The following is a 112,882-nucleotide window of genomic DNA, read 5'->3' as shown; positions in this document are numbered from 1 at the left end:
TTTCGGTTCCGCTGCCGGACGCTGCTCGTGACGGCCTACGCACTCGCGGGCCGGTCCGACGACGCCCGCCCGCTCCTCGAGGAGATGGGGACCGAGACGCATCCCGCGTACGCGCTGCTCGCCCCCGACGACCTCCTCGCGCGGGCGTGGGCGGCGGGCGTCGAGGGCGCACTGACCAGCGCCGTGGGGCTCGCGGTGGCGGCAGCGTCGCTCGCGCGGGCGCAGGCCTCACCCGCGCTCGAGGTGGCCGCGTGGCAGGTCGCGACCCAGCTCGGCGGGTCGCCCGACGCGGTCGTGCGCCTGGACGCGCTGCGGCTTGAGGTCGCCGGGCCTCGGGCGGAGCTGGCCCTGAGGCACGCCCGGGCGTGGGCAGCGGCGGACGCCGACGCGCTCGCCGTCGTCGCGCGCGGGTGGGAGGAGGTCGGCGACCTCGTCGCCGCGGGCGACGCCCACGCGCAGGCCGGTGACGTGCTCCGTCGGCGCGGACGCCCCAGATCGGCGCTGACGGCCGTGGCGCGGGCGAACGAGCTCGCGCAGCGCTCGGGTGCGTGCACGCCCGCGATCACCGCCGCGGTCCACCCCGTCCCTCTCACACCGCGCGAGCGCGAGGTCGCCCTGCTCGCCGCGCACGGGCTGTCGAACCGCGAGATCGCCGAGCGGCTCACCGTCTCGGTGCGCACGGCCGAGGGCCACCTCTACCGCGCGGGGCTCAAGCTCGGGGTGTCGGACCGCGCGGACCTCGCGACGGTCCTCGCCGTGCCGCCGCAGGTGGGGAGCGGATCCGCGTAGTGCGCTACGCGGGTCACGTCAGGCGTGCCCCCGGACGCTGGTCGGACACGACGCCGACACCGACGTCGGGCGGGCGGACGAGACGGGAGGACGAGCATGACCACCACCTGGGTACGGCCCGAGGAGGGCCTCCACCACGCGATGATCGACGGCGACCACGTCGCCAAGGCGACCGTCGAGGGCCCGGACGGAGCGTTCGAGGTCTTCGAGGTGCACGCCGCCGCGACGCCGCCGGCGCCGATGCACGTGTCACCGTGGAGCGGCGTGCTCTACGTGCTCGACGGGACGGTCACGGTCAGTGCGGACGGCCGCGTCGACGAGCTCGGGCCGGGCGCGATGGTCGTGCTGCCTGCGGGCACGCCCTGCACGTTCCACGTCGCCGACGGCGAGGCGAGGTTCCTCGCGGTGACATCCGGTACGGGCGCCGGTCGGTTCTTCGCGGAGATGGCCGCGACCGTCCCGGTCGGGCCGCCGGACCCCGGCGCCCTGAGCGCGATCGCGTCCGTCGCCGCGCGGCACGGCGTCGCCGTGCAGGTCTGAGGAGGCCATCCGGGCGCGCCCCGGCGGGTGGGCGGCCGGGGAGGCGCCGGTCAGGCCGTCGCGGGGCGGGCGGTGCGGACGCGTCCGAAACGCCGCGGCGCCGAGGCCGTCGAGCCCGTCCGCTCGGTGCCCGTCCGCTCGGCACCCGCGGTGAACGCGCGGATGTCGGCGAGCTCCTCCTCGAGCGCCGCGGTGCGCTCGAGAGCCTCGGCGGTCGCGGCCTCGGCCGTCGCCAGCAGGTCCTCGAGCTGCTCGATCCGCCCGTCGCGCTGCGCGAGCGCCACCTCGTGCTGGGCGCGGCGGTCGGCGAGGTGCTCGTCGCGCTGCCGGACCTGGGCCTCGAGGTCCGGCACGCGCGCCGCCTCCTCCTCGAGCCGGCCGAGGGTGGCCGCCAGGCCGGACTCCACGAGCGCCCGCCGCCCGAGCTCGACCCGTGCCGCGCGCTCGCCGTCGCGCAGCGCCTCCCACGTGACCCCGCGCATGAGCGCGTACCGGGTCCGCTCGATCGTCTCGGCGAGGTCGTCGATGTCCATGAACGGACGCTAGGTCCGCCGGCAGGTGGCGGAACATCCCTGATGTCCGCTTTTCACCCGCCGCCCGGCGCGACGTCACGCGACCGGGCTAGCGTGGTGGGACCGACGCGGGACGCGAGGACCGCTCGTTCCCGCCGCGCAGCTGCCCGGGAGGGCCCATGGCCGTGGACGTCCGGACCGAGGTGCTGATCGCGCGCCCCCGCGAGGAGGTCGCGGCCTTCGCGGCTGACCCGGACAACGCACCTCGGTGGTACGTGAGCATCGACGAGGTCCGGTGGCGCACCGAGCCACCGCTGCGGGTCGGCACCCGGCTCGACTTCGTGGCGCGGTTCCTGGGCCGCCGGCTCGCCTACACGTACGAGGTCCGCGAGCTGGTCCAGGGGGAGCGGCTCGTGATGAGCACCGCGGACGGGCCGTTCCCGATGGAGACGACGTACACGTGGTCGAGCCCCGAGCCGGGAACCACGCTCATGACGTTGCGGAACCGCGGTCGGCCCGCGCGCGCGTTCGGCGTCGTCACGCCGCTCATGGCCCGCGCCGTGCGCAGCGCGAACCGGAAGGACCTCGCCAACCTGCGACGGGTCCTCGAGGCCTGACCAGCCCGTCGCCGGACCGGTCACCGCTCACGACGCCGTCGTCGCGACGTACACCGTGTTGGTCGCCTCGCCCGTCCCCCACGCGTCGGGGAACGTGACGACGTGCGCCGCGACGTCCTCCGTCGCGCCGCGCAGACCGGCGAGGTACTCCTCGTCCGGCGGGTCGTTGGACCACAGCGCGTACACGCCGCCGGGCCGCAGGTGCCCGGCGAGCGCGGCGATGCCGTCGGGCTCGTAGAACGGCGCGTGGGCCGGGTGGAGCAGGTGCCGCGGCGAGTGGTCGATGTCGACCACGACGGCGTCGACGTGGGTTCCCTCGCGCCCGTCCAGACCGCCGCCGCCCAGGGCCATCGCGAAGAAGTCGCCGTGGACCAGCTCGCAGCGCGGGTCCTCGGCGATCCGGCGGCCGAGGGGCACCAGGCCCTGCCGGTGCCACCCGATCACGGGCGCGAGCGCGTCGACCACGACGAGCCGTCGGACGCGCTCGTCGTCGAGCACGGTCGCTGCCGTGTAGCCGAGCCCGAGCCCACCGACGACGACGTCGAGCGGGCGGTCCGGCGCGTGCGCGAGCGCGATCCGCGCGAGCTCGACCTCGGCCGTCGTGAAGAGGCTCGACATGAGGTAGTCGTCGTCGAGCTTGACCTCGTACACGTCGTCGCCGCCGGCGGGGTCAGCGCGCCGCCGCAGGCTGATCACCCCGATCGGCGTCTGCTGCCAGTCGAGCTCCTCGAAGCGGGGACGTCGCATGGGCCCACTGTGCCGTACGCGCGGACTCCGGGCGGGGCAGCGGTGCCGGCGGGCGGCAGGGTCGTCGACCGGCGCCGGCGGGCCCGTGCTCGCTAGGCTGGCGTCGCCCCGACCCCGCCGTCGCAGCGCGGCACGGACCGCATGGAGACGCTCATGGCGGAGCAAGGCGACCAGCTCGAGGCCGTGCGGGGCGGGTACCTGGTCGAGGGTCCCGCGATCGAGCTCGGTGCGGCGGTCGCCGACGGCACCGCCCACGCCGACGTCCCCGTGCGCATCCCGCTCGCGTCCCTCAACCGGCACGGCCTGGTCGCCGGTGCGACGGGCACGGGCAAGACCAAGACGCTCCAGGTCATCGCCGAGCAGCTCTCCGCGCACGGCGTCCCGGTGTTCCTCGCGGACGTCAAGGGCGACCTGTCGGGGATCGCGTCACCCGGCGCGGAGAACGACAAGGTCGCGGCGCGTGCGGCCGACGTCGGGCAGGAGTGGGCACCGACCGCGTACCCGACGGAGATCCTGTCGCTCGGCGGCGAGGGTGTCGGCGTCCCCGTCCGGGCGACCATCACGAGCTTCGGCCCGACGCTCCTGGCCAAGGTGCTGGGCCTCAACGCCGTGCAGGAGTCGAGCCTCGCGCTCGTGTTCCACCACGCCGACCAGAACGGCCTGGCGCTCCTGGACCTCAAGGACCTCCGGGCCGTCATCACCCACCTCGTCTCCGACGAGGGCAAGGCCGAGCTCGAGGGTCTCGGCGGGCTCTCGAAGGCGACCGCGGGCGTCATCCTCCGTGAGCTCGTCGCCTTCGCGGCCGCCGGCGCCGACGTCTTCTTCGGCGAGCCCGAGCTCGACACCGCCGACCTGCTCCGGACCACGCCCGACGGCCGGGGCGTCGTGACGTGCCTCGAGCTGCCGGGGGTCCAGGACAAGCCGGCGCTGTTCTCGACGTTCCTCATGTGGATGCTCGCGGACCTGTTCCAGGAGCTGCCCGAGGTCGGCGACCTCGACAAGCCCAAGCTCGTGTTCTTCTTCGACGAGGCGCATCTCCTCTTCGACGACGCGAGCGAGGACTTCCTCGACGCCATCACGCGGACAGTGCGTCTCATCCGCAGCAAGGGCGTCGGCGTGTTCTTCGTGACCCAGACCCCCAAGGACGTGCCCGCGGACGTCCTCGCGCAGCTCGGCAACCGCGTCCAGCACGCGCTGCGCGCCTACACGCCCGACGACGCCAAGGCGCTCAAGGCCACGGTCTCGACGTTCCCGCACTCGGCCTACGACCTGGAGGAGCTGCTCACGGTCCTCGGCACGGGCGAGGCGGTCGTGACGGTCCTGTCCGAGCGGGGCGCGCCGACGCCGGTGGCGTGGACCCGGCTGCGCGCGCCGCAGTCGCTCATGGCGCCGTCGGACCCCGCGGTCGTCGCCGACCTCGTCGCGGCGAGCCCGCTCGCTCCGCGGTACTCCCAGGCGCTCGACCGCGAGTCGGCGTACGAGATGCTCACGGCGCGGCTCGCGGAGGAACCGGCCGGTCGTGACGAGGCGGACGGGCGCGGGGCAGGGGAGGGCTCGGACGCGTCGCCGACGGGCACCACCTGGGACGGCGAGCTGCCGGACGGGACGACCTGGGACGAGCCGGGAGGCGAGCCGCGGCGGGCACCGGCGCCGCGACCAGAGCCCGCCCCGCGTGATGAGCCGTCGGTGATCGAGACGGTCGTGCAGTCCTCGGCGTTCCGGTCGGCGCTGCGGTCGGCCGGGACGGTGATCGGCCGCGAGATCACGCGCAGCCTCTTCGGGACCGCGCGGCGCCGTCGTCGGCGGTGAGACCTGTCCTTTCGGACGATGTGCCGCCCGCCCGGGCGCGAGCACGATCGAGGCATGGACCAGACCGCAGCCGAGCGCCGTGAGCCCGGACCGACCGACCGTCCCGCACCCCGTGTGCCGCCGCGCTGGTTCGTCCGGACGGCGTGGCGCATCCACCGCGCGCTGCACCGGCTCAGCCGCGGACGGTTCCTGTGGCGGACCGGTGGCCGGCGCGGCTGGGGAGCGCTGCGGCTGACGACGGTCGGTCGCCGCTCGGGCCAGGAGCGCAGCGTCATCCTCGGCTACCTCGAGAACGGCCCGGACCTCGTGACCCTCGCGATGAACGGCTGGCAGGAGGGCCACCCCGCGTGGTGGCTCAACCTGCGCGCGCACCCCGACGCGGTGGTCCGGCTCGCGGACGGCGAGGCCCGACGCGTCCGCGCGCGCGCCGCGGAGGGCGCCGAGCGTGAGCGGCTCTGGCGCCTGTGGTCGTCCGTCGACGCCGACCTGGACGGCTACGCCGCTCAGCGCACGACGACGACGCCCGTGGTGGTCCTGGAGGTCGTCGGCGGGTGAACCCGGGGGGCCCAGGGCGCGCTCGACGGCTCGGCGTCGATGCGGGCCCTCCGTCGAGGGGTGGGACGCACGAAGGCCGCCACCCCGAGGGGCGGCGGCCTCCGATTCGCTGGACCTTGCGGTCCGGCCGTCAACCGGGCTTCACCAGCTCGGTTGCACAGGTGGTCGTCGCGGGTGTCGTCTCCGCCTGGGCGGGCACCGTTCGCAGCACCGCTGACGTTCGACGGTAGCACCTCACCCTGGGCGCGTCGGCGCCTGCGTCCCGTGGCGACCTCCGTCCGCTACCCCGCGTCAACGCGCCCATCACACGCGGGCCGTGAGGTACGTTCCGCGGATGCCGCACCGCACGCACGCCCGTGGACCGGTGGGCCGGTGAGCACCGCGGCCGTCGTCGGGGGCGGGCCCGCGGGCCTGATCGCCGCCGAGGTGCTCGCCCGCGCCGGCGTCGCCGTCACGGTGCACGACAGGATGCCGTCACCCGCGCGCAAGCTGCTCCTCGCCGGTCACGGCGGCCTCAACATCACCCACTCCGAGGGCCTTCGGCCCATGCTCGGGCGGTACGGGCGTTCCGCCGACGTGCTGCAGCCGGCGCTCGAGGTGTTCGGGCCGACGGCGCTGCGCACGTGGTGCGCGGAGCTGGGCGAGCCGACCTTCGTGGGCTCGAGCGGCCGGGTGTTCCCGCAGTCCTTCCGAGCCACGCCGCTCGTCCGCGCCTGGTTGACGCGCCTCGACGAGCTGGGCGTGACGATCGAGCGACGTCACAGGTGGACGGGGTGGACCGACGACGGGATGGGTCTGGTCCTCGTCGGACGGGACGGCGAGCGCATCGAGGTCAGGAGCGACGTCACCGTCTTCGCGCTCGGGGGTGCGTCGTGGCCGCGGCTCGGCTCGGACGGGAGCTGGGTGCCGCTCTTCGCTTCCCGGGGCGTGGCCGTGTCGGACCTCCGGCCGGCCAACGTCGGCGTGCGGGTCGCGTGGAGCGACGTGTTCGCGGAGCGGTTCGCCGGCACGCCGCTCAAGCAGGTCGGCGTCGCGGTCCCCGGAGTTGCGTCGTCGCGCGGGGACGCGATGGTCACCACGACCGGGCTCGAGGGTGGGCCGGTCTACGCGATCGGTGCGGCGATCCGGGCCGCGCTCGACCGCGGTGGGCGGTGCGTCGTCGAGGTCGACCTGCGGCCCGACGTCGACGTCGAACGCCTCACCCGCAGGCTCGAGAACCGCCGCCCCAAGGACTCCGGCGCCACGTGGTTGCGGCGGGCCGTCGGTCTGGACCCGGTCGGGATCGCGCTCCTGCGCGAGGCCGGTGGTGGCGCGCTGCCGACGCGGGCGGCGACAGCCGCCGCGCTGATCAAGGCGGTCCCCGTCGAGGTCCACGGGACCATGCCGGTCGACCGGGCGATCTCGACGGCGGGCGGCATCCGGTGGTCGGAGGTCGACACGGGGTTCATGCTCCGCGCGCTGCCCGGGACGTTCGTCGCGGGCGAGATGCTGGACTGGGAGGCGCCGACCGGGGGATACCTCCTGCAGGCGTCGTTCAGCACGGGGGTCGCGGCCGCGCACGGCGCGCTCGCGTGGCTCGGGCGCGCCGGCACCGGCGCGTGACGGCGGACGCCTCGTCACGGCGGACGGGTCGACGACGCACGAAGGCCGCCGCCCCTGGCGAGAGGGACGACGGCCTTGATGTCGCCTGCGTGCACGCGGGGCGCGCGCAGGGCGGTGGGGTTTTCGTGGATTCGCGCCGCTGCAGGTCGGGGCACGTTTTCTACGAAGTGCAATCCGAAGTCGAACCCTCTGGCGGCGAAAACAGCACCCGGACAATTCGGACACCCGCTCCCGCCGCCTTCGCCGAAATGCAACGAGGGGACCTGGGTAATCCAGGCCCCCTCGTCGTCTGTTACCGGAGGCATTCCGGGAGCGGGTAGCCATCCCGCCGCAGGCGCTCGGTGACGAGACGTCGTGTCTCGCTGACCTGGGCCGGGGTGCTGGCTCTTGTGTTGGCGCGCCACGTGCTGCTGCACGGGCACTGCGGGCAAAGCATGACGCCCATGGGCGCAGGGTCTTCGCGGACCATGACGAGCACGTGTGCGTCGTGGTCGTGCTGGCATGTGGGGCAGGGTCGGATGTGATCGGTTCTCGTCATGCCGGGGACTGTGTCGGCGTGCCCAAGGGGCGCAAGGGCCGGTCGGTTCAGGACTCCACGGTGGTCACAGCAGGGCGCATCGCCTCGCCGCCCGGAGCCCTCTGCGCAAGTTCAGCGGCCGTCAAGGTGTTCCGCGAGTTCCTGCATCACCCGCGCAGCATCAGCAGTCGGCGCGTAGGGCCCTGGCATTCGGAAGACCTGGGAGCCGGCGAACTCCTTGGGTTGAAAGCCAGGCGCGACCGCCCGGCCAAGGAGTGCCTCGACGGCGGGCTTGAAGACACAGACGACGAGCGGAACCCGGCGAGCCGCCAGCTCCGCTCGTAGGCGCGCACGGCCCTCCTCCAGTTCCCGTCCGGCCAGATCGGTGGACCGTCGCGTCGGTCGCTTGACGACATCGGTGAAGCCGATGCCCGCCGCCACCGCCTCGTCGTCGGTGAACCCGCCACCAGCGGGCGGAAGCAACCCGGCAGCGCGCAGACGCGACATGGCCCTTCGGCCATCGGACCCCTGGTAGTAGTGACCAGCTTCCACGCTCCGCGGCGCGGGGTTCACTCCGACGATCACGGCCCTGCACGGCTCCGGCCACAGGTCCGCGAGCGTGACGATCAGCTCCCCGTCCAGGGCGACGTTGACCTGATGGCCGATCACGAGGGCGTCTCACCCTGGAGCTCGGAGGGCGTCCAGATCTGCACTCCTGCGGTAGCCGCCCCGGCCCGGTCGGCCATGAGGTGGATGAAGTCCTGCCGGGTCAACTGCAGCGTGGCGGCCTGGTCGCCGTGCCGCTTGCCCAGCAGGGTTCCTACCCGGGTCAGGTCCCCGGGGAAGACGAGGACGGCTGAGACCGTCAGGTCCTCCAGGATGACCAGCGCGTAGCGGTCGACGCCGGCCACGGATCGGACCACGTGCTCGTTCACCCACCTGTCGGTGTCGGTGTTCGACAGGGTGCGGACCTGGACGGTCCCATCTGCCGTCATGACGTCCCAGCCGGCCTGGACCCGCGACGCGGCGATCTGGCCGCCAAGCAGGCCGGCCACGAGGTGCTCGGCCAGCTCCGGCACCGGATCGCGGTTGCTGGCAGTCAAGCCGAGCAAGTCCAGTAATCGGCGCCTGGCGCTCCGGTACTCGGCCAGAGCGGAGAGGAGCTCCGCCGCTCGTCCCGGCGGGGTCGTGCTCCCTGTGCGCCGCGTGTCGTCGCTCGGTCGTTCCACGCGGCCAGCGTAGGAGGAGCGCCCTACAGTCTGCCTCCGAACGTAGGTTGCCAGCCTGTCCACCCCTGAGTCACGAAGCCCGATGCCCGAAGGGCCTCGAGGATCCGCTTCTCGTCGTCCTCTGTGCAGTTGCCGAGGCGCACCCCGGGCTGGCCTTGACCGTGGTGGACCACCTCGAGGACGTACATCGTGAGCTGCGCGGCCTCGTGGAGGTGCGGTAGCAGCGACTTCCACGCCGGCCATTCCCGGGCCCCGCACCACTGTCGGGCGGCGGGCAGCGCCCGATGAACTGCGCTCAGGTCAGGCGGTGCCGGGGCCGGTGCAAGGGCGTGCCGGAGGTCGGCTTCGGTCGTGACCAGGGCCGCTCGGATGGCCTGTGCCTCGGCCTGGGTGTGGGCCTCGGCCCAGACCTCAGCGCAGGTGCTGATGCCCACTCGGCGTGCGTTGTCGACCGAGCACATGGTGGGGGTCCCGTCACGCAGGTAGGGGAGCCCGTCAGGACCCGGTCCCGCGACCCGGACTCCGACCACTCTCAGGGCGCTGTCGCGGCGCACCTTGGGCGGCACCCCGAGCCCCGCGAGGACGCGCACCGCCTCGCCTGGCCGCGGTCCGTGCGCTCCCCAGAACCACACCCAGCCCGCCGCCCGGAGGCGGACGAGGTAGGCGGCCAGAAGCGACTCCGCGTCGGTCCGACGCGCGGCGGCCTGCAGTGGGACGAAGTCCGTCAGTCCGCGGGGGTCGACGGAGAAGCCGTGGTTGGAGGCGAGCGCCTCGAGAACGGCCCAGCGCCACTCGTCGGGCGCCGCCGTGGTGATGGCGGTCTCTGCAGCCTCGGTGGGCGCGTCAACCACGTCCGGGAGGATGCCGATGGCGTGCTCGATGAGGTCGCGCTGAGGGCGCCACCGGTCCTTGCGTTCCTGGAGGGCGGCGCTCAAACGGGCGACCCGCTGCCGGCGTGCCTCGTTGGCGCGCGCTTGGGCCGCCGCGGTGGCTGCCTGCTCGCGTGCGAGTTGCTGCCGGCGCTGGCGTTCGCGGCGCTCGGCCTCCGCATGGGCGGCAAGCCGACGTTGCAGTGCCGCCTCCTCGCGGTCCCGCTGCGCGGCCTCGCGCTGGAGGTAGTCGAGCCACTTGGGATGCCCGGCCCTGGCTCGTTGGATCTGCTCGCGCACGCCGGGGATGTCGATGACGCCCTTCGTGGCGGGCATGTCCATCAGGGCGACGCGCTTCTCGATGCTCACAAGTGGTGACCACAGGTCGGGTGGCTCCACCCCGGCCGCAGTCAGGAGCCTGTCGACGGCCTGGCCAGTCCCGAGGGCGACGGTCTCGGTGAACGGGTCGATCAGCAGAACCGGGTGGACCGCGGCGAGCACCGCGCGGAAGACCGGGTGCAGCTGGACCTGGCCTGCGGTCCCGTCCCGGGCCGGAACGAGGCGGTCGTAGTGCCTGCCGCCGAACAACCAGACGTTCTTGATGCCTTGCGTCGCGTAGCGATCTCGCCGGCTCTGCCACTCAGCGGCCGTGAGCGAGGCGAACTGAACTTCGTAAGCGACCCGGGTGCCGTTCTCGAGCACGAGAAGAACGTCCGGGCGCTGCCCGGTCTCGACCTCCTGGGTGTCGGGGAAGATCTGCGCGCCCGGGTAGAGCTGGCGCAGCCATCGCGCGATCAGGTGCTTGGCGGTGTGGTGAGCGACGCTCTCCGGTGAGTGATGGCCGGCCCCGCCGCGGTGCTTGAAGTGGTGGCGGCGCTCGGTGCCGCCGTAGACGATGAACCGGTTGTCCCGACAGTCACCCAGCGGGCACACGAGGTACCCGGCCCGCGCGTCCTCACGCAGGAATTCGGCTTGACCCGGGGGCAGGAAGACCAGGGACGCTTCGTGAGCCAGTCGTGTGTCACGAGCGAAGACCTGCGCTATGGACTGCCCAGGGTGACGGCGGCCAGGTCGCGGCTCTCCGGCGCTCGCCGGTTCCTCGCCGATCACTTCACTGGTCACGGGGGACTTCTACACCCGGGCCCTGACACGCTGCCGGAGCCGCACTTGCACCCTGGGCGACCCGGGAACGGTTCAGCCCGCCAGCGCCTCGGCGCTGTCGACTGCGACGACCGTGTCGTACAGGCCGTAGTGCCGGAGGCCGGGGTGGGAGTCGATCCCGGTGTAGGCCAGGGACGCGTCCTCGTACCGGCGGAACGCGAAGATGGCCTGGTTCATGTGGGTTGCGTTGAACACCCCGAGGTTCACCAGCAGGTGGAAGTCGGCGACGGTCAGGCCCGTGACGGCCTTGAACAGGTCCGGTTCGAGCTTCGTGATGACGTCCTGCAAGGTGTTTTCGCGGTAGTCAGTCAGGTACATGAACGCCGGGATGCGGGTGGCGAACTTGATCAACTTCTCCTGGATCTGCTTCCGCTTGGACTTGTACTCCCTCTCCTCGGCGGTCAGCACCTTGCGCTCGTCGCGGTCCAAGGAGTCGCCCCGCTCGCGCTTCGTCTCAGCGACGGACTCGCTCTTGTTGACCACGGTCTCGAAGATCGCCGAGCCCAAGGCGCGGAAGCCCTCGATGTTCATGACGGCAGCCATGGCTTCGGCGTTGCCCATGATCTTGCGCAGGGTCGCGTTGTCGACGTTGACGAGGATGGCGGACTCCCACTTGCGTGCCAGGAGGGTCGCCGAGGTGCCGGACATGGCGATGTCGAGGATGCCACCGGCGTCGACCTGGGTCATGTTCGACCCGTCGTAGGCAAGGACCGGCAGGAAGTTCACTAGCTCCTCGACGGCCCGTTCGGGGTTGGGCGTCTCCGGCGACAGGCCCATGCCGTAGTCCGCGAGCTGGCGCAGCGCCCGGGTGGGAGCGAAGTCGAACACGAAGCACACGGGCTTGAGCACAGCCTCGGCCTTCGGGTCGTCCCCGTCCGGGTTGGGGATCGACCACGGAGACTGCACTCGGAACGCGGCCTGGAAGTAGGTCTCCGGGGAGTTGAGGTTGCGGAGCATGAGGATGGCCGACCACTGCTTGACGGTCACCCCCGTCGTCAACTTCCCGCACGACAGGGTAATGGTCTTGGTCTCATGCCCGTCGCCGATCGCGGCGCGCACGGGGGGTAGGGCGTCCAGGCCGATGCCGGCGCGGGGGCCGGCGACGGTCAGGACGGTGTAGTCGTGCCAGAAGGTGTTGTGCGACTCGGCGAGGAGGTTCGCCATCGCCTCGCATGCTGCCACGCTCGGCAGGAACCATAGGGAGTGCTGCAGGTACGGCAGCAGCCGGGCGTCCGAGTACGGGAACGGCGGGCGGGTGCCCATCCGCATGGCCTCGACCTGGGTCGGCAGGTAGCCGCCGCGGATGATGTCGAGCCACTTCTGCACGTCGTCCTTGTGCCTGAACGCAGCGTTGGTCCCGGTGCCGTCGGCCTCGAAGAAGGCTCCAAGGTCGAACTCGTCGAACTCGCCCTGGTGCGCGATTGCGATCAGCTCGTCGGGCATCTGGTAGGTGAGCAGGCGCATCTCGGGCAGTGCCGCGTAGGGGTTCCGCTCCCCGGGGTGAGCGGTGGCGTAGGCCGCCTTGGCGCGCTGCTCGTCGGTGTAGGTCCAGTTGAAGATCTGCTCTTCGATGAACTCGCCGTTGGCCAGGGCCTTGAAGGGGGTTCCGGACAGGTAGAGGTACGCGCGGGTAGTGATGGGGAGGAACGCGTCTTCGTTCTCGGAGAGCTCGGCCAGGCCTTCCTCGAACGCTGCCAAGTCTGGGTTGAACTCGGCGGCGAGTTCTTGCCTGGCCACGGCGGCGTCCTCCCCGGCGAACAGTTCCTGCGCGGAGTCGCGCCAGGCGCCGAAGTGGTACTCGTCGAACACCACCAGGTCCCAGTTGGTGGTGTGGATCCACTCGTTCTTGGCCTTGATGAGCCCGGTCTGCCTGTCGCGACCCAGCAAGTCCTGGAAGGAACCGAAGTACACCAGCGGCCGGTCACGGTCCGCGGTCTGCGGGTCGCGACCGGTGGAAGCGGAGAGGTACTGCCACCCGTCGAAGTCGGCGTGGGACTCCAAGTCGGTTTGCCAGGAGTCCTCCACGGCCGGCTTGAACGTGACCACGAGGACCTTGACCGGACGGCCCGCGTCAGCCCCCAGTCGCTTCGCAAGCTGGTAGGTGGTGAAGGTCTTGCCGAACCGCATCTTGGCGTTCCACAGGAAGCGTGGCGTCTCCTGGGGGTCCTCGGCCCAGATCGACGCGTAGTAGGCGAGGGTCCTGTCAACCGCGGCGGCCTGCTCGGTTCGCATGGGGAAGGTCTGGTGGTGTGTTCCGGTCAACTGCTGCCCCAGACGTAGCTCGGTGACCGCGGTGCGCACGTCGTCGGGGGTGCACCGTATCCACTCGCGGGACGAGCCGAGGACTGGGTTGGCGAAGCCCTTGTCGATAAGCCTCTGGCGGACGTCGCTATCGCGGAAGACCGTGCCGTCGGGTCGGTCGGCCGGCTCGTCGACGTGCAGGGTGTAGGCCTGCTGCATCTGGCCCTGAGACTGACGGATGCGGAGGTTGACGTCGGCCTTGGTGGTCTCGCCCACCTTGATCAGCCCGACGTAGTCCGCCGGCGGGTCGTTGGGTGTCCAGGCGTAGATGCGCAGCCGGGTGTCGGGCTTGGCCGGCAGCAGTTCGTCGATGGAACGGCTCACTCGGTCAGCTCCATCGGACGCACGATGTACTCGATGAATGCGATCTCGTCGTCCGTCAGGCCGTACTTCTCGTACAGCTCGGCGTCAGTCCAGGTCTTCGTCCACTCCTGGGTCGGCACGAACGTGTAGACCCGGCGAGTCGTGTCCTGCGACGGCTTGTGCAGTAGCACCAGGAAGCGTGTAAGTCGGCAAGTCAGGTAGGACAGGACGCTCTCAGCTTCGGTCCTCGAGTTGAACGGCCCGATGTACAAGTAGGTCCACGATGAGATGCTCCCGGGTTCGCCCAGAAACGGTGTGCTGAGGATGCGGTGCGGATAGGTATCCCTGTTCCCCGTCCCCGGCGCGGCCCGGCCGATGAAGACCTTCCACTTGTCGAAGGCGTGCTGTTCCCTCGTGACGTCCGCCCGCGCGATGTAGCCGATCCCGCCGTTTCGGTAGACCTTGAGATCTCCGTCCATCTTGCGCTGACGCCCCCTGAACGTGCTGTCCAAGCCGAAAGGCCCGATGGCGCTGACAAGGTCTCGAAACCGCCGGTCGACGGGAAGTTCGAGAGTGCCGCCACGCCCTTCGACTTCCGCGACCTTCTTGAGGATCGACACTCCCTCGTTGAAGCGGATGAAGACGTCGGCCCCTTCCTCCAGGAGTGGACGCGTCGCCGTCGACGGTTCGCTACTCCCATGATGTGTAGTGATCCTGCACGGACCGGGCCTGTCTCGATCCCACAAGAAATAGCAGACTCCCCCTTTCCCGCCCATGCCCCCTTTGAACACGTCCGAGGCGTCGAGGTAATCGTCGATGGAGCGGAGGCGCTGGTCCGTCAGCATGGACTCACGGAAGTCATCAAGGCCCATGCCCCCGGAGAACCACCTTGAAGGGACGATCATCGTCAGCAGGCGGGGTTCAAGCCTCTTCGCCTGCTCCACGAACAGGTGGTAGATCGGCCGCGCCTGACGGCCGTGACCTTCAGTCTCGAGCTGGTATGGCGGGTTCCCGATGATGACGTCGAACTGCATGGCTTCTCCAAAGATCTCGCCGATGCGAGTGGTGATGTCGTCGGTGTGGATGAAAGCGTAGGCGTGGGTCTCGAGGTCCTCGCCGCGTCCGTAGTCGCCTTCGCCTGCACCGCAGTGCCGGCAGCGGCGGTCCGTGTAGACAACGAGCTCTTCGCCCGTGGTCGGGTGGACGCGCGACTCGCGCCGGCCGCCCGCCCAGGTGTGCTCAGTCCGCTCGAACCAGATGTTGCCGTCTGAGTCCTCGAAGGACTTGGCGATCGAGTGTTTCCCGTTCGCGGCTTTCGAGCAGTACACGCTGCGGCGGGCCAGCAGTGAGGTCAGCCTGGTGATGCCAATCCCATACACCTGTCGGGTCAGGATGTGGTCCACCCGCTCGTTGAGGTCGGGAATGGTGGGCGCGAGGCCGGCCACGAGGCGCCGGGTGACCTCTCGCAGGAACACCCCCGACTTGGTGAAGGGGTCAAGGAACGTGACGTCAGGGTCAGCCCAGATGCTCGTTCCGTCGTTCGCCGCCGCCCAGCGGTCGGCCACCAGGTCGAGCATGGTGTTCGCCAGCTCGGGCGGGGTGAAGACTTCGTCGTTGGACAGATTCGCGATCGAAGTCAGGATGTCGGGGTTGTGGCCGCGCAGAGCGAAGGGGGCCTGGGTCATGCTGCGCTCACCTGCCCGGCGAGGTCGGTGACGGTCATCGTCGGGAACGTCGCCGCCGGGGTGAACAACTCGTGGCCGAGGTCCGCGAACAGCGAGCCCTCGACCTCGAACTCCGACCGGCGTGTCAGGGCGTCGTAGCGGAAGTCTCGGCGCTGGTACTTGCCCTTCCCCAGGTAGCCCCACTCGGCGAACGTGATCGGGCGGGCGCCGGTTGTCGTCATCGTTAGCGCGTCGCCCTGGACGACGTTCGTAGCGAGGACGGCGCGCGCGGCCCGGGCCCACACGTCGTCGGGCGCGACGCCGAGAAAGGCGTTGTACACCTCGGCGAGGTTGTCGCGGCACTCGCCAGCGTTGTCGGCGAGGAGCTCGATCCCGTACAAGCACATGAGGGCGAACAGCGCGTAGTGCCGCCGGGCGAAGTCGTTGCCGCCGTGGGTCGTGTGAACGGTCGCGAGCTTGCGCGCGAGTGCGGCAACGAGGAAGTTCCCCGCGCCACAGGCGGGTTCCAGCACTCGCGCATCGATGCGTGCGGCGTCTTCGCCCACTAGGTTGAGCATGTCCTCAACGAGCCAGGCGGGGGTGAACACTTCGCCGTGGTCGGCGACGCGCTGCTTGGACTTGACCAGTGTGGCGACACGGCGAGCCTTCGCCGTCATCTCCTTGCACCTCCGTACAGCGCCGGACGCTCGCTGCTTCGCCCAAAATCGAGCACCGAGGGGCCGTTCTGGAATGGGAGGGTCAGCTTGCCAGGGGTTCGGGCCACGGACCCATCTTGGCGTGTGCCGGCAACGCTTGCGGTGACCGTCACCCGTTCGGCGCGTACGGGAAGGGCCGGCGCGGGAAGCGCGCCGCCACCCGGGGTCGGGTGGCGGCGCTGGGCTCATGCAGCGGGGCGCAGGGGAGCGCCCCGTGGGTGCGCGCGGCAGATGCCGCATCGCGGGTTGTACTGGCCCGGCTCGTGGCCGGCCTCGCCGATCTGGCTGACCCAGGTCGGGAAAAGCGCGGCGTGGACGTCGGGGTACAGGACGGCGATCTCCTCCTCGACGTTGGCCATGAGGGTGAAGACGTCCCCGGAGTCGTCGAGGCTGTGGCAGTACCGCTCGGTGGACAGCCGGGCGAACATGTCGCGCATCTCGAGCAGACGCGTGAGGTGGCGGGTGCGACGCAGTCCCGTGAGGGGGACGGCGTACTCGTCGTCCCGGACGGGCTCGATCCTGTCGGGGTTCGTGGTGGTGGTCACTGGACCTCCTGGGTTGGACACGCAGGCCGGCGGGGTGCCGACCTGTCGTGCGGAGCGCCGGAGCGCTCGACGTACCCCGTTGGCGGCGAGTCGGGTGTCGCAAGTGCGGATGACGCCGTGTGCTGGTGGCTGGGCCGTGCCGTATCACCTCCTCTCTGGGAGGCCCCTCCACCAGCACCGGCGTCCCCGGGGATGCCGCCGACCTGAGTCGTCCGGTCCGCGCCGTATCACCTCCTCTCGTGCGGGCCGGGTGACGGTTGGACGGCTCGTGTGCGCGTCGTTGTGCATTCCGCTGTGGAGTTCTCAAGGTGCAGTGCCGTGCTGACGGGGCCGACCGTGCGGGGCGCCCGGCGGGTCGGCAATCACCGCACGCCTCGCCGCGTGAAGCCGTCGGCACCAATGGCGGGCGGGTCAGCGCAGTGCGCTGAAGCGAGGCCGTGCGTGTCGTCCTCGTAAGGGGAGGAGGTCTTGCGGCCCCCCGGCCGCGCGGCAACCGGGTCCGCGGTGCCGGCGTGCGAAGGCCCAGGCCACTGCCAACGGTCCGGTGACCGTCACCGTGCAGACCATGGACAGCGAAGCGCAGGAGAACTCCTGGGTGCCGGAGTGGGCCGCTGCCTGCGAGCCCGGAACCCTGAACCTCGCCGTACTCGACCAGGCTGTCGTGTGGGTGACGGCGCAGGCGGTGCCGCTACGGATCGCGGAGATGTCGACGGCGCATCTCCGCAACGTGGTGGCGTTCCTGTCGGCTCGCGCGGAGGAGTTCTACACCTCCGCGGTGCTGACCTCCCTGTGGGCCGTGGTGCTCGCGGACGCCTCTGGGGATGAGGTGGCAGGGGAGAGGCTTGCCTGGGAGCTCACTGGGCGGAGCATTGCTGATCTTGAACCCGCTGCTTGGCTGGAGTCGACCGCGCTGGTGCGAGCGCTGCGCCGTGAACTGGCCGCGCGGGGGAACGACTGAGGGGCGTCCAGCGGGCCGCTGGCCGCGGGTGCAGGCTGCACCACGAATGAGGCGCGTAGAGCTCCGATGGACTCGGCGATGTGGTGGCCCGGCGCGAGTGATCATCCGAAGAGGCGTTGAAGGGGCACCCGATCCCGGTCGTTGACCAGTGGCACCATCAGGTCCTCCTGGCCGGTACGTGGCGGAGGGCGTGCGGCTGGTTGACGTGATGGCTGAACGCCGGACCGTGCACGGGCATGACAACGCCCTCTGCCACCGATGCCTCGGCCTCGCGTGTCCGCGCCCGCCTGGAGGAGTACCAGCCGACCTCGGTCTCCCCGCTCACGTGGGATCTGGTGCGCGGGGAAGCCGTCGAACTTGCCCTGCGTGCGGGGCCGACCAATGAGGGACGCGCGCGAAAGGACCTTGAGCTCATCGGCGATGTTGTGCGGCACCTGGTCTCGACCGGCGTGGAGATCACGTTGGGCCAGGCGCTCTCCGACACGACTCTGGCGAGCTACGACACGGCGCTGCTGGCAGGCGGTGCCGCCGGTGGCACAGTCGAGAACAAGCGCGGCCGGTTCCGGCGTCTGCAGGCGACGCACCGCGGGGTGCCCTGGCGCAAGCCGCGCCGCGCCGACGGCGAACGCCTCGAGAGCAGCATCCAGCCGGAGGTCCTCGAGGACCTCGCTCGCATGATCCCCAGTGGTGCTGCGCCGGATCCGGCTACCCGACGCGGTGCGGGGGCTCTGGCAGCCGCGTGGAAGGACGCGAGGCGACGTCGGCGGGGTGGCAACTCGTCGTTGCCCGCAGCGGTGTGGGCATCGGCGCGGGAGTACGCGCGCTCTCAGGGCCGGCCGATCACCCGGGCGGAGCTGGACGCGGCCGCCACGTACGAGGCCCTCGCCGAGCTGCAGCCGGCGGCGCGGCTGATGCAGTCCTACCGCCTGACACGGCGCGACCTGGACCTCGCCGTGGTCCTCGCCGGCCGGCTCCCTGAGGCTCCCGAGCCGGAGCACCGGGACCTCCTGCGGGGGTGAGTGTGCGGCCATTGCCGCGAAGGCGGACCCGGTCACCGTTCCTTCCTGCCAGCACCCACCCGGCAGGAAGGAATACCACCGATGTCCACCAAGAGCACCCCGCGCCGCAGGGTCTCCAAGGCCGAAGCTCAGCGCCAGCGTCAGGCAGCCGAGGCTCAGGCCGCCGCGCCCCGCCCGCTGTCGTCGACGGCGGCGACCATCGTCGCCTCGTTCGACATCAGCCGGTACGGATCCAGCACGCAGCCGATCCGCCCGTTCCTGGCCGAGGCGCTTCGCCTCAGCAACCTCACCGGTGAGGAGAGCATCCGCAAGCACTGCCGGCACCTGACGGCCCTGGCGGTGTTCTCCGACGCACAAGGCCTTGCCCTGACGGTGGACCAGGTCCTCACCGCGGAGAACATCGAGCACTACGTCAGTCGGGGGATGGCGACGGACAGTCCCGACAACCGCCTGGAGCGGCGCCGCCGACTGCTGTGCGTGGCGAGCACCGCCAACCCGGGGCCGACGGTCCCGGCCAGGCTCAGCCCGGTCGGGTATGACTCCATCAAGGCTCCGTACACCCCTGCCGAGCGGGGCACCATCCTGCGCGCGGCCCGCACCCAGCCCACGGCGCGCAAGTGTCAGCAGCTCGGTGCGGTCGTCGCACTCGGGTTCGGCGCTGGTGCGGACTCGGTCGACCTGCGCGACCTGCACGTCAGGGACATCGTCGACCACGGCCAGGACGGGCTGAGCGTGGCCTTTCACGGCACGCGCCCGCGAGTCGTGCAGGTCCGCCGCGTCGCGGAGGACCTGCTGCGCGGCGCCATCGCGGGCCGGGGGGCAGACGAGCTGCTCATCGGCAAGGAAATCGGGCGGCGCAACACTGCGGCACGGGTGATCGAGGACGCGGCCCTGTACAAGGTCCCGCACATCGAGGCGTCCCGGATGCGCGCCACATGGCTCGCGGACCTCATGACCGACGCCATCCCTCTGGCCGTCATCCTCCAGGCGGCCGGGCTGAAGTCCGCCCGGACGCTGGTCGACGTCCTCCCGCACACCGAGCTGTGGCTGCAGGCCAAGGGCATGCTGGCCACCGGTCGCGACGTGGTCCGGGGTGGTGGTGCCCGGTGAGCGCGAACCTGCACCTGCTCGCCACGGATGCGGCCACGCCCGATGGCGATGCCGAACACTTCATCACCAAGCTCAGCGACAAGCGGTTGCGCCCGGAGGTCATCGCCCGGACGGTCTGGGTGATCGACAGCAGCGGAGTCGTTGACCTCCTCGTGCCGCCGCGGGCCAAGGGCGCCCGGGGGCGCAAGGGGAATCTGCGCGAGAACGTCCGGCTGTTCCTCATCGGCCTGAGCCTGTGCACCCGCCTCGGCTACGAGACGACGGTCAAGGGAGTGCACGAGGTCCTGACCGAGGCGGTCGACCGTGAAGCCCAGTGGGCCCTGGGGGTCCTGCGCCCCCGGGTGACGAAGTCGACCGCCCGCCACCCGAAGGGCGCTGTGCCGGGCATCCTCGCCCCGGCGCTGGTCGAGAACGGCAAGCAGCGCAAGCGGGTGTTCCCCAACGGGGCCGAGGAGGTCAGCTACGACGACCTGCACAACGCGACCCGCCACCTGCGTCAGCGATGGGACTACGGCATCGGGTCGGCCCCCAACCTTGAGGCGGACGAGCGCGCGCGCCGCGCCGAGACTATCGGAGACGTCGTCGAGGCACTGATCGTCGCCACCACGGTCCCCCGGGTGAGCGGGGCGTCGTGGGCGATCGACGCCACCGGCCAGTGGGCGTGGGACCGGGGCGGAGCGCGCGCCAAGCGGTCCTTGGAGCAGGCCGCCCGTGACAGGACCAAGGAGCAGATCGACGACCTGGTCGTCGAGGGCATCGAGGTCGACGAGGACGGCAACACCGCACCACAGCAGCAGGCCGTCCCGGCTGCCCTGCGCGTCGCCTTCAGCGACGGAGCCTGGGGGTACAAGACCGGCAAGGACGGGCGCAAGGAGGTCGGGTACGGCCTCCACCAGCACACCATCGTCCGGGTCCCGGACTTCGACGCCCCGCCAAGGTCCGAGCCGCTCCTGGTCGACGGGTTCGTCCTCACCCCGGCCAACGCGGACGTCGTGGACGCGTCCTTGGACCTCATCGACCGGATCCGCGCCCGGCACCCCTTCAAGCTCCTGCTCGGGGACCTGCTGTACTCCAACCTCCGCGCGGACCGGTGGGCGTACCCGCTGGCCCAACGCGGCATCGAGCAGGCGCTGCGCCTTCGCAGCGACCAGCACAAGACCGTGGACATCCAGGGCGCACAGATGCAGCACGCGTGGCTGCACTGCCCGACGGCCCCCATGCAGCAGCGCCCCCTGCCCGAGGACAACGCCGACCCGGCCCGGTGGGAGGAGATCCACACCGCCTCCAAGGCGTTCAAGGACCACTGGGCGTTCGACCGCAAGCAGCCCGGCCTGGGCACGGACCGCGAGACCAAGTGGGTCTGCCCCGCCCAGGCCGGCCGGGTCGGCTGCTACGCGCGCCCGGCCACGGTCGACGTCGCCATCCGCAACCAGCTGCCGCTCATCACCCCGCCGGACGACTGGCGGGACCGGCCCTGCTGCATCCAGAAGTCGATCGACTTCACACCGGACCTCGTCGACCCGAACCACCAGCGGAAGATCGCCCAGCGCGAGTACGTCGGCACCCGCCGATGGAAGAAGAAGACGAACCGCCGCACGCTCGTCGAGGGCACGTTCGGGATCCTGAAGAACCCGAGCCGCCAGCGCCTGCGCCGCGGGCAGAACCGCCTGCCCGGGCTGGCCATGGCCACGCTGGTCGCAGCCGTGAAGGTCGCCGTGTTCAACGAGGAGCAGCTGCGCATGTGGCACGCCGAGACCGGCCTCGGCCCCGCCGACCACCCTCTGCTGCAGCCCGACCAGCCGGACTGGGGCTTCCGCAACCTCACCAGGGAGGAGGCTGAGGCCATCGACCAGGTGCACCTCATGCAGCCCGCCGAGGCCGTCACCATCACCGGGGAGGTCGGGGCCAGCGCGGCATGAGCCAGCATGCTGCTTTCGACACAAGGGAAGGAGGCACACCTTGCGCGGTGTGCCTCCTTCCCTTGCTGGCTCTCAACTGGTGGGCTGACTCGAACGGCGGGGAGAGGAGGCACCGTGTCTGGCGGGTCCGGGCTCGACGACGAGACCTTCTACGCTCAGGGACGCCGTCCCGGTCGTACGTATGCCTCGCGCAGCTTCGAGATCGGGCAGCCAGAGTCCAGGGACTACGGGACGCCCGCACGCTTCGTCTACCGGGTCTTCGACGTCCCTACGGAGTCTGAGATCACTGTCGATGGTGACGAGTACACGGTCACTGACGTCCCCGGCGGTAGGTACCAAGTGAAGGTTCTCCTCGCTCGGGAGGCCGGCCAAATCAAGGACCTCTGGATCCAGAGGGTGCCCGCCCCGGGCACCGATGGTCGCACCAGCCAGGTCTTGAACCTCAAGCGGGACGACGCCATGCGCTTCGCGGAGTTCATGTGCTCCCTTGCCAGCGTCCCCATGGAGGCAGACGCGGAGCGCATCCGTGTAGATGACGACCTACTCCGGGACGTCTTCGCGGATCCCGACTTGCTGGGCAGGCTCTACGAAGACCGCAGAGACGCCTTCCGAGCGATGATCACTTCGGACGCGAGTGCTCGCGATGTCATCGCCATCACGCACCGGCGGCAGCAGGTGACGAGGTTCCGACGGCTGCTGAGCGACCGGGAGTTCTTCGATGACGAGGCGACGCGGCTGCACGGCCCGGAGCGGGTCTGGCAGGAGTTCCTCGAGAGCAACCCCTGGGTTCTCGGTGTGTCCCTCGGTGCCCAACTCTTCACGGGCTTCGACTCGGCCAGACTCGAGCAGGTCGTAGCTGGCGCGTCGATCGCTGGCCCGGGGAAGCGTGCAGACGCACTTCTCAAGACGGCGGGACGCGTGAGGTCGCTTGTCTTCGCCGAGATCAAGACGCACGCGACTCCGCTGCTCGACCGGGAGTACCGACCAGGGTGCTGGTCAGTCTCTCGAGAGGTGTCCGGCGGTGTGGCCCAGGTCCAGGGCACCGTTCAGCGGGCGGTTGCTCAGATCGGTCAGCGGCTCCCCGTGACTGCGGAGGATGGCAGTGAGGTCCCAGGCGAGTACACCTACCTGCTTCGTCCGCGCAGCTTCTTGATCGTCGGAGACCTAGGTCAGTTCATCGGCCAAGCCGGTGGGCACGACCCTGCGAAGTTCACCTCGTTCGAGCTCTTCCGACGGCAACTGCTTGAGCCCGAGATCATCACATTCGACGAGCTGTTGGCACGGGCCGAGTGGCTCGTGGACCTCGCACAAGACGCCCGCGATCCCTCCTAGAGCAGACCTGAGGCCCGCCCCCGGGAAGGGGACGGGCCTCAGCGCAATCTACGAAGAGTGTCTCCGCAATCTACGAAGACCTCGCGGTGGAGGTGGCGGGAATCGAACCCGCGTCCGACGGCAGTGAACCAGGGCTTCTCCGGGTGCAGTCTGCTGCTGATTTTCTCGGCCCCAGCGATCACGCAGACGAGTCGCTGACGGGCTCAGTCACCTGAGAGTCCCCGCAGCCCCGGTGACATGGGCTACGAGCAGTGGCTTCCTAGATGACGCCAGGAACTGAGACGGAAGCTAGCTCAGGCTGACGGACTCCGGGACTCGCTCAGGCGGCGAGTGCGAAGTCGGTGCGCTTGGAATCGGCACCTATTGGTTTGCAAGGAGCGTTGACGAGATGACCTTGCATCCTCGACCCGCTTCACCTGGATCGACGACCATCGTCGAAACCGATCACCCCCTGTGCAGTTGTCAACCACCCGGCACCGTCCCGAGGGGCGGCGACTGACCGAGCAGGTCCAGCGTACGTGACAACGGCGGCACCGTCACACGTATTCCCGCCGGTCAGGCGGTCCCGGCGGCCGCCTCGGCGAGCGCGGCGACGACGTCCTCCAGGCCCCAGGACAGCGACAGCGCGGTGGGCGGGGACGTCGCGGCGATGAGCTCGGTGCCGACGACGGGAGCGATGGCCCCGCCGCTGACCTGCGGCATGACCTGGGCGTAGCCGGCGCCGAGGAACGCGTCGACCTCCTCCTGCGTCGTGCCGTAGACGACGAGGACGTCGCTCGTCAGCTCGCTGAGCCGCTCGTGGCTGAGCGTGAAGTAGAACGTCGACTCGTCCGTGTCGAGCTCGTCGACGGCGGGGGCGTTCTCGAAGCCGAGGTCGAGCATGAACTCGACGCGCGGGTCCTCGTCGGCGTACACGTAGAAGGTCCCGGCGAGGTCCCACACCGCCGCGAGGGTCTTGCCCTCGAACTCGGGATGTGCCTCGCGCTGCGCGGCGAGCTCGGCGTCGATCCCCGCGAGCACGTCCTCCGCCTCGTCCTGCTTGCCGAGAGCCTCGCCCGCGATCGTGACGACGTCGCGCCACGGCGTCGACCACGCCTCGTCGGGGTACGCGACCACGGGTGCGATCTGGCTGAGCGTGTCGTACTGCTCCTGGGTCAGCCCGGAGTAGTGCGCCAGGATCACGTCGGGCTGGGCCGCGTCGACCTCCTCGAAAGGCACGTCCTCGCCCGCGTCGGGCAGGACCGTCGGGATTTCCTTGCCGTTCTCCTCGAGCGTCTCGCGGATCCAGGGCAGGACGCCCTCCTCGTCGCCACCGTAGCTCTGGAACGGGATCGCGACCGGCGTCACGCCGAGCGCGATCGACGCGTCGGCGGCCCCCCAGCCGAGCGTGACGACGCGCTCGGGCGCCTCCTCGATCGTCGTCTCGCCGAACGCGTGCTCGATCGTGACGGGGAACGCGTCGTCGTCGGTCGCCGTCGTGCTGGTGGCCTCGCCCTGCGGCTCGTCGTCGGCGGCGCCGCCCGAGCAGCCGGCGAGGACGAGCGCGGAGAGCGCGAGGACGGCGCCTGCGGCGTGGCGTCGGCGTGCGGGGGTCACGGGGGCTCCTGTGGTGAGGTCTGACGCCCGGGCCCGGGGGCCCGACGGGGACCGCGCGGCTGCGGCGTTCTGGGTGCGGTGCGGATCGCGAGCCGGATGATCGACTCGTGGTGAGGCTAGCCTAACTAAGGCAAGCCTTGCCAACTCGCCGGATCAGCCGTCGGCGCCGCCCGGCGAGGTCGCGGACGACGACGCGACCGATGACCCGATCGACGACCCGATCGACGAGCGGGGCAGCACCACGGGCCGCCCCGTGTCCGGGTCCTCGAGGACACGCGCACGCACGCCGAACGCCTGCTCGACGACCGCCTCGGTCAGCGTCGCGCGCGGCTCGCCGCGCGCGACCACGCGCCCACCGGCCATGACCACGACCTCGTCGGCGTAGCGCGCGGCGAGCGTCAGGTCGTGCAGCACGAGCACGACCGTGCGGCCCGCCCGCACCTCCGACCGGAGCACGTCGAGCACCTCGACCTGGTGCGCGACGTCGAGCGCGCTCGTCGGCTCGTCGAGCAGCAGCACGTCGGGCTGCTGCGCGAGAGCCATCGAGATCCACACGCGCTGGCGCTGCCCGCCGCTGAGCTCGTCGACCCGTCGGTCCACGAGCGACGCGGTGTCGGTCGCGGCCAGCGCCGCCGCGACCACGGCGTCGTCGTCGCTGCGGTGGCCGCGGAACAGCGAGTGGTGCGGGTAGCGCCCGTGCGCGACGAGGTCGCCGACGCGGATGCCGTCGGGCGCGACCGGCGACTGGGGGAGCACGCCGATGGTCCGCGCGACCCGCCGGCTCGGGATGCGCGCCAGGTCCGTCCCGTCGAGCGTCACGCGGCCGGCCAGGGGTGCCAGGAGCCGCGCGAGACCCCGGACGAGCGTCGACTTGCCGCACGCGTTGGCGCCCACGAGGACGGTGAGCGTGCCCGGCGTGACGGTCAGGTCGACGCCGTGGACGACGGGCACCTTGCCGTAGCCGAGGGTCAGGCCCTCGGCGCGCAGCACGGGACGGGCGGTGCTCATGCGGGGGACTCCTTGCGTCGCTCGCCTCGGACGAGCAGCCAGACGAGGACCGGTGCACCGAGCGCACCGGTGACGATGCCGACGGGCGGCCGCAACGTCCCCGGCACGCCGTGCTGCGCGAGGAGGTCCGCGCCGACGACGACCGCAGCCCCGACCAGTGCCGCGGTCGCCAGCGCGGGGCCGTGCCCGCGCAGGCGCCGAGCGATCGGACCCGAGACGAACCCCACGAACGCGACCGGTCCGGCCACCGCCACGGCGACGGCCGCGAGCACGCTCGACACGAGGATGGCCCCGACGCGCGTCGCGACCGGTCGGCCACCGATGGCCCGGGCGGTGTCGTCGTCGAGCGCGAGCGCCGCGAGCGGACGCCGCCCCACGGCAAGGACCGCCGCGGCGCCCGCGAGCACCACCGCGACGCGCGCGACGTCGCCCCACGGCGCCGACCCGACGCTGCCCACGAGCCAGAAGAACGCCTGCTCGGCCTCGCTCAGGCTCGCGCGCGTCAGGCCGTACCCGAGCACGCCCTGCGCGAGGAACGCGACCGCGACCCCGACGACGACGAACCGGGTCCCCGTCACGCCTCGACCGCTCAGGGTGAACACGAGCACCGAGGCACCCACGGCACCGACGAGCGCCGCGCCGTCGACCGCGACACCCGTCGCGCCCGCCGCGATCGCCAGCACCGCCGCGGCGCTCGCGCCACCGGTCAGGCCGACGATGTCGGGGCTCGCGAGCGGGTTGCGCACGACCGACTGCAGGAGCGCGCCCGACAGCCCGAGCGAGGCGCCCACCGCGACGGCGAGCGCGAGCCGCGGCAGCCGCAGCCCCGTGACGACGAACGTGCTGCCCTCGCCGCCGAGCGCCGCGACCACCTGGGCGGGCGTGAGGGGGACGGCGCCGAGCGACAGCGCGGCGAGCGCGAGCCCCGCGAGGAGGACGCCGAGCGCGCCGAGGACCACCGTGGCCCGGCGTCGGTCGTGGGCGCGCAGGCGCGCGAGGTCGTCGACCGTGGTGCGCCCCGTCGTCGCACCCTCGACCCCGGCCGCCATGGCGACATCCTCGACCGCGCGCGGGCGCGCGGGGCCGGCGACGCGCACGTCCGCCGCCACCGTGTCGGCGGCGGAGGCCCCACCGCCGCGAACGGCCGGCCTCCCGGCCGCGCCGTCGGTGCTCCGCGCCGCGTCCGCGCCCACCGACCGCGCCCTCACAGCGCGACCCGCCGGGACCGGACGAGCCCGATCAGGAGCGGGGCGCCGAGCGCCGCGACGACTATGCCGACCTCGAGCTCGCCCGGCGGCACCACGACGCGTCCGAGAGCGTCGGCGAGCACGACCACCGACGCGCCCGACACCGCCGCGACGGGCAGGAGGCGTGAGTGACGGGTCCCGACGAGCGCGCGCGCCCCGTGGGCGGCGAGCAGCCCGACGAAGACGAGCGGACCCGCGAGCGCCGTCGCGGAGCCGCACAGCAGGACGATCGCGCCGATCGCCGCGGCGCGCGTCGGAAGGAGCCGGAAGCCGAGGCCCCGGGCGACGTCGTCACCGAGGCCCAGCGCGTCGAGCGCGCGTGCGAGGAGCAGTGCGACGACCGCACCGAGCGCGACGACGGGCGCGAGCTGCAGCGCGGTGTCGAGGTCGCGGCCCGTGAGCGACCCCACCGTCCAGAAGCGGTAGCGGTCGAGCGCCGCGGCGTCGCCGAGCAGCACGAGCGTCGTCAGCGACGTGAGTCCTGCCGTCACCGCGGCGCCCGCGACGACGAGCAGCGCGGGTGCGGACCCGGTCCTCGCCGAGACGGCGATCCCGGCCACGAGGGTCGCGGCCGCCAGCGCACCGACGAGAGCGAAGCCCACGAGCCCGACGAACGACGTGACGCCGACGACGCTCAGCCCGACGACGACCGCGAAGGCGGCGCCCGCGTTGATCCCGAGCAGGCCCGGGTCGGCGACCGGGTTGCGGGTCACCCCCTGCATGACCACGCCCGCCAGGCCCAGCGCGGCGCCCGCGAGGAGCCCGATCACCGTCCGGGGGATGCGCAGCTGGGTCACGACGACGACGTCGGGCGCGGTCGGCCCGCCGAGTGCGGCGGGGTCGAGCAGCGCCGTCAGCACCGTCCCCGGGCTCGTGGTCCGCGCCCCGACCATGAGGCTCACCGCGACCGCCCCCACCAGGACCACCGCCAGCACGGCGCCGCGTACGACGAGCCCGCGCCCGCGCGCGCGGCTGCGCAGCTGTGAGCGCCGCGCGGACCGGTCCGTCGAGGGGGAGCCGCTGGCCGCGGCTGCGGTCACTGCGCCTCGGCGCGGCCGCGACGCCAGTAGCCCATGAAGGCCACGTTGGCCCGCGCCACCCCGACCTCGCTGACGAGGTGGCGGCGGATGAGCTTGACCGTCCCGGCCTCCCCGGCGATCCAGGCGTAGAAGTCGCCCGTCGTCGGGTCGACCGGGGAGTCCCACAGCAGCTCGGTGTCGACGTCGACGTCCTCGAGCTCCTCGGGAACGGGGCCGACGGCGCCCGCGACGTGGCTCATGTGCCGCGGCACCCACGAGCGGACGGCCTGGGCGAGCATCTCGCCGTGCGGTGCGATCGCGTGGAACCCCTCGGCGGTCTCGCACCCGGCGTCGCGCGCGAGCCACGCGACCTGCGAGCGGCCGCGCGGGTAGACGTTGAGGATGTCCGCACCCGTCGGCACCTCGACGAAGGCCTGCGCCGTCACGTGCTCGGGCAGCGACTCGACGATGCTGCAGATCGCGGGGGCAGCGGTCTCGTCGCCCGCGAGCAGCAGGTGGCGCGACGCACCGGGGCGCCAGTCGAGGCCGACCGTCGGGTCGGGCGTGCGGGCGTCGGGCCCGACGACGCACAGCCGGTCGCCGACGGCGGCGCGGCGCAGCCAGGCCGCGGCGGGTCCGTCGGCGTGGCCGGGCTCCGGGTCGTGCAGCACCATGTCGATGTCGAGCTCGCGGCGCTCGGGTCGGATCGACCGCACCGTGTACGTGCGGAACGGGTTGCGCTCGCCGTCGGGGATCGCGCGCCACGTCGCATACCAGGAGCCGTCGAGCACCGCCTGCTCGTCCGCCGCTCCGACGTCGCAGATCCGGCCGTCGGGGTGGGGGAGGATCAGCTTGATCCGCTGGTCGAGCGACGCCGTGCCGAACAGGTGCAGGTCCGGGCCCGTGAAGGTCACGCGGACGAAGTGCGGGCTCAGCGGGAGCAGCCGCTGCACCGTCACGTCGAACGGGCGGTACGCGGGGTAGACCCGCTCGGCATGAGCCGAGCCGGCGTGATCCGGCGCGGCGTGATCCGGCGCGGCGGCCGCCTGCGCGGGGGCGGCGTGCGCGGTCGCGGAGGCGGCGACGGACGCGCCCCGGTCGGCCTGCGCGGCCTGCTGGGTCCCGGCGGAGGTAAGCATTGCCTTACCTTAACGCCGCCTCGCCGTGATCTGAACCACGTGACCCGGGAGTGACCCGGATCACAGGGCCGACGGTCAGCCGTGCTTGCGCAGGCTCATCGACGCCTGGGCCTCGCGGAGCTCCTGGCGCTCGCGGAGCGCGTGCCGCTTGTCGTACTCCTTCTTGCCTCGCGCGAGCGCGATCTCGACCTTGGCGCGGCCGTCGACGAAGTACAGCGCGAGCGGCACGATCGTGTGGCCCTTGGCCTGCGTCTCGTGGTCGAGCTCCTCGATCTGGCGCCGGTGCAGGAGGAGCTTGCGCTTGCGGCGGGGCGCGTGGTTGGTCCACGTGCCCTCGGTGTACTCGGGGATGTGGACGCGCTCGAGCCACGCCTCCCCGCCGTCGATCGACACGAACCCGTCGACGAGCGACGCGCGGCCCGCGCGCAGGGCCTTGACCTCGGTCCCGGTCAGCACGATGCCCGCCTCGAAGGTGTCGTCGATGTGGAAGTCGTGACGTGCCTTCTTGTTGCTCGCGACGAGCTTGCGTCCGGTCTCCTTGGCCATGGGACAAGGCTAGACGCGGCCCGGTGCGCCGGTCGCCCGGTTATGCGGGGCGGGCGGGCGGACGGGTCAGGGCAGCCAGTTCATCGGGTCGACGGTCCCGCCGTTGACGTACACCTCGAAGTGGAGGTGGCACGCCGTCGACGTCCCGGTCGTGCCCGAGTAGCCGACCACCTGCCCGCGCGAGACCCACTGCCCCGAGCGGACCGCGAAGCTCGACAGGTGGTTGTAGCTCGTCATGAGCGACTGCCCGTTGTGGTAGCCGTGGTTGATCATGACCTGGTTGCCGTAGCCGCCGCGCATGTACGCCCACTCCACCTTGCCGTCGCCGGCGGAGATGATCGGCGTCCCGCAGTAGGCGCGGAAGTCCGTGCCCGCGTGGAGCCTGCGGTAGCCGAGCACGGGGTGCAGGCGCCAGCCGTAGCTCGACGTGATGTACGGCGGGTTCATGGGTGACGGCCAGCTCAGGGGGCTGCTGCCCGACGTGTCGGTCGACGGCGGCGCCGCGACGGGCGGGGGCGCCGGCTGGTTGTTGCGGGCGGCCTCCTCGGCGGCGCGGCGGCGCTCCTCCTCGAGGCGGCGGCGCTCCTCCTCCTGGCGGCGTCGCTCCTCCTCCTGGCGCGCGATGATCGCCTGGAGGTCGGACTCGAGCTGGCGCTGCTGCGCGGCCAGCTCGGCCTGCTTGGCCATCTGCTCGGCACGCTTGGCCTCGATCGCGGCGACGCGCTGCTGCTCGGCGGCCTGCAGCTCCTCGAGCGCGACCTTGGCCGCCTCGGCGGCGGCCCGGGCCTGCTCGGCCTCGACCACCTTGGCGTCGGCCTCGGCCTTGAGGACGACGATCTCCTCGCGGACCGCGGTGAGCCGCGCCTGGCGGTTGCGGTTGACCCCGTTGAGCTGCTCGAGGTCGCGCAGCGCCTGCGTCTGCGCGCGCAGCGCGGTCGACGCGAGCTCGGACTGCTGGACGAACTCCTCGGTGGTCCGCGCGTCGAGGACCGCCGACAGCGTCGACGCGGCCATGTCGCCCTTGTAGGCGTCGCGGGCCATCTGGCCGATCGCGACGCGGATGTCGTCGGCGCGGTCGGCGTCGGTGTCGATCTGGCTCGAGATCGACGCCTCCTCGTCCTCGGCGACGACGAGGCGCTCCGCGATGAGGGCGGCCTCGCGCTGCAGGCGGGCCAGCTCGTCCTCCGCGGCCTGCAGGGCCGCGATCGCGCCCGGGATCTGGGCCTGGATGTTCGCGAGCTCGGCCTCGGCCTGCGCGAGCGCGGTGTCGGTCTCGTGGATGTCCGCCTGGATGTCCTCGAGCGCACCCTGGTTGGCGCGCTGCCGTTCCTCGGCCGCGCGGCGCTGGTCCTCGAGGTCGTCGGCCGTCGCGGGCGCGAGGACGCCCGTCCCGAGGGTCGCTGCGGCGAGCACCGCGACGAGCGCGGCGCGCAGACGGCGACGCCGCCGGGACGAGGGAGCGGTCATGGTCCTCACACCTTCGTGTATCGGCTCAGAGTCACGACGGATGAGATCGCGGCGAGCCCGATCGCGACGACGACGAGGAGCGGGGCGATCGTCCACACCGCGCTCGCGTCGATGTAGTCGACGAACTGCACCGACTGGGCGAGCCAGTCCTCCACGAGGTACGTGACGGCGAACCACAGGCCCGCGACCGCCATCGCGGCCCCGAGCGTCGCCGCGATCGCGCCCTCGAGCATGAACGGCAGCTGGATGAACAGGTTCGACGCGCCGACGAGCCGCATGATCCCGGTCTCGCGGCGACGGCTCATGGCCGACAGGCGGATCGTCGTCGTGATGAGCAGGACGGCGGCGAGCAGCATCACGGCCGCGAGGCCGGCGGACATGAGCGTCGCGCGGTTGAGCACGAGAATGAGAGGCTCGATCACCTGCCGCTGGTCGCGGACGTCCTCGACGCCCTGCCTGCCGGTGAAGACGTCCGAGACCACCTCGTACTGCTCGGGGTCGACGAGCGCGACGCGGAACGAGGGTTGGAGCTGGTCGGCCGTGACGCCCTGTGCCCACCACTCGTCGGCGTACCGCTCCTGGAACGCCTCGAAGGCGTCCTCCTTGGATTCGAAGTACACCTGCTCGACGTAGGGCTCGAGCGCGGGGCCCTCGAGCTCGGCGCGCAGCGCGTCGAGCTGCTCGTCCGTGACCTCGCCGCCCGCGCACGTGGGCTGCTCGGACTGCTCGGGGCACAGGAAGATCGAGACCTCGACCCGGTCGTACCAGTCGTCCTTCATCTGGTCGATCTGGATCTGCAGCAGGCCCGCGGCGCCCACGAACGTCAGCGACACGAAGGTCACGAGGACGACCGAGACGGTCATCGAGAGGTTCCGCCGGAGGCCGAGGCCGATCTCGGACAGGATGAACTGCAGTCGCATCGGTCGTCCCCCTCAGCGCGCCGAGCCGTAGACGCCGCGCGACTGGTCGCGGACCATCCGCCCGGTGTCGAGCTCGATCACGCGCTTGCGCATCTGGTCGACGATCTCGTCGTCGTGCGTCGCCATGACGACGGTCGTGCCGGTGCGGTTGATCCGGTCCAGGAGCCGCATGATCCCGACCGACGTGGTCGGGTCGAGGTTCCCCGTCGGCTCGTCCGCGAGCAGGATCGAGGGGCGGTTGACGAACGCGCGCGCGATCGCGACGCGCTGCTGCTCACCGCCGGACAGCTCGTGCGGGCGCCGCTTCTCCTTGCCGCCCAGACCGACGAGCTCGAGGGTGTCGGGCACGGTCCGCATGATGTGGTGCCGCGGCTTGCCGATCACCTGGAGCGCGAACGCGACGTTCTCGAAGACGGTCTTGTTGGGCAGCAGGCGGAAGTCCTGGAACACCGCACCGATCTGGCGGCGCAGGTGCGGCACCTTCCAGGTCGAGAGGGTCGACAGGTCCTTGCCCGCGACGAACACCTGGCCGGCCGTCGGGCGCTCCTCGCGGAGCACGAGGCGCAGGAACGTCGACTTGCCCGAGCCCGACGCGCCGACGAGGAAGACGAACTCGCCGCGCTCGACCTCGAGGTCCACGCCGTCGAGCGCCGGGCGGGCGCCGCGTGCGTAGACCTTGGTCACGTTCTCGAATCGGATCACGAGGTTCGGCCAGTCGTCGGGGGCATGGTCGCGGGCGGGCACGGGGCCCGTCCTGCTCGGAGGGTACGGACGCCACCTGGGACGACCGGGACGTGACACGCCGCGCGGCGCGGGCGATCTCGGGCGGCGGGCGTCAGGACCGGGACGGTCCGGGCATTCCGGGCGGGCCGAGGGCGGGGCGCAGGGTCGCGGCGCGGGTCCGCGGGTGCGGACCGTGGTGCGGTGCGGGCCCGCGGTGCACGCGCCCAGGTCAGGGGCGCGTCGCGACGAACGCCGTGCGCGGCGGGCGGTCGTCGCCCGTGACCTCGGTCACCGGGTGCGCCTCGAACCCTGCCTCGCGCAGCAGCGCGAGCCAGGTGCCGGTCGCGAAGAGGCCCGTCCGGTGGGTCTCGTGGTGGACGGTCACCTCGCCGGCGGGGGACCGCAGGGCCAGGACGTACTCGTCGCGGGCCTCCTCGGCGTCGTCGTCGGGGCGCCAGGACCACACGAGCAGGCGCATGCTGCGGCCGTCGGGAGCGTCGTGCTGCTCGAGGTCGGTCGCCCCGGTGAACGTCTCGGCGACGTCGTCGGGCACGAGGACCGCGGTGCCGCCCGGCCGCAGGTGGACGAACGCGGTACGCAGCGCCGCGGCGAGGTCCACGCGCGTGCGCATGTAGGCGATCGCGTCGTGCACGAGCACCGCGTCGGCGACGACGTCGAGGCGCAGGGTCCGCATGTCACCGACGTGGTGGGGGAGCGTGGGGTTGAGGGCGCGCGACACGTCGAGCATGGGCTCGGAGAGGTCGGTCAGGACGAGCCGCGCGTGCGGCGCGAGGTGGTGCGCGAGGTGCCCGCCGCCGCTGCCGAGCTCGAGGACCAGGGGCGGGCCGCCGTCGGCCGCACGCGGCAGGAGCGTGCGGATCCACGCGGCCTCCGCCGCGTAGTCCTCGACGGGCGAGACGACGGGCCACCACTCGGCGAGGTGGTCGTAGAGCGCGTGGCCCATGGCGTCCTCCTCGTGCGGTCCGCCCGCCGGCGGCGACGCGCGGGCGAGCGGGTGCCGCGTCAGCTCTCGGCGGTCTGGCTCCGGCGCCAGCGGATGCCGGCCTCGATGAAGCCGTCGATGTCGCCGTCGAAGACCGCGGACGGGTTGCCGACCTCGTGCTCCGTGCGCAGGTCCTTGACCATCTGGTACGGCTGGAGCACGTAGGAGCGCATCTGGTCGCCCCAGCTGGCCTTGACGTCGCCCGCGAGCTCCTTCTTCTGCGCGGCCTCCTGCTCCTTGCGCAGCAGGAGCAGGCGCGACTGCAGGACGCGGAGCGCGGCGGCGCGGTTCTGGATCTGCGACTTCTCGTTCTGCATCGACACGACGATGCCGGTGGGGATGTGCGTCATGCGGACCGCGGAGTCGGTCGTGTTGACGGACTGCCCGCCGGGTCCGGACGAGCGGAACACGTCGACCTTGAGCTCGTTCTCGGGGATGTCGACGTGGTCCGTGCCCTCGATGAGCGGGACGACCTCGACGGCGGCGAACGACGTCTGGCGGCGGCCCTGGTTGTCGAACGGCGAGATCCGGACGAGGCGGTGCGTGCCGGCCTCGACGGACAGCGTGCCGAACGCGTAGGGGGCCTTGATCTCGAAGGTCGCCGACTTGAGGCCGGCCTCCTCGGCGTAGGACGTGTCCATGACGGTCGTGCCGTACCCGTGGCGCTCGGCCCAGCGCAGGTACATGCGCATGAGCATCTCGGCGAAGTCGGCCGCGTCCACGCCACCCGCGCCCGCGCGGATGGTGACGACGGCGTCGCGCTCGTCCCACTCGCCCGACAGCAGGGTGCGGACCTCGAGCGCGCCGAGGTCCTTCTTGATGGCGACGAGCTCGTTCTCGGCGTCGGCGAGCGTGTCGGCGTCGTCCTCCTCCTGCGCCATCTCGACGAGCGTCTCGAGGTCCTCGATGCGCTGGTCGAACGTCTCGATGCGCTCGAGCTCGCTCTGGGCGTGCGAGAGGGCGGACGTGACCTTCTGGGCGGCGTCGGTGTCGTCCCACAGGTCGGGGGCGCTGGCCTGCTCGGACAGCTCGGCGATCCGCGAGCGCAGCGCGTCGGGGTCGCTGACCGCGCGGATGGTGCCCAGGGTGCTCCGGAGGGCGGCGATCTCGGCGGGGAAGTCGGTGGCAGCCACGATGGTCGAGGCTACCGCGTGGGTGGGCGGTACGGCCGCGCGGCGAGGGCGGCCGACGGCGGCGCGGGTACATGGCCGGGTGAGCGTCGCCAGCCGTCAGCCGGCACGGGCGCGGGCGGTGGCCTCGAGACGGATGCCGTCCGACCAGGCCGCCGTGACCCAGGAGACGAGGGGTGGCCGGGACACCGCGGTGAGCGTCACCTCGGCGGTGCGCCCGTCGGTCCACGTCCCCACGACGGCGAGCCCGGCGACGTGGGACGGCGACGCCTCGAGGTGGTCGTCGACGGCGTCGCGTACGCCGTCCGGGGTGAGCCGGACGAGGTGCTCGCCGGGTTCGCCGGGCCGCGCGTAGTAGGCCGGGTCGTCGAGGGAGTCGGCGGCGGCGAGCGCCGCGGTGTCGGCGAGGGCGAGCAGGCGCTTGCGCTCGAGGTGGACCGCGGACGCCGAGACGACGGCGGTGACGAGCAGCAGGGCGATGACGACGTAGCCGATCGACAGGAGCATGACCTGTCCGTCCTCTCCGCGTGGTCTCGGCTGGGAGAGCCCGCGTCCGGACGCCCTCACGGCGCGCCGTCCGGTGCGCGGAAGTCGTCGACGGGTGCGGTGAGCCGGGCCGCGACGGGGATCGAGACGGGGACGACACCGGAGAGGAAGGTGGGCACACCGGGCAGGTCGACCTCGGTCTCCACCTCGACCGTGACGCGCGAGCCGGCGGAGGTGCAGTCCGGGTCGCACAGCATCGTGAGGGCCTCCGCTGCGGTCGCCGGGTCGAGGCCCTGGTCGTCGAACGCGAGCGCGACGGCCGCGACCGCGCGCTGCTCGCCGTGCGCCGTACCGGTGACGACCGCGCGTGCGGCCTCGCGTGCGGCGCCGTCGACCGCGAACGTCGCCGCCTGGACCGCGGCGAGGACGAGGACGAGGTAGACCACGGGCACGAGCAGCAGGAGCGAGGCGCCGATGAACTCCAGCACGGCGTTGCCGTCGTCCCCGCGCGGGGGTGCGGGCAGCGCGACGTCGGCGCGCGCGGGCTCGGCGGCGCCGCCGTCCCCGCGTGGACGTGGGTCGAGCGCCCGCCCCGCCCTCGCGCGCCGCTGAGGCAGGGCGCCTCTCGTCCCGCCGCGCCTCACGGGAGCTCCGCGAGCGCGTGCCCGTCGACCTCGACGACCCCGCCCGGCCCGAGGAGCCCGACGACGGGCAGCGGCGCGCGGACCGTGACCCGGACGACAGGCAGCCCGTCGACTGTCGTGCGGGTCGCGGTCACGTCGTCCGCGTAGCCCTCGGCGAGGGACATCGCGATGAGCTCGCGGGTCCGCGTGGCGCCGTCTGCCGGCGTGCGGTCGGCGAGCGCCCCGTGGCGCGCGCCCTCGGCGGCGCAGTCGACGAGCGTCGTCCGGACGTGCATCGCCAGCGTCAGCTGGAGCAGCGCCGCGAACAGGACGGTCGTGAGGGCCGCGACGAGCGCGAAGCCGACGACCGCCGCCCCGGCGTCGTCGTGGACCGTCCGCGCGTCCCGGGGTCGCACGTCAGGGCCTGACCGCCGTGACGCGGGAGATCGCGGTGTCGAAGGTCTCCGTCAGCGCAGGGCCGGCGACCGCCCAGAGCGCGATCACGAGGCCCGCCGTCATCAGGGTCACGAGGACCCAGCCGGGCACGTCCCCCCGGTCGTCGAGGCGGGGTCGGGCGGGTCGTGCGGTGCGCTGCGGTGTCATGTCTCTCCTCGATCGGGTGCCCGTCCGGGCCGGTCACAGATCCATCCGCAGGGCCAAGAGCCCCGGGAAGACGGCGAAGACGACGGTCACGGGCAGGATGAGGAAGACGACCGGGACCATCATCGCCAGCTCCTTGCGCCCACCGGTCTCCATGAGCTCGCGGCGCCCCGCGGCGCGTGCGTCCTGCGCCTGGGCACGCAGCACGTCGGCGAGCGGCGTCCCGCGCTCGACCGCGACCGAGACCGCCTCGCAGAAGCGCGCGAGCGCGACCACGCCCGTCCGGTCCGCGAGCCGGTCGAGCGCCACGGGCAGGCTCGTGCCGGACCGGGCGTCGGCCACGACCGTGCGGAGCTCGGCGGCCAGCGCGCCGCGCGCGGTGCGGACGACGCGCTCGAGCCCACCGAGCGCACCTTCGCCTGCGGTCACGGCGAGCGCGAGGAGCTCCGCCACGGTGGGCAGCTCGGCGAGGAGCAGGCGCTCGCGGCGCCGCACCTGGGCGGTGAGCAGCTGGTCCTGGCACACGAGACCGGTCAGGGCGCACACCGCGACGAGCGCCGTGCCGGCCGCCGTCCCGGTCCCGCGCGTCGCCGCGAGCACGAGCGCGAGCCCGAGGCCCGCCGCGGCGCCGACGACCGTCCACACCACCTGCTCGGCACGGAACTGCTCGACGCTCTGCGTCCGTCCCGCGCGGACGAGGCGCCGGCGCACGTCGGACGACGGGGAGCCCACGCGCTCGGCGACCCGCACGGCGTCCGCCATCACGGGGGCGAGGAGGCGCTCCACCACCGGGAAGGGCGTGCGCGCCGCGCTGACCGTGAGCAAGGACGACCGGGTGGGTCGCGGCCGCAGGTACGGCGCGAGGCGGCTGTCGAGCGAGGGCCGCCGGGCGGCGACCCGGGCGAGCACGAGCCACAGGCCGAGCCCCGCGACCGCACCGACAGCGGCTCCGGTCGCGGTCGGCGACGAGAGCACGAGCGCGGTCACCGCAGCACCCGCGCATCCTCGGGCAGGCGCGCGACCCGCAGCATCGCCTGGTACGCGACGACCGTCACGAGGGCACCGCCGACGACCACGAGCGCACCGGCCGGTGTGTCGTAGGCCCGGGCCGCCTCGGGCCTGGAGGCGAGGAGCGCGAGGACGAGCCAGGGGGCGGCCGCAGCGAGCCGGGCCGCGTTGACCGTCCAGCTCTGCCGCGCCTCCAGCTCGCCGCGCGTCCGCAGGTCCTCACGGAGGAACTGCGAGAGCGCGCGCAGGAGCCGGCCGAGATCGGTGCCGCCGACGTCGGCGGTCAGGCGCAGCGCCTCGACGATCCGGTCGGCGACCGGGTCGGCGAGCCGTGCCTTGAGCGCGTCGAGGCACTCGGAGAAGCGTCCCGTCACGCGGTGGTCCTCCGCGAACGCCGTGAAGACGGGGCGGAGCTGCGCCGGCCCGCGCTCGCCCAGGCGTGCGACGGACTCGGGGAGCGACAGGCCGGCCCGGATGCCCGACGCGAGGTGGTCGACGACCTCGGGCCACACCTCACGGAGCTGGGCGCGGCGTCGGCGCGCGCGCGACCGGACGAGCGCCGTCGGCCCGTACCCGGCCAGCGCCGCGAAGGCCGCGCCGACCGCGGGCGCGCCGGTCAGGGCCGTCACGACGACCAGGACGGCGCCCCCGAGCCCGACGCTCACCCCCACGAGCGCGCCGGGGCTCACCTCGGACGCGCCGGCCTGCACGAGCAGGTCGGTCGTGCGTTCGGACCAGGCGCTGCGCCCCGTGCGGGCGGGCGGAGGGGACGTCCACGACCACAGCACGAGGCAGAGGCCCGCACCGAGCAGCAGACCCGCGACGACGCCCACCCTCAGGCCCCCGCCGTCGCGTGGTCGTGCGCGCCGACGAGCATCGCGACGACGTCGATCCCGGCGCGGGCGTAGCGCTCGGGGTGGGGCGGGAAGCCGTCGGCGCGCACGAGCCGGCCGTCGCGCTCGCGGAAGACGTCGGCCGTCTCGACGACGCCGGCCTCGACGCGGCCCGTCACGGCGACCACCTCGCGCGTGCGTCGCCGGCCGTCCGCGTCGACGTCCAGGTGCACGACGAGGTCGACCGCCGACGCGACCGTCGGCACGACGAACGCCGCCGACACGTTCTCCCCGGCGAGGAGCGGGAGGGTGCACAGCTTGGTCAGCGCCTCGCGCGCGCTGTTGGCGTGGATGGTGCACATGCCCGGCACGCCCGCGTTGAGCGCGATGAGCATGTCGAGGCTCTCGGCCTCGCGCACCTCGCCCACGACGATGCGGCTCGGGCGCATGCGCAGCGCCTCCTTGACGAGGCGGCGCAGCGTGATCTCCCCGGTCCCCTCGAGGTTCGGCTGGCGGCACTGCAGCGAGACGACGTCGCGCACGGGGACCTGCAGCTCGAAGACCTCCTCGCACGTGATGACACGGTCCCTGGGCGGCACCGACCCGGCGAGCGCGTTGAGCATCGTCGTCTTGCCGGCCTGCGTCGGGCCGGACACGAGCACGTTGAGCCCCGCGACGACGGACGCGTGCAGGAAGCGCGCCGCGGCCGGGGTCAAGGACCCGAGCGCGACGAGGTCGTCGACCCGCGTGGCCCGGACGACGTACTTGCGGATGTTCACGGCCCAGGAGTCGCGCGTCACGTCGGGGATCGCGACGTGCAGGCGCTGGCCGCCCGGGAGCGACGCGTCGACGAACGGGCTCGACAGGTCGAGCCGCCGCCCCGAGACGCGGAGCATGCGCTCGACCAGCTCGCGGACCTGGTCGTGCGTGAGGATCGTCGTGGTGAGCTCGGGTCGCCCGTGGCGCGCCACGAAGACCTGTGCGGGGGAGTTGATCCAGATCTCCTCGACCTCGTCGTCGTCGAGGTACTGCTGGAGCGGCCCGAGACCGCCGACAGCGTCGTGCAGCGCACGGCGCGCGGCACCCGCGTCCTCGAGCTGCGGCACGTCCCCGCGCAGCGCTCGGTCGTCGTAGTCGGCCAGGACGGCGCCGACGAGCGCCTCGAGCGACGCGACGTCCCGCACGGGGTCGATCCCGCGGCGCCGGACCAGCTCACGGACGTCGTGCTCGAGCTGGACGACGGCGTCCCGCGCGCCGGCCGTGCCGACCGCCCGAGTGGTTCCCGGCGTGCCTGAAGCGACCACGTGTCCCCCCGCGTCCGACGATGCGGGCCCCCCGCACGGTCGCCGAGCATAGGGGAGCACGAGGACGAGTCGGGGCGAATCGGACAGCCTGTGGACAACCCGTCCGGGTGGTCGGCGGCTGGTCGGGCTGGGCCACGGACCGCCGTCAGCGCCGTGCGCTCACCTCACGCGTGGTGCGCGTGCCTCCGGTGCCGCTCACGGCCCTTGCGGCCGGCGCGCGGGGCGTCGCCGCCGCGGGCGAGGGCGGAGCGCCGCCGCTCGAGCCTGCGCTCGAGCTCGCGCTCGGCGTGGCGGTAGACGACGAGGTACAGATCCGGGTGCACGGGGTCCTCCTGCACTGCTGGCGGCCGGGACCGCCGGGGGGTCACCGCGCAGGCGGGTCGCGTCGTCGCGGTGGGCGGACCGGGGTGGTGGTCCGCTGCTCCGAGCGTGGCACCGCGGCGTCGTCGTCGTGGGTACTTCAGGGGTGAAGTAGGTCTCACGCCCGGGCGGCGACGCCCCGCCCGGCCCAGCCCCGCGTCCCCGGCGGGGCCGCTCAGCGTCCCGTGCCCGCCGGACCGCTCGGGCCGCCCGCGCCCACCGGCTCGCGGGGCTCGCCCGCGGGGCCGGCGGGGCCGTCGGGAGCGGCCGACGACGCCGTCGTCGCCGACCGCCGCATGCGGGACCGCAGCGCGAGCGCGGCCAGGAGCACGACGCCCGCGAACAGGGCCCACGGCAGGAGGACGCCGAGCACGAGCAGCGCCGCGCCGAGCGTCGTGAGGAGCGCGTCCCAGCCCGACTGGAGCCCGCCGAGGAAGCCCGTGCGCTCGGGCGCGGTCTCCGGCGCGGCCTCGGCGGTCCACAGCTCGACGCGCAGCGTCGACATCTCGACGCGGTCCGCGAGCGACGCCCGCTGCGACTGCAGGCGCTCGAGCTCGACCTGACGGTCGGTGAGGGTCTGCTCGGCGGAGACGAGGTCCGACGTCGTGCGCGCCTCGGCGAGCATCGCCTCGAGGCGCCCGATCGAGATCTGCAGGCCGCGCACGCGCGCGTCGAGGTCCTGGGCCTGGCCGGTCACGTCGGTGGTGCTCATGCGCACCGAGACGACCTCGCCGAGCTCCTCGAGGCGCTCGAGCACGCCCGTGACCTCGGCCGCGGGCACGCGCACGACCACGCTCGCCGACGCGTCGAGCGCGTCCTCGCCGCTGCCGGCCTGCTCCACGCGCTCCTCGACGTGGCCGCCGACGCGCTCCGCCACCAGCGCGACGTCGCGCGCGGCGCCCCGCGGGTCCTCGACCGTGAGGGTGACCGACCCCTCGGTGACGACCTGCCGCGGCGAGGCCGTGAGGTCCACGCCGTCCGCCGCCGGGGCCTCGGCACCGCCGCCCGCGCCGCCGGTCGCCTCGTCCGCGGCGGTGCCCTCCTCGACCGCGTAGCCCGCCTCGCCGCCGTCCGCCGACTCGGCCGTCGCTCCCGACGCCGAGCACCCGGCCAGGGCGAGGAGGGCGGCGAGGGCGAGGGCGGGAGCGGTGCGCATGCCCGAACGCTAGGAGCCGCCGCGGGCCCGACCGGACCGATCGGGTGGATCGTGACGGGATCGATGCGGTCGGGTGCGGACGGTGACCCGTCCGTGACCGCCGCGTCGGCGGGCCGTGACCTGAGAGCCTGCTGAGGACGACGTCCCGCTGCGGGGAGGAGCGGTGCGGTGGTGCGTGTGACGATGACCCGATGGCGCCCCCCGCACGTCCCGCTGCCCGCCCCGCCCCCGCGAGGGAGGCCGTCGGCGCGGCGCGTCGTGCGGCGGGCCGCACCGGGACGGCGGCGCGCACCGTCCAGCAGCGCGCCGCGCACGCGCTGCTCACGCGCGTCGCGGGGCCCGACCCGTCGGCCGCGCGCGACGCGATCCACGCGACCCCCGGCCCGCGCTGGTTCGACCCCGCGAGCCCCGTCGGCCGCGTCCACGGCGACGCGTCGATGTTCGCGGGCGGCGTGCGCGCGCTGCTCCTGCAGTCGCTGCACCCGCGGGCCATGGCCGCCGTCGCCGGCCACTCGGGCTACCGCGCCGACCCGTGGGGTCGCCTGCAGCGCACCGCGACGTTCCTCGCGACGACGACGTTCGGGACGGTCGCCGACGCCGAGCAGGCGATCGAGGTCGTCAAGGCCGTGCACCGCCGCATCCGCGGGACCACGCCCGACGGCGAGCCCTACGACGCGTCCGACCCGCACCTCCTGCGGTGGGTGCACGTCGCCGAGGTCGACAGCTTCCTCGCCGCGCACCAGCGGTACGGGCGCCGCCCGCTCGACGCCGCGGGCTGCGACGAGTACGTCCGCCAGGCCGCCGTCGTGGGGGAGCGCCTCGGGGCGACGGGACTGCCCCTGACGTACGCCGAGCTCCAGCAGCAGCTGGACGCCTACCGGCCCGAGCTGCGCGCGACACCCGCCGCGCTCGAGGCCGCGCACTTCCTGCTCCGCGAGCCGCCCCTGCCCGCCGTCGTGCGGCCGGCCTACGGGCTCATCACCTCCGCGGGCATCGCGCTCATGCCGCGCTGGTCGCGCGCACCGCTGCGCCTGCCCGACGTCCCCGCGGTCGACGCCGCGGTGCTGCGCCCCGTCGGCCGGTTCGCGACCGGGGCGATCCGCTGGGCGCTCGCCGCCGCGCCCCCCGCGCAGCCGCCGGGCCCGCTCGTGCTCACCCCGCCGGCTGCCCCGACGGGCACCGCGCACGTCACCCGACCGGCCGCCGACGACGACGCGGCCGCGACCACGACCACCCGGACGGACGCCGCGCTCGCGGGCGGCTGACCCGCGCGCCGTACGCTCGACGCGTGCCTCCCGAGCCCGCCGTCCCGGCCCTGCGGCTGCGCGGCCTCGGCAAGCGCTTCGGTCGCACGGTCGCGGTCGACGCGCTCGACCTCGACATCCCCGCGGGCTCCTTCTACGGCGTCGTCGGTCCCAACGGCGCGGGCAAGACGACGACGCTCTCGATGGCCACGGGTCTCCTCGAGCCCGACACCGGGACGGTGCACGTGCACGGCGTCGACGTGTGGCGCGAGCCGGCACGCGCCGCGGCGCTCGTCGGGGTGCTCCCGGACGGGCTGCGCCTCTTCGACCGTCTGACCGGTCCCGAGCTCATCGCGTACGCGGGTCTCCTGCGCGGGCTGCGACCCGACGTCGTCGCCGCGCGCCGCGACGACCTGGTCGCCGCACTCGACCTCGGCGGCGCGGGACGCACCCTCGTCACCGACTACTCGGCGGGCATGACCAAGAAGGCCGCGCTCGCGTGCGCCCTCGTGCACGCGCCCCGCCTGCTCGTCCTCGACGAGCCGTTCGAGGCCGTGGACCCGGTCTCGGCCGCGGCGATCCGCGGCATCCTGCGCTCGTTCGTCGCCGAGGGCGGGACCGTCGTGCTGTCGAGCCACGTCATGGCGCTGGTCGAGGCGACGTGCGACCACGTCGCCGTCGTCGCGGCCGGCCGCGTCCTCGCGGCGGGGACGGTCGAGGAGGTCAGCGCGGGGCGCGGCCTCGACCAGCGCTTCGTCGAGCTGCTCGGCGGCGGCGCCGGGCCGGTGGAGCTGTCGTGGCTGCGACCGTCCTCCGGCTGAGGTTCGCGCTCCTGCGCAACACGCTGCGTGCCGAGCCGTGGCGGCTCGTGCTCCTCGTCGTGGGCGTGCTGTGGGCGCTGCTCGCGCTGCCGAGCGTGCTCAGCGGCGCGGTGTGGCTCTCGGGCCAGGGCGTCGACGTCGCGCACGACGTGCTCGTCGTCGCCGGCACGCTGCTCGCCGTCGGCTGGGCCGTCGTGCCCGTCGTCCTGCCGTCGCTCGACGACTCGCTCGACGTGCGCCGGTTCGCGACCAGCGGAGTCCCGCCGCACCGCCTCGTCCCGGGCCTGCTGCTCGCGTCGCTGCTCGGCGTGCCGACGGCCTTCACCGCGATGGTGTGCCTCGCGCCGGTGATCGTGTGGGGCGGGCCGGGCACGCGCCCCGCGCTCGTCGTCGCGGCCGTCCTCGCTCCGGTCCTCGCAGCCACGTGCGTGGTCACGTCGCGCGTCGCGACCGGTGCCGTCGCGCGTGCCCTGGGTGCGCGGCGTGCGCGCGAGGCGGGTCTGGTCCTCGCGCTGGTCGGCGTCCTCGCGCTCGTCGCGGTGGTCGCGGGTGTCGGACGGCTCGGCCTGGAGGGTGCGCTCGAGCGGGTCCCGGCCGTCGCCGAGGTCCTCGGGTGGACGCCGCTCGCGGCCGGCTGGGCCGCCCCTGCCGCGCTCGCCGCGGGGGACGTGCCCGGCGCGGTCGGCCGGGGCGCCGTCGCCGTGGGCTCGCTCGCCGCGGCCGTGCTCGCGTGGACGCGCCTGATGCGGCTCGCTGTCGTGCGCCCTCCGGCGCAGCACGGCGCGCTGCGGCGCCGGACCGACGGGGTCCTGCCCGTGGTCGCTCGCGTCGCCCGCGGGCGCTGGGGCGGCCCCGGTGGTGTCGCGGCCACCGCGGTCGCCCTGCGCTCGCTGCGGTCGTGGACCGCCGACCCGCGCTACGCCGCCGCGCTCCTCGGGAGCGTCGCGGCGCCCGTGCTCATCGTCGTGCTCGTCGCGACCGTCGTCGACACGCCCGCGGCTCTCCCGCTCGGGCTCGCACCGTTCGTCGCGGGGTCGATCGGGTGGGGGCGCCACGACGACGTCGCCTACGACGGGTCGGCGTTCTGGCTGCACGTCGCTGCGCGCGTGCCCGGGTGGTCGGACCGGCTCGGTCGCGCGGTCGGGGTCCTCGTGTGGGCTGTGCCCCTGGTCGTCGTGGTCGGCGTCGGGGGCGCGCTCGTCGCGGGGCGTGCCGACCTCGCCGCCGCGTCGGTCGGCGCCGGGCTCGGGGTGCTCGGTGCCGGGCTCGGCGTCTCGGCCGTGACGAGCGCCGCGCTGGTCTACCCGGTGCCCGCCGCCGGCGGCGACCCGTACGCGGCACCGCCCGGGTCGGTCGGCGCGAGCCTCGTCGCGCAGCTCGTCAGCAGCGTCGCGACGGCGGTCGTGTGCGCGCCCGTCCTCGTGGCGTACGCGTTCGCCGTGTGGCGCGACGCGCGTCTGGGGTGGGTCGCGCTCGCCGTCGGGGCCGTGGTCGGCGGGGCGGCGCTCGCGTGCGGCGTCGTGCTCGGGGGCCGCGTGCTCGACCGCGGCGCCGTCAGGCTCCTGACCCGCCTGCGCTCGTGAGCGTCACCACCGCACCCCCGGCGTGCGGTGCCAGCGCAGGCCCGCGGCGTCCCACCGACGCGCGACCGCCGGCACGCGGCGCGTGAAGCCCGCGAGGTCGCGGCGTCCCTGCGCGCTCCAGGCGACCTCCGCGACGGCGGCGAGCCGCGGGAGCAGCAGCCACGTGACGTCCGCGAGCGAGCGCGTCGTCTCCGACCACACGGCGGCCTCGACCCCGACGACCGCCTCGGGCGGCACCCCCGGGACCGTCGTGGACGGGTCCCACTCGTAGGACCGCTCGAGCGTCACGTGCCCGGCCCACTCGAGGCCGAGCGGCGACGTCGCGTCGTACTTCATGTCGAGGTACACGCGGCTCGCGGGTGACAGGAGCAGGCGCGCGCCGTCGCGCACGGCGGCGACGAGCTCGGCCGTGTCCTCGCGCTCGTCCCACAGCTGCAGGACCGTGCCCGGGGTCAGCGGTGCGTTCGCGGCCTCCTGCCACGCGACGACCGTGCGGCCCTGCGCCTCGACGACGTCGGCGGCGGTGCGGACGAGGCGCGCGTACTCGTCGCGGCCCATCGTGAGGACCTCGTCGCCGCCGACGTGCACGGGCGCGCCCGGCGTCATCACGGCGACGTCGCGCAGGACGTCCTCGAGGAACGGTCGGGTCGCGGGCAGGTCGGCGTGCAGGCGGCTGAACCCGACCTCGATCCCGGTGTAGGCGGGTGCGGGCTCGCCCTCGGGCGTGAGCTCGCCGTACGCGTGCAGCGCCGCGTTGACGTGGCCCGGCAGATCCACCTCGGGGACCACCGTGACGCCGCGCGCCGCCGCGTGCCCGACGAGCGACGCCCAGTCCGCGACCATGAGGAACCCGCCCGGGTCGCCGTCGACGGCCGTGCCGCCCGACCGCTCGGTGAGCGCGGGGCGCGAGGGCACCTCGAGGCGCCAGCCCTGGTCGTCGGTGAGGTGCAGGTGCAGGTGGTTGAGCCGCAGGTCCGCGGCCAGGTCGACCAGCACGAGCAGCTCGTCGAGCGCGAGCGGGTGCCGCGCGACGTCGACCGAGAGCCCGCGCCACGCGTACCGGGGCACGTCGACGACGACGACGGGGTGGACCGCGCCGTCGCGCGCGACGAGGCTCGCGAGCGTCGCGGACCCGTGCAGCAGGCCCGGCAGGTCGACGGCCTCGACCAGCGCGCCGTCGGCGTCGACGACGAGGCGGTACGCCTCGCGGACGGCGGCCTCGCCGACGTGGTCACGACCGTGCGGGCGGTCGAGGGCCTCCGCCAGCCCCGGCACGGCGTCGACCAGGCGCAGGCGGACCGGGCGCGGCGACCCCTGGGTCGCCGCCGACGCGCGGGCCGAGCCGGACGTCCCGGCCCCGGTCCGTGCGGCCTCGGCACGCGCGAGGCGGTCCGCCACGACCGCGGTCACCTCCTGCGCGCGCCCGTCGGCGACCACGGGGGAGCCGGCGCCGAGCGGGACGGGCGTCCCCGTCGGGGCGTCGACGACGAGCGGGAGCGGCACGAGCCCGTCCTCGGTCCCGGCGACCCAGCGGCCGGAACGGAGCACGCGGACCGCCCGCAGGTCGTCGTCGACCAGCACGAGGTCCGCCCGCCGTCCCGCCTCGAGTGCGCCGACGTCCGTACGGCCCAGCACCTCGGCGGGCGTGAGCGACGCCGCGCGGACGGCGTCGACGAGCGGTACGCCGGCCGCGACGGTGGCGCGCACGACGTCGAGGAGGTGCGCCGTCCCGCCCGCGATCGCGCCCCCGCCCGCGAGCCGCGCGACGCCGTCGGCGACCTCGACGTCCATGCTGCCCAGGCGGTACGCGCCGTCGGGCATGCCGGCCGCCGCCATCGCGTCGGTCACGAGCGCGACCGACCCGGGAGCGACGTCCATGACGGCCCGGACCGTCTCGGGGGCGAGGTGGACGCCGTCGCCGATGAGCTCGACCACGACGTCGCCGCGCGCCGCGGCCGCGAGGCACGCCGCGACGGCGCCCGGGTCGCGGTGGTGCAGCGGGGCCATCCCGTTGAACAGGTGGGTCACCGTGGGGCGCGGCGAGCGCGCGGGCGGGACGGCGAGCGCCGCTCGGCATGCCACGACGGCCTCGCGCACCAGGCCGGCCGGGGCGTCGGTGTGGCCGATCGACGGCACGGCACCCGCGCGGGCGAGCGCCTCGACGACGCCGTCGGGCCCCAGGACGCCGTCGACCTCGGGCGCGACCGTCATCGTCGCGAGGTGGCCGCGCGCCGTCCGGGCGACCTCCTCGACGAGCGCGACGTCGCCCGGGACGAGCAGCGCGGGGTCCTGCGCGCCGCACCGGGCGGAGGACAGGAACGGGCCCTCGAGGTGGATGCCCGCGATCTCGCCGGCCTCCGCCAGCTCGGCGAGGACCGCGGTGCGCGCGACGAGCGTCGCGCCGTCGGCCGTGACGAGCGACGCGACGAGCGACGTCGTGCCGTGGCGCAGGTGCTCGGCGACGGCCCGGCGCGCCTCGTCGGGAGTCGGTGCGTCGGGGAAGCCCGCGCCGCCACCGCCGTGGCAGTGCAGGTCGACGAGACCCGGCAGGAGCGTGAGCCCGGTGGGGGAGGGCAGCGAGGGCCCCGACGCCCCGAGGTGCGGCGGCGCGTCGTCGGCGGGCCCGACCCACGTGATCCGGTCGCCCTCGACGACGACGACACCGTCGGCGAGCACGCGGTCCGGGAGCACCACGCGCCCGCGCAGGAGGGTCGGCGCGCCGGACGCGGTCCGGTCCGGCTCGTGCTCGCGCGTGTGCTCGCTCATGTCGTCCTCCGGTCCGGTGGGGCTGCTCGTCCGATCATCGGGTGTTGACGTCAGCATAGTAAGGAAGGTTCACTAACGAATGTGAGAACGCTCCGGCCGACGACGAAGGTGCTGCCCGAGGACGCCCGGACGCACCACCGTGCGATGGTCCTGCAGCGCCTCTTCCACGACGGCCCGCTGTCGCGCGCCGACCTCGCGCGGTCGACCGGCCTCACCAAGGTGACGGTGTCCGACCTCGTCGCGTCGCTCGTCGCGGACGGCCTCGTCGCCGAGCTCGGCGTCCGCGCCGAGGGGAGGGTCGGCAAGCCCGCGACGCTCGTCGGGCTGCGCACCGAGGCGTTCCAGGTCGTGGCGGTGGACCTCGCGGCGGACGCCGTCATGCACGGCGCCGTGCTCGACCTCACCGGGCAGGTCCTCGAGCGACGTGCGGCCCCCGTCGACGGACGCACGGGCCAGGAGGCCGTCGACGCGCTCGTGACCTTCTGCGCCGAGCTCGTCGACGCCGCGACCCAGCCCGTCCTCGGCGTGGGCGTCGGCTCGCCCGGCGTGGTCGACGCCGACGGGACCGTGCTGGAGGCGCCCAACCGCGGGTGGTTCGACGTGCCGCTCGCCGCGACCCTCGCCGACGCGCTCGGCCTGCCCGTCCACGTCGCCAACGACGCCAACACCGCGTGCCTCGGCGAGTTCACGTACGGCGGTGCCGACGGCCGCGGCCTCGTGGTCCTCACGGTGGGCGAGGGCGTCGGGGCGGGGATCGTCGTCGACGGGTCGCTCGTGCAGGGCGACGGCCACGCCGCGGGCGAGATCGGGCACGTCACCGTGGTCGACGAGCGCGACGCACCCGGCACGTCGCTGCTCGCCCCGCCCGAGCGCTGCGCGTGCGGCCGGAGCGGCTGCCTCGAGACGGTCCTGTCGGTCCCGGCGCTGCGCCGCCGGACGGCGGGCCTGGGCGCGGACGAGCGCGAGCAGGTGCTCGCCGCCGTCGGTCGACGTCTCGGCATCGTGCTCGCGCCGGTCGTGAGCGCCCTCAACCTCTCGGAGATCGTCCTCTCGGGCCCTCCGGAGCTCCTCGACGGGCCCCTCCGCTCGGCGGCGCTCGACGCCCTGAGGGAGCGGACCATGCCCGTCATCGGCGGCCGCGTGCAGCTGCGGATGACGAGCCTCGGGGAGGACGGCGCCCTCAGCGGGGCCGCCGTGCTGGTCCTGTCCGGCCAGCTCGGGGTCACCTGACCCCGAGCCGGCCGGTCGTGCAGCGAGAAACCCCCCAGCGGCGGTGCCGCCAGCACCGTCCTCCACCAGGAAGGAACCTCACGTGAGAATCGTACGTAGTGGTGCTCTCACGCTCGCCGCGGTCCTCGCGCTGTCCGCCTGCGGCGGTGGCGAAGGCGACGACGGCTCGGGCGGCGAGGGCAGCGGCAGCGGCAGCGGCGACGCGGTCTCCGAGGGCGCCGAGATCCGGCTCTGGCTCAACGGCGGCGACACGTCGGACGAGCTGCGCACGTGGCTCGTGGAGACCTTCGAGGAGCAGAACCCCGGCTCGACCCTCGTGATCGAGGAGCAGGACTGGAACGGCCTCGTGCCGCGCCTGCAGACCGCGCTGACGTCGGAGTCCCAGACGCCCGACGTCGTCGAGATCGGCAACACCCAGGCCGCCGCGTTCACCTACGCCGGCGCGTTCGCCGACGTCACCGACCTGTACGAGGAGGTCGGCGGCGAGGACCTCCTCCAGGGCTTCGTCGAGGCCGGCTCGGTCGACGGCACCGTGTACGCCCTGCCGTACTACTCCGGCGCGCGTGCGGTCTTCTACCGCAAGGACCTGCTCGAGGCGGCGGGGCTCGAGGTGCCCACGACGCTCGACGAGTTCACCGAGACGGCGATCGCGCTGCAGGAGGCCAACCCCTCGGGGACGCCGGCCTTCTCGGGCTTCTGGTTCCCGGGACAGGACTGGTACAACGGCACCGCCTGGATCTACACGTACGGCGGTGAGCTCGCCGTGCAGGACGGCGACCAGTGGACCGGTGCGCTGAGCAGCCCCGAGTCGCAGGAGGCGCTCGCCGAGGTGCAGCGTCTGTTCACCGAGGCCACGTCCGCCCCGCGCGACGCCGACTCGAACGAGCCGTGGGTGCCGTTCAACAACGGCGAGGCCGCGATGTTCTCCGCGCCGACGTGGGCGCGCTGGAGCATCGACCTGCCCGAGTGCAACAAGGGCGTCGACCCGGAGGACACCTCGGACGAGGCCACGGCCCTGAGGGCCGAGCAGCAGGCGTGCAACGAGGAGCGGACCGGCATCTTCCCGCTGCCCGGCCCGACCGCGGGCGAGGTCGCGACGGTGTTCGCGGGCGGCTCGAACATCGCGATCCCGGCCAAGAGCCAGAACCAGGAGCTCGCGGCCGAGCTCATCCGGCTGATCTTCAGCGAGGAGTACCAGACGATGCTCGCCGAGGGCGGGCTGATCCCCGGCAACAGCACCTACACGTCCGCGATGGGTGACGACGCGTACTCGCAGGCGGCCATCGCGGCCGCGCTCGACGCGAAGCTCACGCCGCCGGCCGAGAAGTGGGCCGACGTCGAGGGCGCGCGCATCCTCGAGGACTTCTTCCAGAAGGTCGCGAGCGGGGCGGACCTCGTGACGACGGCGGCGGAGACCGACCGGCTCATCGCCGACACGCTGAGCTGACGCCGCACGCCGGGCGGCGCCCCGACGGGTGACGTCCCACGTCACCCGTCGGGCGGACCGCCCGGCGTGCACCGGGCCGCGCGGATGCCTCGCCCGTGCCCCGGCACCCGACCTCCGACCTCCGTGGAGCCCTCATGTCCGCCCTGCCCGCCGGTCGCGCCGCGACGCCGGCGCCACCGCCCTTCTCGCCGGCCCCGGCGACCGGCCGACGACGCCGCCGCCCCGCGCTCGGCGCACACCTCCTGCTCGTGCCGGCGACGGTCGGGATCCTCGTCGGGCTCGGCTACCCGCTCGCGCGCCAGCTCGTGCTCTCCTTCCAGGAGTACGGGCTCGCCCAGCAGTTCGGGCGACCGGCCGAGTGGGTCGGCCTCGACAACTACACGACCCTGCTGTCGGACCCCTACGTGTGGGCCGTCATCGGCCGCTCGATCGCGTTCTGCCTCGTCAACGCCCTGCTGACGATGGCGATCGGGATGGCGCTCGCGGTGCTCATGGCGCGCGTGGGCCGAGCGGCCCGGATGACGCTCCAGGTGAGCATGCTGCTCGCGTGGGGCACCCCGGTGCTCGCCACGATGACGGTGTGGCAGTGGCTGTTCGACTCCCAGTACGGCGTCGTCAACTGGCTGCTCGCCGAGCCGCTCGGCATGGAGGGCATGCGGTACCACTCGTGGCTCATCGAGCCGCTGTCGTTCTACGCGGTCGCGACCGTGGTCGTCGTGTGGATGTCGGTGCCGTTCGTGGTGTTCACGGTCTACGCGGGCCTGCTCCAGGTGCCCGCCGAGACGATGGAGGCGGCGCAGCTCGACGGCGCGAACGCGTGGCAGCGGTTCCGGCTCGTCACGGTCCCGATGGTCAAGCCGGTCCTCTTCGTCGTCCTGCTCCTCCAGGTCATCTGGGACCTGCGGGTCTTCACGCAGATCTACGTCCTGCAGCGGGCGGGGGCGCCCACACGCGAGACGCACCTGCTCGGGACGTACATCTACTCGCTCGCCAAGGAGTTCTCCATGGCCGGCGCGATGGCGACGATCATGCTCGTCCTCACGCTCGCGCTGACCGCCTTCTACATCCGCCGCATGCTGCGCCAGGAGGAGGACCTGTGAGCCGGCCGACCAGCACCGTCGAGGTGGCCAGGGGACGCGACGCGAGCGCGGGCGACCCGCCACGGCGCGCCGTCGTGCGACCCGACGGCACGGGCGGACGTCGCCGCGGCGGGGCCGGTGCGGTCGCTGTCCGGTGGCTGCTCGGCGCGCTCGCCGTCGTCGTCGCGCTGCTGTGGGTCTTCCCGATCTACTGGATGGTCGTCAGCGCGTTCCTGCCGACCAACCGGCTGCGCACGCCCGACCCCACGTTCTTCCCCGTCGACGGGACGCTGTCCAACGTGCGCCGCGTGCTCGCGGACCCCACCTTCTACACGGCCTTCCGCACGAGCCTCGCGGTGACCGCGATCGTGCTCGTCGTCGCGATCCTGTTCGCGTTCCTCGCCGCGCTCGCGGTGAGCCGGTTCCGGTTCCGGGGCCGGAGGTCGTTCGTGGTCACGGTGCTCGTCGTCCAGATGATCCCTGCCGAGGGGCTGTTCATCTCGCAGTACCAGATGCTCGACGGCTGGGGACTCGTCAACCGCGTCGCGGGGCTGAGCATCGTGTACGTCGCGGCCGTCCTGCCCTTCACGATCTGGATGCTCCGGGGGTTCGTGCAGGGCGTCCCGGTCGAGCTCGAGGAGGCCGGGACCGTGGACGGGCTGTCGCGGACGGGTGCGTTCTTCCGCATCACGTTCCCGCTCCTCGCCCCCGGGCTCGTCGCGTCGGGCGTCTACGGCTTCCTCCAGGCGTGGAACGAGTACACGCTCGCCCTCGTCGTCATGACGGACCCGGCCCGGCGCACGCTGCCGCTGTGGCTGCAGGGCCTCGTCGAGGCGAACCGGGCCACCGACTGGGGCGTCGTCATGGCAGGTGCGACCCTGATCGCCGTGCCGGTCATCTGCTTCTTCCTCGTCGTCCAGCACCGCATGACGGCCGGTCTCGTGGCCGGGGCGGTGAAGGGCTGATGCGCGGCGACGTCGCGTCCGCGCGCGAGGTGGTCGTGGGCCTGGACATCGGCGGCACCAAGGTGCACGGCGTGCTGCTCGTGGACGGCGCGGTGGTCGCGGAGGACCGGTTCGCGGTGCGGCACGGTGCCGACGGCGTCGTGGCGACCGCGACGCTCGCGGTCGACGCGCTCGCGGGACGGCTCGCGGCGCTCGTGCCCGGCGCCGAGGTCGGGGCGGTCGGCGTGGGCGTCCCCGGGCTCGTGCTCCCGGGCGCCGGCACGGTCGCGCACGCGGTGAACCTGGGCATCGTCGAGCCCGAGCCGCTCGGTGCGCGCCTCGCGGGTGCGCTCGGGGTGCCCGTCACGGTCGAGAACGACCTCAACGTCGCCGCGCTGGGCGCCGCGCACGTGCTCGGCCTCGAGGGCGACCTCGCGTTCCTCGCGCTCGGCACGGGTGTCGCCGCGGGCCTGCTGCTGGACGGCCGGCTGCGCCGTGGTCACCGCGGCGCCGCGGGTGAGGTGGGGCACGTGCCGTACGCGGCGGACGGCCCGCGCTGCGCGTGCGGTCAGGTCGGGTGCCTCGAGCTCTACGCGTCGGGGTCGGCGATCGACGCGGCCTGGCCGTCGCCCGACGGCGTCCCGGCGCCCGCGCACCTGTTCCGGGCGGCGGCCGCGGGGGACGTCGACGCCGTGCGCGTCCGGGACCGCTTCGCCGACGCCGTCGCGACCGCGGTCCAGACGCTGACCCTCACGGTCGACGTCGAGCACGTCGTCCTGGGCGGCGGCGTGAGCGAGGTCGGCGAGCCGCTCCTCGTCGCGGTGCGCCGCGCCCTCGGTCGTCGTGAGGCGGCGTCGTCCTTCCTCGCCACCCTCGGGCTCGCCGACCGCGTCCGGCTCGCGCCGCCGGGAGCGCGCGTCGCACCGGTCGGCGCCGCGCTCGCGGCGCTGGTGGGTCGGGACGCCGGGCGCGGACCGGGACACGCCGCGGGCCCCTTGCCTGCCCGGCCGACGACGGCCACGGTGGCGTGATGGAGGTCGTCATCGCACCGGGTCCGCAGCTCGCCCGCCTCGCCGCCGACGCCGTCGGCGCACTGCTGTCCCGCCGGCCGGACGCCGTCCTGGGCCTCGCGACGGGGTCCAGCCCGCTCGCCCTGTACGACGAGCTGGCGCGCCGGCACGCCGAGGAGGGGCTGTCGTTCGCCCGGGCGCGTGGCTTCCTCCTCGACGAGTACGTGGGCCTGCCGGCCGACCACCCCGAGCGGTACCGGGCGGTGATCGACCGCGAGCTCGTCTCGCGCGTCGACCTCGACCCGGACGCCGTCCAGGGACCTGACGGCACGGCGGAGGACCTGCCCGCGGCGTGCCGCCGCTACGAGGAGGCGATCGCCGCGGCGGGCGGCGTCGACCTGCAGGTCCTCGGGATCGGGACCGACGGCCACGTCGCGTTCAACGAGCCGGGGTCGTCGCTCGCGTCGCGCACGCGGGTCAAGACGCTCACCGAGCAGACCCGGCAGGACAACGCGCGCTTCTTCGACGGCGACGCGGAGGCGGTTCCCCAGCACGTCCTCACGCAGGGGCTCGGGACCATCCTGGCGGCGCGCCACCTCGTGCTGCTCGCGACCGGACGTGCGAAGGCCGAGGCCGTGCACCACCTCGTCGAGGGCGCGGTGAGCGCGCTGTGGCCCGCGACGGTGCTCCAGATGCACCCGCACGTGACGGTGCTCGTCGACGAGGCGGCCGCGAGCCGCCTGCAGCTCGCCGACTACTACCGCGACGCATGGCGGCACAAGCCCGCGTGGCAGGGCCTGTGACCGCGCCGGGGTCGCGTTCGTCACCCCGCCCGGCGCCGCCGGGCTCCCCGGTCGTGTCGGGCCCGCGACGTAGACTGGCGCGCATGAGCCAGACCCCCAGCGGACCCTCGGACCCGTTCGAGCACAGGAACCCGGGGGAGCCCGCCGACGGCGGCGGCACCTCCACGAGCGTGCTCGAGCGGACCGAGACCCGCGAGGAGGTCGAGCCCGGGGACCACGAGCGCTTCTCGCACTACGTGCGCAAGGAGAAGATCCTCGAGTCCGCGATGACCGGCAACGCCGTCGTCGCGCTGTGCGGGAAGGTGTGGGTGCCCGGACGGGACCCGCAGAAGTTCCCCGTGTGCCCCATCTGCAAGGAGATCTACGAGGGCCTGCGCGAGCCGCAGGACGGCGGGGACTCCGGCGGCGGCTCCGGTTCCGGTTCCGACTCCACCGGCGGACGGTGACCCGCCCGCACCACGGCGCACGCCACCAGCCCGGCCCGCACCACGGACAGGGCTCGATGGCCGCGCCGTCCGCGACCGCTGCCTCGCACCTGTCGCCCGCGTTCCCGTCGCGTGCGCCGTGGGGCACGGCGCACAAGCTGCGCGCGTGGCAGGCGGCCGCCCTCGAGGCGTACGAGAGCCGCCAGCCGCGGGACTTCCTCGCGGTCGCGACCCCCGGCGCGGGCAAGACGACGTTCGCGCTGCGCATCGCGACGAACCTGCTCGAGCGCGGGGTCGTGCGCCGCGTCACGGTCGTCGCGCCCACCGACCACCTGAAGCGCCAGTGGGCCGACGCCGCCGCGCGCGTCGGCATCCACCTGGACCCGAACTTCCGCAACAGCCAGGGCAGGCACGGGCACCACTTCGACGGCGTCGCGCTGACCTACGCGCAGGTCGCGACCAAGCCCGCGCTGCACGCTGCGCGCACCGCCGCGGCGCCGACCCTGGTGATCCTCGACGAGGTGCACCACGGAGGGGACGCGCTGTCGTGGGGCGACGCGGTGCGCGAGGCGTTCGAGGGCGCGACGCGTCGGCTCGCCCTCACCGGGACGCCCTTCCGCTCGGACACGGCGCCGATCCCGTTCGTGACCTACGCGCCGGACACCGACGGCGTGCGGCGCTCGGTGGCGGACTACACCTACGGCTACGGCGACGCCCTGCGCGACGGCGTCGTGCGCCCGGTGCTCTTCCTGTCGTACAGCGGCCAGATGCGCTGGCGCACGCGCGCCGGCGACGAGGTGAGCGCCCGCCTCGGCGAGGCGCTGACCAAGGACATGACGGCCCAGGCGTGGCGCACGGCGCTCGACCCCGAGGGTGAGTGGATCCCGAGCGTGCTCGCCGCGGCGGACCGGCGGCTGTCCGAGGTGCGCCGCAGCGTGCCGGACGCGGGCGCGCTCGTCATCGCGTCCGACCAGACCGACGCGCGTGCCTACGCGGCCCACCTGCGCCGGATCACCGGCCAGGCGCCGACCGTCGTGCTCTCCGACGACGACGGGGCCTCGAGCCGCATCGACGAGTTCTCGGCGGGCGACTCGCGGTGGATGGTCGCGGTGCGGATGGTGTCCGAGGGCGTCGACGTGCCGCGGCTCGCCGTCGGCGTCTACGCGACCTCGACCGCGACGCCGCTGTTCTTCGCGCAGGCGGTCGGGCGCTTCGTCCGCGTCCGGCGGCGCGGAGAGACGGCGTCGGTGTTCCTGCCGTCGGTCCCGCAGCTGCTCGCGCTCGCGGCCACGCTCGAGCTCGAGCGGGACCACGCGCTCGACCGGCCGACGGGTGAGGACGCCCCGGCCGAGGAGGACCTGCTCCTGCTCGACGCGAACCGCGAGGCGAAGGGCCCGGACGCGGTCGGCCCGGACGGCGTCGACGGCACGTTCAAGGCCCTCGAGGCGCAGGCGAGCTTCGACCGCGTGCTGTTCGACGGGGGCGAGTTCGGCACCGGTGCCGACGTCGGCTCGGAGGAGGAGCTCGACTTCCTCGGGCTGCCGGGCCTGCTCGACGCCGACCAGGTGCGGACCCTGCTGAGCCAGCGGCAGAGCGACCAGGTCCGTCGGGGGCGCGGCCGCGCCGACGCGGCGGACGCGCGCCCGGTGGTCGACCACCGCCGCCTCGCGGACCTGCGCAAGGAGCTGAACTCGCTGGTCAGCGCGTGGGCGCGGCGCAGCGGGCAGCCCCACGGGACGGTGCACACCGAGCTGCGCAGGCGGTGCGGCGGGCCCGAGGTGGCGACCGCGACCGAGGAGCAGCTCGAGGCGCGCACCGCGATGGTCCGGGGCTGGTTCGTCGGCCGGCGGTGAGCCTCGGAGCCGCCCGCCACGAGCGAGGGCGGACGCTTTTACCAGCAGTCCACTACTTCCGCGCGACTTGTCGCGCAAGCCCCCTTTCAGGATGCGGACCGGTTCAAGCGCTGCCAGTCTCGTGATCAGGAAGCCCGCCGACCGGCGGGCGTTTCACGAAAGGGAGAGACCATGCCCACCTGGCTCCTCATCCTCATCGTCGGCATCGTCCTGCTGGTGTTCGGGATCGCGGTCGAGGCCGCTCAGTTCCTCATCTGGCTCGGCATCGTCGTCCTCGTCGTCAGCCTCGTGCTCGGACTGGTCGGTGGTCGCAAGAGGGTCTGACTCCCGCCCGGCGTGAGCCGGGCGGCACGTCAGCGACACGCCGAGGCCCGGCCCCCTTCGCGGGGGCCGGGCCTCGACGCGTGCGGCGGCGGCCCCGCCGGCGGCCCTGGTGAGCCGCCGCCGGCTCACGTCAGCCGGAGGACCGTCGTCGGGATCGCCGGGTCGCCGACCGAGAGCCGCCGCGCACCGCGCGGCAGCTCGGCGCGCGAGGCCTGGTGGCGCTCGACGGCGTTGGCCACGCCGACCGCCCCCGTCCACCGCGTGTCGACGGCCCCGTGCGCGACGAGCGGGACCATGAGGCGGCGCAGCTCGGCCTCCGCCGGGGTCCACGTCGCGACGGCGTCGTCCGGGCCCGTCACGACGACCTCCTCGACCGCACGCCCCTCGGAGTCCAGGCGCCGGGCCGCGCACTTGCGCCCGCCGACCGAGCCCTTGCGCGCCGACGCCTTCTCGACCGGCTCCAGGGTCCCGTCGCGTCCCTCGCGTGCCACGAGCTTGTAGACCATGCCGCACGTGGGAGCACCCGAGCCCGTGACGACGGAGGTGCCCACGCCGTACGAGTCCACGGGGGCCACGGCGAGCGCGGCGATCGCGTGCTCGTCGAGGTCGGAGCTGACGACGATCCGGGTGCCGGTCGCGCCCAGCCCGTCGAGCTGCTCGCGCACCTCCTGCGCGAGCTGGAGGAGGTCGCCCGAGTCGAGGCGGACCGCGCCGAGGTCCCGCCCCGCGACGTCGACGGCGTTCCGCACGCCCTGGGCCACGTCGAAGGTGTCCACCAGCAGCGTCGTCCCGGCGCCCTGCGCGGCGACCTGCGACGCGAACGCGGTGCGCTCGTCGTCGTGCACGAGGGTGTACGAGTGGGCAGCCGTGCCGATCGTCGGCAGGTCGTAGCGGCGTCCCGCCTCGAGGTTGGACGTCCCCGCGAACCCCGCGATGACCGCGGCCCGTGCGGCGGCCACGGCGGCGTGCTCGTGCGCCCGGCGGGACCCCATCTCCAGGCACGGGCGCCCCACGGCCGCGCTCGTCATGCGCGACGCGGCGGACGCGACGGCCGAGTCGTAGTTGAGCACCGACAGGACGAGGGTCTCCAGCAGCAGCGCCTCGGCGAACGTGCCCTCGACCACCATGACCGGTGAGCCGGGCAGGAAGACCTCACCCTCCGCGTACCCCGTGATCGAGCCGCCGAAGCGGTAGTCCTCGAGCCACGCGAGCGTCGGCGCGTCGACCACCCGGTGGCGAGACAGGAACTCGAGCTCGTCCTCGCCGAACCGGAAGTCCGCGAGCGCCTCGAGCACGCGACCCGTCCCCGCCAGGACCCCGTACCGGCGGCCGTGCGGGAGGCGACGGCTGAACACCTCGAAGACGCAGTGCCGGTGCGCCGTGCCGTCCGCGAGCGCTGCCTGGAGCATCGTCAGCTCGTACCGGTCGGTGAGCAGCGACGTCGACGGCCGCATCCTCGCCGTCGGGGTCAGCGCCGTGAGGACGTCGTCGGACGGCGAGGGCAGCTCCGCACTCATGGGCACACGGTAGGCAATGGGTGGGGCGTCCCGCCTGGGCACGCCCGAGGGGCGGACGCAGGGACGGCCGGACCCCCGGACCGCGCGGGTCGCCGCGCCCCGTCCGTCCCTGCCTGCCTACAGTTGTCCCGTGCGTGAGGTGGCGTCGGGTGGCGCAGGGACGTCCGTGGTGGTGCGGACGATCTTCGCCGTGCCCGGACGCGCCGCGCGCACGCGTCGCGTCCTCGAGCCCTACCGGCTCCTCGCGCCCGCCGACCGGCGCGAGGGCCCGGGGCCCGGCCTGCACGCGCTCCCGCCGCCGGCCGACGTCCGCCGGCCCGCGGTGCGCGTGAGCGCGCCGTCGACCGGGACGATGCCCGCGCAGGACGTGGCGTCCGCCCCGGTGCCGCTCGGGGACGGCTGGACGACGGTCGTCTGGAACGACCCGGTCAACCTCATGAGCTACGTGACGTACGTCTTCCGCAGCTACTTCGGCTACACGGCCGAGCGCGCCCACCGGCTCATGCTGCAGGTGCACACCGAGGGGCGCGCGACCGTGTCGCGGGGGAACAGGGAGCAGATGGAGATCGACGTCCAGGCGATGCACGGCTTCGGGCTGTGGGCGACCGTCCAGCCGGCGGACGGCTGACGTGCGCACGTTCCACCAGGAGGGTGCCGCCTTCGTCGCACGCCTCGAGGCGCCCGAGCGCGCCGTCCTGCTCGAGGTGGTCGACGACGTGGTCGAGCTGCTCGACGCGCCGACGGGGCCGCAGCGCCCCGTCGCCGCTGACGAGGCCGGAGCCCGGGAGCATGCTGGGGACCCGCTCGACGAGGTCCGCATGCAGGGGCACGCCCTCCCGGCGCCGGTCGACCCCGCGGTCCTGCGCCTCCTGCCGCACGGCTCGGAGGACGCGGAGGTCGCGGCCGAGTTCCGGCGCCTGACGGAGGGCGACCTGCGGTCGACCAAGTCCGACCAGCTCCTCCGGCTCCGCGCCTGCATCGACGCCGCGTGGCCGGACCTCGTGGTCGTGCCGAGCGAGGCACCGCGGATCGCGGCGGCGCTCACGGATGTGCGTCTCGTCACGTCCGAGCGGCTCTCGGTGCGCACGGACGCGGATGCCGACGCGCTCTACCGCCTCGTGCTCGAGGACGCCGACGGACCCGACGGGCCCGAGGACGAGGACACCACCGAGCAGGCGCACAGGCTCCTGGCCACCGTCTACGTCATGCTGAGCCTGCTCCAGGAGTCGCTCGTCGAGCTGATGATCGCGGGCCTGGAGGCCGGCGGCGACGACGCGTCGGGCACGGCGTCCGGTACCGCCGCGGAGGGGACGGACGACGACCCCGACCCGACCGGCCCGGGGGCTCCGCACTAGGCTCGCCCCCGTGAACGACGCGCCGATCGGCATCTTCGACTCGGGTGTGGGCGGGCTGACGGTCGCTCGTGCCGTCCTGGACCAGCTGCCCACCGAGTCGGTGCTCTACATCGGCGACACGGCCAACGGGCCGTACGGGCCCAAGCCCCTCGCCGCGGTGCGCGCCCACGCGCTGGAGGTCATGGACGACCTGGTCGACGCGGGCGTGAAGATGCTCGTCATCGCGTGCAACAGCGCGTCGGCGGCCGTGCTCCGCGACGCACGCGAGCGCTACACGCAGCGGCGCGGCCTGCCCGTGGTCGAGGTGATCCTCCCGGCCGCCCGACGGGCCGCCGCGGCGACCCGCACGGGGCGGGTCGGCGTCATCGGCACGCGCGCGACGATCGAGTCGCGTGCGTACGACGACGCGTTCGCGGTCGCCCCGGAGATCACGCTGACGACGCACGCGTGCCCCCGGTTCGTCGAGCTCGTCGAGGCGGGCCGCACCTCGGGACCGGACGTGCTGGCCGTCGCGCACGAGGAGCTCGCGCCGGTCCGCGACGCGGGTGTCGACACGCTCGTGCTCGGCTGCACGCACTACCCGCTCCTGACGGGCGTCATCTCGTACGTGATGGGGGAGCAGGTCACGCTCGTCTCCAGCGCCGAGGAGACCGCGAAGGACGTGTACCGGACGCTCGTCGCCCACGGCCTCGAACGGGACCCGGCCCTCGGCCCGCCGACGCACCGCTTCCTCGCGACCGGCGACGCCGACGGGTTCGCGCGTCTCGCGCGGCGCTTCCTCGGGCCCGAGGTCGACGCGGTCGAGCCGGCCGGGGCGCTGCGGTGAGCCCCGCGGTCGGCTCCGTGGGCCGGACGGGCCCGGGGACGGTGGCGGCGTGCGCCTGACCGTCGTGGGCTGCTCGGGCTCCTTCCCCGGACCGGGATCGGCCGCGTCCTGCTACCTCGTCCAGGCCGACGACGCCGAGGGTCGCACCTGGAGGGTGCTGCTCGACCTCGGCAGCGGTGCCCTCGGCCCCCTGCAGCGCGTGTGCGACCCCGCGACCCTCGACCTCGTCGGCCTGTCGCACCTGCACCCCGACCACGTCGCCGACGTCTCGGGCCTGTACGTCTACCTGCGCTACCGGCCGGACGGCGTCCGGCGCAGGGGCCCGCTGCCGGTGCACGGACCGTTCGGGACCGCGTCCCGCCTCGCCGACCAGTACGGCCTCGAGCCGGGCGAGTCGATGGCGGACCAGCTCTCGGTGCACGCCTGGCAGCCCGGGAGCCCGGTGCGGGTGGGCCCGCTCGAGCTGACCCCGGTGGCCGTCGAGCACCCCGTGCCGGCCTACGGCGTGCGCGTGTCCGGCCCGTCCGACGAGGACCCCTCGCGCACCGTGGTCCTGGCGTACTCGGGCGACACCGACGTGTGCGACGGCCTCACGTCGCTCGCCGCGGGTGCGGACCTGCTCCTCTGCGAGGCGGCGTTCGTCGAGGGCCGCGACGACGCCGTCCGCGGCATCCACCTCACGGGTCGCCGCGCGGGTCTCGCCGCCACCGCGGCCGGTGCCGCGCGCCTGCTCCTGACGCACGTGCCCGCGTGGAACGAGCCCGGCGTCGCGGCGGCCGAGGCCGCGGACGTCTTCGACGGCCCGATCGGCACGGCGCACGCCGGCCTCGTCGTCACCCTCTGAGGTCGTCGGACCCGGCGGATAGGGTCGTCGCCATGACGACCCCAGCGGCCCCCACCCTGCGCGCCGACGGCCGCCGACCCGACGAGCTGCGCGAGGTGCGCTTCACGCGCGGCTGGCTCGACTCCGCGGAGGGGAGCGTCCTCGTCGAGTTCGGCGGGACGCGGGTGCTCTGCGCGGCCTCGTTCACCGAGGGCGTCCCCCGCTGGCGCAAGGGGTCCGGCGAGGGGTGGGTCACGGCGGAGTACGCGATGCTGCCCCGCGCGACGAGCACCCGGAGCGACCGCGAGTCGGTGCGCGGGCGCATCGGTGGCCGCACGCACGAGATCTCACGGCTGATCGGCCGCTCGCTGCGCGCCGTCGTCGACGTCAAGGCGCTCGGCGAGAACACCGTCGTGCTCGACTGCGACGTCCTCCAGGCCGACGGCGGGACGCGCACGGCAGCGATCACCGGGGCGTACGTCGCGCTCGCGGACGCCGTCGCGTGGGCGAAGCGCACCGGCGTCGTCCCCGCGGGTCGGACGGTCCTGCGCGACTCCGTCGCGGCCGTCAGCGTGGGCATCGTGGACGGGACGCCCGTGCTCGACCTGCCCTACGTCGAGGACGTCCGCGCCGAGACGGACATGAACGTCGTCGTCACGGGGTCCGGGGCGTTCGTCGAGGTGCAGGGGACCGCGGAGCAGACGCCGTTCGACCGCGCCGAGCTCGACCGGCTGCTCGACCTCGCGGTCCAGGGGACCGACCGCCTCGCGCGGCTCCAGTCGGAGGCGCTCGCGGACGGGGCGCCGTGACGGCGCGCGTCGTCCTCGCGACGCACAACCGGCACAAGCTCGGCGAGCTCCGGGCGATCCTCGCGCCCGTCCTGCCGGGCCTGGCACCCGACGACGTCGTGAGCGCGGCGGACCTCGGCGCCGAGCCGCCCGTCGAGGACGGCGTGACGTTCGCCGAGAACGCGCTGATCAAGGCGAGGGCGCTCGCCCGCACGACGGGTCTCGTCGCCCTCGCCGATGACTCGGGGCTCTGCGTCGACGTCCTCGGGGGCGCCCCCGGGGTGTTCTCGGCCCGGTGGGCCGGCGCGCACGGCGACGACGCCGCCAACCTGCGGCTCCTGCTCGACCAGCTCGCCGACGTCCCGGAGCGGCACCGCGGCGCCGAGTTCCGGTGCGCGGCGGCGCTCGTCACGCCGGACGGTCACGAGCACGTCGAGACGGGGGTGCTGCGCGGCGTGCTCGCCACCGCGCCGCGCGGCGCGAACGGCTTCGGGTACGACCCGGTGCTCGTGCCCGAGCGTCAGCCGGGCCGCGCTGCCGGGCGGCCCCTGACCTCGGCCGAGCTCACGCCCGAGGAGAAGAACGCCGTGTCGCACCGGGGGGAGGCGTTCCGCGCGCTCGCCCCCGTGCTCGCCGCGGTGCTCGAGGGTGGTCGCCCGCCCGCCTGAGCCGGTCTCAGCCGGTCTGAGCCGGGGTGACGCTCAGCAGGGGCGGGCCGTCAGGGCAGCCGGCCGACGTGCGCCATCGCCTGCCGCAGGAGATAGCCCTGGCCACCGGTCATCTCGACCTGGACCTGCTCGCTGCACGACTCCTCGGGGGTCATCCACGCGAGCTCCAGCGCGTCCTGCTGCGGCTCGCAGTCGCCCGCGACCGGCACGACGTACGCGAGGGACACGGCGTGCTGACGCGAGTCGTGGTAGGGCGTCACCCCGGGCGTGGGGAAGTACTCGGCGACCGTGAACGGCTGCGGTGTCGCGGGGATCTGCGGCAGCGCGACCGGCCCGAGGTCCTTCTCGAGGTGCCGGACGAGCGCGTCCCGGACGCGCTCGTGGTACATGACACGGCCCGACACGAGCGAGCGCGTCATCGCGCCGACGCTGTTGACGCGCAGCAGGAGACCGACGGCGACGACGTCGCCGCTGTCGTCGACGCGCACGGGAACGGCGTCGACGTAGACGAGCGGCATGCGGCGGCGGGCCGCGGCGAGCTCCGACTCGCTCAGCCAGCCGTCGGGCTTGGGCGGCTCGGGGAAGTCGGCGGTCTCCGTCATGGTGGCGAGGCTACCCAAGCGCGGATGGAATACCTGGGCCTGACGCGTGTTGTCGCCCGCAGGTGCGGTGGTGACGCCGCGAGTCGACGGAAGGGGACGACATGCCGACGATCGAGCTCACCGAGAGCACGTTCGAGCAGACCGTGCTGGAGAACGACATCGTGCTCGTGGACTTCTGGGCCTCGTGGTGCGGACCGTGCCGGATGTTCGCGCCGGTGTTCGAGGCGTCGTCGGAGGCGCACCCGGACGTCGTCCACGGCAAGGTCGACACCGAGGCCGAGCAGGCGCTCGCCGGTGCCGCCCAGATCACGTCCATCCCGACGCTCATGGCGTTCCGCGAGGGGATCCTCGTCTTCGCGCAGCCCGGTGCCCTGCCGCGGGAGGCGCTCGAGCAGGTCGTCACCGCCGTGAAGGGCCTCGACATGGACGCCGTGCGCGAGCAGGTCGCCACCCAGCGCGAGAAGGCCGCCGCCGACCAGGAGGGCTGACGCCGACCGCGCGGCCCACACGCACCGGCAGGAGCCACGCACGGACGGGGCCGGGTGCGCGAGGCGGGAGTCGAACCCGCACGCCCGAGGGCACCAGGACCTAAACCTGGCGCGTCTGCCTGTTCCGCCACTCGCGCTCGCCCCGAGCCTAGGGCGTCGGGGCCGGGGACCGGCGCGCCGACCTCAGTCCAGGCCGAGGTCCCGGCGCAGCTTCGCGACGTGACCCGTGGCGCGCACGTTGTACTGCGCGACCTCCACGCGTCCGTCCGGTCCGACGACCACCGTGGAGCGGATGACGCCCTCGACGGTCTTGCCGTACAGCTTCTTCTCGCCGTAGGCACCCCACGCCTCGAGCACCGAGCGGTCCGGGTCGGACGCGAGCGGGTAGGTCAGAGCCTCCGCCTCGGCGAACTGCGCGAGCCGGTCGACCGGGTCGGGCGAGATGCCGACGACGGTGTAGCCGGCCGCCTCGAGGGACGCGTACGAGTCGCGGAAGTCGCACGCCTCGGTGGTGCAGCCGGGCGTCATCGCCGCGGGGAAGAAGAAGACGACGACGCGGCGTCCGCGCAGCGAGGACAGCGCGAGGGTCCCGCCGTCGGCGGTGGCGAGGGTGAAGTCGGGCGCGAGGTCGCCGACGGCGAGGCGGGGCATGGGGTCTCCTTCCGGCTGGGAGAAGGGTAGCCGCCGCCCGGGCCGCCCCCTCGCCCCGGGCCACCCGGCGCCGTGCGACCGCCCGGGCCGCGGGCGACGTCGTGGCGCGCCCGCGGACGGGTACGGTCGGCGCGTGACACGCGAGGACCCCCGCTCTGCGCCCGCCGCGACGCGCACGCCCGGCACGTCCGGAGCGCCCGGCTCGTCCGCTCGTGGGACCACCGCCCGGCTGCCGCTGCGGATGCTGCACGACCGCGTGCTCGTCCACGTCGACGCCGAGTCGTCCGAGCGGCTGTCGACGTCAGGGATCGTCATCCCGGCGACGGCCGCCGTCGGTCGGCGGCTCGCCTGGGCGCTCGTCGTGGCCGTCGGCCCGAACGTGCGCCAGGTCTCGGCCGGCGACAAGGTCCTGTTCGACCCCGAGGACCGCGCGGAGGTCGAGCTGCAGGGCACCGCGTACGTGCTGCTGCGTGAGCGCGACCTGCACGGGGTCGCCGAGCCCGAGGCGTCGGGTCAGGGCACCGGGCTGTACCTGTGACGGGCACGCTGCCGCGGTCGGGGCGAGCAGGTGAGGAGCGCGCGAGGGACAACTCGACCGACATCGGACGCAGGCGTTGCGTGCGCCCCCGCGCGGTGGTGCAGTTGGCAGTGCGCGGGCTCCGCCTGCGCTGACGACCGTCCGGCGGGCCCGGACGCGGAGGGAGGACGATGGACAGGGACGCTCCCGTGACCGGCGGCGAGGACGAGGCCGCGGTGCCCGGTCGGACGACGCCGACGGCACCCCTCGACGAGGTCGAGGCGAGCCAGGAGGTGATGAGCCTGCTGAGCGAGCACGTGCCGCTCGCGCTCCTCGCCGACCTCGCGATCCCCGAGGGCCCCCAGTCGCCGCAGATCCTGTCCGAGGAGGGGCTGCCCGAGGTCGCCTGGTGGGAGGGCGGCGAGCACGCCGAGGACGGCGCGCCCGCGGTGTGACGCGAGGCTCCCGGTGCGGCGGACGTCACACCCCGACCGGTTTCGCACCGGAGCCTGTGCGGTGCTAACGTCATGCACCGCGCGCCATTAGCTCAATTGGCAGAGCAGCTGACTCTTAATCAGCGGGTTCGGGGTTCGAGTCCCTGATGGCGCACAGTGAAGGCCCCGACCGTCGGTCGGGGCCTTCGTCGTCCCGAGGAGCCGCCATGTCCCGTCCCGTCGCCCTGGTCACCGGCGCCTCGTCCGGCATCGGCCGCGCCACGGTGCTCGGGCTGCTCGATGCGGGCCTGGTCGTGCACGCCGCCGCACGCCGCACCGACCGGATGCGGGACCTCGCGGACGCCGGTGCGCACGTCCTCGCGATGGACGTGACCGACGACGCGTCGATGGTCGACGGCGCCGCCGCGGTGCTCGAGAGCGGTCGACTCGACGTGCTGGTCAACAACGCCGGGTACGGCTCCTTCGGCGCGCTCGAGGACGTCCCCGCGGACGAGGCGCGGCGGCAGGTCGAGGTGAACGTCCTGGGGCTCGCGCGGCTCACGCAGCTCGTCCTGCCGGCGATGCGCACCGCGCGGAGCGGGCGGGTCGTCAACGTGTCCTCCGTGGGGGGCACCATCTACGAGCCGCTGGGCTCCTGGTACCACGCCACGAAGTTCGCGGTCGAGGGGCTGAGCGACAGCCTGCGGGTCGAGCTGCGGCCCTTCGGCGTGGACGTGGTGCTCGTGCAGCCGGGGCCGGTGCGGACCGAGTGGAACCGGATCGCGCGCGAGAACCTCCTGACCGTGTCGGCGGGCTCGCCGTACGCGCGGCAGGCCGCGTCGGTCGCACGCGTCCTGGAGCGGGCGGACCGTCCGGGCGCAGGTGCCGAGCCCGAGGAGGTGGCGGCGACGGTCGTCCGCGCTGCGACCGCCGCGCGACCCCGCACGCGGTACCCCGTGGGTCGGGGTGCTCGGACCCTCATGCTCGCGCGCCGGGCCCTGCCCGACCGCGCGTTCGACGCGGTCCTCGAGCGCGTCTACCTGCGCTGACGGGACGCCCCGGCGCCGCCGGGCCCCGACGGGAAGGTCAGGACTGCTCGGGCTGCGCGTCGTCCTCGCCGAACGGCAGCAGCCGGTCGACGCCCGTGATGGTCATGAGCTCGCGCAGCATCCAGGGGGCGTTGCGCAGCTCGACGGGGTAGCCGCCGGCCTCGGCGTCGCGTGCGATGCGCACGAGGATCGACATCCCGGCGGAGTCGACGAAGCTCACGCGACCTGCGTCGATCACGACGGGCAGGGCGCGTTCGGTGACCGCCTGGCACAGCGGGCCCGCGTTCTGCCGCACCGCGAGGTCCACCTCGCCCCAGACCTCGACGAGGGACCGCTCGGGCTCCTCGTGCAGCGTCATGCCCGACGGTGCCCCGTCGTGCTCCCGCCCCAGTGCCTCGATCATCGTCGACCCGTTTCCTCCGTGCGTGTGGACCTGCCCATGATCCAACCGCACATCCGCGCGCACGGCACGGGGAGCGCGACGCAGCACCCGCAGATCCCGGCCCCGGCACGGTCCCGCCCGGCCCGGGCGCGAGGTGTCTAGGGTGGGGCCGTGACGCGCATCGCACTGGCCACGTGTGCCGCCCTGCCCCACCTCGACAGCGAGGACACGCCTCTCCTCACCACGCTCGCGGCGGCCGGCGCCACCGCCGAGGCGGCGGTGTGGGACGACCCCGCGGTGGACTGGTCGTCCTACGACCTCGTCGTGATCCGGTCCGCGTGGGACTACGCGCAGCGTCGCGACGAGTTCCTCGACTGGACCGCGCGCGTCGAGGCGGTCACGCAGCTCGCGAACCCGTCTCCGGTCGTGCGGTGGAACACCGACAAGCACTACCTCGCCGAGCTCGAGCGCGCCGGCGTGCGGGTCGTCCCGACGACCTGGCTCGAGCCCGAGCGGCAGTTCTCCTCGCGCGCGCTGCACACGCGCTTCCCGGCTGGAGGGGAGTTCGTGATCAAGCCCGCCGTGTCCGCCGGCTCGATCGACACGGGCCGGTACACGGCGATCGACGCGCAGTCGCGCGGGATGGCCATCTCCCACGCCAAGCGCCTCCTCGAGGCGGGCCGGACCGTGATGGTGCAGCGGTACCTGACGAGCGTCGACACCGTGGGGGAGCGCGCCCACGTGTTCGTCGACGGCGAGCACTCGCACAGCGTGCTCAAGGGCGCGATGCTCGATGGTCCGGACGTCGCGGTGGACGGCGTCTACAAGGAGGAGAAGATGTCGCCCGTCGACGCCTCCCCCGAGGAGATCGCGATGTCGCAGGAGGTCATCGCGACGGCCCGGCGCCTGCTCTCCGCGGGTTCCGCCGAGGACGACCGGCCGTTCCTCTACGCACGCGTCGACGTCGTGAGCGACGACGACGGCCGTCCGGTCCTCATGGAGCTCGAGATGGTCGAGCCGTCGCTCTTCGTCTCGCTCTCCGAGGGCGCGCTCGAGCGGCTCACCGACGCGATCGTCGCCCGGGCCGGCGCGCCGCGCTGACGTGCGTCCGCGGGTGCCGCTCCGACGCGCGGCGGCGGGTGCCGCTGCGACGCACGCGGCGAGGTACCGCCCGCCGCGGCGCGCGGTACGAGCACCCCTGCGGACCGGGTAGACTTCACGCCGGTCCACGCGCGGACGGCTCCTCGGAGCCGTGGCGGTCGGGCCGGTCGTGGTGGCTATAGCTCAGTCGGTAGAGCACCTGGTTGTGGTCCAGGGGGTCGCGGGTTCAAGTCCCGTTAGCCACCCCACAGCGGACGAGCCGCCCTCCTCACGGGGGGCGGCTCGTCCCGTTCCGGGGGAGGGCGCCAGGAGGTCCGCAGCCGACGCTCGCCGACTGCGGACCGACGCGACGCCGTTCAGCGACCGTTGCGGACGGACGTCTCGCTGATGCGCGTCGCGATCTGGCGTGCGGCCGCGGAGTCGGGGCCGGGAGGAGCCACGAGCATCGCCTCGCGGTAGTAGCGCAGCTCGTCGATGCTCTCGAGGATGTCGGCGAGCGCGCGGTGACCGCCCGTCTTCGCCGGGGAGCTGAAGTACACGCGCGGGTACCAGCGGCGCGCGAGCTCCTTGATCGAGGAGACGTCGATCACCCGGTAGTGCAGGTGCCCGACGAGCTCGGGCATGTCGCGGTCGAGGAACGTCTTGTCGGTGCCCACCGAGTTCCCGGCCAGCGGCGCCTTGCCCGCCTCCGGCACCCACGTGCGGATGTGGTCGAGCACCTGCTGCTGGGCGTCCTGGAGCGTCGTGCCGCCCGGGAGCGCGTCCAGGAGCCCCGACGTCGTGTGCATGTCCCGGACGAACGGGTCCATCTGCTCGAGCGCGGCGGCGGGCGGGGCGATGACGACGTCGACGCCGCCACCGAGCACCGTGAGCTCGGAGTCCGTCACGACGGCCGCGACCTCGACGAGGGCGTCGCGCGACGGGTCGAGCCCCGTCATCTCGCAGTCGATCCAGACGATCCGGTCGTTGGGGGCGCTCGCGGGGCTCACGCGGTCACTGTACGGGGAAGTCACTCGCCGGGACGGTGGGCAGGGGGCGGGCCGGCCTCGGACGAGGGTGCCCGCGCGGCGACCCACGTGGCGACGAGCGTGACGACGGCGGCACCGGTGCCGACGAGGGCCGCGGCCCACCAGGGCGTCCCGGACCAGGCCGCGGCAGCGGCGGCGACGACGCCGAGGACGACGGCCGGGAGGACGCCGCGTGCGGGCGCACCGCGCCCGGCGCCCGACGGGCGCGCGGGCTCAGGTCGCGCCGAGTGACGGCCCATCAGCGGCCGGACCGGGAGGACATGCGCCCATCGTGGCAGGCGGACGGGCGGTCGGAGGCCGGTGTCAGGCGGCGACGAGGCCGTCAGCGGCCGGCCGCGCGGGGGCGGCCGGCCGCTGGGCGGTGGCACGCGGGGTGCCGTTCCTGCGGGTCGTGCGGTGGAGACGGACCGGGACGGGCAGACGCCGGTCGGTCCGCGAGCGGGCCGCGAGGGACCGGCGGGCGTGCCGCCGGTCGCGCTCGAGGTCCGCGATGCGCTGCGCGTGGTCGCGCAGCGCGGCGTCGTACAGGGACGTGGGATGCATGGTGGTGCTCCGGGTTCGGTGGGACGGGCTTCCAGGACGGGCCAGGTCCTTCACCGCGGTGGTCACAGACAACCAGCGGGCACCCCGGGTCCGCACGGCTTTTTCCGCGCGCACCGCGAGGGCGCGTGCGGGGGTTCCCACGTCGGGGCGGGGCGTCGGCGCCGTCGGGCACGGGCGCGCGCGGGGCGCGCACCGCTGCGACCATCGTCGGATGCACGCAGACGCGGACGACCCCCGACGACGCGTCCGCTCGAGGTGGACCGAGCTGCGACGGGCCCTCGACGCCGGGCGTCGCGGGCTCGGGTCGGGCTGGACGTGGGTCGACGACCGACGCGCGCACGCCGCCGTCGTCGTCGGCGCCCTCCTCGTGGTCGCGGGGGCCGCCGGGTTCCTGGGGGTCCTCGACGCGGTCCGCGAGCGGGACGACCTCGCCGCGGTCGACCAGCCGGTCCTCTCGTGGCTCGTCGACGTCCGGAGCCCGGCGGTCAGCGCCGTCATGGCGACGGTGTCGGCGGTGACGGGACCGGTCGTGCTGCCCGTCCTCGTCGTCGTGGCCGCCGTCGTGTGGGGCCTCGTCGCGCGCGGGTGGTGGCAGGCGTTCGTGCTCGCGGGCGCGATGGTCCTCTCGACCGTCGTCTCGGTGACGCTCAAGAGCTGGGTCGCGCGACCCCGCCCGCCGGTCGACACGATGTACGTGCCGGGCTCGGAGCCCACCTACTCCTTCCCGTCGGGGCACACCATCGGCACGGCGACCTTCCTGCTCGTCGTCGCCTACCTGCTGTGGGCGCGCCGCCCGACCGTGCGCGGGCTCGTCGTCGCGCTGCCGCTCGTCGTCGCCGGGGTCGCGGTCGTCGCGCTGAGCCGCCTCTACCTCGGGTACCACTTCGTGACCGACGTCGTCGCGTCCACGGCGCTCGCCGTGACGGTCCTCGGGGTCGTCGTGGTCGTGGACAGGCGGAGGGCTGCGCGCGCCGCCGTGGTGACCGCACGGGTGACCGCACGGCGCTGAGGGGGCACGTCGGCCGGGTGCGGGCGTCGGGCCGCGGGCGCCCCCGGCAGGATTCGAACCTGCGACCTGCGGATTAGAAGTCCGATGCTCTATCCACTGAGCTACGGGGGCCGAGCCGGACCAGCCTAGTCGGCGTACGCGCCCCGGACGCCCGGGTCCCGCCGCCGCGGGACGGCCCGTGGCACCGTGATCGGCGCGCGCGTTTGGCCTCGACCGGCGCGCACGGGAGGATTGCCCCGTGCCCGCTGACCTCGACCTCCGCGCCACCGGCGCCGTCCCGGGTGACGGCCGGCGGCCCGCGGGGACCGAGCGGTCCTGGGTCGAGGCCACCCTGCTGGACGCGGTCCAGGACCTCCGGCGCGACGTCGCGCTCACCCGGTTCCCGCTCCCGGTCGACGGCGTCGAGCACGCCGAGCGTCGTCGTCGGCAGCTCCTCGACCAGCTCGACGACCACCTCCTGCCCCGGCTGCGCGAGCTCGCCGCGCCCGCCGTGGTCGTCGTCGCCGGCTCGACCGGCGCGGGCAAGTCGACGCTCGTGAACTCGATCGTGGGCGCCGAGGTGTCGGCGGCCGGTGTGCTGCGGCCCACGACGCGTCGGCCCGTGCTCGTCCACCACCCCGCCGACGGCGACCTGCTCACCGAGCACCCGCTGCGGGAGATCGTCGAGGTCGTCGTGCGGGAGGAGGTGCCGCGCGGCATCGCTCTCGTCGACGCGCCCGACCTGGACTCGCTGCTCGCGTCCAACCGCAGCACGGCGCACCGGCTGCTCGAGGCCGCCGACCTGTGGGTGTTCGTGACGACCGCGGCGCGGTACGGCGACGCGGTCCCGTGGCAGGTCCTCGGCGAGGCTGCGACGCGCGGGACGTCGATGGCGATGGTGCTCAACCGCGTGCCGGCCGACGCGCTCGTCACGGTCCGCACCGACCTGCTCGACCGGCTCCGCTCCCGGGGGATGGGCACCGTCCCGCTGTTCCTGCTGCCCGACCTGGGCCCGCACCAGGGTCTGCTCGAGGAGCGCTCGGTCGCGCCCGTGCGCCGCTGGCTCGCGATGGTCGCCGGCTCGGACCGTGCGCGCTCGGTGATCCGCCGGACCCAGCGCGGTGCGCTGCGTGCGCTGCGCCCGTGGGTGACCGAGCTCGCACGCGCGGTCCAGGACCAGGTCGACGCGCGCGTGGACCTCCAGGCGCGGGTCGAGGGCGCGCTCGCGGCCCCCGCCGATCGCGCGGCGGCCGCCGTCCGTGCCGGCGCCGTGGCCGAGGGGCCCGTCCGTGCGAGGTGGTCGGCGGTCGCGGGGTCGGGCGGACCGCTCCAGGGCCGGCTGACGGGCCGACGCGGCCGGACCGAGCGCGAGGCCGCGCTCGACGGGCTCCGCGCCGAGCTCGAGGAGGCCGCCGTCGTCGCGCTCACCGCGGCGCGTCGCATGGGGCGCAACGCCGTGCTCGACGTCCTGGACGGCTCCGCCGTCCCGGGTGCGCCCGCCGTCGTGCGGGCGCTCGAGGACCCGGGCACCGAGGCCGACGCGCTCTCGCGGGCCAGGTCGGACGCGGCCGCGTGGTTCGCCGCCGTCGACCTGGCCGTGGCGGGCGGCGACGACGGCGGCACCGGGCAGTCCGCGGGTCGGCTGGTCAAGCTGTTGGGCACCCCGGGCGCGGCCACGGTGGTCGCCGCGGCCGCCGTCGGGCTCGGCGCCGCACGCGCGCTCGTGACGCGGACGATCGGGACGGGACCGACGGAGGACCTGGTCCAGGGCGTGACGGAGGACCTCGCACGTCGCGCGCACGAGGCCGCGCTCGGCGGGGCCGCGCCCGCGCAGGGCGTCCTCGCCGCGCCGGACCTCGCCGACGACGCCTCGGCCCGACTCAACCTGCGCCTCGCCGTCCTGAAGGGCCTCACATGACACCGTCCGTGCCGACGGCCGCGGGGCCGCGGACGCGCGCCCTCCTCGAGCGCGCCGAGGGGCTCGACGCCGCCCTGCGTCGGGCGGGCGACCGCGTGCCCGGTGACGCGCGCGACGCCGCGCGCGCCGCGCTCACGGCCGTGCGCGAGCGCCTCGAGCTCGGCGTCGACCACACGGTCGTGGCACTGGTCGGCGGCACCGGCTCGGGCAAGTCGAGCCTGTTCAACGCGCTGTCCGGGCTGCGCTTCGCCGACGTGGGTGCGCGCCGACCCACCACCTCCGCCGTCACGGCGTGCACGTGGGGCGACGCGAGCGGCCTGCTCGACTGGCTCGAGGTCGCGCCCGAGCGCCGGATCGAGCGCGAGAGCGCCCTCGACGGCGACACGCAGGCCGACCTGCGCGGCCTCGTGCTCCTGGACCTGCCGGACCACGACTCGGTCGCCGAGGAGCACCGCGCGGTGGTCGACCGGCTCCTGCCGATGGTCGACCTCCTCGTGTGGGTCGTCGACCCCCAGAAGTACGCGGACGACGCGCTCCATACCGGGTACCTGCGCCACCTCGTCGGCCACGAGCGGTCGATGCTCGTCGTCCTCAACCAGGTCGACACGGTCCCCGTCACCGAGCAGGCGGGCCTCCTGCGGGACGTCGCGCGACTCCTGCGCGAGGACGGGCTCGATGCGGTGCCCGTGCACGCCGTCTCGGCACGCACCGGCGACGGCGTGCCCGTGCTGCGCGAGGCGATCGCCCGCTCGGTCGAGGGACGCGGCCAGGCCGAGCGGCGCGCACGCGCCGAGATCGGCGACGCGGCACGCGCGCTCGCACCCACCGTCGCGACGTCCGAGCCGAAGAACCTGCCGCGCGACGCGACCGTCGAGGAGCTCGTGCGCGCCGTGGGCGCCGACTCGTCGGCGCAGGCGGTGCGCAACGGCGGTGAGCCGGAGCTCGTCCCGCCGCGTCCCGAGCGGGTCGCCGAGGTCCGGCGCGGCTGGCTCGCCCAGGTCGCCGGGGCGCTGCCCGAACCCTGGCGCGCGTCGGTCGAGCGCGGGCTCGCTGACGACGACGCGCTCACCGCCCGGGTGGCCGAGGCGCTGGACCGGGTCGAGCCGCCCACGCTCGACCAGCGGCGACCACGGCGGCTCCGCACGGTGGCGGGGGTCCTCGCGCTGGTCGCGCTCGTGGTCGTGGCCGCGGGCGTCGGGACGGCGGTCGGGTCCGGTGGGGCGACCACGACGGTCGTGCTGCTCGGTGTGCTGGCGGTGCTCCTGGCCGCAGCAGCGGTGGCCACCGCGGTCCTCGCACGCCGCGCGGCGGTCCGGGCGCGCGAGCGCCGCGCCGCGGCGCTCCTCACCGAGGTCCGGGCCGCGCTCGGCGCGGTCGTCGACGAGGGGCTGGCGTCGCCCACGAGGGCCGTGCTGGCGGACCACCGTGCGCTGCGTCGCGCGGTCACGTCGGACGAGGACGAGGGGCCTCGGGCCCGGCACGCGGCGTCCACAGACCCGGTGGGGGAGCAGACCTCCCCAGCCTGAACGGGCCCCTGACCTCGGGTCGTCGGCAGCCGGCCACCCTCACCTCACGAGCCGGATCGGCCGGCTCCGACCCGGAGGTGAGCGATGAGTGTCAACGGTCTGACGGTGACCGTGGTCGGCTGGGCTGCGTCCACGCCGCGCGAGGTCCACGGTGACGGTGTCCCCTACACGAGCTTCCGGCTCGCGACGACGCCGCGGTGGTACGACGGGAAGCTCGGCCGCTGGGTCGACGGCAGGACCGAGTGGATCACCGTCAAGGCGTTCCGCGACGTCGCGTTCAACGTGGCCGCGTCGGTCCGCAAGGGTGACCCGCTGGTCGTGACGGGCCGCATGCGCACCGAGGAGTGGACGTCGGAGGGAGTGGTCCGCACGGGTCTCGTGCTCGACGTCTCGGCGCTCGGTCACGACCTGACGCGCGGGACCTCCACGTTCGCACGGCGCGTCCACGTCCAGGGCGACCGGGTCGCCGAGCACGGATCCGGCCACGGCACCGAGGACGGCGGCGAGGCGCCGGTCGAGCGCCTGCGGGCCGACGACGCCCCGGAGGACCCGTGGGTGACCGACGTCGTCGGAGCCGCGGGGGAGGTCGGTCCGGACGGCGGTGCGGACGACGGTGCGGAGGGCGCGGGGGACGGTGCGCACGGTGCGGCCGCGGGACCGGGCGGCGGAGGTCACGAGCCGTCGGACGGCGGCGTCGTCGCGCGCCGCGGGACCCGGGGGAAGGCGCTCACCGGCACGCCGTAGGCTAGGCGGCTGCGGCGACCGCCGCCCGGCAGGTGACGACAGGAGCGGAACCCGAACGTGGCTGAGTTCATCTACACCATGTACAAGGCGCGCAAGGCGCACGGCGACAAGGTGATCCTCGACGACGTCACCATGAGCTTCTACCCCGGCGCCAAGATCGGCGTCGTGGGCCCGAACGGTGCGGGCAAGTCGACGATCCTGAAGATCATGGCCGGGCTCGACCAGCCGTCCAACGGCGAGGCCCGCCTGTCCCCGGGCTACACGGTCGGGATCCTCCTGCAGGAGCCGCCGCTCAACGAGTCCAAGACCGTCCTCGGCAACGTCGAGGAGGGTGTCGCCGAGATCAAGGGCAAGCTCGACCGCTTCAACGAGATCTCCGCCCTGATGGCGGACCCGGACGCGGACTACGACGCGCTCCTGGCCGAGATGGGCGAGCTCCAGGAGGCGCTCGACCACGCGAACGCGTGGGACCTGGACTCGCAGCTCGAGCAGGCGATGGACGCGCTGCGCTGCCCGCCGCCGGACGCCGACGTGTCGGTGCTGTCCGGCGGCGAGCGGCGCCGCGTCGCGCTGTGCAAGCTGCTGCTCGAGAAGCCCGACCTGCTGCTGCTCGACGAGCCGACCAACCACCTCGACGCCGAGAGCGTGCTGTGGCTCGAGCAGCACCTCTCCCAGTACCACGGCGCCGTCATCGCGGTCACTCACGACCGGTACTTCCTCGACCACGTCGCACAGTGGATCGCCGAGGTCGACCGTGGTCGCCTCTACCCGTACGAGGGCAACTACTCGACGTACCTGGAGAAGAAGCAGGCGCGGCTCGAGGTCCAGGGCAAGAAGGACGCCAAGCTCGCGAAGCGGCTCAAGGACGAGCTCGAGTGGGTGCGGTCATCCGCGAAGGCGCGTCAGACCAAGTCCCGTGCACGTCTGCAGCGGTACGAGGAGATGGCCGCCGAGGCGGACCGCACGCGCAAGCTGGACTTCGAGGAGATCCAGATCCCGCCGGGTCCGCGCCTGGGCAACGTCGTCATCGAGGCGGACGACCTGCGCAAGGGGTTCGGCGACCGGGTGCTGATCGACGGGTTGTCGTTCACGCTGCCCCGCAACGGCATCGTCGGCGTCATCGGCCCGAACGGCGTGGGCAAGACGACGCTCTTCAAGACGATCGTGGGACTCGAGCCGCTCGACGGCGGCTCGCTCAAGGTCGGCGAGACCGTCCAGCTGTCGTACGTCGACCAGAGCCGCGGTGGCATCGACCCGAAGAAGACGCTGTGGGAGGTCGTCTCCGACGGTCTGGACTACATCAAGGTGGGCAACGTCGAGATGCCGTCGCGCGCGTACGTCGCGTCGTTCGGCTTCAAGGGGCCGGACCAGCAGAAGCCGGCCGGGGTGCTCTCCGGTGGCGAGCGGAACCGGCTGAACCTCGCGCTGACGCTCAAGCAGGGCGGCAACGTCCTGCTCCTCGACGAGCCGACCAACGACCTCGACGTCGAGACGCTCGGCTCGCTCGAGAACGCGCTGCTGGAGTTCCCGGGCTGCGCGGTCGTGGTGTCGCACGACCGGTGGTTCCTCGACCGGGTCGCGACGCACATCCTCGCCTACGAGGGCACCGAGGAGGACCCGGCCAGCTGGTACTGGTTCGAGGGGAACTTCGAGTCCTACGAGGAGAACAAGGTCGAGCGCCTCGGTGTCGAGGCCGCTCGTCCCCACCGCGTGACGTACCGCAAGCTCACGCGCGACTGACGCACCACGCGCGACCGGTCTCCGCACCGGTCGACCCGGCACGACGACGCGCACGACCGACGCCCCGGTGGTCCACGGACCACCGGGGCGCCGTCGTCGACGGGGACGCGCGCCGGCCCCACCGCCCACCGGCTCCAGGATCGGCGGGCGGGCCACAGGTCCGGCCACGGGTCCGGCCACGGTTCCGCGCGCCGACGTGGCACGACGGCGGGGCGGCGCGCAGACCTCGGGCGCCGTCGCCCCACCTGGGCCAGACTGGCACCGGACCCGCGCCGGCGGGGCGGACGGAGGAGGTGCGGGTGGCGACGGTGCAGGAGACCGATGCTCTGCTGAGGTCGCTCACCGACCTGCGGACCGTCCTGCAGCAGCTCCGGCTGCCGCTCGACCTCCCCGAGGCGGCGGAGCACCGCAGGACCGCCCGGCGCCTGGTCGACCACCTCGACGACTACCTCCTGCCCCGCGTGCGCCAGCTCGGCGCGCCGCTGCTCGCGGTCGTCGGCGGCTCGACCGGTGCCGGCAAGTCCACGCTCGTCAACAGCCTCGTGGGTGCCGAGGTCACGACCGCCGGCGTGCTGCGCCCGACGACCCGCTCACCCGTCCTGGTCCACCACCCCGACGACACCGCGTGGTTCGCGAGCGACCGGATCCTGCCGACGCTGCCGCGCGTGACCGGGCACGACGCCGACGGGCGGGCCCTGCGTCTCGTGGCGCACCCCGACGTCCCGCGCGGCCTCGCGCTGCTCGACGCCCCGGACATCGACTCGGTCGTCGTGGAGAACCGGGAGCTGGGCGAGGAGCTGCTCGGGGCGGCCGACCTGTGGGTGTTCGTCACCACGGCGGCGCGCTACGCCGACGCCGTGCCGTGGGACCTCCTCGCGGCCGCGGCGCGGCGGCGTGCCGTCGTCACGGTCGTGCTCAACCGGGTCGACCCGCCCGCGCGGGACGCGGTCGCGGCGCACCTCGGGCGCATGCTCACCGACAACGGCCTGCCGGAGGCACGCCTCGTGACCGTGCCCGAGGCGGAGCTCGTCGACGGCCGGGTCCCGCCGCACGCCGTCGCCCCGCTCGCCTCGTGGCTCAGGGCCGTCGTCGGCGACGGCGCCTCGCGCGAGCAGGTCGTCCACCGCACGCTGGGCGGCGCGGTCGAGGACCTCGTCGCGACGGTCCCCGCGCTCGCGTCCGCGGCGGACGACCACGTCGCGCACGTCGAGGGCCTGCGCCGGACGGCCCGGCACGAGTACGGCGCCGCACGCGACGCGGTCCGCGACGCGACGTCCGACGGGACCATGCTGCGCGGCGAGGTCCTCGCCCGCTGGCAGGAGTTCGTCGGCACGGGGGAGGTGCTGCGCGCGGTCGAGGCCAAGGTGAGCACGATCCGCGACCGGGCCGTGGCGTTCCTGCGCGGGCGGCCGGCACCCGAACCCGTCGCCGAGGCGATCGGCAGCGGGCTGGTCGACCTCGTCGTCGACGCCGCCGACCGGGCGGCCCAGCGCACCGCCGCGGCGTGGCGCGCCGACCCTGCGGGCCGCCGGCTCGTCGACGGGCTGTGGCTGACCCGCGCCTCGACGGACCTGCGCCCGCGGGTCGCCGCCGCCGTGCGCGAGTGGCAGCGCGGCGTCCTGGACCTCGTCTCGACCGAGGGGGCGGACCGACGGTCGACCGCGCGGGCCCTGTCGTTCGGCGTCAACGGCCTCGGTGCGGCGCTCATGGTGTCGATCTTCGCGACGACGGGTGGGCTCACGGCGGCCGAGGTGGGCGTGGCGGGCGGCACCGCGGTCCTCGCGCAGCGGTTGCTCGAGGCGGTCTTCGGCGACGAGGCCGTGCGCCGCCTGACCCGGACCGCGCAGGCGGACCTGGTCGACCGGCTCGGCGCGCTGCTCGACGACGAGCGCTCGCGGTTCTCCGGGGCCCTCGACGCGCTGGACGCCCCGACGTCCGCAGGTGACCGCCTCCGTTCGGCCGCGCGCGAGGTCGCGCGCGACGCGACGTGGCTCGGCGCCCTGCCCGAGCTCCCCGACGACCTGCGTGGTGCCGGCACCCGGGCGGCCGACGCCGACGTGGCGCCCGAGCCGCCGGCCGAGGAGTCCGTCGTGCGCCGGTGGTGGAGGCGGCTGTGGGAGGACTGAGCCCCGCCGAGCGCCTCGACGCCCTCGCCCGTGCCGTCGAGGCGGGTGCCGGCGTGCTGCCCGCCGACGTCGTCGCCCGCGCCGAGGCGGTCGAGGAGCGCGCGGGGCGGCGCATGCGGCTGTCGGCCGAGCACACGGTCGCCGCGTTCGCGGGAGCGACCGGCTCGGGCAAGTCGTCGCTGTTCAACGCGGTGGTCGGCGAGCCGCTCGCGGCCGTCGACGTGCTGCGGCCCACGACGTCCGAGGCGCTCGCCGCCGTCCGCGGGGCCGAGGGCGCTGCGCCGCTCCTGGACTGGCTCGCGGTGCGCCGACGGCACGTGCTCGACGACGACGAGCAGGCCCCGCCCACGCCCGACGACGGCGGCCTCGTGCTGCTCGACCTTCCCGACCACGACTCGGTCGTCGTCGAGCACCGCCTCGAGGCCGAGCGGCTCGTCGCGCTCGTCGACCTCATGGTCTGGGTCGTCGACCCGCAGAAGTACGCGGACGGCGCGCTCCACGAGCGCTACCTGCGTCCCCTCGCGTCGCACCGCGACGTCGTCGTCGTCGTCCTCAACCAGGTGGACCGACTGTCCCCGGCCGAGCGCGAGGCGTGCCGACGGGACCTCGAGCGGCTGCTCGCGCTCGACGGCCTGCCCGGGGTCCCCGTGCTCGAGGCGTCGGCACGGACCGGCGAGGGCGTCGCCGAGCTGCGCGCGGCGCTCGACAGGGCCGCACGGCGGCGGGAGGCGGCCGTCGCGCGCGTGCTCGCCGACGTCGGCGCGGCCGCCGCGCGCGTGCTCGAGCACTGCGGTACGGCGACGTCGCGTCCGGCCTCGGCACGCCAGCGGCTCGTCGACGCCCTCGGGACCGCGGCGGGCGTCCCGCTCGTCGTCGACGCCGTGCGCGACGGGTGGGCCGCGCGCGGCCGCGCCGCGACCGGGTGGCCACCGACCCGGTGGATCGGCCGGTTCCGGCCCGACCCGCTGCGCAGGCTCCACCTGCGCGGGCCCGGCGACGAGCACGGCGACCCCGAGGCCGAGATCGCACGGACCTCCCTCCCGCCCGCGGGTCCGGCCGAGCGCGCGCGCGCCCGGGCGGCGGTCCTCGCCTACGCCGACGACGCGTCCACGGGGGCGCCCGACCCGTGGGTCCTCGCCGCACGCGACTGCGTCGACCCGGACGCGCTGCCCGACCTGCTCGACCACGCCGTCGGGTCCGCTCCGCTCGTCCCGGCGCGGAGACCCGCGTGGTGGACCGGGATCGGCGCGCTCCAGTGGGTGCTCGTCGCCGTGATGGTCGCGGGCGCGGGGTGGCTCGGGGTGCTCGCGGCGCTCGGCGCGCTCCAGCTGCCCGTCCCGGACCCGCCACGCTGGGGCGACGTGCCCTGGCCGACCGTGCTCCTCGCGGGTGGCGCCGCGCTCGGGGTGCTGGTCGCGGTGGTCGCCCGTCTCCTCGTCGGCGCCGGCGCGCGGCGCCGAGCCGCCCGCGCCCGCACCCGGCTGCGCCGGGCCGTGGAGTCCGTCGCGGACGAGGCCGTGGTCGCCCCGGTCGGTGCGGTGCTCACGCGCATGGACGAGTGCCGGACGGCCGCTACGGTGGCGGCCGAGGGTACGGGTCGACGCCGGCGGGGTGCCGGCCGAGGAGGGTCATGAGGCTGCACGTCCCGGTCCCGCTGCGCTGGTCGGACCTCGACGCGTACGGGCACGTCAACAACGTCGCGCTGCTGCGGCTCCTGGAGGAGGCGCGCATCGCGGCGTTCTGGCGCCACCCGGGGGCCGAGGACGCCGAGACGTCGACCGCCGTGCTCGACGCGGGACCGACCGCCGCGACCCACACGCTGGTGGCGCGGTCGGAGATCGAGTACCTGCTGCCCCTGGGGTACCGGCGCGACGGCGTCACGGTCGAGATGTGGCTCGGCCACCTCGGGGGCGCGAGCATCGACGTCTGCTACGAGGTGACGTCCGGGGCGGGCGACGAACGCCAGGTGTACGCACGCGCGACGACGACACTCGTCCTCATCGACGCCGCGACGCAGCGCCCGCGCCGCATCGGCGACGCCGAGCGGGCCGTGTGGGCCCCGTACGTCGGCGAGCCGGTCGCCATGCGGCGGCGTCCGGGCACCTGACCGTCCCCGCGCAGCCCGTCAGCCGTCCCGACGACCCGCGGCTCTGCGTTCGGCCTCCTCGCGGATGCCGCGCTGCATCCCGCCGAACACCACGCCGTGGAACGGGGTGACGGCCCACCAGTAGGCGTGGCCGGCGAGCCCGTGCGGGTGGAACGTCGCGCGCTGCGTCACCGAGGACGTCCCGGGCCGTGACCCGGGAGCGACGGCGAGCTCGAGCCAGGCGAGCCCGGGCACGCGCATCTCGGCGCGCAGGCGCAGCAGCCGCCCGGTCTCGACCTCCTCGACGCGCCAGAAGTCCAGGACGTCGTCCACGACGAGCCGACGCGGGTGCCGCCGCCCCCGGCGCAGGCCGGGGCCGCCGGAGAGCCGGTCGAGCACGCCGCGCACCTGCCACGCGAGCGGCCACGAGTACCAGCCGTGCTCGCCGCCGATGCTCTCGAGGACCTCCCACAGGACGTCGGCGGGGGCCTGCACCGTGGTGGTGCGCTCGTCCCGGTACAGCGACCCGCCCGCCCAGTCCGGGTCGGTCGGCAGGGGGTCGCTCGGGGCGCCGCGGACCGACGCCGACGACCACCGCGTCGCGACGTCGGCGTCCTGGATGCGCTGCAGCGCCAGCCGGACGGCGTCGTCGAACCCGACGAGCCCCTCGGGCGGGTCGGGGACCCACCGCGCGACGTCGTGCTCGGCGCAGACCACCTCGTGCACGAGGGACTCCACGAGCGGCCGCGCGATCCCGGCCGGGACGGGCGTGACGAGCGAGACCCACAGGCTCGACAGCCGCGGGGACAGGACGCCGACACCGACGATCACGCGCCGGCGCAGGCCCGCCACCGCGGCGTACCGCTGCATCATGTCGCGGTACCGCAGGACGTCCGGGCCGCCGATGTCGAACCCGCGGTTCACGTCGTCGGGCATGTCGGCGCTGCCGACCAGGTAGCGCAGCACGTCGCGGACCGCGATCGGCTGGATGCGGTTGTCGACCCACCGCGGCGTCGTCATCACGGGCAGCCGCTCGGTGAGGTAGCGCATCATCTCGAACGACGCCGAGCCCGAGCCGAGGATGACGGCGGCCCGCAGCACGGTCGTCGGGACGCCCGAGGCGAGGAGGATGTCCTCGACCTCGCGGCGCGACTCCAGGTGCGGCGAGAGCTCGCCCTCGGGGTGCAGGCCGCCGAGGTAGACGATCCGCCGGACTCCCGCCTCGCGCGCCGCACGGGCGAACGTGAGCGCGGCCAGCCGGTCGGTGCGCGCGAACCGCGGACCTGTGCCGAGGGAGTGGACGAGGTAGTAGGCGACGTCGACGCCGTCGAGCGCGGCGCGCGTCGCGTCGAGGTCCGTGACGTCCGCGGTCGCGGGCTCGACGTCGTCGTACCACGGCCGGCCGCGCAGCCGGCGCGGGTCCCGCGAGACGGCACGCACGCGGAAGCCCGCGGCGAGGAGCTCGGGGACGAGCCGCCCGCCGACGTAGCCGGTCACCCCGGTGACGGCGGCGAGGCGCGCGCCGTCCGACGCCGCGCCCGACCCGCCGGTCACGAGAGCAGCTCCAGGACGGCGCGCTCGGCGGCGGCGCGCGTGCGCCGCCGCCCGATCGACCGGCCGCGCTCCCACAGGTCCACGAGCCGCGGGTCGATGTACGACGCGCGGCACACGGCGGGCGTGTTGCCCAGCTCGTCGGCGACCTCCCGCACGACCTGCGCGACGACGCGCCGTCGCCCGCGCTCCGACGACGGCGGGTCGTGGTCGGCGAGACCCGCGGCGGCCAGCACCGTCGCGTGCCACGTGCGGAAGTCCTTGGGTCGGGCCTCCGGGCCCAGGCGCGCCTTCACGTAGTCCACGATGTCGGCCGTCGTGACGTCGTGCCAGACGCCCTCGTCGTCCTGCCACGCGAGCAGCTCGTCGTCGTCGTCGCCGTCGCGGTCCCGCAGGCGCCGCACGATCGGCAGGATCTCGGTGTCCTCGACCTTCGACTCGCGCACCTGCCCGGACTTGGCGGGGTAGCAGAAGCTCACGCCGTCGCGGTGGAGCGCGACGTGGTCACGGCGGACCGTCGCGAGCCCGTAGCTGCCGTTGTCCCGCGCGTACGCCTCACCGCCGGCGCGGAAGTAGGCGTCGTCGAGCAGCCGGAAGGCGAGCGCGAGCACCTTCTCGCGGGGCATGCCCGGCAGCGCGAGGTGCTCGCGGACGACCTTGCGCGCGCGCGGCAGGCGCCGCGCGACGTCGAGGACGTGCGCGTGCTTGGCCTTGTCCTGCCGCGCGCGCCACTGCGGGTGGTAGAGGTACTGCCGCCGGCCCGCGTCGTCCGTGCCCATCGCCTGGATGTGCCCGTTGTCCCACGGGCAGATCCACACGTCGGTCCAGGCGGGCGGGATGACCAGCTCCGTGCAGCGAGCGACCGCCTCGGGGTCGGTGATCCGGTTGCCGTCCTCGTCGAGGAAGACGACCCCCTTGCCCTGACGACGGCGCGTCCAGCCGGGGGACGAGGGGCGCGACCTGCGCAGGCGGGGCATGGCGACAGTGTGCGGTGGTCGGCGACGACCGGCGAGGCGAGCGCGGGCGACGGGCGGACCTGCGGGCAGGAGCGGCGGGTCCGACGGGCGGCCGGCGAGCGTGAGCGGGCCGGGCCCCGTCGCGGCTCAGTCCTCCGGGACGCGCACCATGCCCTCCTGCGCGATGGACGCGACGAGGGTCCCGTCCTGCCGGTACACGTTGGCTGCGCCCAGACCGCGCCCGCCCTGGGCGCTCGGCGCGGTCTGCACGTACAGCAGCCACTGGTCGACGCGGACCGGCCGGTGCCACCACATCGCGTGGTCGAGGCTCGCCATCGACAGCCCGGGCGTCGCCCAGCTCAGGCCGTGGCGGCGCAGGACGGGCTCGAGCATGACCTGGTCGCACCCGTAGGCGAGCAGCGCGCGGTGCAGCACCTCGTCGTCGGGCAGCGGTCCTCGGGCGCGCATCCACACCATCTGCCGGCCGCTCGCCATGGGACCCGGCTCGAGGTAGATCGACGCCTCGACGTGGCGGAGGTCGAACGCGCTCGCCTGCGTCCAGAACTGCGCGACGGGATGGTCGACGCCCGCGAGCGTGCTGATCGCGCTCGGCACGCGGTCGGGGCCCGGGACGGACGGCGGGGGTGCGTCGGTGTGCTCGACCCCGGGCTGCGCGACCTGGAAGGAGGTCGTCATCGACAGGATCGGCTCGCCCTTCTGCAGCGCGTGCGTCCGGCGAGCGCTGAACGAGCGGCCGTCGCGCAGCCGCTCGACGCTGAACGTGATGGGCTCGCGGACGTCGCCGGGCCGCAGGAAGTAGCCGTGGACCGAGTGGGGGAGCCGGTCGCCCTCGACGGTGCGCGCGGCCGCGAGCAGGCACTGCGCGAGCACCTGGCCGCCGAACACTCGCCCGCCCGGCTTGGGCAGGCTGCGGCCGACGAACGTCGCGTCGTCGACCCGCTCGAGGTCGAGGACGTCCAGGACGGTGCGGAGCGCGTCGGCACCGGGTCCGTCGCCGGCCGCGGGCGGCTCGGCGGTCGCCGCGACCGCGGGCCGGGCGGTGGACGGGGCAGCCGGGTCGGAGGTGGTCGGCTCGGACGTGGGGGTCACCGGGGCTCCTCAGTCGTCGAAGGTGTTGACCATGGCGTGGGCGGCCCGCTCGAGGTAGTCCCACAGCGTCGCGTGCTGCAGGGGCGGCAGGCGCAGCTCGGTGAGCGCGACGCGCATGTGCGCGAGCCAGCGGTCCCGCGCGTCGGGGTTCACCTTGTACGGCGCGTGCCGCATGCGCAGGCGCGGGTGCCCGCGTCCCTGCGAGTAGGTGGTCGGCCCGCCCCAGTACTGCTCGAGGAACGTGCGCAGACGCTCCTCGGCGGGGCCGAGGTCCTCCTCGGGGTACATGGGCCGCAGGACCTCGTCCTCGGCGACGAGCTCGTAGAACCGCGCGACGAGGCGGCGGAACGTCGGCTCGCCGCCCACGAGGGCGTGGAACGAGTCGGGGCTCTCGGTCGGCAGCACGCCCCCATCCTCCCTCACCGGCACTACGCTGGGTGCCGCAGCGCGGACGGGGCGATGGGGCCACCGACCCCCACCGACCCCGCGGCCGCGGCGACGAGGCCGAGGAGGGTCACGGTGACGAAGGCGGAGCAGATCCTCGCGGCGCTCGGCGGCGACGCGAACGTCGTCGACCTCGAGCCGTGCATCACGCGCCTGCGGGTCGAGCTGCGCGACGCCGCGCTCGTGGACGAGGTCGCCCTCAAGGACTCGGGCGCCTTCGCGGTGGTCCGGACCGGGCGGGTCGTCCAGGTCGTCGTCGGCCCCGAGGCCGACGCGCTCGCGGACGACATCGACCGCCTGCGCTGAGCCGCGGGGACCGTCGTCGGGGCGGCGGTGCCTGCCTGGGTCAGCCCTGCCTGTCGGCTCCCTGCCTGTCGGCCCCCTGCCTGTCGGCTCCCTGCCTGTCGGCCCCCTGCCTGCCGGCCCCCTGCCTGTCGGCTCCCTGCGGGTCGTGCCCGGCGTCGCCCGGGCGCTGCGCCTCGCGCTCGACCAGGACCTCGCGCCGCGGCAGCGCCAGGTCGACGCCCTCCGAGCGGAACAGCTCGCGGACCCGTCCGCGGACCGCGCGCTGGATCGCCCACTGCTTCGCGGGAACCGTCTTGAGGAGCATCCGGATCATGACCGACTCGGCCGAGAGCGACTCGTAGGTCGTGACCTCGGGGTCGCCCAGCGCGTCCGCCGCGAGGTCCTCGGCCTCGAGCGCCTCGCGCGTCGCGCGCAGGAGCAGGTCGGCCGCCTGCTGGACGTCCATGTCCGGCGGGACCAGCACCTCGACCAGCGCGCGGGACCAGCCCTGCGTCATGTTGCCGACGCGGAGGATCTCGCCGTTGCGCACGTACCAGAGCGTCCCGTCGAGACTGCGGACCTGGGTGACGCGCAGGCCCACGGCCTCGACCGTCCCGGTCGCCTCCCCGAGGTTGACCACGTCGCCGACGCCGTACTGGTCCTCGATGAGCATGAAGAGCCCCGAGAGGAAGTCCTTGACGAGGGTCTGCGCGCCGAAGCCGAGCGCGACGCCCGCGACACCGGCCGACGCCAGGAGCGGGCCCAGCTGCCAGCCGTAGATGTTCGCGAGCGCGGTGAGCACGAGGATGCCGACCACGAGCGCCGCGACCGACCTCAGGACCGACCCCATGGTCTCGGCGCGCTGGACGCGCCGCGCGACGGCGAGCGGGTTCGACTGGTCGGCCGCCGAGCCCACGCGCGTGCGCAGCAGCAGCGTGCGCGTCTTGGCGCGCACGGTGGACCCGCCGTCGATCACGGAGCGCACCCCGCGCGCGATGACCCACCGCGCGACGGCGAGCACGACGACGCCCAGGACGATCGTGACGACCGTCTGCAGGGGTGCGCCGAGCAGCCAGCCGAGGGCGCCCCTCGCCGCCTCGCCGGCGTCGTCGAGGGGGGGAGGCGTGGAGGACGTCGTCATCGGGAGCACCTCGGCAGGGTAGCCACCGCGGCCGGGTGCCGAGCCGGCACGACGACGGACCCGGACCGTCCGCGCGGGCCTGTCGCCCGTCCCGCACGCGCGTGCTCTGGCAGGATCGGTGCGTGCCCGAGACCGACACCGCCGCGCCCCTGCCGCAGCCGCTCCTGGACCTCGCGTCCCGGTACGGCGTCGTGCCCGACTTCTGGGACTTCGACGGAGGCAAGCGCTCCGTGTCCGAGTCGACGCTCGTCGCGGTCCTCGCCGCGCTCGGCGTCGACGCCTCGACGCCCGAGCGGGCCGCGGTCGCGCTCGAGAACGCCGAGGACGACCCGTGGCGCCGCACGCTCCCGCCCGTGACGGTCGTCCGGCAGGGTGCGACGGCGGAGGTCCCCGTGCACGTGCTGGACGGCCAGGACGTCGTCGTCCGCGTCGAGCTCGAGGACGGCGGCGACGGCGTCGACCTCCCGCAGGCCGACGTGTACGTCCCGCCCCGGACCGTCGACGGGCGCCGGCTGGGCCGGGCGACGTTCACGGTCCCCGACCACCTGCCGCTCGGCTGGCACACTCTGGTCGCCGAGACGCCCGACTCCACGGCGCGCGCGACGCTCGTCGTCGTGCCGGTCCGGCTCGAGCTGGGACGGGGGCTCGACGAGCGCCGCGCCTGGGGCTTCATGGCGCAGCTGTACTCGGTCCGGTCCTCGCGGTCGTGGGGCGTGGGCGACCTGGGCGACCTCGCGGAGCTGTCGTGGCTCGCGGGGCGCCGGTGCCGCACGGACTTCCTGCTCATCAACCCGCTGCACGCCGCCGAGCCCGGCAGCCGGATGACGCCGTCGCCCTACCTGCCGGTCACGCGGCGGTTCGTCAACCCGATCTACCTGCGTGTCGAGGACATCCCCGAGACGGCGTACCTGCCGGTGGCCGAGCGGTCGCTCGTCGAGTGGCAGGCCGAGGTCGCCCGCCCGCTCAGCGAGGACGAGGGACCCATCGACCGGGACGCGGCGTGGGCGGCCAAGAAGGTCGCTCTCGAGGTCGTCCACGCGGCACCCCGCTCGGCGGCCCGCGAGGCCGCGTTCGCCGACTACCGCGAGCTCGAGGGCCCCGGGCTGCTCGACTTCGCGACGTGGTGCGCGATCGCCGAGCACTACGAGGGCGAGCCGTGGCCCGCCGAGGCGCACGACCGGGGCTCGGCCCTCGTCCAGCGGCTCAAGGTCGAGCTCGCGGACCGGATCACCTTCTACTGCTGGCTCCAGTGGGTCGCCGACGAGCAGCTCGCGGCCGCGCAGCGTGCCGCGACCGAGGGCGGCATGCGGCTCGGGATCATGCACGACCTCGCCGTGGGCGTGCACCCCGAGGGGGCGGACGCGTGGGCGATGCGCGACGTCCTCGCGCAGGGCGTCTCGGTCGGCGCGCCGCCGGACATGTACAACCAGCAGGGGCAGGACTGGTCGCAGCCGCCGTGGCGCCCCGACGCCCTCGCACGCGCCGCGTACAAGCCCTACCGCGACATGCTGCGGACGATCCTGCGGCACGCGGGCGCGATCCGCATCGACCACGTCCTTGGCCTGTTCCGGCTCTGGTGGATCCCGTCGGGCGCGTCGGCGCGCGACGGCGCCTACGTCCGGTACGACCACGAGGCCCTCATCGGCATCCTGTGCCTCGAGGCGCAGCGCGCCGGCGCCGTCGTCATCGGCGAGGACCTGGGCGTCTTCGAGCCGTGGGTGCGCACGTACCTCACCGAGCGCGGCATCCTCGGGACGTCGGTGCTCTGGTTCGAGTACGAGGGCAAGACCCTCATGGCGCCGGAGAAGTACCGCCGCCTCGCGCTCGCGACCGTCACCACGCACGACCTGCCGCCGACCGCGGGCTACCTCGCGGGCGAGCACGTGGACCTGCGCGACCGGCTCGGGCTCCTCACCGAGCCCGTCGAGAACGTGCGCGCGGCCGCGCGCCGCGAGCGTCAGCAGATGGTCGACGTCCTCGCGTCGCGCGGGCTCGTCGGGGGCGACCCGTCGGAGCGAGAGCTCGTCGAGGCGATGCACCGGCTCGTGCTCGCCTCGCCGTCGGTCCTCGTCGGGGTGTCCCTCGCCGACGCGGTCGGGGAGCGGCGCGCGCAGAACCAGCCGGGCACCGACCAGGAGTACCCGAACTGGAAGGTCCCGCTCGCCGACTCCGCGCAGCGGCTCGTGCTGATCGACGACCTCTTCGAGAACCCGCGGCTGCGGTCGCTCGTCGCCGCGGTGAACGCCGCGCTCGACGAGGCCCGCTGACGGACGCGGGCACGTCGCCCGCGCTCGGCGCGCTCGGCCGCACGACGACGAAGGCCCCCGGGAACGTCCGGGGGCCTTCGTCGTGCCACGCCGCGGGCTGTCAGCCCCGGTCGCGCTCCTGCGCCGCGAGCGCGCGCCGCACGCCGTCACGGGCCTCGACGACGAGGCGTCGCAGCGCCGGGTGCCGGTCGCCCAGCTGCTCGAGCCACGCGTCGGTGCGCGCCAGCACGTCGACCTCGCCGCCCGCGAGGAGGGACGGGTAGAGGCCGACGACGACGTTCTGCGCGATCTCGTTGGTCCGCGTCGTCCACACGCGCTCGATCGCGTCGAAGTACGCGTCGACGTAGGGCACGAGCAGAGCGCGGTCGTGCACCCGGCCGAAGCCGGCGATGGTCGACGTCTGGAGGGCGTTCGCGAGGTCGCCGCGCTCGACGACCGCCGCCCACGCGGCGGCCTTGGCCTCCGCGGTCGGGAGCGCGGCGCGCGCGGCGGCCGCCGCGCGCTCGCCCGTGGCCGTGGCGTCGGCCGCGAGCTGGCGCTCGACGTCGTCGGCGTCGGCCCGGCCGCCCGCGACGAGGGCCGTCAGCAGCTCCCAGCGCAGGTCGGTGTCGACGCTCAGGCCGCCGAGGGCCACCGTCCCGTCGACGAGGCCCGCGACGCGGTCGAGCTGCTCGGGCGTCGTGGCGCGCGCCGCGAACGCCTTGGCGAGCTGGAGCTGCAGGTCGCTGCCCTCGCCCGCGCTGCTCGCGAGCTCCCACAGCCGCTCCGCGGCCGCAGCCGTGGCCGCGACGCGGTGCTCGGGCGCGACGTACAGCTCGAGCGTCGTCGCGAGCTGACGCAGCAGGACGAGCACGACGCTCGAGTCGGTCTCGTGCGCGATGTTCGCCAGCACGAGGCCGACGAAGTCGCGCGCGCCGAGCTCGCCGTCCCGGGTCATGTCCCACGCGGCGCCCCACACCAGGGTGCGGGGGAGCGAGTCGCTGAACGCGTGGAGGTGGTCCGTCGCGACCGCGAGCGACTGCTCGTCGAGGCGGATCTTCGCGTAGGCCAGGTCGTCGTCGTTCACGAGGACCAGCGCCGGGCGCTCCTGGCCGACCATCTCGGCGACCTCGGTGCGCTCGCCGTCGACGTCGAGCTCGACCCGCAGCGTCCGCTCGAGCCGCGTGCTGCCGTCGGGCTGCTCGACCAGGTCGTAGCCGCCGACGGCGAGCCGGTGCGGCCGCAGGTGGGCGTGCGCGGCGGGTGCCTCCTGCAGGACGGCGAACGACGTGATGACGCCCTGGTCGTCGACCTCGACCTCGGGGCGCAGGAGCGTGACGCCCGCGCGCTCGAGCCACAGCCCGGACCACGCGCCGAGGTCCCGGCCGCTCGTCTTCTCGAGCTCGACGAGCAGGTCGCGCAGCTGGGTGTTGCCCCACGCGTGCCGCTCGAAGTACGCGCGCACACCGGCGAAGAACTGCTCGTACCCCACCCACGAGACGAGCTGCTTGAGCACCGACGCGCCCTTGGCGTACGTGATCCCGTCGAAGTTGACCTCGACGTCCTCGAGGTCGCGGATGTCGGCGACGATCGGGTGCGTCGAGGGCAGCTGGTCCTGTCGGTACGCCCAGGACTTCTCCATCGAGGCGAACGTCGTCCACGCCTGCCGCCACGGCGTCGCCTCGGCGGTCGCGAGCGTCGACGCGTACTCGGCGAACGACTCGTTGAGCCACAGGTCGTCCCACCAGCGCATCGTCACGAGGTCGCCGAACCACATGTGCGCGAGCTCGTGCAGGATCGTCACGGCGCGGCGCTCGACGGTCGCCTCGGGGACCTTGGAGCGGAACACGTAGCCCTCGAGGAAGGTGACGGCGCCGGCGTTCTCCATCGCCCCCGCGTTGAACTCCGGGACGAAGATCTGGTCGTACTTCTCGAACGGGTAGGGCATCGCGAACAGCTCCTCGTAGAACGCGAAGCCCGCGCGCGTCACGTCGAGGATGTCCGGGGCGTCGAGGTGCTGGGCGAGCGAGGCACGGCACAGCACACCGAGCGGGATCGTCCGCCCGTCGCTGCTCGTGAGCTCACCCGTCTCGCGGTGGTACGGGCCGGCGACGACGGCCGTGACGTAGCTCGACAGGCGCGGCGTCGGGGCGAACTCCCAGCGTGCGGCGCCGTCGTGCGCCGGGACCGGCTCGGGGGTGCTCGAGTTGGAGATGACGGTCCAGTGCTCGGGGGCGGTGACCGTGAACCGGAAGGTCGCCTTGAGGTCGGGCTGCTCGAACACCGCGAAGACGCGGCGCGAGTCGGCGACCTCGAACTGCGAGTAGAGGTACACCTCGCCGTCGACGGGGTCGACGAAGCGGTGCAGGCCCTCACCCGTGTTCATGTACGCGCAGTCCGCGACGACGACGAGCTCGTTCTCGTCCGCGAGGTCCTCGAGCAGGATGCGCGAGTCGGCGACGACGAGCGCGGGGTCGAGGTCGGTGCCGTTGAGCGTCACGCGGTGCACGACGGGCGCGATGAGGTCCACGAACGTCGCGGCGCCGGCGCGGCCCGCGAAGCGCAGGGTGGTCGTGGACGCGAACGTCGTGTCGCCCGTGGTCAGGTCGAGCGCGACGTCGTACGAGCGCACGTCGACGACGGCGGCGCGGTCGCGCGCCTCGGCGCGCGTGAGGTTCTCAGCGGGCACGGGGGTGCTCCTCGGTCGGGGGTGGTGACGCGGCCGATCCTCCCACGGCGGGAATGCCGCACGCCGAGCGGCGTTGTCACCCTCGGTGGCAGGGTCGGACCGCACGGCGCCGACTGCCGCACCCGCACGAGCCCCGACCGACGAGGAGAGCGATGACCACCGCGACGACGACCCAGACCGCCGACGGCACGGCCGCGGACGACGCGACGCGGACGCGCGTCCGCGCCGACCTCTGGTTCGACCCGGTGTGCCCGTGGGCGTGGATGACGTCGCGGTGGATGACCGAGGTCGAGGGTCTGCGGGACGTCGAGGTGCACTGGCACGTGATGAGCCTCGCCGTCCTCAACGAGGGCAGGGAGCTGCCGGACGGGTACCGCGCGCTCATGGACGAGGCGTGGGGTCCCGTCCGGGTCGTCACCGCGGCGCGGCTCGCGCACGGCGACGAGGTCGTCAAGCCCCTGTACGACGCGATCGGGACGCGGCTGCACCCGGGCGGCCGCACCGACCGCACCACGGTGCTGGCCGAGGCGCTGGCGGAGGTCGGCCTGCCGGCGGAGCTGCTCGAGGCGGCCGACGACGACCGCGTCGACGCCGAGCTGCGCGCGTCGCACCAGCGCGCGCTCGACCTCGTGGGCGACGAGGTCGGGACGCCGGTCATCGCGATCGACGGCACGGGCTACTTCGGGCCGGTCGTGACGCCCGCCCCCCGCGGCGAGGACGCCGGCCGGCTCTGGGACGGTCTCGTCCTCATGACCCGCGTGCCGGGGTTCTACGAGCTCAAGCGGACCCGAACGCAGGGCCCTTCGTTCGGCTGACGGACCCGTCCGGGGCGCACCGCACGCCGGACCCCGGCCGTCGCAGGACCGTCGGTCGGCGACGCCCGCTCCCGCTGCCCGGGGGCGGGCGTCGTCGCGTGTCGACCACTTGCGCGACGCCCGCGACCGCCCTACGTTTGCAACATTCCAGGTTGTTGCGGGGCTTTTTGCAGCCCCGTTTCATGCGCTCCATCGCAGGGCCGCCGCACCGAGGCGACGGTCCGAAGTCACCGGCACGACGCCGTCGTCGGGCCGGTCCGACCGAATGGGGAACATCCGTTGAAGCTCGTCCCAGGGCGCTCAGGCGCGCCCGCTGCACCGACCGCACGACCCACCCGACGCGCACGGCGCGGCTCGCTCGTCCGTCGAGCGCTCACCGGCCTCGTGGCCGGTGCCCTCGCGACCGCCGGCCTGGTCGGCACCACGGCCGTCACGGCCGCCCCGGCCGCGGCGGAGCCGTCGGGGTCCAAGGACGTCACGGCCGTGCTGTTCCAGTGGCGCTGGACCAGCGTCGCGGCCGCGTGCCGTGACAGCCTCGGTCCGGCCGGCTACGGCTGGGTCCAGGTCTCGCCCCCGCAGGAGCACGTGCAGGGCAGCCAGTGGTGGACGTCGTACCAGCCCGTCTCCTACCGCATCGAGTCCAAGCTCGGCACGCGCGCCGAGTTCGCGTCGATGGTCTCGACGTGCCGCGCGGCCGGCGTGAACGTCATCGCGGACACCGTCATCAACCACATGTCGGGCAAGCCCGAGGGCGGCACGGGCGTGGCGGGCTCGTCGTTCCAGTACTACTCGTACCCGGGCATCTACGGATCGCAGGACTTCAACGACTGCCGCCGCAACATCGCCAACTACGGCGACCGGTGGGAGGTGCAGAACTGCAACCTCGTGGCCCTCGCCGACCTGCGCACGGGATCGGACTACGTCCGCGGTCGCATCGCCGCGTACATGAACGACCTGATCTCCCTCGGCGTCCGGGGCTTCCGGATCGACGCCGCCAAGCACATGCCCGCGGGCGACGTCGCCGCGATCCGGTCCCGGCTGAGCGACCAGAGCGTGTACATCGTCCAGGAGGTCATCGGCGCCGCGGGCGAGCCGATCCAGGACACGGAGTACACGTCGATCGGTGACGTCCACGAGTTCGACTACGGCCGCAACCTCAAGCGCATCTTCACGAACGAGAAGCTCGCCTACCTGTCGAGCTTCGGCGAGTCGTGGGGCATGCTCCCGTCCGGGAGCGCGGGCGTCTTCGTCGACAACCACGACACCGAGCGCAACGGCGAGACCCTCAACGCGGGCTACGGCTCGACCTACACGCTCGCGAACGTCTTCATGCTCGCCTGGCCGTACGGCTCGCCCGCCGTCCACTCCGGGTACACGGTCGGCAGCGACCACGACGCCGGGGCACCGAACGGGGGCGCCGTGACCTGCTACCAGAACGGCTGGACGTGCCAGCACGACTGGCGGCAGATCCGGAACATGGTCGGCTTCCACAACGCCGTGAAGGGCACGCCCGTGAACCAGTGGTGGTCCAACGGGAACGACGCGATCGCGTTCGGTCGCGGCTCGGCGGGCTACGCCGTCATCAACAAGGAGGGCAGCGCGCTCAGCCGCACGTTCACGACGTCCCTGCCGGCCGGCAGGTACTGCGACGTGATCAGCGGTGCACCCACCTCGACGGGGTGCTCCGGCACGACGGTCACCGTCGGCTCGGGCGGCACGTTCACCGCGTCGGTCGGTGCACGCGACGCGCTCGCGATCCACGTGGGGGCGCGCGCCGGCGGCGGCACGACCGGTGGCGGGGGCGACGACGGAGCCACGGCGGCCGTGTCGTTCGGCGTCAGTGCGACGACCGTGTGGGGCCAGGACGTGCGGGTCGTCGGGAACCACCCGTCGCTCGGCTCGTGGAGCCCCGCGAACGGTGCGCGGCTCTCGTCCTCGACCTACCCCGTGTGGCGCGCGCAGGTGGCACTGCCGGCGGGCACGCGGGTCGAGTTCAAGTACGTCAAGGTCGACGGCGCCGGCGACGTCGTGTGGGAGAGCGGGGCCAACCGGGTCGCGACCGTCCCGTCGTCGGGCGTGCTCACCCTGAACGACGCCTGGCGGAGCTAGCGACCCCACGGACCGGCGGGGGGTGGGCAGGACCTGGAGCGCACCGTCCACCCCTCGCCCTCGCAGCGGCAGGCCGACCTGCCGACGACGGCCGGGCGCGTGAGCGCCCGGCCGTCGCGCCCTACCCTGACGCGGTGACCGCACCGGACTGCAGCGCCGCACCGGACCCCCGCCCCACCGAGGGTCCCGACCAGGGCCGCCGGCTCGCACGGGCCCGTCCGGAAGCGCCCACCGGCAGCCGGTACGACGTCGTCGTCGTCGGGGGTGGGCACAACGGGCTGACCGCCGCCGCGTACCTCGCACGCGCGGGCCGGAGCGTGCTCGTCCTGGAGGCGCGCGACCACCTGGGCGGCGCGACCGGGTCCGCGCGCGTGTTCCCCGGCGTCGACGCGAACCTGTCGCGGTACTCGTACCTGGTCTCGCTCATGCCCGAGGCCGTGCGGCGCGAGCTCGGGCTGCGGCTCGAGCTGAGGCGTCGCCGGTGGTCGTCGTACACCCCGCTGCCGGACGACCCGTCCCGGGGGCTGCTCGTCGACGCCGCCGACTCCGCCTCGACGGCACGGTCCCTCGAGCGCGTCGGCGCCGGGGCCGACGCCGCGGCGTGGGAGGCGTTCTCGTCACGGACGGGTGCGCTCGCGGGCACCGTCTTCCCGACCGTGACGGGGCCGCTGCCGACCGCCGCCGAGATGCGTCGGAGCCTCGGCGCGTGGTGGGAGGACCTGGTCGAGCGACCCCTCGGCGAGCTCGTCGAGCGCACGTTCACGTCGGACGTCGTGCGGGGCGTCGTGCTCACCGACGCACTCATCGGCACCTTCGCCTCCGCACACGACGCCGGGCTCGCGCAGAACCGGTGCTTCCTCTACCACGTCGTCGGCGGCGGGACGGGCGACTGGGACGTGCCGGTCGGCGGCATGGGCGCCGTCGTGCGCGAGCTCGAGCGGGTGTGCCGGGAGGGCGGGGCCGAGCTCGTCGTCGGGGCCCGCGCGACCGCGGTCGACCCCGGCGCGGACGGGGTCGACGTGCACTGGGCGGACGACGGCGGGAGGACGCGGTCGGTCCGTGCGCAGCACGTCCTCGCCGGGTGCGCGCCGCACGAGCTGGACCGCCTCCTGGGGCGGACCCCGCGGCCGCTCCCGGAGGGTTCGCAGCTCAAGGTCAACATGGTGCTCGACCGCTTGCCACGGCTGCGCGACGCCGTCGACCCGGCCCACGCGTTCGCCGGGACCTTCCACGTCAACGAGGGGTACGCCCAGCTCGGGACGGCGCACCGCGAGGCGGCCGCGGGGTGCATCCCGTCCGTGCCGCCGCTGGAGATCTACTGCCACTCGCTCACCGACGGCTCGATCCTGGGTCCGGCGGATCGGGCGGCGGGCCGCCACACGCTCACGCTGTTCGGCCTGCACATTCCCGCGCGGCTGTTCCGCCAGGACCCCGACGGTGCGCGCGCCGAGGCGGTGGCGGCGACCCTCCGGTCGCTCGACGCGGTGCTGGCCGAGCCGGTCGAGGAGTGCCTCGCGACCGACGCCGACGGGCGACCGTGCCTCGAGGCGCGCACACCCGTCGACCTCGAGGGCGACGTCGGGCTCCCGGGCGGGCACATCTTCCACGGCGACCTGCAGTGGCCCTGGCTCGCCGCGGACGCCGACCCGCAGGACCCCGCGACCCGCTGGGGCGTCGCGACCGGGCACCCGCGCGTCCTGCTGTGCGGCGCGGGCGCGGTCCGCGGCGGGGGCGTGAGCGGCATCCCGGGGCGCTCGGCGGCGATGGCGCTGCTCGGCGACTGACGCTTCGCACGGCCGTCCGCCCGCGTGGCATGCTGCGGCAGGACGTTCACCCGAACGGCCGAGAGGAGCACCCATGTCCGCGACCGCACGGACCCGTCGACGGCTCGGTCCAGGCCTGCTGGCCTTCCTCGTCGTCGACGTGGTGCTGGTGCTCGGCTTCCTCGTGCTGCTGGCGACGGCGCTCGGTGACGACGACGAGCCCACCGCGCAGCCCGCGCCGAGCGCGTCCGCCGAGCCCGAGTCGACCCCGAGCGACAGCGACGCCGACGCGGAGGACGTCGGCGAGGTGCGGACGTTCGTGCTCCCGAGCGGCAACATCCACTGCACGATGGACGAGGGCTCGGCGACGTGCACGATCCTGGCGTCGAGCTTCGAGCCGCCCGCGACGCCCGAGGGCTGCGCGGGAGCGGTCGGCAGCACGCTCACGGTCGCGGCCGGCGAGTCCGCCGGCTTCGTCTGCGTCGAGGGGGACCCGCCCGCCGTGCCCGAGGACGCCGTCGTGCTCGAGTACGGCGAGCAGTCGACGGTCGGGGAGATGACGTGCGCGAGCTCCCGCAACGGGGTCCTGTGCCGGCACAACCCCAGCGGCGAGGGCTTCTCGGTCGCGCGCGCCGGCTACCTGCTGTTCTGATCCCAGCGGCGAGCGGGGCGGGTGCGATCCCGTCCCGCTCGCGTCGTCCTCGACGTCACCAGATGCGCACGCGCTCCTCGGGCGGGAGGTACAGCCCGTCGCCGGGCCGGACGTCGAACGCCTCGTAGAACGCGTCGACGTTGCGCACCACGCCGTTGCAGCGGAACTCGTCGGGGGAGTGCGGGTCGGTCGCGAGGCGACGCACGACCTCCTCGTCGCGCCCCTTCGAGCGCCACACCTGGGCCCACCCGACGAGGACGCGCTGCACACCCGTCATGCCGTCGACGACGGGCGCCTCGGCGAGCGGGCGCCCGAGGGCGATCCGGTACGCCTCGAGCGCGATCGACAGGCCGCCGAGGTCGCCGATGTTCTCGCCGACCGTGAAGGCGCCGTTGACGGTGTGGCTGCCGTCGAGCTGACGCGGCGAGAAGGCGTCGTACTGCGCGACGAGCGCCGCGGTGCGCGCCTCGAACTCGGTGCGGTCCTCGTCGGTCCACCAGTCCTCGAGCCGGCCCGCGCCGTCGTACTTGGAGCCCTGGTCGTCGAAGCCGTGGCCGATCTCGTGGCCGATCACGGCGCCGATCCCGCCGTAGCTGACCGCGTCGTCCGCGTCGGGGTCGAAGAACGGCGGCTGGAGGATCGCGGCGGGGAAGACGATCTCGTTCATGCCCGGGTTGTAGTAGGCGTTGACGGTCTGCGGCGTCATGAACCACTCGTCGCGGTCGACGGGGCGACCGATCTTGCCCAGCTCGCGGTCGAGCTCGTAGGCGTGCGAGCGGCGGACGTTGCCGACGAGGTCGTCGGGCCGCACCTCGAGACCGTCGTAGGACTTCCAGCGATCGGGGTAGCCGATCTTGGGCGTGAACGCGTCGAGCTTGGCGAGCGCCTTGGCGCGGGTCGCCTCGCCCATCCAGTCGAGCGCGGTGATCGACTCGCGGTACGCCTCGACGAGGTTCTCGACGAGCCGCATCATGCGGTCCTTGTGGGTCGGCGGGAAGTGCCGCGCGACGTACTCCTGGCCGACGGCCTCGCCGAGCGCCCCCTCGACGAGGGCGACGCCCCGCTTCCACCGGTCGCGCAGCTGCGTCGCTCCCGTGAGGAGGCGTCCGTAGAAGTCGAAGTTCGCCTCGACGACCTCCGCCGACAGGTACGGCGCGCGGGAACGGACCAGGTGGTACCGCAGCCACGACTGCCACTGCTCGACGGGTGCGTCGGCCCACGCCTGCGCGAAGGCGACGGCGTAGTCGGGCTCGCGCACGACGAGGTCGGTGAACGCGTCGCGTGAAGCGCCGAGGGCCTCGACCCAGGCGACCCAGTCGAAGCCGGGTGCCCGCTCGACGAGGTCGTCGAGGGTCATGGGGTTGTCGGTGAGGTCGGCGTCGCGGTCGCGCACGACGTCCCAGTGGGACGCCGCGAGGCGGGTCTCGAGGTCCACGACCAGGCCGGCCTGGCGGTCCGCGTCGTCCGCGTCCAGCCCGACCAGGCGGAGCATGCGGGCGACGTGCGGGCCGTACTGCTCGCGGACGGCGGCGTGGGCGTCCTCACGGTAGTACGACTCGTCGGGGAGCCCGAGGCCGGCCTGGTGGAGGAAGACGACGTACCGCTCGGGGTCGTGCGCGTCGTTGTCGACCCAGAACGCGACGGCGGTCGGCCCGCCCGTGCGCTGGAGGGTGCCGAGCACGCGCACGAGCTGCTCGCGCGTCGTCGCGGCGTCGACGGCCGCGAGCTCCTCGCGCAGGGGCTCGACGCCGAGCCGCTCGACGGCGTCGACGTCCATGAAGCTCGCGTAGAGGGCGCCCACCTGCGCCGCGGTGCCGTCGAGGCCGCCCGCGCCCTCGGCGACCTTGCCGCCGAGGTCCTCGATGATCGCCCGCACGTGCTCCTCGGCACGGTCGTACAGCTCGCGCAGCGCGCCGTCCGTGGCGCGGTCAGCCGGGATCTCGTGCTGGGCGATCCAGCGGCCGTTCACGTGGCGGTACAGGTCGTCCTGCGGCCTGACCGCGGGGTCGAGCGCGGTGCGGTCGATGCCGCTCCGGAGGGCCTGACCCGTCGCGTCGTCGCGGGTCGGTCCAGCCTTGTCGGTCGTGGTCATGGCGACAGGCTATGCCGCTCGTCCGGCCGGTCCCGGCGCTGGCAGGATTGCGCCATGCGCATCCACATCGCCGCCGACCACGCCGGGTACGAGCTCAAGGAGGCGCTGGTCGAGCACCTGCGCGCCGCCGACCACGACGTCGTGGACCACGGGGCCCACGAGTACGACGCCCAGGACGACTACCCGCCGATGTGCCTCGCCGCGGGCGAGGCGGTCGTCGCCGAGCCGGGGAGCCTCGGCATCGTGCTGGGCGGCTCGGGCAACGGCGAGCAGATCGCGGCCAACAAGGTCCGCGGGGTCCGCGCGGTCCTCGCGTGGAGCGTCGAGACCGCGCGCCTGGGCCGGCAGCACAACGACGCGAACGTCATGGCGATCGGCGCGCGCCAGCACCCGGTCGACGACGCGGTCGCGATGGTCGAGGCGTTCCTCGCCGAGCCGTTCAGCGGCGACCCGCGCCACCAGCGACGCATCGACCTCCTCGCCGCGTACGAGCGCGGCGAGGAGTCCGGCGGCGCCTGAGCGCTCAGAACACCCAGCCGCACCCCGGCGGCACGTGCCACCCGAACGCGGCGGCCGCCGGGGCGAGCGCCCCGGGCACGTGCTCGTGCACGAGTCCCGCGGCGGCGAGCGAGGCCAGCGACGTGCCGCCCAGGTACGCGGCGCCGAGCTCGCGGACGTCGAGGGTCAGGTCGGCGGCCCGGTCGGTGCGCTCGACGCTCGCGGTGCCCGTGGCGTCGACGGTCACGCGCCAGCGGCCCGCGTTGGCGGGCACGAGCGCGTCCTGCACCTCGAGCACGACGTCGACCGGGGCCGCGTAGCGCCGCGCCGCGAGAGCGGCCGGGACGTCGAGGAGCCGGACCCACACGTTGTCGGCGAGGCGCGGGACCGCCGCGCGCACGTCGACCAGCAGGTGCACGAGCGCGTCGTCGACGGGCACCCACGCCTCGACGGTGCCCATGAGGTCCAGGTCGAGGAGCACGCCCCACAGCGCACGCGCCGCGGCGGGGTCGGTCGTGACGACCTCGCGCACCCGGACCGTGCCGCGCGGCCCCTCGGGCTTCCACGCCTCCTTGCGCCGGAACAGCGCGTAGCCGACGAGGTCCCCGTCGCGCTCGGCGAGCGCGACGCGCAGCGGCTCCGCGCCGTCGCGGAACGCCTCGGGGTCGGTGCCGAAGGCGGCGCGCAGCTCCGCCGACTCGCGCGTGGCCCATCCCGGACGGTCGACCGAGGCGTGCAGCGCCAGGACCTGGTCGACGTGCCGCTCGCGGTCCAGCTGCTCGAGGCGTACGCGGACGTCCTGCGCGCCGGGGACGTCGCGGAGGGCGGCACCCCGTGGGACGGTCAGGCGCAGGTCGTCCGCCGCGCGTCCGTACCCGAAGCGGCCGTAGATCGCGGGCTCGGCGGCGAACAGCGCCGAGACGGGCTCGCCGCGACCGAGGCTGCGTGCGACGTGGTCGTCGATCATCGCGCGCAGCAGGCCGCGGCGGCGGTGACCGGGGTGGACGCCGACCCAGGTGAGACCCGCGACCGGGACGCGCGCACCCGGGACGGGGAACGAGCCGAACGGGTAGGACGCGTGCATCGCGACGAGCTCGCCGTCGTCCGCCTCGACGCCACGGGCCCGGCTCCAGGTCAGCGGCGACGGCAGGTCGGCGAGCGTCGCGACGCTCGTGCCCTGGGGGAATGCCCAGGTGTCGAGCGTGAGCACGTCGTGCAGGCGGTCGGGGGAGAGGTCGACGAGCCGGTAGCCGGCGGGCAGCGGGGTCATGGCCGTCATCGTGCCGCCGTGACCGTCGCGACGCACCGCATTTGCCGACCCCGGACCCGCGCGTGGGCGGTGCTGCCGCGGTCGCCCCGCCTGGCTACCCTCGGGCAGGTGAGCACTACGACGACGGCCGCGCGCGCCGCCCCCGGGCGGACCCGTCGTCAGGTCCGTCAGCGGCGGCGTCGATCCCGTCGGCTGCGCAGCGCTGCGCTGCGCCGCGTCGGCTGGGCGCGCACCGTCCACCGCAGGACGACGCGCCGCCGCCAGCTGGTCGCGACCGCGGGCCTCGTGGCGCTCGCGGGCCTCGCGGCCCTCGGCATGGTGCTGACGCCGACGTGGGTCGTGCCCGCCGTCATGGTGTTCGTGCTCCTCCTCGGCGTCTTCACGCTGCGGCCCGTCGGGATGGCCGTGCTCGGGGTGGTCGTGCTGGGCCTCGTCGTCGGGCTGCACGTCACGCGCGAGCGCACCTCCGACCCGGGCGTCTTCGTCGCCCTCGCCCTCGGCGCGGTGTCGGCGTTCGCGTTCGTCCGCAACCGGTCGCGCCTCGGCATCCAGGGCGCGATGAGCGACATCATGCTCGTCGACCTGCGCGACCGGCTCGTCGCGCACGGCCGGATCCCCGAGCTGCCTGCGGGGTGGCGCGTCGACAGCGTCGTGCGGTCGGCCAACGCCGAGGCGTTCTCGGGCGACTTCGTCGTCGCGGCCCGCGGGCGCAACGGGTCGCTGCTGGAGATCGTGCTCGTCGACGTCTCCGGCAAGGGTCAGGAGGCGGGTGTCCGCTCGCTGCTGCTGTCCGGCGCGTTCGGCGGTCTGCTCGGCGCGATGCCGACCGAGGCGTTCCTCCCGGCCGCGAACAAGTACCTGCTCGAGCAGGCCTGGCCCGAGGGCTTCGCGACGGCGGTGCACCTCGCGGTGCGCCTGGACACGGGCACGTTCCGCGTCTCGACCGCGGGTCACCCGCCCGCGGTCCACGTGCACCGCGGCTCGGGCCTGATCGAGACGCTCGACACGTCGGGCGGGCCCGCCCTGGGTGTCGTCGTCGCACCGGTGTTCGCGGTGCACGAGGGGGTCCTCGAGCACGGGGACACGGTCATGCTCTACACCGACGGGCTCGTGGAGGTCCCGGGCGCCGACGTCGAGCTCGGCATCGACCGGCTCATGGGCGCGGCGGAGCGGTTCATCTCGACGCGCAGCGGCGGCGCCGACGCGGTCCTCGCGGGCGTACGCGCGGGCGAGGACGACGACCGCGGCCTCGTGCTCGTCCACCGGGACTGAGCGGTGGACCGCCCCGGCGGCGACGACGAGTACGTCGAGGCCGTCCTCGACCTGGTCGAGGCGATACCGCCCGGTCGCGTCATGACGTACGGCACGGTCGCGGAGGAGGTCGCGCAGCGGCTCGGGCGCGGCGGCCCGCGGCAGGTGGGCCGGGTCATGGCCACCGCGGGCGGGTCGGTGCCCTGGTGGCGCGTCGTCAACGCGGCCGGTCGTCCCCCGCGGGGTCATCCCGAGGCCGTGCCGCGGCTCCTCGCCGAGGGGTGCCCCGTGCGCGACGCGGAGGACGACCCGAGGGTCGTCCTCCGCGAGGCGATCTGGTTCCCGGACGAGCTGCCCGGGGACCCGCGCGAGGTCAGCGCAGGCCGCGCCGGGAGCTGATGACGCCCGTGTCGAACCCGGCGAGGTGCAGGCCGCCGTGGAACCGCGCGTGCTCGATCTTCACGCACCGGTCCATGACGACCTCGAGCCCCGCGGCCTCGGCGCGGCGCGCGACGTCCTCGTGCCACGACCCGAGCTGGAGCCAGAGCGTCCGCGCGCCGACGTCGATCGTCTCGTCGAGGACCGACGGCAGGTCGTCGTGGCGCCGGAACACGTCGACGAGGTCCGGCACGACCGGGAGCGCCGCGAGCGACGGGTACACCGGGCGCCCCAGGATCTCGGTCGCGCGGGGGTTGACGAAGTAGACGTCGTACGGGGAGGACGACAGCAGGTACGTCGCCACGAAGTAGCTCGCGCGCGACGCGTTCGCGGAGGCCCCGACGATCGCGACGGAGCGCGTACGGCGCAGGATCGCGAGCCGCTCGGCGGCGCCCGGTCCCTGCCACGTGCGCGGTGCGGCGCCCGGGGCGGGTGCTGGGGTCGGCAGGGCGCACGCGGCCCCGACGTCGGCGGTCATGCGGTCACCTCGGCAGGGGAGGGGGCGGCGGGGGACGGGTCGGTCTGCGTCGCGTGCTGGTCGGCGGGTCCGACGGCGCGCGTGAGCGCCTGGTCGAGGTCCCACAGGATGTCCTCGACGTCCTCGAGCCCGACGCTGATGCGCACGAGGTCCTCGGGGACGCCCGCGGCGGCGAGCTGCTCGACGGAGAGCTGCTGGTGCGTCGTCGACGCGGGGTGGATGACGAGCGTGCGCGCGTCCCCGATGTTCGCGAGGTGGCTCGCGAGCTGGAGCGACTCGATGAAGCGCCGGCCCGCGGCGCGGCCGGGCACCTCGTCGGTGCCGCGCACGCCGAACGCGAAGACCGCGCTCGGCCCGAGCGGCAGGTACCGCTGCGCACGCTCGTGGTGCTGGTGCGACGGCAGACCCGCCCAGTTGACGTAGCCGACGCGCGGGTCCGCCTCGAGCCACTGCGCGACGCGTCGGGCGTTGGCCAGGTGCGCCTCCATGCGCTGCGGGAGCGTCTCGACGCCCTGCAGCAGCTGGAAGGCGGACTGCGGCGCGAGCGACGGCCCGATGTCGCGGAGCTGCTCCGAGCGCAGCTTCGTCAGGAAGCCGTACTCGCCGAAGTTCTCCCACCAGCTCACGCCGCCGTACGACGGGACGGGCTCGGTCATCTGCGGGAACTTCCCGTTCCCCCAGTCGAACCGGCCGCTCTCGACGACGACGCCGCCGAGCGTGGTCCCGTGCCCGCCGAGGAACTTCGTCACGGAGTGGATGACGACGTCCGCGCCGTGCTCGAGCGGACGGCAGAGGTACGGCGTGCTGAGGGTCGCGTCGATGACGAGCGGCACACCCGCCGCGTGGGCGACCTCGGCGAGCCCCGCGATGTCCGTGATCTCGCCGGACGGGTTCGCGATGACCTCGGCGTAGACGACCTTCGTCTCGGGTCGGATGGCCGCGGCGTAGTCGGCCGGGTCGGTGCCCGGCACGAACGTCGTCTCGACCCCGAACCGGCGCAGCGTCACGTCGAGCTGCGTGACCGTGCCGCCGTACAGCGACGCGGCGGCGACGACGTGGTCGCCGGCGCCGACGAGCGCGGCGAACGTGATGAACTCCGCGGCCATGCCCGACGACGTCGCGACCGCACCGATGCCGCCCTCGAGCGACGCGATGCGCTCCTCGAGCGCGGCGACCGTGGGGTTGCCGATGCGGCTGTAGATGTTGCCGTACTTCTGCAGCGCGAAGAGGTTCGCCGCGTCCGCGGTGTCGTCGAACACGAAGCTCGTCGTCTGGTAGATCGGCACGGCGCGTGCGCCCGTCGTCGGGTCGGGCACGCCGCCGGCGTGCAGCGCCCGGGTGCGGAAGCCCCAGCGGCGGTCGGAGGTCGGTTCGGTCACGTGGGGTTCTCCTCGTGGGTCGTGCGGGTGCCGGCGGTCGTGCCGCGCGGGGTGGAGGGCGTGCCCGCGGTCGAGCCGCGCGGGGTGGTGGGGGCGCCGGGTGCGGTGCGGGCCGCGGCCCGCCCGGCCTCGAGCACCGCGTGGATCCGGTGCACGGCGGTCTCGTCCTGCAGTGACGTGACGTCCCCCAGGGTGCCACCTGCCACGAGGTCGGCGAGCAGGCGGCGCATGATCTTGCCCGAGCGCGTCTTGGGCAGGTCCGGGACGACGACGACGTCGCGCGGCTTCGCGATCGGGCCGATCTCCTTCGCGACGTGGTTGCGGAGCGTCTCGGTGAGCGCGAGCGCGTGGTCGAGCCACGCGGCGACGTCGTCGGGGTCGGCCCCCGCGCGCGCGGGGATGACGAACGCCGCGATCGCCTGACCCGTCGTCGCGTCTGTCACGCCCGCGACGCCCGCCTCGCCGACCTCCGGGTGCGCGACGAGGGCCGACTCGATCTCGATCGTCGAGAGGCGGTGGCCCGAGACGTTGATGACGTCGTCGACCCGGCCCAGCAGCCAGATGTCGCCGTCGGCGTCGTAGCGCGCGCCGTCGCCCGCGAAGTAGTAGCCGCGATCCGCGAACCGCGCCCAGTACGCGTCGCGGTACCGCTCCGGGTCGCCCCACACGGTGCGCGCCATGCCCGGCCACGTCCGGTCGACCACGAGGAAGCCGCCCGCGCCGTGCGGCACCTCGTCACCGCGCTCGTCGACGACCCTGACCGAGATCCCGGGCAGCGCGCGCGTCGCCGAGCCGGGCTTGAGCGTGGTGACGCCGGGCAGCGGCGCGACCATCGCGGCGCCCGTCTCGGACTGCCACCACGTGTCGACGACCGGCGTCTCGCCGCGGCCGAGCTGCTGGTGGAACCAGACCCAGGCCTCGGGGTTGATCGACTCCCCGACCGTGCCGAGGAGCCGGATGCTCGACAGGTCGTACGTGTCGGGCAGCCCGTCGGGGAACCAGGTCATGAGCGTGCGGATGAGCGTCGGCGCCGTGTAGTACACCGTCACGCCGTAGCGCTCGATGATCTCGAGGTGGCGCGCGGTGTGCGGCGCGTTCGGTGTGCCCTCGTAGATCACCTGGGTCAGGCCGTTGCTGAGCGGGCCGTAGATCTCGTACGTGTGGGCGGTGACCCATGCCAGGTCGGCGGTGCACCAGTGCACGTCGTCGTCGCGCGCGTCGAACTGCGCCCAGTGCGTCCACGACGCGTGCGTGAGGTAGCCGCCCGCCGTGTGGACGAGGCCCTTGGGCCGGCCCGTCGTGCCCGAGGTGTAGATGACGAAGAGCGGGGTCTCGGCGTCGAACGCCTCGGCCTCGTGGTGGTCGTCGGCGGCGTCGACGACGTCGTGCCACCACACGTCGCGGCCGGGCGTCCACGGCACGTCGGGGGTGGCGTCGCCGGTGCGGCGGACGACCAGGACGTGCTCGAGGTGGTCGAGGCCGGCTGCGGCCTCGTCGGCCGTCGCCTTGGTCGGCACGGCCTTCCCGCGGCGGAACTGGCCGTCGGACGTGACGAGGACCTTGGCGCGCAGGTCCTCGAGCCGGAACCGCAGCGCCTCCGCTGAGAAGCCGCCGAACACGAGCGAGTGGATCGCGCCGATGCGCGCGATCGCCAGCGTGACCACCACGGTCTCCGCGAGCACCGGCAGGTACACGACGACGCGGTCGCCCTTGCCGACGCCGAGCGCCAGGAGCGCGTTGGCGGCGCGCGAGACCTCGCGCTGGAGGTCGGCGTAGGTGAGGACCCGGCGGTCGCCGGGCTCACCTTCGACGTACAGCGCGACCTTGTCGCCGCGACCTGCCGCGACGTGCCTGTCGACGCAGTTCACCGCGACGTTGAGCCGGCCGCCCTCGAACCACCGGGCCTGCGGCACCGTGAGCCGCTCGGGGTCGTCCGGGTCGGGCACCGCGGGGGACCACGTGTGCGCGGTGTGCCACGGCTCGGCCCACTCGAGCCGACGCGCGGCCTCCTCCCAGAACGCCACGTGGTCGCGCTCGGCCGCCTCGAGGAGGGCGGCGTGCTCGGTGGGGCCGACGTTCCACTCGCCCGGGGGCGCGGGGAACGTGCGGTCCTCGACGAGGAGGTTGCTGATCGTGGCGGAGGTCATGCGTCCCTCGGTTCGTGGTGGCGGTGCGGTGGGTCCGGGGTGGTTCAGAAGCGCCGCAGGAGGCGCCGCTCGGCGACCCCGATGAGCGCGTCGGTCGTCTTGCCGAGCACCGCGAGGACGACGAGCGCGAGCAGGATCCGGTCGACGCGGCCGTTGTTCGCCGAGTCGGTCAGGAGGAACCCGAGGCCCATCGACGCGGCGATGAGCTCTGCCGCGACCAGGAACAGCCAGGACTGCGCGAGCGCCAGGCGCAGACCGGCGACGACGGCGGGCGTGGCCGCGGGGAGCTGGACCCGCGTGAGCAGCCGCGTCCCGCGGAAGCCGTACGCCCGGCCCGCCTCCACGAGGTGGGCGTCGACGTGGCGCAGGGCGCTCGCGACGGTCGTGTACACGGGGAAGAAGGCGCCGATGGCGATGAGCAGGACCTTGGAGTCCTCGTTGATGCCGATCCAGAGGATGAGGAGCGGCACCCAGCCCAGCGACGGGACGGCCCGGAGCGCGCCGATCGTCCCGCTCAGCAGGGCGTCGCCCACGCGCGACAGGCCCACGACGGCCCCGACGACGAGCCCCGCGAGCGCGCCCGCGGCGAAGCCGATCAGGACGCGCTGGACCGAGATCGCGACGTGCAGCCACAGCGTGGGGCCGTTCGCCCGGGTGGCGAGCTCGACGCCCGCGTCGACGACGGCCGTCGGCGAGGGGAGCTGGTACGGGGCGAAGGTGCCCGTGACGGTCGTCAGGAGATGCCATGCGACGAGCAGCGTGAGCGGGACGACGAGGGCCAGACCCACGCGCACGCCGCGGTGACCCAGCAGGTCCCTACGGGGACGCTCCACGGCGGACGACCCGCGGTCGGACACGACCACGTGCGACGTCGAGGCGGCGGACCCGTCGGCTTCGCCCACCCTGGTCTGGCCGAAGGTCGTCTCCGTCGAGGAGGTCGAGCTGCGCAGCGTGGTCATGACTGGTCCTTCCGTCGGCCGGGTGGGGCCGGGCGTCGGTGCGGTCGTGCGGGGGCGGTGCGGTGGCCGTCCCAGCGGGACGGCCACCGCACGCGTCACTCCGCGATGGTGGAGGGGTCTGCCTGCGACGCGAACGTGTCGTCGAGCAGGACCTCGAGCGCGTCGTCGATCTGGTCCTGCGAGGAGACGTCCCCGGACTCGACGAAGATCGGGCCGACGACCTCGAGCACGGCACGCTGCGCGTCACCGGGGACCGGGTCGAGGTCGATCACCGTGCGCTCGAGGATGACCTTCTCGGCGATCGCGAGGTCGATGCCCGCGACGTCGGCGAGGATCTGCGCGGTCTCCTCCGGGTTCTCCAGGGCCCACGCGCGGGCCTTTTCGTACGCGTCGACGACGACCTGAGCGACGTCGGGCGACTCCTCGAGGAACTGCTCGCGCGCGTTGAGGAAGCCGTACGAGTTGAAGTCGATGTTGCGGTAGATCAGCTTCGACCCGGCGTTGACCTCGGTGTCGGCCATGATCGGGTCGAGCCCGGCCCACGCGTCGACCGAGCCGTTCTCGAGCGCCACCCGACCGTCCGCGTGCTGGAGGTTCTGCACCTCGACGTCGCCGAGGGCGACGCCGTGCTCCTCGAGGCTCTGCAGGAGGAAGAAGTACGGGTCGGTGCCCTTGGTCGCGGCGACCGAACGGCCGGCAAGGTCCTCCACCGAGTCGATCTCGGAGTCGGCCGGCACGACGATCGCGGACCACTCCGGCTGCGTGTAGACGGAGACCGTCCGGATCGGGGACCCGTTGGCGCGTGCGAGCAGCGCGGCCGAGCCGGCCGTGGAGCCGACGTCGACGGCGCCCGCGCGGAGCGCCTCGTTCGCCTTGTTCGACCCCGCGGACTGGACCCAGGTCACGGTGACGTCGTCGCCGAGCGTCTCCTCGAGCCAGCCCTGCTCCTTGATGATGAGGCTGAGCGGGTTGTACGTGGCGAAGTCGATGTTCAGGGTGTCGGTGCTCCACCCGTCGTCGGCCGCCGTGGCGCCCGCGGCGGGGGCCTCTGCCTGCGTGGCCGACCCCTCGCCCGCGACGCAGCCGCTGAGCATCAGGGCGGCGGCCGCGGTCGCTGCGGTGACGGACAGTGCTGATCGGATCCTCATGGTGACCTCTCGGGTGGTGGCGGCGGCCGTGGGGGCCGTCGTGGGGGAGTCCGCGCGGGGCGGGACAGGTGGGTGGGACGGGTGGCGGGCTGCGCGACGTCGTGCGCTTTGGTCAGGTGCCCGTCAGCGGGTCTGGTGGTGGGCGTGGACGCCGAGCCCCTCGAGCAGCTCGGCCCGCAGGTGCGCGAGCTCCGCGTCCCCGCGGTCGCGCGGCCGTGCGCCGGGCACCTCGACGATGGTCCGGACGGTGCTTGGCGTGCCCTTCGCCGCGCCGCGCGGGCGGCCGAGCAGCACCACGCGGTCGGCGAGGTAGAGCGCCTCGTCCACGTCGTGCGTGACGAGCAGGACCGTCGTCGGCTCGGCCGCGTGGACGTCGAGCAGCAGGTCCTGCATGCGCAGGCGCGTGAGCGCGTCGAGCGCCCCGAACGGCTCGTCGAGCAGCAGCACGCCGGGGTTGCGGGCGAGCGCCCGGGCGAGCGCCGCGCGCTGCGCCATGCCGCCGCTGATCTGCCGCGGGCGGTAGTGCGTGCACTCGCCGAGCCCCACGAGCTGGAGCAGCTCGTCGACGCGGCGCCGTCCGGTCGCGCGATCGGTCCCGCGGGGGAGACCGATCGCGACGTTCTGCGCGAGCGTGCGCCACGGCAGGAGCCGGGGCTCCTGGAAGGCGACCGCGCACCGTGCGTCGACGCCCGAGACGGGCGTGCCGTCGATGAGGATCCGACCGGCGGTCGGCGCGTCGAGCCCGCAGACCTGGCGCAGGAGGGTCGACTTGCCGCAGCCGGACGCGCCGATGAGCGCGACGATCTCACCCGCGGCGACCTCGAGGTCGACGTCGGCGAGCACGGTCGTCGCGTGGTCGCGGCGGTCGCGTGGGGCGAAGGTGCGTCCGACGCCCTCGATCCGCACGGGATGGGCGGGGTGCGAGCGCACGGGGGCAGGCGTGGTGATGGCCATCAGGGAGTCCTCGGGGGGCGTGGCCGTCGTCCACGGGCGCGCGACGCGGGCCGGGACGTCCGGCACGGGCGTGCGGGACGGGGCTGGGTCTGCGCTGGCTACCTAGGTCCGTCGGTGGACCCGGACGGCGGGCTCCCTCGGGGAGCGGGTCGGCTCGTCAGGCGCCAGCGCGTGGCATGCAGCCACAGAGGGAGGCCATCATCGGCAGCGCCATCATCATGTCGACTCGACAGTGCATGGCGCTGACCTCCTCCCCTCGCAGGCGTCTCGCTGTTCGAGACGACGTGTTCGGTCCCTGGACCGACGTCGCCAGAGTAGGCCAGCGAGGTTGACACGGCAACGACCGGGCCAGATCGCCTCACATGTCGAGACGGCACGGGCGGCGCCTGCCCGGCGCGTCAGGTGCCGCGCGGCGGCGGCGACGCCTCGGCCCTACCCTGGCGCGTGTGACGACGACGACGCCCGCCGCACGCGGCGCGGGCACGAGGGAGATCTGATGGCAGGCGGGCTGGCGGCTCTCCTCGACGACATCGCGGCGCTGGCCAAGCTCGCCGCGGCGTCGGTCGACGACATCGGTGCGGCAGCGGGTCGCGCCAGCGCGAAGGCTGCGGGTGTCGTCATCGACGACACGGCGGTGACCCCGCGCTACGTCCACGGCTTCACGGCCAACCGCGAGCTGCCGATCATCAAGCGCATCGCGATCGGGTCGCTGCGCAACAAGCTGCTCTTCATCCTCCCGGCCGCGCTGCTGCTGAGCCAGTTCCTCCCGTGGCTGCTCACGCCGATCCTCATGGTCGGCGGCACGTACCTCGCCTTCGAGGGTGCCGAGAAGATCTACGAGCTCGTCACGGGGCACAGCAAGGAGCACCGCGAGGTCCCGGCGGCGGCGCGGGGCGCCGACCAGGAGAAGGCGATGGTCTCCGGCGCGATCCGGACGGACTTCATCCTCTCGGCCGAGATCATGGTGATCTCGCTCAACGAGGTCGCCGACGAGCCGTTCGCGTCGCGCGCGGTCATCCTCGTCGTCGTCGCGCTCGGGATCACGGCGCTCGTGTACGGCGTCGTCGCGCTCATCGTGAAGATGGACGACATCGGCCTGCACCTCGCGACGACGCGGTCCGGCGCCGTCGCGCGCCTCGGGCGGCTGCTGGTCGCCGCCATGCCCAAGGTGCTCGCGGTCCTCTCGACCGTCGGCATCGCGGCGATGCTGTGGGTCGGCGGCCACATCCTCCTGGTCGGCGTCGACGAGCTCGGGTGGCACGCGCCGTACGAGCTGGTCCACCACATGGAGGAGGGCGTGGCCGGGGTCGCGGGGATCGGCGGGTTCCTCGCCTGGAGCGTCAACACGCTCGCGTCCGCGCTGTTCGGGCTCGTGGTCGGGGCGCTCGTCGTCGCCGTCATGCACGTCGTCCCGCGGCGCGGGACGAAGCACGACGCCGGGCACGGCTCGGCGCACGACGCCGGGCACGACGCCGGGCACGACGTCGGACGTGCCGCCCCCCACGATCCCGGTGCGCGCGGTACGCAGCCCGTGGCCGAGCACGAGGACGGCCCGCCGCTGCGCTGAGCGGCGGGCCGTCCGTCGGGCCGGTCAGATGTAGATCGCGGGGTCCTCGACCAGCTCGGCGGCCGGGGCCGACGCCGGGCGGGTGCGCACCACGGCCGGCACGCCGACCGCTGTCGCGTCGGCGGGGACGTCCTTGACGACGACGGCGTTGGCGCCGATCTGCGCGCCGTCACCGACCCACACCGGGCCGAGGACCTTGGCGCCCGCGCCGACGACGACCCGGTCGCCGAGCGTCGGGTGCCGCTTGCCGTGCGTCATGCTCTTGCCCCCGAGCGTGGACCCGTGGAACAGGACCACGTCGTCGCCGACCACGGCCGTCTCGCCGATCACGACACCCATCCCGTGGTCGATGAAGAGCCGTTGGCCCAGCACCGCGCCCGGGTGGATCTCCACACCCGTCGCCGCGCGCGCCGCCTGCGACGCGAGCCGCGCCGCGAGCCGCAGACCGGGCTCGCGCCACATGCGGTGCGTCACGCGGTACACCCAGACCGCGTGCAGGCCCGGGTAGCCGAGTGCGACCTCGAGCCGGGTCCGCGCCGCGGGGTCGCGATGGCGCGCCGCGTCCAGGTCCTCGACGAGGACCTGGAGGAAGCGCCACAGACGTCGACCCATCAGTCCATCAGGTCCGAGTAGAGGATCGAGCTCAGGTAGCGCTCGCCGAACGACGGGATGATCACGACGACGAGCTTGCCCTCGTTCTCGGGGCGCTTGGCGATCTCGACGGCGGCGTGGATCGCGGCGCCGGACGAGATCCCGACCAGCAGCCCCTCCTGCTTCGCCGTCTCGCGCGCGACCCGCACCGCCGTCTCGGCGTCGACGTCGAACACCTCGTCGTAGACGCTCGTGTCGAGGATCTCGGGGACGAAGTTGGCCCCGATGCCCTGGATCTTGTGCGGCCCGGGCTGGCCGCCGTTGAGGATCGGGGACTCCGCGGGCTCGACCGCGACGACCTGGACGCCCGGCTTGCGCTCCTTGAGCACCTGGCCGACGCCCGTGATCGTGCCGCCCGTGCCGATGCCGGCGACGAAGACGTCGACCTGGCCGTCGGTGTCCGCCCAGATCTCCTCGGCCGTCGTGGCGCGGTGGATCGCGGGGTTGGCCTCGTTGGCGAACTGGCGGGCGAGGATCGCACCCGGGCGCTCGGCGACGATCTGCTCGGCGCGCGACACCGCACCCTTCATGCCCTCGGAACCGGGGGTCAGCACCAGCTCGGCGCCGAAGGCCCGCAGCAGCGCGCGGCGCTCCTTCGACATCGTCTCGGGCATCGCGAGCACGACGTCGTACCCGCGGGCCGCGCCGACCATCGCGAGCGCGATGCCGGTGTTCCCGCTCGTCGCCTCGACGATCGTGCCGCCGGGCCGCAGCTCACCGGACTTCTCGGCCGCGTCGACGATCGAGACGCCGATCCGGTCCTTGACCGAGCTCGCCGGGTTGTAGAACTCGAGCTTCGCGACGACCGTGGCGCCGGCGCCCTCCGTGACCCGGTTGAGACGGACGAGGGGCGTGCTGCCGATCAGGGTCGTGACGTCGTCGTGGATGCGCATGCGTGTTCCTCCGGGTCGAGGGCCGTCGTGGCCTGCGTGGATGTCCGATGGGCTCACGGGCGTGAACCGCCGGGTGGTGACGTGCATTCCGTGCGAGCCCCGTGGGGCTGCGTGGAGGTCGGGGTGCTGGGGCCGGTGGGGCCGCGTGGGGTCCGGCGCGGGCTCGTCGCGATGCCCGTGCGGGAGGACCGACGTGCCGGCGCGCCGGCGAGGGGGCCGACGAGGAGCGCTGGCGGGACGGGGCGTGCCCGCGTCCGGTAGGGGCCAGCGCTCTAGCGACAGCGACAGCCGTCGGTGGCGGTCCGGACGGCGCGCGTCGGTGCGAGGCAGGTCGCGACGCGACGGACCGCCTCCGCCGGGGCCGAGGTCAGGCTGCCGTCCGCGGTCGCGGTGGCTCCTGCCATGGGGCCGTCCTCCTGGGGTGGTGCGTCGGCGCACGCCGAGCGGTGCGGCGGCGGGTCTGGCGCGACGCTATCCGGTCGCGGCGGCGGCGGCAATCAGCCGTCGGCGCGACCGGACGCCTCCGGGGGCGGTGCCTCGTCGCGGTCGACGTCGAGCCGGGGGAGGCGGACGTCGAGGCACGACATGGCGACCGGGTCGCCCCCGGCGAGCGCGGTCGTGCGGGCGGCGGCGACGTCGAGACGCTCCTCCGCGAGTTCGCCCGACCGGACGGCCGCTACGAGGGCGTCGCGCATCACGGCGGCCTGCGTGCCGTCGGTGGCGAGGACCGCGTCGGCACCGGCCTGGACCGCGAGGACGGTCGCGGTGGGGAAGTCCCAGCGCGTGTTCACGGCGCCCATGCCGATGCTGTCGGTGATCGCGACGCCCTCGAACCCCATGTCCCGCAGCAGCGCGTAGGCCCCCGGGCTGAGGGACGCCGGCAGGTCCGGGTTGAGCGCCTCGTACGCGAGGTGGTTGAGCATGACGACGGGCGCCCCCGCGTCGACCGCGTCCTGGAACGGCTCCAGGTCGTGGCTCTGGAGCT

106 protein-coding genes, 4 tRNA genes and 1 other RNA gene (2 of these 111 running past the window's edge) are annotated in these 112,882 nt (G+C 74.2%); 54 read left to right on the top strand and 57 right to left on the bottom strand.

The genetic code is table 11. The features are described from left to right. Window positions 1-789 carry the 3' end of a helix-turn-helix transcriptional regulator gene (locus tag IEV86_RS18170; protein ID WP_043604194.1) on the top strand. It extends 1,800 nt beyond the left edge of the window, so the window shows 789 of its 2,589 coding nt (coding positions 1,801-2,589); its start codon lies off the left edge, out of view; the stop codon is at window positions 787-789. Window positions 790-885: 96 nt separating this feature from the next. Continuing rightward, on the top strand, window positions 886-1,329 hold the full coding sequence (locus tag IEV86_RS04970) for a cupin domain-containing protein (RefSeq protein ID WP_043604191.1): 444 nt from the start codon (window positions 886-888) through the stop codon (window positions 1,327-1,329). A gap of 50 nt (window positions 1,330-1,379) precedes the next feature. Here the strand turns inward: IEV86_RS04970 and IEV86_RS04965 are convergent, their stop codons facing one another. Next, a complete protein-coding gene (locus IEV86_RS04965) occupies window positions 1,380-1,862 on the bottom strand; it encodes a hypothetical protein (RefSeq protein WP_043604188.1) in 483 nt (160 codons plus the stop codon). A 158-nt stretch (window positions 1,863-2,020) separates the two neighbouring features. On the opposite strand from IEV86_RS04965, the gene IEV86_RS04960 reads away from it, so the two are divergent. Next, the gene (locus IEV86_RS04960) at window positions 2,021-2,458 is read left to right on the top strand and encodes an SRPBCC family protein (protein ID WP_043604185.1); all 438 of its coding nucleotides are present in this window, start codon (window positions 2,021-2,023) and stop codon (window positions 2,456-2,458) included. A 27-nt stretch (window positions 2,459-2,485) separates the two neighbouring features. On the opposite strand, the gene IEV86_RS04955 is transcribed toward IEV86_RS04960, so the two are convergent. After that, window positions 2,486-3,205 (bottom strand): polyamine aminopropyltransferase, encoded by a 720-nt coding sequence (locus IEV86_RS04955; RefSeq protein WP_043604182.1) that lies wholly within the window; start codon window positions 3,203-3,205, stop codon window positions 2,486-2,488. 153 nt (window positions 3,206-3,358) lie between these two features. Here IEV86_RS04955 and IEV86_RS04950 point away from each other — a divergent pair, with 153 nt between their 5' ends. From IEV86_RS04950 to IEV86_RS04940, 3 genes are all read left to right on the top strand, one after another. Beyond that, window positions 3,359-5,014 carry a helicase HerA-like domain-containing protein gene (locus tag IEV86_RS04950; RefSeq protein WP_043604235.1) on the top strand — a complete coding sequence of 552 codons (1,656 nt, stop codon included), beginning with the start codon at window positions 3,359-3,361 and terminating at the stop codon, window positions 5,012-5,014. Window positions 5,015-5,068: 54 nt separating this feature from the next. Beyond that, window positions 5,069-5,569 carry a nitroreductase/quinone reductase family protein gene (locus tag IEV86_RS04945; RefSeq protein WP_052425990.1) on the top strand — a complete coding sequence of 167 codons (501 nt, stop codon included), beginning with the start codon at window positions 5,069-5,071 and terminating at the stop codon, window positions 5,567-5,569. Window positions 5,570-5,941: 372 nt separating this feature from the next. Then, window positions 5,942-7,171, top strand: coding sequence for a BaiN/RdsA family NAD(P)/FAD-dependent oxidoreductase (locus tag IEV86_RS04940; protein ID WP_043604179.1), 1,230 nt, complete (start codon window positions 5,942-5,944; stop codon window positions 7,169-7,171). A 649-nt stretch (window positions 7,172-7,820) separates the two neighbouring features. Here the strand turns inward: IEV86_RS04940 and IEV86_RS04935 are convergent. The 7 genes from IEV86_RS04935 to IEV86_RS04905 form a co-directional block, all read right to left on the bottom strand. After that, complete coding sequence (locus IEV86_RS04935; protein WP_043604174.1) at window positions 7,821-8,357, bottom strand: uracil-DNA glycosylase family protein; 537 nt, start codon at window positions 8,355-8,357, stop codon at window positions 7,821-7,823. Next, window positions 8,354-8,791 carry a hypothetical protein gene (locus tag IEV86_RS04930; protein ID WP_161784023.1) on the bottom strand — a complete coding sequence of 146 codons (438 nt, stop codon included), beginning with the start codon at window positions 8,789-8,791 and terminating at the stop codon, window positions 8,354-8,356. Before IEV86_RS04930 ends, IEV86_RS04935 begins: the two co-directional genes overlap by 4 nt. A gap of 149 nt (window positions 8,792-8,940) precedes the next feature. Beyond that, a complete protein-coding gene (locus IEV86_RS04925; RefSeq protein ID WP_152605578.1) occupies window positions 8,941-10,908 on the bottom strand; it encodes a competence protein CoiA family protein in 1,968 nt (655 codons plus the stop codon). A 72-nt stretch (window positions 10,909-10,980) separates the two neighbouring features. Beyond that, complete coding sequence (locus IEV86_RS04920) at window positions 10,981-13,572, bottom strand: DEAD/DEAH box helicase family protein (RefSeq protein ID WP_043604168.1); 2,592 nt, start codon at window positions 13,570-13,572, stop codon at window positions 10,981-10,983. Beyond that, entirely contained in the window at window positions 13,569-15,236 is a 1,668-nt protein-coding gene (locus tag IEV86_RS04915) for an Eco57I restriction-modification methylase domain-containing protein (RefSeq protein WP_043604165.1), read from the bottom strand. Before IEV86_RS04915 ends, IEV86_RS04920 begins: the two co-directional genes overlap by 4 nt. Continuing rightward, window positions 15,233-15,892 (bottom strand): N-6 DNA methylase, encoded by a 660-nt coding sequence (locus tag IEV86_RS04910; protein ID WP_043604162.1) that lies wholly within the window; start codon window positions 15,890-15,892, stop codon window positions 15,233-15,235. Before IEV86_RS04910 ends, IEV86_RS04915 begins: the two co-directional genes overlap by 4 nt. Window positions 15,893-16,116: 224 nt before the next feature. Beyond that, the gene (locus tag IEV86_RS04905; protein ID WP_043604159.1) at window positions 16,117-16,476 is read right to left on the bottom strand and encodes a hypothetical protein; all 360 of its coding nucleotides are present in this window, start codon (window positions 16,474-16,476) and stop codon (window positions 16,117-16,119) included. Window positions 16,477-17,020: 544 nt separating this feature from the next. On the opposite strand from IEV86_RS04905, the gene IEV86_RS04900 reads away from it, so the two are divergent. From IEV86_RS04900 to IEV86_RS04880, 5 genes are all read left to right on the top strand, one after another. Beyond that, window positions 17,021-17,434, top strand: coding sequence for a hypothetical protein (locus tag IEV86_RS04900; RefSeq protein WP_043604156.1), 414 nt, complete (start codon window positions 17,021-17,023; stop codon window positions 17,432-17,434). A 236-nt stretch (window positions 17,435-17,670) separates the two neighbouring features. Then, entirely contained in the window at window positions 17,671-18,453 is a 783-nt protein-coding gene (locus IEV86_RS04895; protein ID WP_043604153.1) for a hypothetical protein, read from the top strand. 81 nt (window positions 18,454-18,534) lie between these two features. Continuing rightward, the gene (locus tag IEV86_RS04890; protein WP_052425989.1) at window positions 18,535-19,563 is read left to right on the top strand and encodes a hypothetical protein; all 1,029 of its coding nucleotides are present in this window, start codon (window positions 18,535-18,537) and stop codon (window positions 19,561-19,563) included. Beyond that, a complete protein-coding gene (locus IEV86_RS04885; RefSeq protein WP_043604150.1) occupies window positions 19,560-21,482 on the top strand; it encodes a hypothetical protein in 1,923 nt (640 codons plus the stop codon). The genes IEV86_RS04890 and IEV86_RS04885 overlap by 4 nt, the downstream gene beginning before the upstream one ends. Window positions 21,483-21,596: 114 nt before the next feature. Further along, on the top strand, window positions 21,597-22,814 hold the full coding sequence (locus IEV86_RS04880; protein ID WP_043604147.1) for a Shedu immune nuclease family protein: 1,218 nt from the start codon (window positions 21,597-21,599) through the stop codon (window positions 22,812-22,814). Window positions 22,815-22,898: 84 nt separating this feature from the next. On the opposite strand, the gene ssrA is transcribed toward IEV86_RS04880, so the two are convergent. The 21 genes from ssrA to IEV86_RS04775 all read right to left on the bottom strand — a co-directional run bounded on the left by ssrA (window position 22,899) and on the right by IEV86_RS04775 (window position 40,982). Next, window positions 22,899-23,266, bottom strand: a transfer-messenger RNA (tmRNA) gene (gene ssrA, locus IEV86_RS04875). Between the two features lie 103 nt (window positions 23,267-23,369). Beyond that, window positions 23,370-24,410, bottom strand: coding sequence for an iron-siderophore ABC transporter substrate-binding protein (locus tag IEV86_RS04870; protein ID WP_043604146.1), 1,041 nt, complete (start codon window positions 24,408-24,410; stop codon window positions 23,370-23,372). A gap of 153 nt (window positions 24,411-24,563) precedes the next feature. Continuing rightward, a complete protein-coding gene (locus tag IEV86_RS04865; protein WP_052425988.1) occupies window positions 24,564-25,418 on the bottom strand; it encodes an ABC transporter ATP-binding protein in 855 nt (284 codons plus the stop codon). Then, a complete protein-coding gene (locus tag IEV86_RS04860; RefSeq protein WP_081978582.1) occupies window positions 25,415-26,467 on the bottom strand; it encodes a FecCD family ABC transporter permease in 1,053 nt (350 codons plus the stop codon). Before IEV86_RS04860 ends, IEV86_RS04865 begins: the two co-directional genes overlap by 4 nt. Window positions 26,468-26,622: 155 nt before the next feature. Continuing rightward, complete coding sequence (locus tag IEV86_RS04855) at window positions 26,623-27,705, bottom strand: FecCD family ABC transporter permease (protein ID WP_152605713.1); 1,083 nt, start codon at window positions 27,703-27,705, stop codon at window positions 26,623-26,625. Beyond that, window positions 27,702-28,823: a siderophore-interacting protein gene (locus tag IEV86_RS04850; RefSeq protein ID WP_081978873.1), complete on the bottom strand. Its 1,122-nt coding sequence runs from the start codon at window positions 28,821-28,823 to the stop codon at window positions 27,702-27,704. Before IEV86_RS04850 ends, IEV86_RS04855 begins: the two co-directional genes overlap by 4 nt. Window positions 28,824-28,898: 75 nt before the next feature. Further along, window positions 28,899-29,369: an SsrA-binding protein SmpB gene (smpB, locus tag IEV86_RS04845; RefSeq protein ID WP_043608552.1), complete on the bottom strand. Its 471-nt coding sequence runs from the start codon at window positions 29,367-29,369 to the stop codon at window positions 28,899-28,901. Window positions 29,370-29,435: 66 nt separating this feature from the next. Beyond that, on the bottom strand, window positions 29,436-30,836 hold the full coding sequence (locus tag IEV86_RS04840; RefSeq protein ID WP_043608550.1) for a M23 family metallopeptidase: 1,401 nt from the start codon (window positions 30,834-30,836) through the stop codon (window positions 29,436-29,438). A 5-nt stretch (window positions 30,837-30,841) separates the two neighbouring features. Then, window positions 30,842-31,756, bottom strand: a complete 915-nt coding sequence (ftsX, locus tag IEV86_RS04835; protein WP_043608547.1) for a permease-like cell division protein FtsX — start codon at window positions 31,754-31,756, stop codon at window positions 30,842-30,844. A gap of 12 nt (window positions 31,757-31,768) precedes the next feature. After that, the gene (ftsE, locus tag IEV86_RS04830) at window positions 31,769-32,458 is read right to left on the bottom strand and encodes a cell division ATP-binding protein FtsE (protein WP_043608563.1); all 690 of its coding nucleotides are present in this window, start codon (window positions 32,456-32,458) and stop codon (window positions 31,769-31,771) included. 250 nt (window positions 32,459-32,708) lie between these two features. After that, complete coding sequence (locus tag IEV86_RS04825) at window positions 32,709-33,443, bottom strand: class I SAM-dependent DNA methyltransferase (protein ID WP_043608543.1); 735 nt, start codon at window positions 33,441-33,443, stop codon at window positions 32,709-32,711. 59 nt (window positions 33,444-33,502) lie between these two features. Then, window positions 33,503-34,615 (bottom strand): peptide chain release factor 2, encoded by a 1,113-nt coding sequence (prfB, locus tag IEV86_RS04820; protein WP_043608541.1) that lies wholly within the window; start codon window positions 34,613-34,615, stop codon window positions 33,503-33,505. 96 nt (window positions 34,616-34,711) lie between these two features. Beyond that, window positions 34,712-35,119, bottom strand: coding sequence for a pilus assembly protein TadG-related protein (locus tag IEV86_RS04815; protein ID WP_043608537.1), 408 nt, complete (start codon window positions 35,117-35,119; stop codon window positions 34,712-34,714). A gap of 56 nt (window positions 35,120-35,175) precedes the next feature. Next, window positions 35,176-35,742 carry a pilus assembly protein gene (locus IEV86_RS04810; protein WP_229734468.1) on the bottom strand — a complete coding sequence of 189 codons (567 nt, stop codon included), beginning with the start codon at window positions 35,740-35,742 and terminating at the stop codon, window positions 35,176-35,178. After that, window positions 35,739-36,137: a TadE/TadG family type IV pilus assembly protein gene (locus IEV86_RS04805; protein ID WP_043608533.1), complete on the bottom strand. Its 399-nt coding sequence runs from the start codon at window positions 36,135-36,137 to the stop codon at window positions 35,739-35,741. Before IEV86_RS04805 ends, IEV86_RS04810 begins: the two co-directional genes overlap by 4 nt. Before the next feature lies 1 nt (window position 36,138). Next, window positions 36,139-36,324: a hypothetical protein gene (locus tag IEV86_RS04800; protein WP_043608531.1), complete on the bottom strand. Its 186-nt coding sequence runs from the start codon at window positions 36,322-36,324 to the stop codon at window positions 36,139-36,141. A 33-nt stretch (window positions 36,325-36,357) separates the two neighbouring features. Further along, complete coding sequence (locus IEV86_RS04795) at window positions 36,358-37,308, bottom strand: type II secretion system F family protein (RefSeq protein ID WP_229734467.1); 951 nt, start codon at window positions 37,306-37,308, stop codon at window positions 36,358-36,360. Then, window positions 37,305-38,162 (bottom strand): type II secretion system F family protein, encoded by an 858-nt coding sequence (locus IEV86_RS04790; protein ID WP_043608528.1) that lies wholly within the window; start codon window positions 38,160-38,162, stop codon window positions 37,305-37,307. Before IEV86_RS04790 ends, IEV86_RS04795 begins: the two co-directional genes overlap by 4 nt. 2 nt (window positions 38,163-38,164) lie before the next feature. Then, entirely contained in the window at window positions 38,165-39,466 is a 1,302-nt protein-coding gene (locus IEV86_RS04785; protein ID WP_052426432.1) for a TadA family conjugal transfer-associated ATPase, read from the bottom strand. A 164-nt stretch (window positions 39,467-39,630) separates the two neighbouring features. Continuing rightward, window positions 39,631-39,789, bottom strand: a complete 159-nt coding sequence (locus IEV86_RS04780) for a hypothetical protein (protein WP_161784069.1) — start codon at window positions 39,787-39,789, stop codon at window positions 39,631-39,633. 212 nt (window positions 39,790-40,001) lie between these two features. Next, window positions 40,002-40,982, bottom strand: a complete 981-nt coding sequence (locus IEV86_RS04775) for a DUF4349 domain-containing protein (protein ID WP_188484559.1) — start codon at window positions 40,980-40,982, stop codon at window positions 40,002-40,004. Window positions 40,983-41,173: 191 nt separating this feature from the next. Between IEV86_RS04775 and IEV86_RS04770 the strand changes: the two genes are divergently transcribed. The 3 genes from IEV86_RS04770 to IEV86_RS04760 are packed head-to-tail and all read left to right on the top strand — an operon-like array spanning window position 41,174 to window position 44,630. Continuing rightward, window positions 41,174-42,247 (top strand): oxygenase MpaB family protein, encoded by a 1,074-nt coding sequence (locus tag IEV86_RS04770; protein WP_229734466.1) that lies wholly within the window; start codon window positions 41,174-41,176, stop codon window positions 42,245-42,247. A gap of 23 nt (window positions 42,248-42,270) precedes the next feature. Beyond that, the gene (locus tag IEV86_RS04765) at window positions 42,271-43,047 is read left to right on the top strand and encodes an ABC transporter ATP-binding protein (RefSeq protein WP_043610462.1); all 777 of its coding nucleotides are present in this window, start codon (window positions 42,271-42,273) and stop codon (window positions 43,045-43,047) included. Then, the gene (locus tag IEV86_RS04760; RefSeq protein WP_188484558.1) at window positions 43,023-44,630 is read left to right on the top strand and encodes a hypothetical protein; all 1,608 of its coding nucleotides are present in this window, start codon (window positions 43,023-43,025) and stop codon (window positions 44,628-44,630) included. The genes IEV86_RS04765 and IEV86_RS04760 overlap by 25 nt, the downstream gene beginning before the upstream one ends. Before the next feature lie 3 nt (window positions 44,631-44,633). On the opposite strand, the gene IEV86_RS18165 is transcribed toward IEV86_RS04760, so the two are convergent. After that, window positions 44,634-47,396 (bottom strand): family 20 glycosylhydrolase, encoded by a 2,763-nt coding sequence (locus IEV86_RS18165; RefSeq protein ID WP_161784049.1) that lies wholly within the window; start codon window positions 47,394-47,396, stop codon window positions 44,634-44,636. Window positions 47,397-47,477: 81 nt separating this feature from the next. Between IEV86_RS18165 and IEV86_RS04750 the strand changes: the two genes are divergently transcribed. The 9 genes from IEV86_RS04750 (at window position 47,478) to IEV86_RS04710 (ending at window position 56,511) form a co-directional block, all read left to right on the top strand. Next, window positions 47,478-48,626 carry an ROK family transcriptional regulator gene (locus IEV86_RS04750; protein WP_043606799.1) on the top strand — a complete coding sequence of 383 codons (1,149 nt, stop codon included), beginning with the start codon at window positions 47,478-47,480 and terminating at the stop codon, window positions 48,624-48,626. Window positions 48,627-48,708: 82 nt separating this feature from the next. Then, window positions 48,709-50,073: an extracellular solute-binding protein gene (locus tag IEV86_RS04745; protein ID WP_043606798.1), complete on the top strand. Its 1,365-nt coding sequence runs from the start codon at window positions 48,709-48,711 to the stop codon at window positions 50,071-50,073. A 134-nt stretch (window positions 50,074-50,207) separates the two neighbouring features. Continuing rightward, window positions 50,208-51,173 carry a carbohydrate ABC transporter permease gene (locus IEV86_RS04740; protein ID WP_043606796.1) on the top strand — a complete coding sequence of 322 codons (966 nt, stop codon included), beginning with the start codon at window positions 50,208-50,210 and terminating at the stop codon, window positions 51,171-51,173. Further along, window positions 51,170-52,117, top strand: a complete 948-nt coding sequence (locus tag IEV86_RS04735) for a carbohydrate ABC transporter permease (protein ID WP_438501604.1) — start codon at window positions 51,170-51,172, stop codon at window positions 52,115-52,117. The genes IEV86_RS04740 and IEV86_RS04735 overlap by 4 nt, the downstream gene beginning before the upstream one ends. Next, window positions 52,117-53,127: an ROK family protein gene (locus IEV86_RS04730; protein WP_052426221.1), complete on the top strand. Its 1,011-nt coding sequence runs from the start codon at window positions 52,117-52,119 to the stop codon at window positions 53,125-53,127. The genes IEV86_RS04735 and IEV86_RS04730 overlap by 1 nt, the downstream gene beginning before the upstream one ends. After that, window positions 53,127-53,909: a glucosamine-6-phosphate deaminase gene (gene nagB, locus IEV86_RS04725; RefSeq protein WP_043606794.1), complete on the top strand. Its 783-nt coding sequence runs from the start codon at window positions 53,127-53,129 to the stop codon at window positions 53,907-53,909. The genes IEV86_RS04730 and nagB overlap by 1 nt, the downstream gene beginning before the upstream one ends. 83 nt (window positions 53,910-53,992) lie before the next feature. Continuing rightward, entirely contained in the window at window positions 53,993-54,355 is a 363-nt protein-coding gene (locus IEV86_RS04720; RefSeq protein ID WP_043606791.1) for a DUF3039 domain-containing protein, read from the top strand. Between the two features lie 56 nt (window positions 54,356-54,411). Next, complete coding sequence (locus tag IEV86_RS04715) at window positions 54,412-56,187, top strand: DEAD/DEAH box helicase (protein ID WP_043606789.1); 1,776 nt, start codon at window positions 54,412-54,414, stop codon at window positions 56,185-56,187. Between the two features lie 171 nt (window positions 56,188-56,358). Continuing rightward, on the top strand, window positions 56,359-56,511 hold the full coding sequence (locus IEV86_RS04710) for a hypothetical protein (RefSeq protein ID WP_188484557.1): 153 nt from the start codon (window positions 56,359-56,361) through the stop codon (window positions 56,509-56,511). 125 nt (window positions 56,512-56,636) lie between these two features. Here the strand turns inward: IEV86_RS04710 and IEV86_RS04705 are convergent, their stop codons facing one another. Further along, window positions 56,637-57,965 carry a nicotinate phosphoribosyltransferase gene (locus IEV86_RS04705; RefSeq protein WP_043606811.1) on the bottom strand — a complete coding sequence of 443 codons (1,329 nt, stop codon included), beginning with the start codon at window positions 57,963-57,965 and terminating at the stop codon, window positions 56,637-56,639. Between the two features lie 415 nt (window positions 57,966-58,380). Between IEV86_RS04705 and clpS the strand changes: the two genes are divergently transcribed. From clpS to rdgB, 6 genes are read left to right on the top strand one after another with little or no spacing between them, the layout of a single operon-like run. Continuing rightward, on the top strand, window positions 58,381-58,656 hold the full coding sequence (gene clpS / locus IEV86_RS04700; RefSeq protein WP_043606809.1) for an ATP-dependent Clp protease adapter ClpS: 276 nt from the start codon (window positions 58,381-58,383) through the stop codon (window positions 58,654-58,656). A 1-nt stretch (window position 58,657) separates the two neighbouring features. Beyond that, the gene (locus IEV86_RS04695; protein ID WP_052426220.1) at window positions 58,658-59,383 is read left to right on the top strand and encodes a DUF2017 family protein; all 726 of its coding nucleotides are present in this window, start codon (window positions 58,658-58,660) and stop codon (window positions 59,381-59,383) included. Between the two features lie 10 nt (window positions 59,384-59,393). Continuing rightward, on the top strand, window positions 59,394-60,209 hold the full coding sequence (murI, locus tag IEV86_RS04690; protein WP_043606787.1) for a glutamate racemase: 816 nt from the start codon (window positions 59,394-59,396) through the stop codon (window positions 60,207-60,209). A gap of 49 nt (window positions 60,210-60,258) precedes the next feature. After that, window positions 60,259-61,053: an MBL fold metallo-hydrolase gene (locus tag IEV86_RS04685; RefSeq protein ID WP_043606785.1), complete on the top strand. Its 795-nt coding sequence runs from the start codon at window positions 60,259-60,261 to the stop codon at window positions 61,051-61,053. 32 nt (window positions 61,054-61,085) lie between these two features. Next, window positions 61,086-61,841 (top strand): ribonuclease PH, encoded by a 756-nt coding sequence (gene rph / locus IEV86_RS04680; protein WP_043606783.1) that lies wholly within the window; start codon window positions 61,086-61,088, stop codon window positions 61,839-61,841. Continuing rightward, entirely contained in the window at window positions 61,838-62,488 is a 651-nt protein-coding gene (gene rdgB, locus IEV86_RS04675; RefSeq protein WP_043606779.1) for an RdgB/HAM1 family non-canonical purine NTP pyrophosphatase, read from the top strand. Before rph ends, rdgB begins: the two co-directional genes overlap by 4 nt. A 50-nt stretch (window positions 62,489-62,538) precedes the next feature. Here the strand turns inward: rdgB and IEV86_RS04670 are convergent, their stop codons facing one another. Beyond that, window positions 62,539-63,090, bottom strand: a complete 552-nt coding sequence (locus IEV86_RS04670) for an NUDIX hydrolase family protein (RefSeq protein WP_043606776.1) — start codon at window positions 63,088-63,090, stop codon at window positions 62,539-62,541. Window positions 63,091-63,191: 101 nt separating this feature from the next. Here IEV86_RS04670 and trxA point away from each other — a divergent pair, with 101 nt between their 5' ends. Then, the gene (gene trxA, locus IEV86_RS04665; RefSeq protein ID WP_043606774.1) at window positions 63,192-63,578 is read left to right on the top strand and encodes a thioredoxin; all 387 of its coding nucleotides are present in this window, start codon (window positions 63,192-63,194) and stop codon (window positions 63,576-63,578) included. Window positions 63,579-63,633: 55 nt separating this feature from the next. Here the strand turns inward: trxA and IEV86_RS04660 are convergent. Then, a tRNA-Leu gene (locus tag IEV86_RS04660) sits at window positions 63,634-63,715 on the bottom strand. Between the two features lie 46 nt (window positions 63,716-63,761). Then, window positions 63,762-64,229, bottom strand: coding sequence for a peroxiredoxin (locus tag IEV86_RS04655; RefSeq protein WP_043606771.1), 468 nt, complete (start codon window positions 64,227-64,229; stop codon window positions 63,762-63,764). A gap of 241 nt (window positions 64,230-64,470) precedes the next feature. Between IEV86_RS04655 and IEV86_RS04650 the strand changes: the two genes are divergently transcribed. From IEV86_RS04650 to IEV86_RS04635, 4 genes are all read left to right on the top strand, one after another. Further along, a complete protein-coding gene (locus IEV86_RS04650; RefSeq protein WP_052426222.1) occupies window positions 64,471-64,767 on the top strand; it encodes a GroES family chaperonin in 297 nt (98 codons plus the stop codon). Between the two features lie 170 nt (window positions 64,768-64,937). Then, window positions 64,938-65,201, top strand: coding sequence for a hypothetical protein (locus IEV86_RS04645; protein ID WP_152605654.1), 264 nt, complete (start codon window positions 64,938-64,940; stop codon window positions 65,199-65,201). Window positions 65,202-65,282: 81 nt separating this feature from the next. Beyond that, window positions 65,283-65,355 (top strand) — tRNA-Lys (locus tag IEV86_RS04640). Window positions 65,356-65,407: 52 nt separating this feature from the next. After that, entirely contained in the window at window positions 65,408-66,229 is an 822-nt protein-coding gene (locus tag IEV86_RS04635) for an oxidoreductase (RefSeq protein ID WP_043606765.1), read from the top strand. 37 nt (window positions 66,230-66,266) lie between these two features. Here the strand turns inward: IEV86_RS04635 and IEV86_RS04630 are convergent, their stop codons facing one another. After that, the gene (locus IEV86_RS04630) at window positions 66,267-66,632 is read right to left on the bottom strand and encodes an STAS domain-containing protein (protein ID WP_052426219.1); all 366 of its coding nucleotides are present in this window, start codon (window positions 66,630-66,632) and stop codon (window positions 66,267-66,269) included. Between the two features lie 150 nt (window positions 66,633-66,782). On the opposite strand from IEV86_RS04630, the gene IEV86_RS04625 reads away from it, so the two are divergent. Both IEV86_RS04625 and IEV86_RS04620 read left to right on the top strand, forming a co-directional pair. Then, window positions 66,783-67,712 carry an ATP-grasp domain-containing protein gene (locus IEV86_RS04625; protein WP_043606763.1) on the top strand — a complete coding sequence of 310 codons (930 nt, stop codon included), beginning with the start codon at window positions 66,783-66,785 and terminating at the stop codon, window positions 67,710-67,712. Window positions 67,713-67,884: 172 nt separating this feature from the next. Then, window positions 67,885-67,960: transfer RNA gene (locus IEV86_RS04620), tRNA-His, on the top strand. Window positions 67,961-68,068: 108 nt separating this feature from the next. On the opposite strand, the gene orn is transcribed toward IEV86_RS04620, so the two are convergent. The 3 genes from orn to IEV86_RS04605 all read right to left on the bottom strand — a co-directional run bounded on the left by orn (window position 68,069) and on the right by IEV86_RS04605 (window position 69,283). Further along, on the bottom strand, window positions 68,069-68,701 hold the full coding sequence (gene orn, locus IEV86_RS04615; protein ID WP_043606761.1) for an oligoribonuclease: 633 nt from the start codon (window positions 68,699-68,701) through the stop codon (window positions 68,069-68,071). 20 nt (window positions 68,702-68,721) lie between these two features. Further along, a complete protein-coding gene (locus IEV86_RS04610) occupies window positions 68,722-68,979 on the bottom strand; it encodes a hypothetical protein (protein WP_043606759.1) in 258 nt (85 codons plus the stop codon). A gap of 64 nt (window positions 68,980-69,043) precedes the next feature. Beyond that, a complete protein-coding gene (locus IEV86_RS04605; protein ID WP_043606758.1) occupies window positions 69,044-69,283 on the bottom strand; it encodes a hypothetical protein in 240 nt (79 codons plus the stop codon). A gap of 211 nt (window positions 69,284-69,494) precedes the next feature. Between IEV86_RS04605 and IEV86_RS04600 the strand changes: the two genes are divergently transcribed. Further along, on the top strand, window positions 69,495-70,292 hold the full coding sequence (locus IEV86_RS04600) for a phosphatase PAP2 family protein (protein WP_081978737.1): 798 nt from the start codon (window positions 69,495-69,497) through the stop codon (window positions 70,290-70,292). 38 nt (window positions 70,293-70,330) lie between these two features. On the opposite strand, the gene IEV86_RS04595 is transcribed toward IEV86_RS04600, so the two are convergent. After that, window positions 70,331-70,403, bottom strand: a tRNA-Arg gene (locus IEV86_RS04595). Window positions 70,404-70,530: 127 nt separating this feature from the next. Here IEV86_RS04595 and IEV86_RS04590 point away from each other — a divergent pair. The 7 genes from IEV86_RS04590 to IEV86_RS04560 all read left to right on the top strand — a co-directional run bounded on the left by IEV86_RS04590 (window position 70,531) and on the right by IEV86_RS04560 (window position 80,432). Then, on the top strand, window positions 70,531-72,189 hold the full coding sequence (locus IEV86_RS04590) for a GTPase domain-containing protein (RefSeq protein WP_229734465.1): 1,659 nt from the start codon (window positions 70,531-70,533) through the stop codon (window positions 72,187-72,189). Beyond that, complete coding sequence (locus tag IEV86_RS04585) at window positions 72,186-73,715, top strand: YfjP family GTPase (protein WP_081978920.1); 1,530 nt, start codon at window positions 72,186-72,188, stop codon at window positions 73,713-73,715. The genes IEV86_RS04590 and IEV86_RS04585 overlap by 4 nt, the downstream gene beginning before the upstream one ends. 84 nt (window positions 73,716-73,799) lie before the next feature. Further along, window positions 73,800-74,459 (top strand): single-stranded DNA-binding protein, encoded by a 660-nt coding sequence (locus tag IEV86_RS04580; RefSeq protein WP_052426525.1) that lies wholly within the window; start codon window positions 73,800-73,802, stop codon window positions 74,457-74,459. Window positions 74,460-74,516: 57 nt separating this feature from the next. Continuing rightward, complete coding sequence (gene ettA, locus IEV86_RS04575) at window positions 74,517-76,199, top strand: energy-dependent translational throttle protein EttA (RefSeq protein ID WP_043609631.1); 1,683 nt, start codon at window positions 74,517-74,519, stop codon at window positions 76,197-76,199. 299 nt (window positions 76,200-76,498) lie between these two features. Next, entirely contained in the window at window positions 76,499-78,325 is a 1,827-nt protein-coding gene (locus tag IEV86_RS04570) for a P-loop NTPase family protein (RefSeq protein ID WP_188484556.1), read from the top strand. Then, complete coding sequence (locus tag IEV86_RS04565) at window positions 78,313-79,959, top strand: GTPase (protein ID WP_229734464.1); 1,647 nt, start codon at window positions 78,313-78,315, stop codon at window positions 79,957-79,959. The genes IEV86_RS04570 and IEV86_RS04565 overlap by 13 nt, the downstream gene beginning before the upstream one ends. Further along, window positions 79,956-80,432 (top strand): acyl-CoA thioesterase, encoded by a 477-nt coding sequence (locus tag IEV86_RS04560; protein WP_043609240.1) that lies wholly within the window; start codon window positions 79,956-79,958, stop codon window positions 80,430-80,432. Before IEV86_RS04565 ends, IEV86_RS04560 begins: the two co-directional genes overlap by 4 nt. A gap of 18 nt (window positions 80,433-80,450) precedes the next feature. Here IEV86_RS04560 and IEV86_RS04555 read toward each other — a convergent pair whose 3' ends face one another. The 4 genes from IEV86_RS04555 to IEV86_RS04540 form a co-directional block, all read right to left on the bottom strand. Beyond that, on the bottom strand, window positions 80,451-81,965 hold the full coding sequence (locus IEV86_RS04555) for an SDR family oxidoreductase (RefSeq protein WP_043609243.1): 1,515 nt from the start codon (window positions 81,963-81,965) through the stop codon (window positions 80,451-80,453). After that, on the bottom strand, window positions 81,962-82,939 hold the full coding sequence (locus IEV86_RS04550) for a DNA topoisomerase IB (RefSeq protein ID WP_043609245.1): 978 nt from the start codon (window positions 82,937-82,939) through the stop codon (window positions 81,962-81,964). Before IEV86_RS04550 ends, IEV86_RS04555 begins: the two co-directional genes overlap by 4 nt. Window positions 82,940-83,065: 126 nt before the next feature. Then, window positions 83,066-84,028, bottom strand: a complete 963-nt coding sequence (locus tag IEV86_RS04545) for an acyl-CoA thioesterase (RefSeq protein ID WP_043609247.1) — start codon at window positions 84,026-84,028, stop codon at window positions 83,066-83,068. Between the two features lie 9 nt (window positions 84,029-84,037). Next, a complete protein-coding gene (locus tag IEV86_RS04540) occupies window positions 84,038-84,433 on the bottom strand; it encodes a globin (RefSeq protein ID WP_152605760.1) in 396 nt (131 codons plus the stop codon). A 114-nt stretch (window positions 84,434-84,547) separates the two neighbouring features. Between IEV86_RS04540 and IEV86_RS04535 the strand changes: the two genes are divergently transcribed. After that, on the top strand, window positions 84,548-84,778 hold the full coding sequence (locus IEV86_RS04535; RefSeq protein WP_043609249.1) for a PTS sugar transporter subunit IIB: 231 nt from the start codon (window positions 84,548-84,550) through the stop codon (window positions 84,776-84,778). Window positions 84,779-84,818: 40 nt separating this feature from the next. Here the strand turns inward: IEV86_RS04535 and IEV86_RS04530 are convergent, their stop codons facing one another. Continuing rightward, window positions 84,819-85,898 (bottom strand): mechanosensitive ion channel family protein, encoded by a 1,080-nt coding sequence (locus IEV86_RS04530; protein ID WP_188484555.1) that lies wholly within the window; start codon window positions 85,896-85,898, stop codon window positions 84,819-84,821. A 122-nt stretch (window positions 85,899-86,020) separates the two neighbouring features. Here IEV86_RS04530 and malQ point away from each other — a divergent pair, with 122 nt between their 5' ends. Beyond that, on the top strand, window positions 86,021-88,165 hold the full coding sequence (gene malQ / locus IEV86_RS04525; RefSeq protein WP_043609251.1) for a 4-alpha-glucanotransferase: 2,145 nt from the start codon (window positions 86,021-86,023) through the stop codon (window positions 88,163-88,165). A gap of 100 nt (window positions 88,166-88,265) precedes the next feature. Here malQ and pepN read toward each other — a convergent pair whose 3' ends face one another. Then, window positions 88,266-90,833 carry an aminopeptidase N gene (gene pepN / locus IEV86_RS04520; RefSeq protein WP_188484554.1) on the bottom strand — a complete coding sequence of 856 codons (2,568 nt, stop codon included), beginning with the start codon at window positions 90,831-90,833 and terminating at the stop codon, window positions 88,266-88,268. 152 nt (window positions 90,834-90,985) lie between these two features. Here pepN and IEV86_RS04515 point away from each other — a divergent pair, with 152 nt between their 5' ends. The 4 genes from IEV86_RS04515 (at window position 90,986) to IEV86_RS04500 (ending at window position 96,172) form a co-directional block, all read left to right on the top strand. Beyond that, a complete protein-coding gene (locus IEV86_RS04515) occupies window positions 90,986-91,648 on the top strand; it encodes a DsbA family oxidoreductase (RefSeq protein ID WP_081978516.1) in 663 nt (220 codons plus the stop codon). 279 nt (window positions 91,649-91,927) lie between these two features. Further along, the gene (locus tag IEV86_RS04510) at window positions 91,928-93,757 is read left to right on the top strand and encodes a carbohydrate-binding module family 20 domain-containing protein (RefSeq protein ID WP_229734463.1); all 1,830 of its coding nucleotides are present in this window, start codon (window positions 91,928-91,930) and stop codon (window positions 93,755-93,757) included. A gap of 134 nt (window positions 93,758-93,891) precedes the next feature. Continuing rightward, window positions 93,892-95,541 (top strand): phytoene desaturase family protein, encoded by a 1,650-nt coding sequence (locus IEV86_RS04505; protein WP_081978515.1) that lies wholly within the window; start codon window positions 93,892-93,894, stop codon window positions 95,539-95,541. Between the two features lie 73 nt (window positions 95,542-95,614). Further along, window positions 95,615-96,172: a hypothetical protein gene (locus IEV86_RS04500; RefSeq protein ID WP_052425917.1), complete on the top strand. Its 558-nt coding sequence runs from the start codon at window positions 95,615-95,617 to the stop codon at window positions 96,170-96,172. A 55-nt stretch (window positions 96,173-96,227) separates the two neighbouring features. Here IEV86_RS04500 and IEV86_RS04495 read toward each other — a convergent pair whose 3' ends face one another. Continuing rightward, window positions 96,228-98,264, bottom strand: coding sequence for a M13 family metallopeptidase (locus IEV86_RS04495; protein WP_052425916.1), 2,037 nt, complete (start codon window positions 98,262-98,264; stop codon window positions 96,228-96,230). A 54-nt stretch (window positions 98,265-98,318) separates the two neighbouring features. Between IEV86_RS04495 and IEV86_RS04490 the strand changes: the two genes are divergently transcribed. Further along, window positions 98,319-98,783, top strand: a complete 465-nt coding sequence (locus IEV86_RS04490) for a ribose-5-phosphate isomerase (RefSeq protein ID WP_043603461.1) — start codon at window positions 98,319-98,321, stop codon at window positions 98,781-98,783. A 4-nt stretch (window positions 98,784-98,787) separates the two neighbouring features. On the opposite strand, the gene IEV86_RS04485 is transcribed toward IEV86_RS04490, so the two are convergent. After that, window positions 98,788-100,032, bottom strand: a complete 1,245-nt coding sequence (locus IEV86_RS04485) for a GNAT family N-acetyltransferase (RefSeq protein WP_043603513.1) — start codon at window positions 100,030-100,032, stop codon at window positions 98,788-98,790. 108 nt (window positions 100,033-100,140) lie between these two features. On the opposite strand from IEV86_RS04485, the gene IEV86_RS04480 reads away from it, so the two are divergent. Next, window positions 100,141-101,304, top strand: coding sequence for a PP2C family protein-serine/threonine phosphatase (locus IEV86_RS04480; RefSeq protein WP_043603459.1), 1,164 nt, complete (start codon window positions 100,141-100,143; stop codon window positions 101,302-101,304). Window positions 101,305-101,307: 3 nt separating this feature from the next. Continuing rightward, window positions 101,308-101,682: an MGMT family protein gene (locus IEV86_RS04475; RefSeq protein WP_052425915.1), complete on the top strand. Its 375-nt coding sequence runs from the start codon at window positions 101,308-101,310 to the stop codon at window positions 101,680-101,682. Here IEV86_RS04475 and IEV86_RS04470 read toward each other — a convergent pair. From IEV86_RS04470 to IEV86_RS04445, 6 genes are all read right to left on the bottom strand, one after another. Beyond that, window positions 101,657-102,199, bottom strand: coding sequence for a CoA-binding protein (locus IEV86_RS04470; RefSeq protein WP_052425914.1), 543 nt, complete (start codon window positions 102,197-102,199; stop codon window positions 101,657-101,659). The two genes, IEV86_RS04475 and IEV86_RS04470, sit on opposite strands and share 26 nt — an antisense overlap. After that, entirely contained in the window at window positions 102,196-103,578 is a 1,383-nt protein-coding gene (locus tag IEV86_RS04465; RefSeq protein ID WP_052425913.1) for an O-acetylhomoserine aminocarboxypropyltransferase/cysteine synthase family protein, read from the bottom strand. Before IEV86_RS04465 ends, IEV86_RS04470 begins: the two co-directional genes overlap by 4 nt. Beyond that, window positions 103,575-105,725, bottom strand: a complete 2,151-nt coding sequence (gene acs, locus IEV86_RS04460; RefSeq protein WP_081978514.1) for an acetate--CoA ligase — start codon at window positions 105,723-105,725, stop codon at window positions 103,575-103,577. The genes IEV86_RS04465 and acs overlap by 4 nt, the downstream gene beginning before the upstream one ends. A 44-nt stretch (window positions 105,726-105,769) precedes the next feature. Continuing rightward, the gene (locus tag IEV86_RS04455; protein ID WP_043603456.1) at window positions 105,770-106,684 is read right to left on the bottom strand and encodes an ABC transporter permease; all 915 of its coding nucleotides are present in this window, start codon (window positions 106,682-106,684) and stop codon (window positions 105,770-105,772) included. Window positions 106,685-106,779: 95 nt separating this feature from the next. Next, on the bottom strand, window positions 106,780-107,832 hold the full coding sequence (locus IEV86_RS04450) for an aliphatic sulfonate ABC transporter substrate-binding protein (RefSeq protein WP_043603453.1): 1,053 nt from the start codon (window positions 107,830-107,832) through the stop codon (window positions 106,780-106,782). Between the two features lie 123 nt (window positions 107,833-107,955). Next, window positions 107,956-108,786 carry an ABC transporter ATP-binding protein gene (locus IEV86_RS04445; RefSeq protein ID WP_043603501.1) on the bottom strand — a complete coding sequence of 277 codons (831 nt, stop codon included), beginning with the start codon at window positions 108,784-108,786 and terminating at the stop codon, window positions 107,956-107,958. 496 nt (window positions 108,787-109,282) lie between these two features. On the opposite strand from IEV86_RS04445, the gene IEV86_RS04440 reads away from it, so the two are divergent. Next, window positions 109,283-110,353 carry a DUF808 domain-containing protein gene (locus tag IEV86_RS04440; RefSeq protein WP_081978513.1) on the top strand — a complete coding sequence of 357 codons (1,071 nt, stop codon included), beginning with the start codon at window positions 109,283-109,285 and terminating at the stop codon, window positions 110,351-110,353. Window positions 110,354-110,377: 24 nt separating this feature from the next. On the opposite strand, the gene epsC is transcribed toward IEV86_RS04440, so the two are convergent. From epsC to IEV86_RS04425, 3 genes are all read right to left on the bottom strand, one after another. Beyond that, entirely contained in the window at window positions 110,378-110,965 is a 588-nt protein-coding gene (gene epsC / locus IEV86_RS04435) for a serine O-acetyltransferase EpsC (protein WP_043603450.1), read from the bottom strand. Continuing rightward, on the bottom strand, window positions 110,965-111,897 hold the full coding sequence (gene cysK, locus IEV86_RS04430) for a cysteine synthase A (RefSeq protein ID WP_043603447.1): 933 nt from the start codon (window positions 111,895-111,897) through the stop codon (window positions 110,965-110,967). Before cysK ends, epsC begins: the two co-directional genes overlap by 1 nt. Before the next feature lie 497 nt (window positions 111,898-112,394). Continuing rightward, window positions 112,395-112,882 carry the 3' end of a glycoside hydrolase family 3 N-terminal domain-containing protein gene (locus tag IEV86_RS04425; protein WP_161784016.1) on the bottom strand. The gene runs 790 nt beyond the window's last position, so only the last 488 of its 1,278 coding nucleotides appear in the window; its start codon lies off the right edge, out of view — the gene reads right to left on this strand; its stop codon occupies window positions 112,395-112,397.

The sequence above is a fragment of the Cellulomonas carbonis genome (genome assembly GCF_014636275.1).
Classification (GTDB): domain Bacteria; phylum Actinomycetota; class Actinomycetes; order Actinomycetales; family Cellulomonadaceae; genus Actinotalea; species Actinotalea carbonis.
This window is presented reverse-complemented; position numbering and strand designations above follow the sequence as displayed.

What these genes read in the sequence shown, in the direction of transcription:
- IEV86_RS04970 (WP_043604191.1), top strand. Translation starts at nt 886, where the DNA reads ATGACCACCACCTGGGTACGGCCCGAGGAGGGCCTCCACCACGCGATG.
- IEV86_RS04965 (WP_043604188.1), bottom strand. Translation starts at nt 1,862, where the DNA reads ATGGACATCGACGACCTCGCCGAGACGATCGAGCGGACCCGGTACGCG.
- IEV86_RS04960 (WP_043604185.1), top strand. Translation starts at nt 2,021, where the DNA reads ATGGCCGTGGACGTCCGGACCGAGGTGCTGATCGCGCGCCCCCGCGAG.
- IEV86_RS04955 (WP_043604182.1), bottom strand. Translation starts at nt 3,205, where the DNA reads ATGCGACGTCCCCGCTTCGAGGAGCTCGACTGGCAGCAGACGCCGATC.
- IEV86_RS04950 (WP_043604235.1), top strand. Translation starts at nt 3,359, where the DNA reads ATGGCGGAGCAAGGCGACCAGCTCGAGGCCGTGCGGGGCGGGTACCTG.
- IEV86_RS04945 (WP_052425990.1), top strand. Translation starts at nt 5,069, where the DNA reads ATGGACCAGACCGCAGCCGAGCGCCGTGAGCCCGGACCGACCGACCGT.
- IEV86_RS04915 (WP_043604165.1), bottom strand. Translation starts at nt 15,236, where the DNA reads ATGACCCAGGCCCCCTTCGCTCTGCGCGGCCACAACCCCGACATCCTG.
- IEV86_RS04910 (WP_043604162.1), bottom strand. Translation starts at nt 15,892, where the DNA reads ATGACGGCGAAGGCTCGCCGTGTCGCCACACTGGTCAAGTCCAAGCAG.
- IEV86_RS04895 (WP_043604153.1), top strand. Translation starts at nt 17,671, where the DNA reads ATGACAACGCCCTCTGCCACCGATGCCTCGGCCTCGCGTGTCCGCGCC.
- IEV86_RS04890 (WP_052425989.1), top strand. Translation starts at nt 18,535, where the DNA reads ATGTCCACCAAGAGCACCCCGCGCCGCAGGGTCTCCAAGGCCGAAGCT.
- IEV86_RS04865 (WP_052425988.1), bottom strand. Translation starts at nt 25,418, where the DNA reads ATGAGCACCGCCCGTCCCGTGCTGCGCGCCGAGGGCCTGACCCTCGGC.
- IEV86_RS04860 (WP_081978582.1), bottom strand. Translation starts at nt 26,467, where the DNA reads ATGGCGGCCGGGGTCGAGGGTGCGACGACGGGGCGCACCACGGTCGAC.
- IEV86_RS04850 (WP_081978873.1), bottom strand. Translation starts at nt 28,823, where the DNA reads ATGCTTACCTCCGCCGGGACCCAGCAGGCCGCGCAGGCCGACCGGGGC.
- smpB (WP_043608552.1), bottom strand. Translation starts at nt 29,369, where the DNA reads ATGGCCAAGGAGACCGGACGCAAGCTCGTCGCGAGCAACAAGAAGGCA.
- IEV86_RS04840 (WP_043608550.1), bottom strand. Translation starts at nt 30,836, where the DNA reads ATGACCGCTCCCTCGTCCCGGCGGCGTCGCCGTCTGCGCGCCGCGCTC.
- ftsX (WP_043608547.1), bottom strand. Translation starts at nt 31,756, where the DNA reads ATGCGACTGCAGTTCATCCTGTCCGAGATCGGCCTCGGCCTCCGGCGG.
- IEV86_RS04825 (WP_043608543.1), bottom strand. Translation starts at nt 33,443, where the DNA reads ATGGGCCACGCGCTCTACGACCACCTCGCCGAGTGGTGGCCCGTCGTC.
- IEV86_RS04815 (WP_043608537.1), bottom strand. Translation starts at nt 35,119, where the DNA reads ATGCTCCTGTCGATCGGCTACGTCGTCATCGCCCTGCTGCTCGTCACC.
- IEV86_RS04800 (WP_043608531.1), bottom strand. Translation starts at nt 36,324, where the DNA reads ATGACACCGCAGCGCACCGCACGACCCGCCCGACCCCGCCTCGACGAC.
- IEV86_RS04775 (WP_188484559.1), bottom strand. Translation starts at nt 40,982, where the DNA reads ATGCGCACCGCTCCCGCCCTCGCCCTCGCCGCCCTCCTCGCCCTGGCC.
- IEV86_RS04770 (WP_229734466.1), top strand. Translation starts at nt 41,174, where the DNA reads ATGGCGCCCCCCGCACGTCCCGCTGCCCGCCCCGCCCCCGCGAGGGAG.
- IEV86_RS18165 (WP_161784049.1), bottom strand. Translation starts at nt 47,396, where the DNA reads ATGAGCGAGCACACGCGCGAGCACGAGCCGGACCGGACCGCGTCCGGC.
- IEV86_RS04740 (WP_043606796.1), top strand. Translation starts at nt 50,208, where the DNA reads ATGTCCGCCCTGCCCGCCGGTCGCGCCGCGACGCCGGCGCCACCGCCC.
- IEV86_RS04730 (WP_052426221.1), top strand. Translation starts at nt 52,117, where the DNA reads ATGCGCGGCGACGTCGCGTCCGCGCGCGAGGTGGTCGTGGGCCTGGAC.
- nagB (WP_043606794.1), top strand. Translation starts at nt 53,127, where the DNA reads ATGGAGGTCGTCATCGCACCGGGTCCGCAGCTCGCCCGCCTCGCCGCC.
- IEV86_RS04720 (WP_043606791.1), top strand. Translation starts at nt 53,993, where the DNA reads ATGAGCCAGACCCCCAGCGGACCCTCGGACCCGTTCGAGCACAGGAAC.
- IEV86_RS04715 (WP_043606789.1), top strand. Translation starts at nt 54,412, where the DNA reads ATGGCCGCGCCGTCCGCGACCGCTGCCTCGCACCTGTCGCCCGCGTTC.
- IEV86_RS04710 (WP_188484557.1), top strand. Translation starts at nt 56,359, where the DNA reads ATGCCCACCTGGCTCCTCATCCTCATCGTCGGCATCGTCCTGCTGGTG.
- IEV86_RS04705 (WP_043606811.1), bottom strand. Translation starts at nt 57,965, where the DNA reads ATGCGGCCGTCGACGTCGCTGCTCACCGACCGGTACGAGCTGACGATG.
- clpS (WP_043606809.1), top strand. Translation starts at nt 58,381, where the DNA reads ATGCCCGCGCAGGACGTGGCGTCCGCCCCGGTGCCGCTCGGGGACGGC.
- rph (WP_043606783.1), top strand. Translation starts at nt 61,086, where the DNA reads ATGACGACCCCAGCGGCCCCCACCCTGCGCGCCGACGGCCGCCGACCC.
- IEV86_RS04670 (WP_043606776.1), bottom strand. Translation starts at nt 63,090, where the DNA reads ATGACGGAGACCGCCGACTTCCCCGAGCCGCCCAAGCCCGACGGCTGG.
- trxA (WP_043606774.1), top strand. Translation starts at nt 63,192, where the DNA reads ATGCCGACGATCGAGCTCACCGAGAGCACGTTCGAGCAGACCGTGCTG.
- IEV86_RS04655 (WP_043606771.1), bottom strand. Translation starts at nt 64,229, where the DNA reads ATGCCCCGCCTCGCCGTCGGCGACCTCGCGCCCGACTTCACCCTCGCC.
- IEV86_RS04650 (WP_052426222.1), top strand. Translation starts at nt 64,471, where the DNA reads ATGCTGCACGACCGCGTGCTCGTCCACGTCGACGCCGAGTCGTCCGAG.
- IEV86_RS04645 (WP_152605654.1), top strand. Translation starts at nt 64,938, where the DNA reads ATGGACAGGGACGCTCCCGTGACCGGCGGCGAGGACGAGGCCGCGGTG.
- IEV86_RS04635 (WP_043606765.1), top strand. Translation starts at nt 65,408, where the DNA reads ATGTCCCGTCCCGTCGCCCTGGTCACCGGCGCCTCGTCCGGCATCGGC.
- IEV86_RS04630 (WP_052426219.1), bottom strand. Translation starts at nt 66,632, where the DNA reads ATGATCGAGGCACTGGGGCGGGAGCACGACGGGGCACCGTCGGGCATG.
- IEV86_RS04610 (WP_043606759.1), bottom strand. Translation starts at nt 68,979, where the DNA reads ATGGGCCGTCACTCGGCGCGACCTGAGCCCGCGCGCCCGTCGGGCGCC.
- IEV86_RS04605 (WP_043606758.1), bottom strand. Translation starts at nt 69,283, where the DNA reads ATGCATCCCACGTCCCTGTACGACGCCGCGCTGCGCGACCACGCGCAG.
- IEV86_RS04600 (WP_081978737.1), top strand. Translation starts at nt 69,495, where the DNA reads ATGCACGCAGACGCGGACGACCCCCGACGACGCGTCCGCTCGAGGTGG.
- IEV86_RS04585 (WP_081978920.1), top strand. Translation starts at nt 72,186, where the DNA reads ATGACACCGTCCGTGCCGACGGCCGCGGGGCCGCGGACGCGCGCCCTC.
- IEV86_RS04580 (WP_052426525.1), top strand. Translation starts at nt 73,800, where the DNA reads ATGAGTGTCAACGGTCTGACGGTGACCGTGGTCGGCTGGGCTGCGTCC.
- IEV86_RS04560 (WP_043609240.1), top strand. Translation starts at nt 79,956, where the DNA reads ATGAGGCTGCACGTCCCGGTCCCGCTGCGCTGGTCGGACCTCGACGCG.
- IEV86_RS04550 (WP_043609245.1), bottom strand. Translation starts at nt 82,939, where the DNA reads ATGCCCCGCCTGCGCAGGTCGCGCCCCTCGTCCCCCGGCTGGACGCGC.
- IEV86_RS04530 (WP_188484555.1), bottom strand. Translation starts at nt 85,898, where the DNA reads ATGACGACGTCCTCCACGCCTCCCCCCCTCGACGACGCCGGCGAGGCG.
- IEV86_RS04515 (WP_081978516.1), top strand. Translation starts at nt 90,986, where the DNA reads ATGACCACCGCGACGACGACCCAGACCGCCGACGGCACGGCCGCGGAC.
- IEV86_RS04500 (WP_052425917.1), top strand. Translation starts at nt 95,615, where the DNA reads ATGTCCGCGACCGCACGGACCCGTCGACGGCTCGGTCCAGGCCTGCTG.
- IEV86_RS04495 (WP_052425916.1), bottom strand. Translation starts at nt 98,264, where the DNA reads ATGACCACGACCGACAAGGCTGGACCGACCCGCGACGACGCGACGGGT.
- IEV86_RS04490 (WP_043603461.1), top strand. Translation starts at nt 98,319, where the DNA reads ATGCGCATCCACATCGCCGCCGACCACGCCGGGTACGAGCTCAAGGAG.
- IEV86_RS04485 (WP_043603513.1), bottom strand. Translation starts at nt 100,032, where the DNA reads ATGACCCCGCTGCCCGCCGGCTACCGGCTCGTCGACCTCTCCCCCGAC.
- IEV86_RS04470 (WP_052425914.1), bottom strand. Translation starts at nt 102,199, where the DNA reads ATGACCGCCGACGTCGGGGCCGCGTGCGCCCTGCCGACCCCAGCACCC.
- acs (WP_081978514.1), bottom strand. Translation starts at nt 105,725, where the DNA reads ATGACCTCCGCCACGATCAGCAACCTCCTCGTCGAGGACCGCACGTTC.
- IEV86_RS04455 (WP_043603456.1), bottom strand. Translation starts at nt 106,684, where the DNA reads ATGACCACGCTGCGCAGCTCGACCTCCTCGACGGAGACGACCTTCGGC.
- IEV86_RS04450 (WP_043603453.1), bottom strand. Translation starts at nt 107,832, where the DNA reads ATGAGGATCCGATCAGCACTGTCCGTCACCGCAGCGACCGCGGCCGCC.
- IEV86_RS04445 (WP_043603501.1), bottom strand. Translation starts at nt 108,786, where the DNA reads ATGGCCATCACCACGCCTGCCCCCGTGCGCTCGCACCCCGCCCATCCC.
- IEV86_RS04440 (WP_081978513.1), top strand. Translation starts at nt 109,283, where the DNA reads ATGGCAGGCGGGCTGGCGGCTCTCCTCGACGACATCGCGGCGCTGGCC.
- epsC (WP_043603450.1), bottom strand. Translation starts at nt 110,965, where the DNA reads ATGGGTCGACGTCTGTGGCGCTTCCTCCAGGTCCTCGTCGAGGACCTG.
- cysK (WP_043603447.1), bottom strand. Translation starts at nt 111,897, where the DNA reads ATGCGCATCCACGACGACGTCACGACCCTGATCGGCAGCACGCCCCTC.